The sequence below is a fragment of the Amycolatopsis sp. N2S4-7 genome, assembly GCF_058119595.1.
In genome coordinates this window covers 8,578,420-8,692,083 of sequence record NZ_CP172299.1, presented here as the reverse complement: position 1 = coordinate 8,692,083, position 113,664 = coordinate 8,578,420, and the positions used below count along the sequence as shown (strand labels likewise).

General features: G+C 71.0%; 101 protein-coding genes, 2 tRNA genes, 1 pseudogene and 1 riboswitch (2 of these 105 cut by a window edge). Of the genes and pseudogenes, 55 read left to right on the top strand and 49 right to left on the bottom strand.

Annotated features, from left to right (window positions below; genetic code table 11):
- From cbiE to ACH54P_RS40915, 6 genes are all read left to right on the top strand, one after another.
- Positions 1-763: the 3' portion of a precorrin-6y C5,15-methyltransferase (decarboxylating) subunit CbiE gene (gene cbiE, locus ACH54P_RS40940; protein ID WP_489908667.1), read on the top strand. The gene continues 434 nt to the left of window position 1, outside the view; only the last 763 of its 1,197 coding nucleotides appear in the window; its start codon lies beyond the left edge, outside the window; the stop codon is at positions 761-763.
- 196 nt (positions 764-959) lie between these two features.
- Positions 960-1,721: a precorrin-4 C(11)-methyltransferase gene (cobM, locus tag ACH54P_RS40935; RefSeq protein ID WP_489908666.1), complete on the top strand. Its 762-nt coding sequence runs from the start codon at positions 960-962 to the stop codon at positions 1,719-1,721.
- On the top strand, positions 1,718-2,734 hold the full coding sequence (locus ACH54P_RS40930; protein ID WP_489908665.1) for a Gfo/Idh/MocA family protein: 1,017 nt from the start codon (positions 1,718-1,720) through the stop codon (positions 2,732-2,734). Before cobM ends, ACH54P_RS40930 begins: the two co-directional genes overlap by 4 nt.
- A complete protein-coding gene (locus tag ACH54P_RS40925) occupies positions 2,731-3,450 on the top strand; it encodes a cobalt-precorrin-6A reductase (RefSeq protein ID WP_489908664.1) in 720 nt (239 codons plus the stop codon). Before ACH54P_RS40930 ends, ACH54P_RS40925 begins: the two co-directional genes overlap by 4 nt.
- Positions 3,447-4,106, top strand: a complete 660-nt coding sequence (bluB, locus tag ACH54P_RS40920) for a 5,6-dimethylbenzimidazole synthase (RefSeq protein WP_489908663.1) — start codon at positions 3,447-3,449, stop codon at positions 4,104-4,106. The genes ACH54P_RS40925 and bluB overlap by 4 nt, the downstream gene beginning before the upstream one ends.
- 18 nt (positions 4,107-4,124) lie before the next feature.
- Entirely contained in the window at positions 4,125-7,217 is a 3,093-nt protein-coding gene (locus ACH54P_RS40915) for an arabinosyltransferase domain-containing protein (RefSeq protein WP_489908662.1), read from the top strand.
- A 10-nt stretch (positions 7,218-7,227) separates the two neighbouring features.
- Here ACH54P_RS40915 and ACH54P_RS40910 read toward each other — a convergent pair whose 3' ends face one another.
- Positions 7,228-10,911, bottom strand: coding sequence for an nSTAND1 domain-containing NTPase (locus tag ACH54P_RS40910; RefSeq protein WP_489908661.1), 3,684 nt, complete (start codon positions 10,909-10,911; stop codon positions 7,228-7,230).
- Between the two features lie 86 nt (positions 10,912-10,997).
- Between ACH54P_RS40910 and ACH54P_RS40905 the strand changes: the two genes are divergently transcribed.
- A complete protein-coding gene (locus ACH54P_RS40905) occupies positions 10,998-11,603 on the top strand; it encodes a LuxR C-terminal-related transcriptional regulator (RefSeq protein WP_489908660.1) in 606 nt (201 codons plus the stop codon).
- 188 nt (positions 11,604-11,791) lie between these two features.
- The gene (locus tag ACH54P_RS40900) at positions 11,792-13,771 is read left to right on the top strand and encodes a S53 family peptidase (RefSeq protein WP_489908659.1); all 1,980 of its coding nucleotides are present in this window, start codon (positions 11,792-11,794) and stop codon (positions 13,769-13,771) included.
- Here ACH54P_RS40900 and ACH54P_RS40895 read toward each other — a convergent pair.
- Genes ACH54P_RS40895 through ACH54P_RS40880 form a run of 4 tightly spaced genes read right to left on the bottom strand, consistent with a single transcriptional unit; the run spans position 13,765 to position 17,270 of the window.
- Positions 13,765-15,261, bottom strand: coding sequence for a precorrin-2 C(20)-methyltransferase (locus tag ACH54P_RS40895; RefSeq protein WP_489908658.1), 1,497 nt, complete (start codon positions 15,259-15,261; stop codon positions 13,765-13,767). The two genes, ACH54P_RS40900 and ACH54P_RS40895, sit on opposite strands and share 7 nt — an antisense overlap.
- Positions 15,258-15,881 carry a precorrin-8X methylmutase gene (locus ACH54P_RS40890; RefSeq protein WP_489908657.1) on the bottom strand — a complete coding sequence of 208 codons (624 nt, stop codon included), beginning with the start codon at positions 15,879-15,881 and terminating at the stop codon, positions 15,258-15,260. Before ACH54P_RS40890 ends, ACH54P_RS40895 begins: the two co-directional genes overlap by 4 nt.
- Positions 15,878-16,951, bottom strand: a complete 1,074-nt coding sequence (locus ACH54P_RS40885) for a precorrin-3B synthase (protein WP_489908656.1) — start codon at positions 16,949-16,951, stop codon at positions 15,878-15,880. The genes ACH54P_RS40890 and ACH54P_RS40885 overlap by 4 nt, the downstream gene beginning before the upstream one ends.
- A 4-nt stretch (positions 16,952-16,955) precedes the next feature.
- Entirely contained in the window at positions 16,956-17,270 is a 315-nt protein-coding gene (locus tag ACH54P_RS40880) for a DUF6191 domain-containing protein (protein ID WP_489908655.1), read from the bottom strand.
- A 109-nt stretch (positions 17,271-17,379) separates the two neighbouring features.
- On the opposite strand from ACH54P_RS40880, the gene ACH54P_RS40875 reads away from it, so the two are divergent.
- Genes ACH54P_RS40875 through ACH54P_RS40865 form a run of 3 tightly spaced genes read left to right on the top strand, consistent with a single transcriptional unit; the run spans position 17,380 to position 19,390 of the window.
- Positions 17,380-18,306: an ABC transporter ATP-binding protein gene (locus ACH54P_RS40875; protein WP_489908654.1), complete on the top strand. Its 927-nt coding sequence runs from the start codon at positions 17,380-17,382 to the stop codon at positions 18,304-18,306.
- Entirely contained in the window at positions 18,303-19,154 is an 852-nt protein-coding gene (locus ACH54P_RS40870; RefSeq protein WP_489908653.1) for an ABC transporter permease, read from the top strand. Before ACH54P_RS40875 ends, ACH54P_RS40870 begins: the two co-directional genes overlap by 4 nt.
- A 2-nt stretch (positions 19,155-19,156) precedes the next feature.
- Positions 19,157-19,390 (top strand): helix-turn-helix transcriptional regulator, encoded by a 234-nt coding sequence (locus ACH54P_RS40865; protein ID WP_043784651.1) that lies wholly within the window; start codon positions 19,157-19,159, stop codon positions 19,388-19,390.
- 160 nt (positions 19,391-19,550) lie between these two features.
- On the opposite strand, the gene ACH54P_RS40860 is transcribed toward ACH54P_RS40865, so the two are convergent.
- Complete coding sequence (locus ACH54P_RS40860) at positions 19,551-20,279, bottom strand: hypothetical protein (protein WP_489908652.1); 729 nt, start codon at positions 20,277-20,279, stop codon at positions 19,551-19,553.
- 69 nt (positions 20,280-20,348) lie between these two features.
- Positions 20,349-20,460, top strand: a riboswitch (cobalamin riboswitch).
- A gap of 31 nt (positions 20,461-20,491) precedes the next feature.
- Between ACH54P_RS40860 and cobN the strand changes: the two genes are divergently transcribed.
- From cobN to ACH54P_RS40815, 9 genes and pseudogenes are all read left to right on the top strand, one after another.
- Positions 20,492-24,055, top strand: coding sequence for a cobaltochelatase subunit CobN (cobN, locus tag ACH54P_RS40855; RefSeq protein WP_489908651.1), 3,564 nt, complete (start codon positions 20,492-20,494; stop codon positions 24,053-24,055).
- Between the two features lie 6 nt (positions 24,056-24,061).
- Positions 24,062-24,400 carry a hypothetical protein gene (locus ACH54P_RS40850; protein ID WP_489908649.1) on the top strand — a complete coding sequence of 113 codons (339 nt, stop codon included), beginning with the start codon at positions 24,062-24,064 and terminating at the stop codon, positions 24,398-24,400.
- A 42-nt stretch (positions 24,401-24,442) separates the two neighbouring features.
- Positions 24,443-25,435 carry an ArnT family glycosyltransferase gene (locus tag ACH54P_RS40845; protein WP_489908648.1) on the top strand — a complete coding sequence of 331 codons (993 nt, stop codon included), beginning with the start codon at positions 24,443-24,445 and terminating at the stop codon, positions 25,433-25,435.
- Positions 25,436-25,491: 56 nt separating this feature from the next.
- Positions 25,492-26,328, top strand: coding sequence for a mannosyltransferase YkcB-related protein (locus ACH54P_RS40840; protein WP_489916926.1), 837 nt, complete (start codon positions 25,492-25,494; stop codon positions 26,326-26,328).
- A gap of 35 nt (positions 26,329-26,363) precedes the next feature.
- Positions 26,364-27,020, top strand: coding sequence for a response regulator transcription factor (locus ACH54P_RS40835; protein WP_489908647.1), 657 nt, complete (start codon positions 26,364-26,366; stop codon positions 27,018-27,020).
- On the top strand, positions 27,017-28,099 hold the full coding sequence (locus tag ACH54P_RS40830) for a sensor histidine kinase (RefSeq protein ID WP_489908646.1): 1,083 nt from the start codon (positions 27,017-27,019) through the stop codon (positions 28,097-28,099). Before ACH54P_RS40835 ends, ACH54P_RS40830 begins: the two co-directional genes overlap by 4 nt.
- Before the next feature lie 264 nt (positions 28,100-28,363).
- Positions 28,364-28,825: pseudogene (locus ACH54P_RS40825) on the top strand (glycoside hydrolase family 18 protein); the annotation flags it as partial.
- A gap of 43 nt (positions 28,826-28,868) precedes the next feature.
- Complete coding sequence (locus tag ACH54P_RS40820; RefSeq protein ID WP_489908645.1) at positions 28,869-29,654, top strand: recombinase family protein; 786 nt, start codon at positions 28,869-28,871, stop codon at positions 29,652-29,654.
- The gene (locus tag ACH54P_RS40815; protein ID WP_489916924.1) at positions 29,597-30,658 is read left to right on the top strand and encodes a hypothetical protein; all 1,062 of its coding nucleotides are present in this window, start codon (positions 29,597-29,599) and stop codon (positions 30,656-30,658) included. The genes ACH54P_RS40820 and ACH54P_RS40815 overlap by 58 nt, the downstream gene beginning before the upstream one ends.
- A gap of 76 nt (positions 30,659-30,734) precedes the next feature.
- Here the strand turns inward: ACH54P_RS40815 and ACH54P_RS40810 are convergent, their stop codons facing one another.
- The 13 genes from ACH54P_RS40810 to ACH54P_RS40750 all read right to left on the bottom strand — a co-directional run bounded on the left by ACH54P_RS40810 (position 30,735) and on the right by ACH54P_RS40750 (position 38,660).
- Entirely contained in the window at positions 30,735-30,965 is a 231-nt protein-coding gene (locus ACH54P_RS40810; RefSeq protein WP_489908644.1) for a hypothetical protein, read from the bottom strand.
- Positions 30,965-31,117, bottom strand: a complete 153-nt coding sequence (locus tag ACH54P_RS40805) for a hypothetical protein (RefSeq protein ID WP_489908643.1) — start codon at positions 31,115-31,117, stop codon at positions 30,965-30,967. Before ACH54P_RS40805 ends, ACH54P_RS40810 begins: the two co-directional genes overlap by 1 nt.
- On the bottom strand, positions 31,117-31,920 hold the full coding sequence (locus ACH54P_RS40800; protein ID WP_489908642.1) for a hypothetical protein: 804 nt from the start codon (positions 31,918-31,920) through the stop codon (positions 31,117-31,119). The genes ACH54P_RS40805 and ACH54P_RS40800 overlap by 1 nt, the downstream gene beginning before the upstream one ends.
- Positions 31,917-32,231, bottom strand: a complete 315-nt coding sequence (locus tag ACH54P_RS40795; protein ID WP_489908641.1) for a hypothetical protein — start codon at positions 32,229-32,231, stop codon at positions 31,917-31,919. The genes ACH54P_RS40800 and ACH54P_RS40795 overlap by 4 nt, the downstream gene beginning before the upstream one ends.
- Positions 32,228-32,599: a hypothetical protein gene (locus ACH54P_RS40790; protein ID WP_489908640.1), complete on the bottom strand. Its 372-nt coding sequence runs from the start codon at positions 32,597-32,599 to the stop codon at positions 32,228-32,230. The genes ACH54P_RS40795 and ACH54P_RS40790 overlap by 4 nt, the downstream gene beginning before the upstream one ends.
- A 546-nt stretch (positions 32,600-33,145) precedes the next feature.
- Entirely contained in the window at positions 33,146-33,403 is a 258-nt protein-coding gene (locus tag ACH54P_RS40785) for a hypothetical protein (RefSeq protein WP_489908639.1), read from the bottom strand.
- The gene (locus tag ACH54P_RS40780; RefSeq protein WP_489908638.1) at positions 33,400-33,639 is read right to left on the bottom strand and encodes an FDXHR family putative zinc-binding protein; all 240 of its coding nucleotides are present in this window, start codon (positions 33,637-33,639) and stop codon (positions 33,400-33,402) included. Before ACH54P_RS40780 ends, ACH54P_RS40785 begins: the two co-directional genes overlap by 4 nt.
- Positions 33,640-33,875: 236 nt before the next feature.
- Positions 33,876-34,559: an RNA polymerase sigma factor gene (locus tag ACH54P_RS40775; protein WP_489908637.1), complete on the bottom strand. Its 684-nt coding sequence runs from the start codon at positions 34,557-34,559 to the stop codon at positions 33,876-33,878.
- A 270-nt stretch (positions 34,560-34,829) separates the two neighbouring features.
- Entirely contained in the window at positions 34,830-35,849 is a 1,020-nt protein-coding gene (locus tag ACH54P_RS40770; RefSeq protein ID WP_489908636.1) for an AAA family ATPase, read from the bottom strand.
- Positions 35,846-36,148 carry a hypothetical protein gene (locus ACH54P_RS40765; protein ID WP_489908634.1) on the bottom strand — a complete coding sequence of 101 codons (303 nt, stop codon included), beginning with the start codon at positions 36,146-36,148 and terminating at the stop codon, positions 35,846-35,848. Before ACH54P_RS40765 ends, ACH54P_RS40770 begins: the two co-directional genes overlap by 4 nt.
- 2 nt (positions 36,149-36,150) lie before the next feature.
- Positions 36,151-36,336: a helix-turn-helix domain-containing protein gene (locus ACH54P_RS40760; protein ID WP_489908633.1), complete on the bottom strand. Its 186-nt coding sequence runs from the start codon at positions 36,334-36,336 to the stop codon at positions 36,151-36,153.
- 289 nt (positions 36,337-36,625) lie between these two features.
- A complete protein-coding gene (locus ACH54P_RS40755) occupies positions 36,626-37,657 on the bottom strand; it encodes an NsdA family TPR-like regulatory protein (protein ID WP_489908632.1) in 1,032 nt (343 codons plus the stop codon).
- A 691-nt stretch (positions 37,658-38,348) separates the two neighbouring features.
- Complete coding sequence (locus ACH54P_RS40750; protein ID WP_489908630.1) at positions 38,349-38,660, bottom strand: hypothetical protein; 312 nt, start codon at positions 38,658-38,660, stop codon at positions 38,349-38,351.
- Between ACH54P_RS40750 and ACH54P_RS40745 the strand changes: the two genes are divergently transcribed.
- Entirely contained in the window at positions 38,659-39,441 is a 783-nt protein-coding gene (locus tag ACH54P_RS40745; protein WP_489908629.1) for a hypothetical protein, read from the top strand. The genes ACH54P_RS40750 and ACH54P_RS40745 overlap by 2 nt on opposite strands.
- 39 nt (positions 39,442-39,480) lie before the next feature.
- On the opposite strand, the gene ACH54P_RS40740 is transcribed toward ACH54P_RS40745, so the two are convergent.
- The gene (locus ACH54P_RS40740; protein WP_489908628.1) at positions 39,481-40,572 is read right to left on the bottom strand and encodes a dihydrofolate reductase family protein; all 1,092 of its coding nucleotides are present in this window, start codon (positions 40,570-40,572) and stop codon (positions 39,481-39,483) included.
- Between the two features lie 86 nt (positions 40,573-40,658).
- On the opposite strand from ACH54P_RS40740, the gene ACH54P_RS40735 reads away from it, so the two are divergent.
- Positions 40,659-40,907: a hypothetical protein gene (locus ACH54P_RS40735; protein ID WP_489908627.1), complete on the top strand. Its 249-nt coding sequence runs from the start codon at positions 40,659-40,661 to the stop codon at positions 40,905-40,907.
- A 100-nt stretch (positions 40,908-41,007) separates the two neighbouring features.
- On the opposite strand, the gene ACH54P_RS40730 is transcribed toward ACH54P_RS40735, so the two are convergent.
- The 4 genes from ACH54P_RS40730 to ACH54P_RS40715 form a co-directional block, all read right to left on the bottom strand.
- The gene (locus ACH54P_RS40730; RefSeq protein ID WP_489908626.1) at positions 41,008-41,151 is read right to left on the bottom strand and encodes a hypothetical protein; all 144 of its coding nucleotides are present in this window, start codon (positions 41,149-41,151) and stop codon (positions 41,008-41,010) included.
- Positions 41,152-41,157: 6 nt separating this feature from the next.
- Positions 41,158-42,390 carry an aldehyde dehydrogenase family protein gene (locus tag ACH54P_RS40725; protein ID WP_489908624.1) on the bottom strand — a complete coding sequence of 411 codons (1,233 nt, stop codon included), beginning with the start codon at positions 42,388-42,390 and terminating at the stop codon, positions 41,158-41,160.
- A gap of 87 nt (positions 42,391-42,477) precedes the next feature.
- Positions 42,478-43,263 (bottom strand): M50 family metallopeptidase, encoded by a 786-nt coding sequence (locus ACH54P_RS40720; RefSeq protein WP_489908622.1) that lies wholly within the window; start codon positions 43,261-43,263, stop codon positions 42,478-42,480.
- A 185-nt stretch (positions 43,264-43,448) separates the two neighbouring features.
- Entirely contained in the window at positions 43,449-44,363 is a 915-nt protein-coding gene (locus ACH54P_RS40715; RefSeq protein WP_489908620.1) for a DNA-3-methyladenine glycosylase family protein, read from the bottom strand.
- Between the two features lie 148 nt (positions 44,364-44,511).
- On the opposite strand from ACH54P_RS40715, the gene ACH54P_RS40710 reads away from it, so the two are divergent.
- From ACH54P_RS40710 to ACH54P_RS40700, 3 genes are all read left to right on the top strand, one after another.
- On the top strand, positions 44,512-45,270 hold the full coding sequence (locus ACH54P_RS40710) for a class I SAM-dependent methyltransferase (RefSeq protein WP_489908618.1): 759 nt from the start codon (positions 44,512-44,514) through the stop codon (positions 45,268-45,270).
- A gap of 39 nt (positions 45,271-45,309) precedes the next feature.
- Positions 45,310-46,629, top strand: a complete 1,320-nt coding sequence (locus ACH54P_RS40705) for a M20 family metallopeptidase (protein ID WP_489908617.1) — start codon at positions 45,310-45,312, stop codon at positions 46,627-46,629.
- A 98-nt stretch (positions 46,630-46,727) separates the two neighbouring features.
- On the top strand, positions 46,728-47,753 hold the full coding sequence (locus ACH54P_RS40700) for a S1C family serine protease (RefSeq protein WP_489908616.1): 1,026 nt from the start codon (positions 46,728-46,730) through the stop codon (positions 47,751-47,753).
- Between the two features lie 121 nt (positions 47,754-47,874).
- Here the strand turns inward: ACH54P_RS40700 and ACH54P_RS40695 are convergent, their stop codons facing one another.
- Together ACH54P_RS40695 and ACH54P_RS40690 are read right to left on the bottom strand one after the other, a co-directional pair.
- Entirely contained in the window at positions 47,875-48,252 is a 378-nt protein-coding gene (locus tag ACH54P_RS40695) for a DUF3224 domain-containing protein (protein WP_489908615.1), read from the bottom strand.
- A gap of 66 nt (positions 48,253-48,318) precedes the next feature.
- Positions 48,319-49,845 (bottom strand): helicase HerA-like domain-containing protein, encoded by a 1,527-nt coding sequence (locus ACH54P_RS40690; RefSeq protein ID WP_489908614.1) that lies wholly within the window; start codon positions 49,843-49,845, stop codon positions 48,319-48,321.
- Between the two features lie 115 nt (positions 49,846-49,960).
- Between ACH54P_RS40690 and orn the strand changes: the two genes are divergently transcribed.
- The 3 genes from orn (at position 49,961) to proP (ending at position 52,332) form a co-directional block, all read left to right on the top strand.
- Positions 49,961-50,569 (top strand): oligoribonuclease, encoded by a 609-nt coding sequence (gene orn / locus ACH54P_RS40685; RefSeq protein ID WP_489908613.1) that lies wholly within the window; start codon positions 49,961-49,963, stop codon positions 50,567-50,569.
- A gap of 77 nt (positions 50,570-50,646) precedes the next feature.
- Positions 50,647-50,722 (top strand) — tRNA-His (locus ACH54P_RS40680).
- Between the two features lie 182 nt (positions 50,723-50,904).
- Positions 50,905-52,332, top strand: coding sequence for a glycine betaine/L-proline transporter ProP (gene proP / locus ACH54P_RS40675; RefSeq protein WP_489916922.1), 1,428 nt, complete (start codon positions 50,905-50,907; stop codon positions 52,330-52,332).
- Here proP and ACH54P_RS40670 read toward each other — a convergent pair.
- A complete protein-coding gene (locus tag ACH54P_RS40670; RefSeq protein WP_489908612.1) occupies positions 52,329-53,525 on the bottom strand; it encodes a L,D-transpeptidase in 1,197 nt (398 codons plus the stop codon). The genes proP and ACH54P_RS40670 overlap by 4 nt on opposite strands.
- Before the next feature lie 166 nt (positions 53,526-53,691).
- On the opposite strand from ACH54P_RS40670, the gene ACH54P_RS40665 reads away from it, so the two are divergent.
- Positions 53,692-53,764: transfer RNA gene (locus tag ACH54P_RS40665), tRNA-Lys, on the top strand.
- 202 nt (positions 53,765-53,966) lie between these two features.
- Here the strand turns inward: ACH54P_RS40665 and ACH54P_RS40660 are convergent.
- Complete coding sequence (locus ACH54P_RS40660) at positions 53,967-54,845, bottom strand: helix-turn-helix domain-containing protein (RefSeq protein ID WP_489908611.1); 879 nt, start codon at positions 54,843-54,845, stop codon at positions 53,967-53,969.
- Positions 54,846-55,174: 329 nt separating this feature from the next.
- On the opposite strand from ACH54P_RS40660, the gene ACH54P_RS40655 reads away from it, so the two are divergent.
- Positions 55,175-56,083 carry an MBL fold metallo-hydrolase gene (locus ACH54P_RS40655; RefSeq protein ID WP_489908610.1) on the top strand — a complete coding sequence of 303 codons (909 nt, stop codon included), beginning with the start codon at positions 55,175-55,177 and terminating at the stop codon, positions 56,081-56,083.
- A gap of 40 nt (positions 56,084-56,123) precedes the next feature.
- Positions 56,124-57,518 (top strand): carboxylesterase/lipase family protein, encoded by a 1,395-nt coding sequence (locus ACH54P_RS40650; RefSeq protein WP_489908609.1) that lies wholly within the window; start codon positions 56,124-56,126, stop codon positions 57,516-57,518.
- Between the two features lie 195 nt (positions 57,519-57,713).
- Here the strand turns inward: ACH54P_RS40650 and ACH54P_RS40645 are convergent, their stop codons facing one another.
- Complete coding sequence (locus ACH54P_RS40645; protein ID WP_489908608.1) at positions 57,714-58,763, bottom strand: aldo/keto reductase; 1,050 nt, start codon at positions 58,761-58,763, stop codon at positions 57,714-57,716.
- 75 nt (positions 58,764-58,838) lie between these two features.
- Between ACH54P_RS40645 and ACH54P_RS40640 the strand changes: the two genes are divergently transcribed.
- Positions 58,839-59,378 (top strand): TetR/AcrR family transcriptional regulator, encoded by a 540-nt coding sequence (locus tag ACH54P_RS40640; protein WP_489908607.1) that lies wholly within the window; start codon positions 58,839-58,841, stop codon positions 59,376-59,378.
- On the opposite strand, the gene ACH54P_RS40635 is transcribed toward ACH54P_RS40640, so the two are convergent.
- Genes ACH54P_RS40635 through ACH54P_RS40620 form a run of 4 tightly spaced genes read right to left on the bottom strand, consistent with a single transcriptional unit; the run spans position 59,367 to position 63,001 of the window.
- Positions 59,367-60,566 (bottom strand): MFS transporter, encoded by a 1,200-nt coding sequence (locus tag ACH54P_RS40635; RefSeq protein WP_489908606.1) that lies wholly within the window; start codon positions 60,564-60,566, stop codon positions 59,367-59,369. The two genes, ACH54P_RS40640 and ACH54P_RS40635, sit on opposite strands and share 12 nt — an antisense overlap.
- 10 nt (positions 60,567-60,576) lie before the next feature.
- Positions 60,577-61,365 (bottom strand): glycosyltransferase family 8 protein, encoded by a 789-nt coding sequence (locus ACH54P_RS40630; RefSeq protein ID WP_489908605.1) that lies wholly within the window; start codon positions 61,363-61,365, stop codon positions 60,577-60,579.
- A gap of 57 nt (positions 61,366-61,422) precedes the next feature.
- Positions 61,423-61,986 carry a non-canonical purine NTP pyrophosphatase gene (locus tag ACH54P_RS40625; protein WP_489908604.1) on the bottom strand — a complete coding sequence of 188 codons (564 nt, stop codon included), beginning with the start codon at positions 61,984-61,986 and terminating at the stop codon, positions 61,423-61,425.
- Positions 61,987-62,023: 37 nt separating this feature from the next.
- Positions 62,024-63,001 (bottom strand): streptomycin biosynthesis protein, encoded by a 978-nt coding sequence (locus ACH54P_RS40620; protein WP_489908603.1) that lies wholly within the window; start codon positions 62,999-63,001, stop codon positions 62,024-62,026.
- Between the two features lie 502 nt (positions 63,002-63,503).
- On the opposite strand from ACH54P_RS40620, the gene ACH54P_RS40615 reads away from it, so the two are divergent.
- Together ACH54P_RS40615 and ACH54P_RS40610 are read left to right on the top strand one after the other, a co-directional pair.
- The gene (locus tag ACH54P_RS40615; RefSeq protein WP_489908602.1) at positions 63,504-65,273 is read left to right on the top strand and encodes an ABC transporter ATP-binding protein; all 1,770 of its coding nucleotides are present in this window, start codon (positions 63,504-63,506) and stop codon (positions 65,271-65,273) included.
- Complete coding sequence (locus tag ACH54P_RS40610) at positions 65,270-67,018, top strand: ABC transporter ATP-binding protein (protein ID WP_489908601.1); 1,749 nt, start codon at positions 65,270-65,272, stop codon at positions 67,016-67,018. The genes ACH54P_RS40615 and ACH54P_RS40610 overlap by 4 nt, the downstream gene beginning before the upstream one ends.
- Before the next feature lie 427 nt (positions 67,019-67,445).
- On the opposite strand, the gene ACH54P_RS40605 is transcribed toward ACH54P_RS40610, so the two are convergent.
- Positions 67,446-68,843: a UDP-glucose dehydrogenase family protein gene (locus ACH54P_RS40605; RefSeq protein WP_489908600.1), complete on the bottom strand. Its 1,398-nt coding sequence runs from the start codon at positions 68,841-68,843 to the stop codon at positions 67,446-67,448.
- A gap of 13 nt (positions 68,844-68,856) precedes the next feature.
- Positions 68,857-69,933 carry an FAD-dependent oxidoreductase gene (locus ACH54P_RS40600; protein WP_489908599.1) on the bottom strand — a complete coding sequence of 359 codons (1,077 nt, stop codon included), beginning with the start codon at positions 69,931-69,933 and terminating at the stop codon, positions 68,857-68,859.
- A 422-nt stretch (positions 69,934-70,355) separates the two neighbouring features.
- Here ACH54P_RS40600 and ACH54P_RS40595 point away from each other — a divergent pair, with 422 nt between their 5' ends.
- From ACH54P_RS40595 to ACH54P_RS40565, 7 genes are all read left to right on the top strand, one after another.
- Entirely contained in the window at positions 70,356-71,156 is an 801-nt protein-coding gene (locus tag ACH54P_RS40595) for a hypothetical protein (RefSeq protein ID WP_489908598.1), read from the top strand.
- Positions 71,128-71,814, top strand: a complete 687-nt coding sequence (locus tag ACH54P_RS40590; RefSeq protein WP_489908597.1) for a pentapeptide repeat-containing protein — start codon at positions 71,128-71,130, stop codon at positions 71,812-71,814. Before ACH54P_RS40595 ends, ACH54P_RS40590 begins: the two co-directional genes overlap by 29 nt.
- Positions 71,815-71,823: 9 nt before the next feature.
- Positions 71,824-72,705, top strand: a complete 882-nt coding sequence (locus ACH54P_RS40585; RefSeq protein WP_489908596.1) for a Gfo/Idh/MocA family protein — start codon at positions 71,824-71,826, stop codon at positions 72,703-72,705.
- 181 nt (positions 72,706-72,886) lie between these two features.
- A complete protein-coding gene (locus ACH54P_RS40580) occupies positions 72,887-73,678 on the top strand; it encodes an MTAP family purine nucleoside phosphorylase (protein WP_489908595.1) in 792 nt (263 codons plus the stop codon).
- Complete coding sequence (locus tag ACH54P_RS40575; protein ID WP_489908594.1) at positions 73,675-74,355, top strand: HAD family hydrolase; 681 nt, start codon at positions 73,675-73,677, stop codon at positions 74,353-74,355. Before ACH54P_RS40580 ends, ACH54P_RS40575 begins: the two co-directional genes overlap by 4 nt.
- A gap of 40 nt (positions 74,356-74,395) precedes the next feature.
- On the top strand, positions 74,396-75,637 hold the full coding sequence (locus tag ACH54P_RS40570; RefSeq protein WP_489908593.1) for a YqcI/YcgG family protein: 1,242 nt from the start codon (positions 74,396-74,398) through the stop codon (positions 75,635-75,637).
- Positions 75,634-76,596, top strand: coding sequence for a nucleoside hydrolase (locus ACH54P_RS40565; RefSeq protein WP_489908591.1), 963 nt, complete (start codon positions 75,634-75,636; stop codon positions 76,594-76,596). Before ACH54P_RS40570 ends, ACH54P_RS40565 begins: the two co-directional genes overlap by 4 nt.
- Here ACH54P_RS40565 and ACH54P_RS40560 read toward each other — a convergent pair.
- Positions 76,588-77,046, bottom strand: a complete 459-nt coding sequence (locus ACH54P_RS40560) for a hypothetical protein (RefSeq protein ID WP_489908590.1) — start codon at positions 77,044-77,046, stop codon at positions 76,588-76,590. The genes ACH54P_RS40565 and ACH54P_RS40560 overlap by 9 nt on opposite strands.
- Before the next feature lie 151 nt (positions 77,047-77,197).
- On the opposite strand from ACH54P_RS40560, the gene ACH54P_RS40555 reads away from it, so the two are divergent.
- Complete coding sequence (locus ACH54P_RS40555) at positions 77,198-78,379, top strand: sensor histidine kinase (RefSeq protein WP_489908589.1); 1,182 nt, start codon at positions 77,198-77,200, stop codon at positions 78,377-78,379.
- A 16-nt stretch (positions 78,380-78,395) separates the two neighbouring features.
- Complete coding sequence (locus ACH54P_RS40550) at positions 78,396-79,046, top strand: response regulator (protein WP_489908588.1); 651 nt, start codon at positions 78,396-78,398, stop codon at positions 79,044-79,046.
- On the opposite strand, the gene ACH54P_RS40545 is transcribed toward ACH54P_RS40550, so the two are convergent.
- Entirely contained in the window at positions 78,927-79,493 is a 567-nt protein-coding gene (locus tag ACH54P_RS40545) for an RDD family protein (protein WP_489908587.1), read from the bottom strand. The two genes, ACH54P_RS40550 and ACH54P_RS40545, sit on opposite strands and share 120 nt — an antisense overlap.
- Before the next feature lie 157 nt (positions 79,494-79,650).
- On the opposite strand from ACH54P_RS40545, the gene ACH54P_RS40540 reads away from it, so the two are divergent.
- On the top strand, positions 79,651-81,333 hold the full coding sequence (locus ACH54P_RS40540) for an alpha/beta fold hydrolase (RefSeq protein WP_489908586.1): 1,683 nt from the start codon (positions 79,651-79,653) through the stop codon (positions 81,331-81,333).
- A 20-nt stretch (positions 81,334-81,353) separates the two neighbouring features.
- Here ACH54P_RS40540 and ACH54P_RS40535 read toward each other — a convergent pair whose 3' ends face one another.
- Together ACH54P_RS40535 and ACH54P_RS40530 are read right to left on the bottom strand one after the other, a co-directional pair.
- Positions 81,354-82,277, bottom strand: coding sequence for a family 43 glycosylhydrolase (locus ACH54P_RS40535; protein WP_489908585.1), 924 nt, complete (start codon positions 82,275-82,277; stop codon positions 81,354-81,356).
- Positions 82,278-82,298: 21 nt separating this feature from the next.
- A complete protein-coding gene (locus tag ACH54P_RS40530) occupies positions 82,299-83,348 on the bottom strand; it encodes a LacI family DNA-binding transcriptional regulator (RefSeq protein ID WP_489908583.1) in 1,050 nt (349 codons plus the stop codon).
- A gap of 128 nt (positions 83,349-83,476) precedes the next feature.
- Between ACH54P_RS40530 and ACH54P_RS40525 the strand changes: the two genes are divergently transcribed.
- Genes ACH54P_RS40525 through ACH54P_RS40515 form a run of 3 tightly spaced genes read left to right on the top strand, consistent with a single transcriptional unit; the run spans position 83,477 to position 86,614 of the window.
- Positions 83,477-84,838, top strand: coding sequence for an ABC transporter substrate-binding protein (locus tag ACH54P_RS40525; RefSeq protein WP_489908582.1), 1,362 nt, complete (start codon positions 83,477-83,479; stop codon positions 84,836-84,838).
- 4 nt (positions 84,839-84,842) lie between these two features.
- Positions 84,843-85,793 carry a carbohydrate ABC transporter permease gene (locus ACH54P_RS40520; RefSeq protein ID WP_489908581.1) on the top strand — a complete coding sequence of 317 codons (951 nt, stop codon included), beginning with the start codon at positions 84,843-84,845 and terminating at the stop codon, positions 85,791-85,793.
- Complete coding sequence (locus ACH54P_RS40515) at positions 85,790-86,614, top strand: carbohydrate ABC transporter permease (RefSeq protein ID WP_489908580.1); 825 nt, start codon at positions 85,790-85,792, stop codon at positions 86,612-86,614. The genes ACH54P_RS40520 and ACH54P_RS40515 overlap by 4 nt, the downstream gene beginning before the upstream one ends.
- A gap of 30 nt (positions 86,615-86,644) precedes the next feature.
- Here the strand turns inward: ACH54P_RS40515 and ACH54P_RS40510 are convergent, their stop codons facing one another.
- The 8 genes from ACH54P_RS40510 to ACH54P_RS40475 form a co-directional block, all read right to left on the bottom strand.
- The gene (locus ACH54P_RS40510) at positions 86,645-88,147 is read right to left on the bottom strand and encodes an endo-1,4-beta-xylanase (RefSeq protein WP_489908579.1); all 1,503 of its coding nucleotides are present in this window, start codon (positions 88,145-88,147) and stop codon (positions 86,645-86,647) included.
- Positions 88,147-90,537 (bottom strand): ricin-type beta-trefoil lectin domain protein, encoded by a 2,391-nt coding sequence (locus ACH54P_RS40505; protein WP_489908578.1) that lies wholly within the window; start codon positions 90,535-90,537, stop codon positions 88,147-88,149. Before ACH54P_RS40505 ends, ACH54P_RS40510 begins: the two co-directional genes overlap by 1 nt.
- 63 nt (positions 90,538-90,600) lie before the next feature.
- Positions 90,601-92,043 (bottom strand): arabinofuranosidase catalytic domain-containing protein, encoded by a 1,443-nt coding sequence (locus ACH54P_RS40500; protein ID WP_489916920.1) that lies wholly within the window; start codon positions 92,041-92,043, stop codon positions 90,601-90,603.
- 52 nt (positions 92,044-92,095) lie between these two features.
- Positions 92,096-93,124, bottom strand: a complete 1,029-nt coding sequence (locus tag ACH54P_RS40495) for a LacI family DNA-binding transcriptional regulator (RefSeq protein ID WP_489908577.1) — start codon at positions 93,122-93,124, stop codon at positions 92,096-92,098.
- 118 nt (positions 93,125-93,242) lie between these two features.
- Positions 93,243-94,613, bottom strand: coding sequence for an RICIN domain-containing protein (locus tag ACH54P_RS40490; RefSeq protein ID WP_489908576.1), 1,371 nt, complete (start codon positions 94,611-94,613; stop codon positions 93,243-93,245).
- Between the two features lie 120 nt (positions 94,614-94,733).
- Positions 94,734-97,598: a PQQ-dependent sugar dehydrogenase gene (locus ACH54P_RS40485; protein WP_489908575.1), complete on the bottom strand. Its 2,865-nt coding sequence runs from the start codon at positions 97,596-97,598 to the stop codon at positions 94,734-94,736.
- 40 nt (positions 97,599-97,638) lie between these two features.
- A complete protein-coding gene (locus ACH54P_RS40480) occupies positions 97,639-98,817 on the bottom strand; it encodes a ThuA domain-containing protein (RefSeq protein WP_489908574.1) in 1,179 nt (392 codons plus the stop codon).
- A gap of 255 nt (positions 98,818-99,072) precedes the next feature.
- Complete coding sequence (locus tag ACH54P_RS40475) at positions 99,073-99,816, bottom strand: FadR/GntR family transcriptional regulator (protein ID WP_489908573.1); 744 nt, start codon at positions 99,814-99,816, stop codon at positions 99,073-99,075.
- Positions 99,817-100,139: 323 nt separating this feature from the next.
- On the opposite strand from ACH54P_RS40475, the gene ACH54P_RS40470 reads away from it, so the two are divergent.
- From ACH54P_RS40470 to ACH54P_RS40440, 7 genes are read left to right on the top strand one after another with little or no spacing between them, the layout of a single operon-like run.
- Positions 100,140-101,462, top strand: a complete 1,323-nt coding sequence (locus tag ACH54P_RS40470; RefSeq protein WP_489908571.1) for an ABC transporter substrate-binding protein — start codon at positions 100,140-100,142, stop codon at positions 101,460-101,462.
- Positions 101,459-102,331: a carbohydrate ABC transporter permease gene (locus tag ACH54P_RS40465; RefSeq protein ID WP_489908570.1), complete on the top strand. Its 873-nt coding sequence runs from the start codon at positions 101,459-101,461 to the stop codon at positions 102,329-102,331. Before ACH54P_RS40470 ends, ACH54P_RS40465 begins: the two co-directional genes overlap by 4 nt.
- The gene (locus tag ACH54P_RS40460) at positions 102,321-103,247 is read left to right on the top strand and encodes a carbohydrate ABC transporter permease (RefSeq protein WP_489908569.1); all 927 of its coding nucleotides are present in this window, start codon (positions 102,321-102,323) and stop codon (positions 103,245-103,247) included. The genes ACH54P_RS40465 and ACH54P_RS40460 overlap by 11 nt, the downstream gene beginning before the upstream one ends.
- Before the next feature lie 28 nt (positions 103,248-103,275).
- The gene (locus ACH54P_RS40455) at positions 103,276-105,189 is read left to right on the top strand and encodes a DUF8034 domain-containing protein (RefSeq protein WP_489908568.1); all 1,914 of its coding nucleotides are present in this window, start codon (positions 103,276-103,278) and stop codon (positions 105,187-105,189) included.
- Between the two features lie 27 nt (positions 105,190-105,216).
- Positions 105,217-107,577: an RICIN domain-containing protein gene (locus ACH54P_RS40450; protein ID WP_489908567.1), complete on the top strand. Its 2,361-nt coding sequence runs from the start codon at positions 105,217-105,219 to the stop codon at positions 107,575-107,577.
- A gap of 12 nt (positions 107,578-107,589) precedes the next feature.
- Entirely contained in the window at positions 107,590-109,563 is a 1,974-nt protein-coding gene (locus tag ACH54P_RS40445) for an alpha-L-fucosidase (RefSeq protein ID WP_489908566.1), read from the top strand.
- A gap of 37 nt (positions 109,564-109,600) precedes the next feature.
- The gene (locus tag ACH54P_RS40440; protein ID WP_489908564.1) at positions 109,601-110,161 is read left to right on the top strand and encodes a DJ-1/PfpI family protein; all 561 of its coding nucleotides are present in this window, start codon (positions 109,601-109,603) and stop codon (positions 110,159-110,161) included.
- Between the two features lie 93 nt (positions 110,162-110,254).
- Here ACH54P_RS40440 and ACH54P_RS40435 read toward each other — a convergent pair whose 3' ends face one another.
- Positions 110,255-112,093, bottom strand: coding sequence for an RICIN domain-containing protein (locus ACH54P_RS40435; protein ID WP_489908563.1), 1,839 nt, complete (start codon positions 112,091-112,093; stop codon positions 110,255-110,257).
- Positions 112,094-112,228: 135 nt separating this feature from the next.
- Positions 112,229-113,242, bottom strand: coding sequence for a LacI family DNA-binding transcriptional regulator (locus tag ACH54P_RS40430; protein WP_489908562.1), 1,014 nt, complete (start codon positions 113,240-113,242; stop codon positions 112,229-112,231).
- 168 nt (positions 113,243-113,410) lie between these two features.
- On the opposite strand from ACH54P_RS40430, the gene ACH54P_RS40425 reads away from it, so the two are divergent.
- Positions 113,411-113,664: the 5' portion of a sugar ABC transporter substrate-binding protein gene (locus ACH54P_RS40425; RefSeq protein WP_489908561.1), read on the top strand. The gene runs 988 nt beyond the window's last position; only the first 254 of its 1,242 coding nucleotides appear in the window; the start codon lies at positions 113,411-113,413; its stop codon lies off the right edge, out of view.

Here is a 113,664-nt window from a genome sequence, read left to right as displayed (position 1 = left end):
GGCCCGCGTCGCCCGGGTGCTGGCGCCGGGGCGGCGGGTGCTCGTCCTGGGTGCCGACGCGACCGCGCTGCGCTCCCTGCTCACCGTGCGCGGGTACGGCGAGAGCGAGCTGTTCGCGCTGGAAAACCTGGGCGGGCCCGACGAACGCATCTCCGACGGCTGGGCGGGGGAACCCGGCCCGCTGACGGTGTTCGCGCTGGAGTGCACGGGCCCGGCGCTGCCGCTGATCGGCATCCCGGACGACGTGTACGCCCACGACGGCCAGCTGACCAAGCGGGACCTGCGCGTGTCGGCTTTGGCCCGGCTCGCGCCGAGCCCCGGCGAGCTGCTGTGGGACGTCGGCGCGGGCGCCGGCAGCGTCGGCATCGAGTGGTCGCGGATGCACGGGATGAACCGAGCGGTCGCGATCGAGCGCGACCCGGCCCGCGCCGAACGGATCGGGCGGAACGCGGTGGACCTGGGAGTCCCGGAGCTGGAGGTGGTGACCGGGGAAGCACCGGACGCGCTGAGCGCCCTGCCGCCCCCGGACGCCATCTTCATCGGCGGCGGGCTGACGGTGCCGGGCGTCCTGGAGGCGTGCCTGGCCACGGGCGCGCGGGTGGTGGCGCACGGGGTGACGGTGGAGTCGGAGCAGGTGCTGGCCCGCGCGTACGAGCAGTACGGCGGCGAGCTGGTGCGCATCGGCGTGGAACGCGCAGCGCCCTTGGGCGGCTTCACCGGCTGGACCCCGGCGCGGGTGGTGACCCAGTGGAGCAACAGATGACCGGCCCGAACCCGCTCAGGCGAGGGCGGCTGGTGACCGGCGCTGGGGGCACCCGGGCGGGTGCGGTGGAGCAGCGGATGGCGGGCCTCGCACACCCGCGCCCGGCCACCGCCGCGCAGCCGGCCACCGGCCGCGCGAACCCGCACCTGCACACGGAAACCCCCGCCACCCCACCCCTCGCCCCTCGGAGCAACAGATGACCGTGCACTTCGTCGGGGCCGGACCGGGGGCCGCCGATCTCATCACCGTGCGGGGGCGGGATCTGCTGGCCCGCTGCGGGGTTTGCCTCTACCCCGGCAGCATGACGCCCACCGGCCTGCTCGCCTGCTGCGCCCCCGGGACCGAACTGGTCGACACCGCGAACCTCAGCCTCGAGCAGATCGTCGCCAAGATGGTCGAAGCCCACGAAGCCGGGCGGGAGGTCGTGCGGCTCTGCTCCGGGGATCCGTCGCTCTACAGCGCCGTCGCCGAGCAGGTGCGGCGGCTCGATGCCGCCGGGGTGCCGTACGACGTCGTGCCCGGCGTGCCCGCCTTCGCGGCTTCGGCGGCCGTCCTGCGGCGGGAACTCACCGTGCCCGAAATCGGGCAGAGCCTGGTGATCACCCGCGTCCAGGCGCGCTCCACGAAGATGCCCCCGGGCGAGACGCTCCAGGCGTTCGCCGCCACCGGGGCGACCCTCGCGCTGCACCTGGCGATCAACCACGTCGACCGGGTGACGGCCGAGCTGACCCCGCACTACGGCGAAGACTGCCCCGTCGCCGTCGTCGCGCTCGCGAGCCAGCCCGGTGAGACCGTCGTGCGCGGGGTGCTCGGCGAACTTCCCGCGCTGGTCCGCGACGCCGGAATGACGCGCGCTGCCACCATCTTCGTCGGGCGGGTGCTCGCCGCCGGCGGGTTTCCCGACAGCTTCCTCTATTCCAGTGCCCGCGACCGGGCGAACCAACCGGAGTCGTTGTGACGGAACTGCGCTGGGGCCTGCTGGCCGCCGGGACCATCGCCGGCCACTTCGCCGCGGGCGTCGGCGAAAGCGAGCACGGCACGCTCACCGCCGTCGCGGCCAGGGACGCCGGCCGGGCGAAGGACTTCGCCGCGCGCTTCGGCATCCCGAAGGCGCACGGCAGCTACGAAGACCTCCTCGCCGACCCGGACGTCGACGCCGTGTACGTCTCGACGCCGCACGCGCTGCACAAGGACTGGGCCATCGCCGCCGCGGAAGCGGGCAAGCACGTGCTGTGCGAGAAGCCGCTGACGATCACCGCCGCCGACGCCGAAGAGGTGATCGCCGCGGCCCGCGCGCACGACGTCTTCCTGATGGAGGCGTTCATGTACCGGCTGCACCCCCAGACGCGGCGGCTGGTGGAGCTGATCGCCGGCGGCGCGATCGGCGAAGTCCGGGCCGTCGACACGACGTTCTCCTTCGACAGCAACCCCGAGGAGACCGCCCGGCTCAGCGATCCGGCGCTCGGCGGCGGCGGGATCCTCGACGTCGGCTGCTACTGCACGTCGCTGGCCCGGCTGGTCGCCCAGGCCGCGACCGGCCAGGACGTCGTCGAGCCGACGGAGGTCAGCGGGATGGCGCACCTCAGCGCGTCCGGCGTCGACGAGTACGCGACCGGCCTGCTCCGGCTGCCCGGCGACATCCTCGCGACGATCTCGTGCGGGATCCGGCTGACCCGCGAGGACGGCATCCGCGTGTTCGGCACGCGAGGACAGCTGTCCGTGCCGCGCCCGGCGTGGATCCACCCGCTGCGGACGCCGGGTACGTCGCAGATCATCCTGACGCCGGCCGACGGCGAACCGGAAATCATCGAGGTCGAGGCGACGCAGGGCGTCTTCGCGCGCGAAGCGGACCACGTGGCCGCGCACGTCGACAACCGCCAAGCTCCCGAGCTGACCTGGGCGGAGACGCTGGCCAACATGCGGACGCTGGACCGCTGGCGCGAAGCCGTCGGCTACGGACGTCCTTCGTGATCCTCATCCTCGGCGGAACCGGCGAAGCCCGGAAACTCGCCGAAGATCTGGCAGAGCGCGAAGTCCGCGTTGTCTCGTCGCTGGCCGGACGCGTCGCACGGCCAAGGCTGCCGGTCGGCGAAGTGCGCGTAGGCGGCTTCGGCGGCCCTGACGGTCTCGCGGCCTGGCTGCGCGACAACGACATCAGCGCCGTCGTCGACGCCACGCACCCCTTCGCCGAGCGGATCGGCGCGAACGCGGCGAAGGCGGCCGAAATCACCGGCACTCCCCTGCTCCGGCTCGCCCGGCCGGGCTGGGAACCCGGCCCGCAGGACGTCTGGCACTGGGCCGACGACCTCGCCGACGCCGCCCGGAAGCTCCCCGAGCTGGGCAAACGCGTTTTCCTCACCAGCGGCCGCCAGGGCCTGCCCGCCTTCGCGCACCTCGACAACCTGTGGTTCCTGATCCGCTGCGTCGACCCGCCCGCGCCCCCGCTGCCGCGCCACCACGAGCTGATCCTCGCGCGCGGGCCGTACGAGGTGGACACCGAGCGCGCCCTGCTCGGCCGCGTGGACGTCCTGGTCACCAAGGACTCCGGCGGCACCCTGACCAGCGCCAAACTGACCGCGGCCCGCGAACTGGGCCGCCCGGTCCTGCTGATCCGGCGCCCGCCGCGGCCGGAGACCGAGACCGCCGAAACCGTCCCCGAAGCCGTCGAATGGGTCCTGCGCCGATGATCGAAGAGTTCTACGAAGTCCTGCGCAAGCGGCGGGACGTCCGCGGCGAGTTCACCGGCGAGCCGATCCCCGAAGCCACCCTGACCAGGATCCTCGAAGCCGCGCACGCCGCGCCGAGCGTCGGGCTCACCCAGCCGTGGGACTTCGTCCTCGTCGACGACCACGCGACGCGCGAGAAGTTCGCGAAGCACGTCCACGAGGAGCGGGAGGTCTTCGCCGGCCAGCTCAGCGAAGACCGCGCGAGCACGTTCGCGAACATCAAGATCGAGGGCATCCTCGAGTCGAGCCTCGGCATCGTCGTCACCTACGACCCGGCGCGCGGCGCGCCCGACGTGCTCGGCCGGCACGCCATCGCGGACGCCGGCCTGTACTCGGTGTGCCTCGCGATCCAGAACCTCTGGCTCGCCGCCACCGCCGAAGGCCTCGGCGTCGGCTGGGTCAGCTTCTACCGCGAGCCGTTCCTGGGCGAACTGCTCGGCGTCCCGGACGGCATCCGGCCGGTCGCGTGGCTGTGCGTCGGCCCGGTCAGCAGGCTGGAAACCGTGCCCGACCTGGAACGCCACGGCTGGCGCCGCCGCCGTCCCCTGACCGCGGCGGTGCACCACGGACGGTTCACCCCGCGTGACCCGGGGGCTGCGTCAGCCGCCGACCTCTGACCCGTTAGCGTTGCGCCGATGCGTCTGATTGCCGTAGCGCTGGGGTTGCTCTCGGCCTTGTGCGCGCTGGCTTTCCCCTTCCTGCCGGTGGTGCAGGACACGGCGGAGGTCGTCTGGCCGACCGGCAGCGACACCCGCTCCGTCAACGCGCCCTTGACCGGGTACTGGGCCCAGGACCTGCGCGCGGAACTGCCGTGCGCGGCCATCCGCTCGGTCGACGCCCGCACCGGCGGCCCGGGCCTGCTGTTCGCCACCGTGCCGGACGGCCGCACCGACCCGAACGCCGGCAAGGGCGTCGGGCTGCAGCTGCGCGTCGACAACGGCGTGCTGCTCGCCTCCAGCCAGGGCCAGCAGATCGCCCAGCAGCCGCTGCCCGCCGAGAAGTGCGACATCGAGCTGGACGTCGACGCGTCGCAGATGACGCTGGCCGTCGCCGGCACGCCGGTGTTCCACGCCGAGGGCGACGTCCGCCCCCGCGTCGTCGGCATCTACTCCTCGATCAACTCGAGCAAGGACCCGATCGCCGGCCTGCACGTCTCGGTCGTGCCGGACACGCGCTACCAGACCTCGCCGACCGCGCTGAAGATCACCGTCGGCGTGCTCGCCGTGCTGTCGCTGATCGGCTGCCTGATCGCGGTCTGGCGCCGCGACTCCGGCTTCGCGCGCCGCGCCCCGCGCTGGGCACCGGTCGGCTGGTGGCGGCTGACGCTGCGGGACGCCACGGTGATCGCCGCGCTCGGCGCGTGGGTCTTCATCGGGCCGGTGACCTCGGACGACGGCTACATCCTCACGATGGCCCGCGTCACCGAGCAGACCGGCTTCCTCACCAACTACCACCGCTGGTTCGGCGTCGCCGAGGCGCCGTTCGGCTGGTTCTACCACGTCTTCGAGCTGATGACGCACGTCAGCACGGTCCCGCCGTGGATCCGGCTGCCGTCGTTCCTGCTCGGCGTGCTCAGCTGGCTGCTGATCAGCCGCGAGGTGATGCCGCGGCTCGGCACCCAGATCCGCACCAGCCGCCCGGCCAGCTGGGCCGCCGCGACGGTGTTCCTGATCTGGTGGATGCCCTACAACAACGGCGTCCGCCCGGAACCGGTGGCCGCGCTCGGCTCCCTGCTGGCGATCTGCGCGGTGGAGCGCGCGCTGGTGACGCGGCGGCTGCTGCCCCTGTGCCTCGGCCTGACCGCGGCCGGGTTCACCCTGGCCGCGACGCCGACCGGGCTGATCGCGGTGGCGCCGTTCCTGGTCGCCGCGCGCCCGCTGTTCAAGCTGATCCGCCAGCGCGCGAACGAGAACGGCTGGATCCCGGTGCTCGCGCCCATCGCCGCGGCCGGGCTGCTGGTGCTGGTCGTGGTGTTCGCCGACCAGACCTTCGCCACCGTGCAGGAGGCCACCCGGATCCGCACCCAGGTCGGCCCGAACCTGTCGTGGTTCCAGGAGCTCGCGCGCTACCAGCTGCTGTTCGAAAGCCTGCCGGACGGCTCGGCGCCGCGCCGGTTCCCGGTGCTGCTGGTGCTGCTGTGCACCGGTACGTGCCTGGTGATGCTGCTGCGCCGCGGCCGCATCCCCGGCGCGTCGCTCGGCCCGGCGCGCCGCCTGATCGGCACGACGGCGCTGTTCTTCCTGCTGCTGGCCCTGACCCCGACGAAGTGGACACACCACTTCGGCGCGTTCGCCGCGGTCGGCGCGTCGATGGCGGCGCTGACGGCGCTCGCGACCAGCTCGACGGTCCTGCGGTCCAAACGCAACCGCGCCGCGTTCCTCGCCGGGCTGCTGGTCGTCGCCGCGCTGGCCGCGACCGGGCCGAACACCTACTGGTTCGTCTCGCGCCTCGGCGTCCAGTGGACGAACGTGGCGCCGTCGATCGGCGGCATCGGCCTGTCCACGATCCTGCTGGTCGCGGCCGCGATCGCCGGGGTCTACGCGTTCGTCGAGAACGTCCGCGCGCACCGGCCGGGCCTGCCCGCGCAACCGCAGGAAGGCCGGCTGCGCGCGCTGCGGCTCGGATCGCTGTCGCTGGTCGTGGTCTGCGGCATGGTGGCGGCGGGCGAGTTCGTCACGATGGCGTGGGCGATCCACAACCAGGCCGGCAGCTACAGCCTGGGCGCGGCGAACATCGGGCACCTGTTCGGCAAGAGCTGCAACCTCTCCGACCACGTGATGGTCGAGCGCGACGCGGCGACGAGCATCCTGCACGCGCAGTCCGAGCAGCGGACGGTCGCCGACAAGCCCAAGGAACCCGAGTCGCCGCTGCCCAACCCCGACCGGGACAACGGCCGCGTCCAGACCGGCTTCCACACCCGCCCGGTCGACGACAAGGACCCGCTGGCCGAGCCGCCGCACGGGTTCACCCCGGACAAGGTGCCGATGTGGTCGAGCTTCCTCGACCCCGAAACACGCGCCGGCCGGCTGCGCAGTGACTGGTACGCCCTGACGGAGAAGCCCGCGGACGGCCAGATCGTGGTCGCGACGGCGGGCGCGGCCCGGCGGCCGACGTCGGTCAGCCTCGATTACGGCGTCAACACCCCCGACGGCGTGAAGATCCTGCGCAGCCAGTTCATGCTGCCGCCGGGCTCGGGCACCGGCGGCTGGAACGACACCCGCATCAACCTGCGCGACCTCCCGCCGGAGACGAACGCGGTCCGGATCAACATCATCGACAACGACCTCACGGAGGACGGCTGGATCGCGGCGTCGGCCCCGCGCGTCCCGACGTTCACGACGCTGACGGACCGCATCGGCTCGAAGCCGGTGTACGTCGACTGGCCGGCGTCGTTCGTGTACCCGTGCGTCCAGCCGGTGACGTCCCACGACGGGATCTCCCAGGTCCCGGACTACCGCATCACGGCGGGCGGGCTGGCGGACGAGGCCCAGTGGGCGTCTTCGACGAACGGCGGCCCGATCGGCTGGCTCGAGGAGCTGGCCGAGGAGCCCGAGGTGCCGAGCTACCTGATCGGCCAGCCGAGCCAGTCGTGGGGCCAGCTGCTGCAGATCGAGCCGTTCACCGAGGGCATCGCGCCGACGGTGGTGCACGGCGAGAAGACGGTGCCGGGTTGGTGGTCGCCGGGCCCGGGACCGCGGCAGCCGAACGGCAAGGACCCGACGCGCTGACCCGGGCGGGTCAGGGGCACGGCGGGGTGTAGGGCAGCTCCGGGAAGTACCGCTCCCACTCCGCCGTGGTGATCTTCGGTGCCGCGGTCCGGCAGATCTCCGCCGCCGCCAGGTCCGGGCGGGTCTCCCACAGCTGGGTTCCCGACAGCACCACCGTGTGCCCGTCCGGGCCGAACAGCGCCGTGCCCGCCACCGCCGGGACGAACTGGCCCGCGATCACCGGCTGGCGGGGGTCCGAGACGTCCCACAGCCGGGCCGTCCGGTCCGAGCCCGCCGTGAGGATCCGGGTGCCCGACGGGTCGAAACCCACCGAGCCGACGTCGTCCGTGTGGCCCACCAGAGGTGGCAACGCCGCCGCGCGGGCCGGCTCGGTGACGTCCCAGCGGTGGACCGTGCGGTCGGAGCTGCCCACCGCCAGCGACCGCCCGTCCGGGCTGAAGGCCACCGCGCCCGGAGCGCCCGTCCCGACGTCCAGGGTGGCGATCCGCGCCGGGTGCAGCCGGTCGGTCACGTCCCACAGGAACACCGCCGGGGGCGCCGACTTCTGGCTGTGGGCCAGGGTCCGGCCGTCCGGGGCGAAGCGCACCGACCAGATCGTCCCGGCGTACGGGCTGGTCAGCGTGACCGGCGCGGCGAACCGGCCCGGGTCGCTCACGTCCCACAGGGCCAGCGGCCCGTTGTCGTACCCGGTGGCGAAGGTGCGCCCGTCCGGGCTGAACGCCATCGAGTACGTCTTGGGCGCCGCGGCCGACGCCACCTGACGCGGGTGCGCCGGGTCCGTGATGTCCCACCGCAGCAGCAGTCCGTCCGCCACCGCGGTCGAGGTCCCGGTGAGCACGGCGGCGGCGAGCGAGCGGCCGTCCCGGCTCAGCGTCGTCGCGGTCACCTGGCCGGGCAGCCCGCCGATCCGGCCGGCCGGGCGGGGCCCGTCCGGTCCGCCGAACGACCACAGCTGCAGGTCGTCGGTCCCCTGGGCGACGAAGGTGCGCCCGTCCGGGGTGAACCCGACGGGGCCGGGCGCGCGGGTCGTCAGCTCCAGCGCCGGCGCGTCGTACAGCCGGACGGTCTGGTCGGCGGCGGCCGTGACCAGCGTGCGCCCGTCCGCGGAGTAGCCCACCCAGACCCCCGCGTTGGTGTGCCCGGTGAGCTGGGTCAGCTGCCGCGCCGCTGCCGGCGCGGAGACGTCCCAGACGTGCACGACCTGGTCGTCGCCGGCCGTGACGAGCGTGCGTCCGTCCGGGCTGAACGCCGCCATCCAGACGATGCCGTTGTCCGGCAGCACCGCGAGCGGCCGGGTCGCGCGCGGGTCCGTGACGTCCCACAGCCGGACACGGTCGTCCCAGCCGGTGGTGGCCAGCGTCCGGCCGTCCGGGCTGAACGCGGCCACGTTGACCAGGTCCGTGTGCCCGCTGAACACCGAGAGCGGGACCGGGTGGGCCGGGTCGCGGACGTCCCACAGGTGCGTGTCGCGGTCGTTGCTCACCGCCAGGGTCCCGCCGTCCGGGCCGAGCACGGCCTTCTCGTACTGCAGCGGCCCGGAACCGGGGAGCATGACCAGCATCTTCGGCTCGTCCGGGTCGGAGATGTCGGTGAGGCGGGTGGTGTCGTCCTTGCCCGCGGTCACGAGGGTGCGGCCGTCGCGGCTGATCTGCGCGGTGAAGACCGTGTCGAAGTGCCCGGTCACCAGCCCGCGCGACATCGGCCGCCGCGGGTCGCGCAGGTCCCAGAGCCGGAAGGCGTACCCGTCGGTCGCGGTCGCGAGGAGCCGGCCGTCCCCGCTGAGGGCCACGGGATAGTGCGCCTTCGCGATGGCCGGCAGGGTCGCCAGCAGCGCGGGGTGCCGCGGATCGGCGATGCTCCAGATGTCGACGGTCTTGGCCGCGCCCGCGACGACCATGAGGTTCCCGCTGAGGGCGACGGCGCCGTCGTGGCCCAGCGGCTCCGCGATGCCGACCCGGGTGGCGAACGGCGTCGCCATGGCGCCCAGCACGCTGTCGCGCGTCTCCGGGAGCGGCGCGAGCCGGTACGCGGCCAGGCTCAGCTGCACCGACAACGCCGGATTGGTCTGCTGCAGGTCCGCCGCGTCTCCGACGGCCTTCCGCGCGAGCGCGACGTTCCGCTGGTCGGTGGCGGTCCGCGTGGCGTGCACGGCGAACCCGGTCGCGACACCCGCGAGGACGAGCAGCACGCCCAGGAGCGCCGCGAGCTGACGCAGGCGCCGCGTCCGGCGGCGGACCGCGTCCGCTTCGGCGGTCTCCTGCGCCCGGCCGGCGTCGAGGAAGGCCCGCTCACGTGCGGTCAGCGCGTCCGGGGACCGGGCCGCCCACTCCGTCGCGAGGCCGAGCCGGGTGCCGCGGTAGAGGCTGCCCGCGTCGCGGTCCAGGGACTCCCACAGGTCGGTGGCCTCGGCGAGCTGGCGGTGCAGGCGGTGGCCCTCGCGGTCTTCGGCGAGCCAGTCCTGCAGCCGGGGCCAGCTGCGGATCAGGGCTTCGTGGGCGATCTCCGCGCCATCGCAGTCGAGGGCGAGCAGCCGGGCGGCGGCGAGCCGTTCGAGCACCTCGGACGTCGCCGGGTCGTCGTCGAGCTCGCGACGGGGCAGCCGCCGCTTCGTGTCTTCGGTGCCGTCGCCGAGCGCGGTCAGCCGGAGGAAGATCTGCCGGACCTTCGCCCGCTGCGCCGGCTCGAACTCGCCGTAGACGGTCTCGGCGGTGTGCGCGATCGCGTTCCGGATCCCGCCTGCGGCCTCGTACGCGGCGAGGGTGAGCGTGATGCCCTGACGCCGCCGCCAGGTCTCCAGCAGCGCGTGCGAGACCAGCGGCAGCACCGCCGGCCGGCCCGCCGCGTCCGCCACCAGGGCTGTGACCAGCGCGGATTCCACCTGGCAGCCGTGCCGGACGGCCGGTTCGACGATCGCCGTCCGCAGCTCGTCCGCCGTCATCGGCCCGACGAGGACCTGGGCGTCCCGCAGCGCGTCGACGAGTTCGGCGTGCCGCCCGCAGTGCCCGTAGAAGTCGGCGCGGACGCCGATGACGACCTGGCTGCCGTGCTCGTCCTCGGCCCGTGCCAGCAGCGCGCCGATGAAGGCAGCGCGCTCGGCGTCGTCGGGGCAGAGGGTGAAGACCTCCTCGAACTGGTCGACGATCAGCAGGCCGCCGGTCTCCGCGAGAGCGTCGGCGCACCGGCCCATCGGGTGCTCGCCCGGCGTGGTCACGCGCGCCGGGCGCTCGCCGGCCAGCCCGGCCCGCAACAGCGACGACTTCCCGGACCCGGACGCGCCGAAGACACCGACGAACCGGCGTTCGCGCAGCTTCGCGGTCAGCTCGGCGATCAGTTTCCCGCGCCCGAAGAACCGGCCGGCGTCCGAGCGCTGGAACGCGGCCAGCCCGAGGTACGGGGTCTCCGCCTCCGGGCCGGGGATGCTTTCGGCCGCGAGCCCCGCGGCGACCTCCCGCCAGCGCGTCTCCCACTCCCCGACGTCCCCGCCGCACGCACCGACGTAGGCCGTGGTCAGCGCGAGCCCGGGCAGCTTGCGCCCGCCCGCGGCTTCGGACAACGCGGCCGGCGAGTAGCCGGCGCGGGCCGCGAGGGTCCGGTAGGTCGGCCCGCCGGCCTCCTCCCGCAGCCGCCGCAGCCCGGCGGCGAACGCGACGACGACATCGTCGCCCGGCTCCAGCGGTCGTTCCCGTCTCGGCACCCCGGCCCCCCGTTCGTGTCACGGTCATTGTTCACCGGAAGCGGCCCGACAATGGACAAGGTTTCTGCGTTAGACACGACGGTGTGATGCCGCGCAGCCTGGGGAAACTGCTCAAGGTCGTCGCCGCCGGTGTGCCGGTGGCGCCCACGCCCGCCGACGGTATCGAGGTGGTCGGCTCCTCGTCGCCGGACCCCGGCGCGGTCCTTCGGGCCCTTTCGGCCGCCCGTCCGGACGTCCTCCTGCTGCGGCCCGCCGACCGGGCGGGGCTCGCGGTGATCGGGCGGACGGGCCTCGTCCCGGTGCTCGTGCTGACCGCGCCGGACGCCGGCGAGCTGGTGGTCGCCGCGATGCGGGCCGGCGCCCGCGGACTGCTGCACGACACCGCCGGCCCGGCCGACCTGGCCCGCGCCATCCGGGTGGTCGCGGGCGGCGCCGCGGTGTTCGGCGAGGACGCCGCCGACCGGCTCTACGCGCGGCTGGCCGGGCCGTCCCCGTCGCTGCCTGCCCTGACCACCCGCGAACGCGAGGTGCTCGGCCTGCTCGCCGACAACCTCGGCAACCTCGCGATCGCCGCGCGGCTGAACCTCGCGCCCAAGACCGTGCGCAACCTCGTGTGCGCCGTCCTGGCGAAGTTCGGTACCGCCGACCGGGCGGTCGTGGGCGCCCGGGCGCGCGAGGCCGGGCTACCCTGAGTGGCGTAAATCGCGTCCCAGCAATTCCTTTCCGGTTAACGCTTTTAATGCGTGGACAAGGCACCGTCCGAAATATCCGTTATCGGCATCGACTCGATCACGGGACTGGTCAGTTCTCCATTCCGGAACTATTTTTTCCTTCGCCCCTCCACCGTCGCAGGGGCGAGTTCCCGCGAGGAGGACCAGCGATGCGCAGATCCGCGTTCCGGCTGAGCACACTGGCCGTCACGGCCGTGACGACCGCCGGGCTCCTGATCGGGGCCCCGGCCTCGGCGAGCGACCGGACCCCGTTGCCGGGCAGCGTCCCGGCCTGGGCGAAATCGTCGGCCCGGACCGGGGCGGCGAATGCGGCGGACAACGTGGCGTTCCGGGTTTACCTCGGCTGGACCGGTGACGCCGCCGCGGCGGCGAACCGCGTCTCGACGCCGGGCTCGGCCGAATACGGCAGGTTCTTGACCGCCGCGCAGTTCCGGCAGCAGTTCGCGCCGTCGCAGACCGACGTGAACGCGGTGCAGCAGTGGCTGCGCAAGGCCGGGTTCGACGTCGGCTACACCCCGGGCAACCGCCGGTACGTGCAGGCCGAAGGCACGGTCGCGCAGGCGGCGGCCGCGTTCGGCACGACCTTTGGCGAGTTCAAGGCCGGCGGCAAGACGCTTCGCGCGCCCGAGACGGACCTTTCGCTGCCCGCCGGGCTGCCCGCGTCGGTCAGCGCGGTGGTCGGGCTCGACGAGTCGTTCGCCCTGATCCAGCCGTCGGCGGGGCCGGCCGCGACGCCGTCGCCCGCCTTCGTCAACGCGCCGCCGTGCTCGATCTACTACGGCGAGAAGACCACCGCCACCACCCCGACGCCGGACGGCGTCCAGGTGCCGGACGCCTACGGGCACCCCAACCCGTGGGCGCCGTGCGGCTACACGCCTTCGCAGCTGCAGAGCGCGTACGGCGTCCAGCAGGCCATCGCCGGCGGGACCGACGGCCGGGGCCAGACCGTCGCGATCATCGACGCCTACGCGTCCCCGACGATCCTGTCCGACGTCAACACCTACTCGCGGCTGCACGGGCTGCCGCAGCTGTCCGGCGGCCAGTTCTCCCAGGTCACGCCGCCCGGGACCTACCACCGGCCGCAGAACCCGGCGCAGGACCCGCAGGGCTGGTACGGCGAAGAAACCCTCGACGTCGAGGCCGTGCACAGCATCGCGCCGGGCGCGAACATCGTCTACGTCGGCGCGCCGAACAACTACCAGGACCTCGACGCGGCGATGAACCACGTCGTCGACCAGCACCTGGCCTCGATCGTGACGAACTCCTACGGGTTCTCGACCGAGCTGCTGCCGCGCGGCTACGTCAAGCCGTTCAACGACACGCTCATCGAGGCGGCGGCGACCGGCATCGGCGTCTACTTCTCCAGCGGTGACAACGCCGACGAGACCGACGGCGTCGCCGCGAACCACCCGAATGCGACGCCGGACTGGCCCGCGTCGAGCCCGTGGGTGACCGCGGTCGGCGGGACGTCGCTCGGCGTCGGCAAGAACGGCGAGTACCTCTTCGAGACCGGCTGGGAGACCGGCCGGTCGACGCTGACGAACGGCACCTGGGTGCCCACCCCGCCGGGTGAGTTCTTCGGCGGCGCCGGCGGCGGCACGAGCCGGCTGTTCACCCAGCCCGCGTACCAGGCGGGCGTGGTCCCGAACACCATCGCGACGGCGAACGGCGCCCGCCCGCAGCCGATGCGCGCGGTGCCGGACGTGGCCGCGCTGGCCGACCCGAACACCGGCTTCCTCGTCGGGCAGACGCAGGCGTTCCCGGACGGCACGGCGAAGTACAGCGAGTACCGCATCGGCGGCACGAGCCTGGCGTCGCCGTTGTTCGCCGCGTTCGTCGCGCTGGCGCAGCAGCGGGCGGGCCACACGTTCGGCTTCGCCAACCCGCTGCTGTACGCGAAGGCGGGCAGCTCGGCGTTCCACGACGTCAAGCAGCCGCCGTCACCGATGGCGGTCGCCCGGGTCAACTACAACAACTCGGTGGACGCCTCGGCCGGGTACTCGGCGGCGAGCCTGCGTTCCCTGGACGCCGACGCCGTGCTGACGATCCACGTCCGCGACGGCTACGACGACGTCACGGGCGTCGGCACGCCGAACGGCACGGCGTTCCTGACCGCCCTCGGTCAGTAGCTGCGCGGGGTCCAGACGATCCCGTTCTCCGCCCGGGTCCTCGACGAGCCCACGATCAACAGGCAACGCATGTCCACTGTGGACGGGTCGAGGTCCCCGAGCGTGGTGATCCGGATGTCCTCTTCCGGGCCGCCGACGTCTCGCGCCACCACCACCGGCGTCTCCGGCGCCCGGTGGCGGAGCAGCACGGCGCGGGCGTCGGCGAGCTGCGTCGTCCGGGACCGCGAAGCCGGGTTGTACAGCGCCAGCACCAGGTCCGCCGCGCCCGCCGCGTCGAGCCGCTTCTCGATGATCTCCCACGGCTTCAGCCGGTCGGACAGCGAGAGCACGCAGTAGTCGTGGCCGAGCGGCGCGCCGACCCGGGACGCCGCCGCCTGCGCCGCCGTCACGCCCGGGACGATCCGGACCCGGACGCCCGCGCCGTGGCCGGCCGCGACCTGCTCCAGCACCGCCGACGCCATCGCGAACACCCCCGGGTCGCCGGAGGACACGACCGCCACCCGGGAACCGCCGGAAGCCAGAGCCAGGGCTTCGCGAGCCCGGTCCGCCTCGACCCGGTTGCCCGACGCGTGCCGCTGCTGCCCGGCCTTCTGCGGGACGCGGGCGACGTACGGCCCGTAGCCGACGACGTGCTCGGCCGCGTCCAGCTCCGCCGCGGCTTCCGGCGTCAGCCACTCCGGCCCCGCCGGGCCCAGGCCGACCACCACGACCTCCCCCGACCCCGCCCCCGGCTCGGCGGCAGCCGAAGCAGGAGCAGGCGAAACACGCGAGGCGTAAGCCGGCGAGGGCAGCAACGCCAGCGAGAAATACGGGACGGAGTCGGGGTCGACGTCCGCGAAGGGCTCGATCCGCTGCCGGTCCCAGGTCGCGCGCTCGACGTAGACGGCCTCGTCGAGCTTGCCGGCCTCGGCCAGGGCGTCCCGCACGGACGAGAACGTCCGGCCGAGCTTCAGGACGGCCGCCGCGTCGGTGTCGGCGAGCCGCCGCGCCAGCTCCGGCGCGGGCAGCGTGCCCGGGAGCACGGTCAGCACCTCGTCGCGCTGCACCAGCGGCCGGCCGAGCACCGACGACGCCGCGCTCACCGACGTCACCCCAGGCACGACGATCGCGTCGAACCGCCCGGAAAGCCGTTCGTGCATGTACATGTAGGAGCCGTAGAAGAACGGGTCGCCTTCGCAGAGCAGGACGACGTCGCGCCCGGCGTCGAGGTGCTCGGCGAGCCGTTTCGCGCTCAGCTCGTAGAAGTCGGCGATCGCGCCCTCGTACCCGCCGGGGTGGTCGGTCGTCTCCGTGGTGACCGGGTAGACGAGCTTCTCCTCGATCTGCCCTTCACGCAGGTACGGCTCGGCGACCGAGCGCGCGATGCTGCGGCCGTGCCGCGCGCAGTGGTACGCGATCACCGAGGCTTCGGAGATCAGCCGGGCGGCCTTGACCGTCATGAGTTCCGGGTCGCCGGGGCCGAGGCCGACGCCGTACAGCGTTCCCGTCATTCTTCTGCGCTCGCGAGGGCGTTGATCGCGGCGACGGCCATCGCGCTGCCGCCACGGCGTCCGTGCACCACCAGGTACGGGGCCGGTGCCCGCTTGGTCAGCTCCACTTTGGACTCGGCCGCGCCGACGAACCCGACCGGGACGCCGATGATCGCCGCGGGCGCGCCGACCCCTTCGTCGAGGATCTCCAGCAGCCGGAACAGCGCGGTCGGCGCGTTGCCGATCGCCACGACCGAGCCGGGCAGCTTGTCGCGCCACAGTTCCAGGGCCGCCGCCGAGCGCGTGGTGCCCATCCGCTCGGCGAGCCCCGGCACGCTCGGGTCCGACAGCGTGCACAGCACCTCGTTGCCCGCGGGCAGGCGGCGCCGCGTGACGCCGCTGGCGATCATCTGCGCGTCGCACAGGACCGGCGCGCCCGCTTCGAGGGCCGCGCGGCCGGACTCGACGACGTCGAGGGTGTAGCGCAGATCGTCGACCAGATCGACCATGCCGCAGGCGTGGATCATCCGGACCGCCAGCCCCGCCACGTCGTCGGGCAGGATCGCCAGGTCCGCCTCCTCGCGGATCGTGGCGAACGAGTGCCGGTAGATCTCGGCACCGTCCCGCAGGTAGTCGATCACAGCGTTCCTTTCAGCTCTTCGATCGGCACCCACCGGCCGTCGACACGGTAGCCACCGTCCTCGGCGACAACGTCCACATGCGACTGCGACGGTTTCCCGCAGCGTCGTTCACACCCGGAGAAATGGGCGCGCAGGCCGGGCCGGAACACGGCGTCGGCCCGGACGTCGGCGCGCGCCTTCGCGCAGCCCGGACGGCCGATGCACGCGCTGGTGCCGAGCGGCACGCCGCCGAACCCCAGCCGCTCGAAGACGTCGGCGGGCACGTCCGGCAGGACGAGGGACTTCCACGGCGTGACCAGCGCCGGGCCGAACTCCGCCACCGCCCGCGCCTGCGCCGCGGAGAGCCGCCCGAACCGCGGGACCACCCCCGCCGCGAAGCCGCCGTCCCGCTCGATCAGCCCGGCCGGGACCGGGACTTCGGCGCGCGGCACCGGCGTCCCGCGCCAGGCGGGGTCGTCGAGTTCGGCGACGCGCCAGGCGGACCCGCGCACGCGGCCGAACTCGAGCGCGACGTCGATCAGCACCGCGACCGCGTCACGACGGGCGACCCGCCGCCCGGTGTCGCCGCCCGCGAGCAGCAGCGTCCCGGTCTCCGGGCCGAGAGCGCGCCAGCAGACGTCGGCGCCTTCGCCGGCGACATCGCCGCGTCCGTCGTCGAAGGCGAACAGGAACCGGCCCGGCAGCCCGGCCAGCTCCGGCGTCGCGCAGAGGGCGGCGTCGAGCGAAGCGGCGAGGCCGCGGACGTCGGCGAGGCCGCCGCGCAGCCCGCTCAGCGGCGACGCGAGGACGTTGCGGACCCGCTCGTGCGACGGCGACGGCAGCAGGCCGGCTTCGGTCAGCCGGGCCGCGAGGCCGGGGCGGGTGACGCCGCGGAGCTGGACGTTGCCGCGCGAGGTGAGGTGGAGGTCGCCGTCGCCGCACGCCTCGGCACACCCGGCCAGGGCGCGCAGCTGTCCTGCGGAAATCGTGCCGCCGGGCAGCCGCACCCGGGCCAAGGGGCCGTCCGCGGCGTCGTGGGGTGCGAAAACACCAGGGCACGCGTCGGCTCGCGCACGTGCTGGGGTCGGCATGGGGTCACTGTAGCTGGCGGTTTTCCGGCTCCGGCGGGTCCGGACGCGGCCGGATCCGGGCCACTCCGCGGTCCAGGTCCACGTCACGCGCGGGTGGCGCGCCGTCGGCGTCCTGCTCGACGAGCATCGACATGGTTTCCCGGTGTTCCAGCTCACACCGCTTGGTGCCGTAGAGGAACGCGGTGGTCTCTTCGAGGTAGGTCGAGGACAGCCGCGCCTTGAAGCGCGAGCCGTCCTTGCGCGGCCGCAGCTCGATCGCGGCCATGACCAGCAGGATCACCACGCCGCCCGGAAGGGCCAGGCCCAGCCAAGTTCCCATGCCCCGCGAACCGGATGACCGCGGGTCAAGTTCCCGAGGCAGCAGAAGTCTCATCGGATGTAGTAGGTGTGCTACATTCGATCGCATCAGTCAGATGGGGGTGACCGGGATGAGAGATCCCGCCGAGCCCGCCGTCCGCGTGCGCGGGCTGCGGATGCGCTACGGCACGAACGATGTGCTCCACGGTGTCGATTTCGAGGCGCACCGGGGCGAGGTCGTCTGCCTGCTCGGGCCGAACGGCGCGGGCAAGACGACGACGATCGAGATCCTCGAGGGTTTCCGGATGCGGTCGGCCGGCGAGGTGAGCGTGCTGGGCGTCGACCCGGCGCACGGCGGCGAAGACTGGCGGGCGCGGCTGGGGGTCGTCCTCCAGTCCTGGCGCGACCACGGGAAGTGGCGCGTGCGCGAGCTGCTCGCCCACCTCGGCCGCTACTACGCGCCGTACTCGACGGCTTCGCGCCCGCGGCCGTGGGACGCCGACGAGCTGATCGCGACGGTCGGGCTGAGCGAGCACGCGCACAAGAAGCTCAAGCAGCTCTCCGGCGGCCAGCGGCGGCGGCTCGACGTCGCGATCGGCATCGTGGGGCGGCCCGAGCTGCTGTTCCTCGACGAGCCGACCGCGGGCTTCGACCCGGAGGCCCGGCGGGAGTTCCACGACCTGGTGCACCGGCTGTCCGACGAGCTCGCCACCACGATCCTGCTCACCACGCACGACCTCGACGAGGCCGAGAAGCTGGCCGACCGGATCCTCATCCTCAACGGCGGCCGCATCGTCGCCGACGGCTCGGCCGACGCCCTGAGCCGGCAGATCTCCGGCGAGGCCGAAGTCCGCTGGACCCTCGACGGCCAGCGCTTCGTCCACTCGACGACCGAGGCGACGAAGTACGTGTACGACCTGTTCAAGCAGCACGGCGAGGCCGTCGCGGACCTCGAGGTCCGGCGCGCGTCGCTGGAAGACACCTACATGACGCTGGTCCACCGCGCGGAAGCCGGCGGCGAGACGGAGCTCGGCCTCCAGGAAGCGGGTGCGCGATGAACGCCAGGACCGCCGCACTGCGATCGGGGGTGGCCCGCGGCTGGATCGAGTTCAAGCAGACGTGGACCAACCGCGACGACGTCGTCGGCCAGCTCGTCTTCGTGGTGCTCTTCCTCGGCACGCTGTTCTTCATGCGGAACGCGACCCTGCCGGGCACGTCGTTCTCCCTCGGCGCGGCGACCGTGCCGAGCGTGCTCGGCGCCGGCATCGTGTTCAACGGGCTGAACAGCGCGGCGGGGCACCTGGCCATCGACCGCGAAGACGGCACGCTCCTGCGCGCGAAGGCGACGCCGAACGGCATGCTCGGCTACCTGGTCGGGAAGACGACGGCGCTGTCGATGGGGCAGGTCGCCGGGATCCTGCTGACGCTCGTCCCGTGCCTGTTCCTGTTCGATTCCCTGGCCCCGGACGGCGTCTGGTCCTACCTGAGCCTGCTGTGGGTGCTGGTGCTCGGGCTGGTCGCGACCATGCCGCTCGGGGCCGCGCTGGGGTCGCTCACCAACAGCCCGCGCTCCATCGCGCTGATCACGCTGCCGATCATGGGCCTGGGCGCGATCTCGGGGATCTTCTACCCGATCACGGCGCTGCCGGGCTGGGTGCAGGACATCGCGCAGGTGTTCCCGATGTACTGGCTGGGTCTCGGCATGCGCTCGGCCCTGCTGCCGGACAGCGCGGTCGTCGTCGAGATCGGCCAGTCGTGGCGGCCGTGGCCGACCCTGGCCGTGCTCGTCGCGTGGTCCGTGATCGGATTGGCCCTGGCCCCGGTCCTGCTCCGCCGCATGGCGCGGCGCGAAGCGGGTTCGTCGGTGGCCGAACGGCGGGAGAAGGCCATGCAGCGTGTGGGGTAGTCATGAGTGAGGTCGTCTACAACCGGATCGCGATGCTGCGCGCGGAGCGGTCCATCTCGCGACGCCAGCTCGCGGAAGCCCTCGGCGTGCACTACCAGACGATCGGCTACCTGGAACGCGGTGAGTACAGCCCGAGCCTGTACCTGGCGCTGCGGATCGCGGAGTTCTTCGAGGTTTCGGTCGAGGTGCTGTTCTCCACCAAACCCTTCCCCCGCCTGGGCGAACGCTCCGCCTAGGGCTCGGAGGCCGCGGCGCGTTCCGGTTCCAGGCGTCGGTGGGCCCCCACCGACGCCGGACAACGCCAAGCCCCGCCACGCTGGCTGTACACCTACAACCACCACCGCAGCCACACCGCACTCGACGGGCAACACCGGCCAGCCGCGTTCGCAACCTCCCCTAGGGCTTCCACAGGTCGGCCTCCGCCAGCGCGCGAACAACGTCGTCGCGGCGGGTCTCGCGGGTCGTCCGGTTCAGCTCGACGTGCAGGAACGGTGTCCCGCCGGTGGCCTGGCTCTGGACGTTCGTCGTCCCGGCCAGGCCACGGCAGGGCTCCTCCCAGGCCCGGCGGACGCGGAACCCGGCGTCCGCGAGCCGGTCCGCTGCCCGGCGGGCCGCGTCGCCGGCCTCCGCGGCTCCGGCGGACAGCACCGCGTCCGCTTCGGCGAGGGTCGTGTCGTTGAAGCCGTGCAGCTGGACCTGCGGCAGGCCGCGCCGGGCGAGCAGCGTCGTGACCACGTGGAAGACCGTCCTCGTCTCGTGCGCGGGGTCCTCCCGGCGCCGGTGGGCGCCGCCGACCGCGAGGATCCCCCCGGGGGTGCGCCGGAACAGGGCGAGGCCCAGCCGGTCGGTCCGCAGGTCGGAGGACGCGTGCGGCACCTCGACGACCAGCGAGGGCGGCGCCGAGCGGTCGATCGCGTAGAGGCCCCAGGCGCGCTCGGTGCCGGCTTCCTGGACGACGAGCGAGTCGCCTTCGACGGAAAACCCCAGCTCGCCGAGGTCGGGCGCGCCCCGGTCGAGGAACGCGGCGAACCCGGCTTCCGCGGCCGCCAGCTCGGCGGCCGTCGGGCCGCGGTACGGCTGCCGCGCGGACTGCGCGGCGGTGAAGCTCCGGAGCAGGGATTCCAAGCCACCAGGTTACCCAGCCCCGGCCAACGTCACCTTGACGCGCCCCGACCGGCACCGGAGAGTGGGGGCGATACCCACGCGTCGGCAGGTGGAGGAACCCGGTGAGAGTCCGGGGCGGTCCCGCCACTGTCACCGGAGAGCGATCTCCGGGAGCCAGGAACTCCGGCCGGCGCGCCCGTCTACCCGGGGCGCGGACCCCGAGGAGGAACCTCGTGATCCTGCTTCTGTCCACTTCGGACACCGACCTGCTCAGCGCGCGCTCCAGCGACGCCGGATACCGGCTCGGGAACCCCGCCCGGCTCGACGTCGCCGAGCTGCCGGAGCTGCTGGACGGCGTGAAGATCGTCGTCGCGCGGATCCTCGGCACCCCGCGGACCTGGCAGGAAGGCCTGGACACGCTGCGGGCGTCGGGCGCGCACGTCGTCGTCCTGGGCGGGGAGCAGACACCGGACGCGGAACTGATGGAGCTCTCGACCGTCCCGGCCGGCATCGCCGCCGAGGCCCACGCCTACCTCGCGCAGGGCGGCCCGGCGAACCTCACCCAGCTGCACCGGTTCCTCTCCGACACGCTCCTGCTCACCGGCGACGGCTTCGAGCCGCCCGCGGAACAACCCGCGTGGGGCATCCTCGAACGGCCTTCGAAGACCGACGGCCCGGTCATCGGGATCCTGTACTACCGGGCGCACCACCTGTCCGGGAACACGGCGTTCGTGCACACCCTCGCCGACCAGATCGAAGCGGCCGGCGGCCGCGCGTTGCCGGTCTACTGTGCTTCACTGCGCACGCGCGAGCCCGAGATGATGGCCGAGCTGGGCAGGGTCGACGCGCTGCTGGTCACGGTCCTCGCGGCGGGCGGCACGCGGCCGTCCGAGGTGGGCGCCGGGGGCGACGACGAAGCCTGGGACGTCGCCGAGATGGCCGCGCTCGACGTCCCGATCCTGCAGGCGCTCTGCCTGACCAGCGACCGCGAGACGTGGGCGGCGAGCGACGACGGCCTTTCGCCGCTCGACGCCGGGAACCAGATGGCCGTCCCGGAGTTCGACGGACGGCTGATCACGGTGCCGTTCTCGTTCAAGGAGCTCGACGTCGACGGCCTGCCGCGGTACGTGCCGGACGCCGAGCGCGCGTCCCGCGTCGCCCGCATCGCGCTGGCGCACGCCCGGCTGCGGCACACGCCTCCGCCGGAACGCCGGATCGCGCTGATGCTGTCCGCGTACCCGACGAAGCACTCTCGCGTGGGCAACGCGGTCGGGCTGGACACACCCGCGTCGGCGATCGAGCTGCTGCGGCGGATGCGCGACCAGGGCTACGACCTGGGGCCGGAGCCGTTCCCGGGTGTCGAGCCGACCGGCACCGACCAGCCCGACGGCGACGCGCTCATCCACGCCCTGATCGCCGCCGGCGGCCAGGACCCGGAGTGGCTGACCGAGGAGCAGCTCGCCGGCAACCCGATCCGGGTGCCCGCCGAGCGCTACCTTTCGTGGTTCGCCTCGCTGCCCGCCGAGCTGCGCGAGGCCATGGAAGAGCACTGGGGCCCGGCGCCCGGTGAGCTGTACGTCGACAACGGCGACATCGTGCTGGCGTCGCTGCGCAGCGGCAACGTCGTCCTCATGATCCAGCCGCCACGCGGGTTCGGCGAGAACCCCGTCGCGATCTACCACAACCCCGACCTGCCCCCGAGCCACCACTACCTGGCCGCCTACCGGTGGCTGGAGGAGGAGTTCGGCGCGCACGCCGTCGTCCACCTGGGCAAGCACGGGTCGCTGGAATGGCTGCCGGGCAAGACGGCCGGGCTCTCGGCGTCGTGCGCGCCGGACGCCGTGCTCGGGAACCTGCCGCTGGTCTACCCGTTCCTGATCAACGACCCGGGCGAGGGCGCGCAGGCGAAGCGGCGGGCACACGCGACGATCGTCGACCACCTGATCCCGCCGATGACGCGCGCGGAGTCGTACGGCGACATGGCGCGGCTGGAGCAGCTGCTCGACGAGCACGCGAACATCGCGGCGATGGACCCGGCGAAGCTGCCCGCGATCCGCCAGCAGATCTGGACGCTGATCCAGGCGGCGAAGCTGGACCACGACCTCGGCGTCGAGGAACGCCCGCACGACGCGGAGTTCGACGACTTCCTGCTGCACATCGACGGCTGGCTCTGCGAGATCAAGGACGCGCAGATCCGCGACGGCCTGCACGTCCTCGGCGCGGCACCGTCGGGTGAGGCGCGCGTCAACCTGGTGCTGGCGATGCTGCGCGCGTCCCAGATGTGGGGCGGCAAGCAGGGCGCGATCCCGGGCCTGCGCTCCGCACTGGGCCTCAAGGAGGACGCGCCGCTGTCCGAAGTGGACGCTGTCGAGAAGACGGCGCGGGAGCTCGTCCAGACGATGGAAATGCGGTCCTGGGACGCCACCGCGGTGGCTTCGGTCGCGCCGGACGAGGACGTCGCGCGGGTGCTTTCGTTCGCGGCGGAAGAGATCGTGCCGCGGCTGGCGGGCACCACCGGCGAGCTCGACGCGGTCCTGCACGCCCTCGACGGCGGGTACATCCCGGCCGGGCCGAGCGGGTCGCCGTTGCGCGGGCTGATCAACGTGCTGCCGACCGGGCGGAACTTCTACACGGTAGACCCGAAGGCGATCCCGAGCCGGCTCGCCTGGGAAACCGGCCAGGCGCTGGCGGACTCGCTGCTGAAGCGCTACCGCGAAGACACCGGCGACTGGCCGCGGTCGGTCGGGCTCTCGGTGTGGGGGACGTCGGCGATGCGGACGTCCGGCGACGACGCGGCGGAAGTCCTGGCGCTGCTGGGCGTCCAGCCGGTGTGGGACGAGGCTTCGCGGCGGGTGACCGGCATCGAGGCGATCCCGCTGGCGGAACTGGGCCGCCCGCGCATCGACGTGACGATCCGGATCAGCGGGTTCTTCCGGGACGCGTTCCCGCACGTGATCGCCCTCATGGACGACGCGGTGCGGCTGGTGGCCTCACTGGACGAACCCCATTCGGAGAACTTCGTCCGCGCGCACGTTTCCGCCGATTTGGCGTCGCACGGCGATTCCCGCCGGGCGACGACGCGGATCTTCGGTTCGAAGCCGGGCGCGTACGGCGCGGGCATGCTGCCGCTGATGGAAAGCGGCAACTGGCGCGACGACAAGGACCTCGCGGAGGTGTACGCGGTCTGGGGCGGCTTCGCGTACGGCCGCGACCTGGACGGCCGCCCGGCGCGCGAGGACATGGAGAATTCGTACAAGCGCATCGTGGTGGCGGCGAAGAACACCGACACGCGCGAGCACGACATCGCCGACTCGGACGACTACTTCCAGTACCACGGCGGGATGATCGCGACGGTCCGCGCGCTGACCGGCACCGCCCCGGCGTCCTACGTCGGAGACAGCACCACCCCGGACGCGGTCCGGACGCGGACGCTGGGCGAGGAGACGGCCCGGGTGTTCCGCGCCCGGGTGGTGAACCCCCGCTGGCTGGCGGCGATGCGGCGGCACGGCTACAAGGGAGCGTTCGAGCTGGCGGCCACGGTGGACTACCTGTTCGGCTTCGACGCGACAGCCGGCGTGGTGGGCGACTGGATGTACGAGAAGCTGACCGAGTCGTACGTGCTGGACGAGGTGAACCAGGAGTTCCTGAGGCAGGCGAACCCGTGGGCGCTGCGCGGGATCGTGGAGCGCCTGAACGAGGCGGCGGACCGCGGGCTGTGGGAAGAGCCGGACCCGGAGCTGCTGGCGAAGATGCGCGAGGTGTACCTGTCCCTGGAGGGCGACCTCGAGGCGGAGTGACTGCACATGCACACCGGGGACGCCTACGGCAGCGTGACCGGCTGGAGCGGCGAAGGCGTCTTCACCGAGGAAGGCGACCGCGTCCACATCTGCGACACCGACGCCGACGGCCGCGGTGTCATCATCTACGTCTACAAGGGAACGCCGGAAAACGGCTACGTCCTCTACAGCATGCACGTCGGCGGCAACGGCAACTGCATCACCAAGAGCGCGGCCAACGGCGGCGTCTATGACCTCCCCGAGAGCCGCGTCGGCTTCAAGTTCTGCCGGTACGGGAAGGACGACGACGACAAGGTCCATGCCGGCGAGTGCAAGGACTACGACTTCCTGAACGACAACAGCTGAGCGGAAACGCCCGGGAAACGCGGGCCGGAGTTGGGTGGCGGCATGATCACCGCCGCTCCCGCGAAGACCCGCTCCTGGGCGCTTCCCCTCGTCTGCCTCGGCGCCGCCGTCCTCTACGCCTGGAAGATCGGCGACGGCCAGCTCGGCAACACCTACTACTCCGCCGCGGTCAAGTCGATGACGGAGAGCTTCCCCAACTTCCTCTTCGGCTCCTTCGACCCCTACGGCGTCGTCACGGTCGACAAACCGCCTTTCGCGCTGTGGCCGCAGGCGCTGAGCGCGCTGGTCTTCGGCTACCACGGCTGGGCGCTGCTGCTGCCCCAGGTTGTCGAAGGCGTCGCCGCGGTCTTCCTGCTCCACCGCACCGTCCGGCGGTGGGCCGGCGAGAACGTCGCCCTGCTGGCCGCGGCGATCCTCGCGCTCACGCCGGTGACCGTGATCATCAACCGCGACAACAACCCGGACACCCTGCTCGTCCTGTTCCTGGTCGCCGCCGCGTACGCGCTCACCCGGTCGCTCGAAGACGGCCGGAAGTGGCTGTGGTGGTGCGCCTTCTTCGTCGGCTGCGGGTTCCTGACCAAGATGCTGCAGGCGTGGATCATCGTTCCCGCGCTGGTGCTCGCGTACCTGGCCGGGACGACCGGCCCGCTCAAGCGCCGGCTGCTCGACGTCCTCGGCGCCGGCCTCGTGCTGGTCGTTTCGTCGTTCTGGTGGATCGCGCTGTACGACTGGTGGCCCGGCGCGAAGCCGTACATGGGCGGCAGCGAAGACGGCACGGCGTGGGACCTCGTCTTCGGCTACAACGGCTTCGGCCGCCTCTCCGGCAACGGCGAAGGCGGCGGCATGATGATCATGCGCAACGGGCAGCAGACCATGACGTCGTTCGGCGGCGACCCGGCCCGGGCCGGATGTTCAACGACCTCGTCGGCGGGCAGATCTCATGGCTGCTCCCCCTGGCGCTGCTCGTCCTGGTCGCCATCGGCCGCCGGTGGCGCGACGCCGGCTGGCTGCTCTGGGGCGGCTGGCTGCTGGTGACGACCGCGGTCTTCAGCTTCGCCGGTGGCATCTGGCACCCGTACTACACGACGGCGATGGCCCCCGCCGTCGCCGCGGTCTCGGCCGCCGGGCTGGCGCTGCTGTGGCGGCAGTACCGCCGGACCGTGCTCCCGCTGGCGATCCTGCTGAGCGCGGCCTGGGCGTTCGTGCTGACTTCGCGGGACACGTCGTTCTCCGGCTGGACGCGCTGGGCGGTGCTCGCCACGGCCGTCGTCGCCGTCGTCGGCATGGTGGTCACGCCGAACCGGCTGGCGCTGGTGGCCGGGCTCGTGCCGCTGCTGCTCACGCCCGCTGTGTGGTCGTACGCCGCCGCGCAGAGCACGTCCGCCGGAACGCTGCCCGCGGCCGGCCCGGCCGCACCCGGCACGCCGGGCAATCCCGGCGCTCCTGCCGCCGGGCCGGTGCGGATGGCGCCGTCCGGGGGCGCGCAGCCCCGGATGATGCTCGCCGGGGGCGGCGACGGCACGGCCGAGTTGTCCGGCGAGCAGCGGCGCATCCTCGACTACGCCCGGAAGAACGGCACCGAGATCACCCTCGCCGTGAACAGCGAAGCGAGCACCGTCGCGCCGTTCATCATCGACTCGGACGCGACCGTGATCGGCATGGGCGGCTTCGGCGGCCGCGACGACGCGCCGTCGGTCGCGCAGCTCGACCGGTGGCTCGCCGAGGGCAAGCTCCGGTTCGTGCTGAGCGGCGCGGCCACCGTCCCGGGCATGCCCGCGCGGAGCCGCGCCCAGGAGGAACGCCGTCGCTGGATCGAGCGGCGCTGCACGATCGTCGACCCCGCGGCGTACGGCGGCCGGTCCGGTCCCGGCCAGGGCGGCGGCCCGGTGCGGATCGGCGGCGCGGACACGCTGTACCAATGCCGCTAACGGGGAGGAAACACCGCCGCGGCGATCATGGCCGCATGCGGGTCCTGGTGGTGGAGGACGAGCCGATGCTCGCGGACGCGATCGCGGAGTGGCTGCGCGACGAGTCCCACGCCGTCGACCTCGCCCACGACGGCGGCGCGGCGCTCGACCGGATCGCCGTGCACGACTACGACGTCGTCGTGCTCGACCGGGACCTGCCGGTCGTGCACGGCGACGACGTCTGCCGGGAGCTGGTGGCGTCCGGGGCGGCCACGCGGGTGCTGATGCTCACGGCGGCCGCGGAGGTCACCGACCGCGTCGACGGGTTGTCGCTCGGCGCCGACGACTACCTGACCAAGCCGTTCGCCTTCCCCGAGCTGGCCGCGCGCATCCAGTCGCTGGGGCGGCGCTGCCGCCCGGCCGCGCCGCCGGTGCTGCAGCGCTCCGGCGTCACGCTCGACCCGGCGCGGCACGAGGTGTTCCGGGACGGGCGGTACCTGCCGCTGTCCAAAAAGGAGTTCGCCGTGCTCGCCGAGCTGCTGCGCGCCGACGGCGCCACCGTCTCGGCGGAACACCTGCTGGAGAAGGCGTGGGACGAGCACGCGGACCCGTTCACCGGCGCGGTCCGGCTCACCATCCTCAAGCTGCGCCGCAAGCTCGGTGACCCGCCCCTGGTGGAGACGGTCACCGGGGTCGGCTACCGGCTCCGGTGAGTCTTCGGCTGCGGCTCACCGTGCTGTACGGCGGCCTGTTCCTGCTGGCGGGCGTGGTGCTGCTGGGTGTCACGTACCTGCTGTTCACGCAGCAGGTCGGGCGGCGGGTGACGGTGCTCATCGGCACGGCGCCGCCCGGCCTGCCGCCGCTGCCCTCCCCCGCGTCCCTCGACGAACAGGCGCGGCAGGTGCGTGAGGCGGCGGCGACGTCGCTGCTGACGCAGGGCGGCGTCGCGCTCGCCGCGGTCGCGGTGCTGGCGGCGGGGGTCGGCTGGCTGGTGGCGGGTCGGGCGCTGGCGCCGTTGCGCCAGGTGACGGAGACGGCGCGCCGGATCGCGGCGGCGGCCGACCCGGGCGGGCACGAGCGCATCGCGCTGCGCGGGCCGGACGACGAGGTGAAGAACCTCGCCGACGCGTTCGACGTCATGGTCGAGCGGCTCGACCGGTCCTTCGACGCCCAACGCCGCTTCGTCGCGAACGCCTCGCACGAGCTGCGCACCCCGCTGACGTTGAACCGCTCCCTGGTCGAGGTGGCGATGCACCGCCGCACGGCGTCCGACGACGTCCGGCAGCTCGGCGCGAAGCTGCTGCAGATCAATTCGCGGCACGAGAAGCTGATCGGCGGGTTGCTGCTGCTGGCGAAGTCGGAGAGCGCCCTGACCGAACGCCGCCCGGTGGACCTGGCGGCGATCGTCGCGCACGTGGTGCCGCCGGGGGTTCTTGCGGATCTCGGCGAGGCGACGGCGCTGGGCGACGCGCTGATGCTGGAGCGGCTGGTGCACAACCTGGTGGAGAACGGCATCCGCCACAACACCGAGGACGGCTGGGTCAAGGTGACGACCCGTGCCGTGCCGGGCCGGGCCGAGCTTTCCGTGGCCAACAGCGGGCCGGTGATCCCGCCGGACGAGGTGCCCGCGCTGTTCGACCCGTTCCACCGCCGGGCCCGCGTGGCCGCCGAGGGAGCCGGGCTGGGGTTGTCGATCGTGCGCTCGGTGGCGCACGCGCACGGCGGGGAGGTCACGGCGACGGCGCGCCCGGAAGGGGGACTCGTCGTGGTGGTGACGCTGCCCGCCGGGTGAGGACTCGCGGGCAGCGTACCCGGACGAAGGTGCACCGAACCGCGTCTCGGCGCGCACGAAGCCGCTCACCGAGCTACTCTCCCGGTCCTCCGCCGCGCCGGTCCCTCGCCACCTCACCCGCGCGTTGCCTTTCCCCGGACCAATATCGGATATTCCGGCGCTTATCGCCCGCCGCTCCCCGCTATCCGGCCTTCGTGTCTTGACTTCATCAATGGTCTAGTCCAATAGTTTGTCCACCCTCGATCCCCACCGGGAGGACAGATCATGCGCAGGAGCAGACTGGCCGCCATCGGGCTCGCCGCCGCCACTTTCGCCGCCACCGCCGTGAGCCTCGTGCTCGGTGCGCCGTCGGCCACCGCGGCGTTGAGCACCAGCTGGTACGCCGCCGCGCCCTACCTGATGCCCGTGAGCAACAACCCGCCCGACCCGATCACCGTGATGAACGCGACCGGGCTCAAGGCGTTCCAGCTGGCGTTCATCCTGGCGCCCAACGGCGGCGGCTGCAGCCCGACCTGGGACGGCACCAACGCGGTGTCCTCCGACACCACCGTCGCGAACGTGATCTCGCGGATCCGCGGCGCGGGCGGCGACGTCTCGGTGTCCGTCGGCGGGTACGGCGGCACCAAGCTCGGCCAGACCTGCGGCTCGGTGGCCGCGACGGCCGCCGCGTACCAGCAGGTCATCACGAAGTACTCGCTCAAGGCGATCGACTTCGACCTCGAAGACTCAAGGTTGATACATTGAACACGGTACGCGTACGGTGCTGGTCATGGCAAGGATCTTGGGCAGGACCCGGTTGTCCCGGGTGACAGATGAGTCAACATCGGTGGTGCGTCAGCGCCAGGAGATCGAGGCATGGGCCGAGGCTCGTGGGCACGAAATCGTTGCCTGGGCTGAAGATCTGGACTTCTCGCGCTCGATCCAGCCGTTCAAGGCTCCGAACCTGGGATCGTGGCTAACCGACCCGGTAAAGATCGATTCATGGGATCTGCTGGTGTCCTGGCGCGTAGACAGGCTCGGTGCCGGGTGGAAGCTTCTCCCCCTAATGTACTGGCTCCTGGAACGGGGCAAGGATCTGGCCTGCACAACTCAGCCGTTCAACCTTCAGGACCCGATGGGCCAAAGCGTGTTCTTCATGTACGCGCAACACGCACAAGCCGAATGGGATGCGACTCGGGACCGGGTCACGAATATGCGTGCTCACCTCCGCACACAAGCGCGTTGGGCCGGTGGCCTGCCCCCGTTCTGGCTCAAGCCCAAAAGGAAAGGGGCCGGGTACACGCTCATAATCGACCCAGTCTCGGCCGAAGTGACCCGGCGAATCATTGACGAATACGTGGCCGGACGTCCGATCAATGCTATCTGCACCGACTTGACAAAGGACTCAATTCCGACTCCGATCGATTACTACCGGATCCGGGCCGAAGCCGATTCCGATGCCGCCGAGATCGAGTACCGGGAAAGGCACCAGAAGGCCGGGCCTGGCGAAACGGAACCATCGCGAAGATCCTGGCCAACCCGGCTCTGCTCGGCCACCACACGCACGAGGATCTGACGGTTCGAGACGCAAACGGGAATGCCCTGGAAGGGGCCGAAGCCCTGATCACCCCGGACAAGTTCCAGAGGATTCAGGCGGAGACGGCCCGGAGAACGCAGCACAAGGTTCCGCGACGCGAAGCCGGGGCCGGACCATTGCTCGGCGTGCTGGTCTGTGGCGAGTGCTCGGGCCCGGCATATTTGAATGTGCAGACGAACCGGAAATCGGGAAAGCCGGATCGGGTTTATCGATACTACCGATTCCCGTGCGGGCACTCGGGCCGAATCAAGGCCGATGACGCAGAAGAGGCAGCGCACTACCTGTTCATGCTCGTGATTGGCAAGGCTCCACGCCTGGAACCGATCTACATTCCCGGCGAGAATCATACCGCCGAACTGGCCCAGGCCGAAGCCGCGTATTTAGAAATCACCGACCGAATCAGCACCGCCCCGACCGACAGTCTGCGACAGAGCCTGACTGAACGATTGGACGCCCTACAGAATCGAATTACCGTCTTGGCCGGGCTCCCGGTTACGGCATCCAAGATGGAGTATCGACCTACCGGCCAGACTTACGCAGAAGCCTGGGAGGTCATGAACGAGGTGGAGCGTCGTGAACTCATGAACGAGGCCGGGTACGTGGCCAAGTACTGGCCGGGCCAGGACGGTGGATACGGGGCGGAGGTTCCGGCCGATCTCCGGGAGCGACTTAGCCTGGCCACGGGTGACCCGATCCAGGAGTTCGTGTTCCTCGCGTTCGACCCGGGTCCGTGGGGTGCGGACGAAACCAGACCACGACAAGATGACGGTGACGATGTCTGGAATCTGGACTCCGAGCCTGTTTCCCCGCCCGAGCCGAAAGGTGCGGACTGGTCCCTGTACGACGAGTGCCCGACCTGTCTCGTGGACGCGGGTCACGTGTGCCGCTCCCTGCGGGCTCGGCCGGGCGAACAGGGTCTGGGTCATCACGGGCAACCGGCGATCCAGAACCCGCACAAGGGCAGGCCCAGGAAGGCCCCGTAAAGAGCCCTGAGCTTGCCCCTAACGAGAGAAGCCCGCTTCCCCGGAGTTCATGGACGGGAAGCGGGCTTCGTCGTGTCTAAGGCTCGATTTCGAACTCGGCCTTTAGGGCTTCGTACTCGGTCAGCCGGGCCACGGCCTCGGCCAGCTCCGGGGCCAGTGCCGCGTACTTGGCCTCTAGCTCTGCGGCCTTGACGCTGGCCTGGTTCCGCTCAACCCGGTACTTGGCCGCGTCTCGCCGGAGACGCTGAATGTATTCCAGAGCGTCGGGCGGGAGATTAGCCATGATCGCGGCCCAATCCTTAGCCATCACCCACCTCCCGGAACGATCAGCCCTGCCTTGATAAAGGCCTGAGCGATCCCACCTTCGTCCGGGCTCGGCTCCTCGACCACGTTCCCGTCCTTGTCCAACGCCGGGATCAGGTCCGCGTCCTCGAACGCTTCTCGGATTGACTCAGCCATCAGTCACCCGCCTGAAGCTTGGCCTTCTCCACGGCCGCAGCGATCCGAGTTCGGGACACGGCCGGGGGACGACTCGCGATCCGGCGAGGCGGGGTCCCGGCACCTTCGGTGATCCAGTTCGAGGATTCAACGGCCCAGGCTTCGAGCTTGGCCTTGGCCTCCTCCGGGTCACCAACGGCCAGGGCAACGCCCTGATTCAGGAGCAGCCGTAGCGCTTTCAGGTTCCAGGAGAAAGACGTCGTCCGGGCCGGGTAGAACTCGGTAATGTCCGTGAACAGCGCCAATTCCTGCCAGTCGCCCTGTAGTTTGGCGGGCATCGGAACCACGCCCAAGGCTCGGGCCAGGACCCAACGTTCCTTGACCTCATTCAAGGTTTCTTCGGCCAGCAGGACCCGGCCCTTGTCGCCCAAGGAACCACCCTCACGCAAGGCCTCATCAGACAGCGATCGGACCTGTTCGATCAGGCTCGCGAACCTGGTCCGGAGGTCATCCATGAGCCCGGCCACAGACGCGGCCACGCTGGCGTTGTACGCGTTCTGGACCTGGTTCTCTGCCACGTTCACGAGCGGGAGCAGGTTCGCGCCCTGGCCTGCCAGGTCCGCCCGAGCGTCGGCAATGAGCTTGGCCGCGTCCTTCTCGTTCTTGACGGTCCCGACCTTCTCGACCGTGGCCGGGGTGATGGCAATGGGTGCGTTCACGGCCGTTCGGATGTGTTCGAGCCGGGCCTCCGCTTCGGCAAGATCCGGGACGGGGGCCCAGGCGCCGTACCGCGTGAGCTGGTTCCGGAAAAAGTAGTCGATCATGCGCGGTTCTCCTGTTCGGTGATGTACGTGCCGTCGCAGGTCAGCACCCAGCGCGACGACGGGACAAGATCTCGGAGTTTGTCGTTGGCAATGCTCAGCAAGAACCCGCGTACAACGACTTGGCCGGTAGCTTGCAACGCGATCAAGGCCACCCGGGCTTCGTCCGCGATCTCTGTCCACTGAGCGGTCACAGCAGGGTTCTCGGCTCTCCGGGAGCGGAACTCCGCGATGTTGACCGCGATCTGAATCAGTTGTTCTCCGGTCCTGCCGGTCTTGATCTCGTTGGTCCGGTTCTTCCGGATGTGCCTCATCGCCCGACCACGTTCCAGCGCGAGTGCGCAGCGCGACGAGCCCGTTCCTGGCCCTCGAACCCGGTCCGAGGTTCTTCCCCGGCCTCGTCCGTGATCTTGAGCCTCGCCAGGAGCGAGGCTTGAGCCAGGTGGTGTTGCCGAAGTTCAGCGACTTCCGGCGCCGACACCCACTGGCCGACACTGCCCTTGACCCGGAGATCTTCCAGGTCATTCACGGCCTGTTGGAGGCGGGCAATGACGTCGGCCTCAGAGCACGCCGCGCCCAACACGACCAGTTCGTCCGGTCGGAACTCGTACACGGCTGTCATGGCCTGCCAGAGATCCCGACCAGCCTTACCGAGCGTGTCCGGGGGTGTAGTTTCGGTCACTTGATCCCCCCTTTCCGGGGATTAATTACGAAAAAACAGCGATCGAGACCCGAGCACGCATACGTGGCCACCAAACCCCGCGTACACACCCAGGACCGGGGGAGAGGGCAACGCCCCCTGGGCATGATCAGGACCCGTAATTGACTGGGCGACGGGGCTTGTCTTGAACTTTTCGTTCGTGTCTGAGCCTGCGCGGTGTCTTGCGACTGGACATGGTTCTCCTACGGGCCCGTACTGGCCCTGAGCTTGCGTCTAACGAGAGCGGAATCAGTCCGCGAGTGAACCCGCCCGAGAGTCTGTCTCGAGGGCTTAGGCAGGACCCGGGGAGCAACTGAGCGGAAAGGAGGACACTCGTGCTCGACCCGGGTCCTGTTCCGTACCGGTCTCCGAGGGCAAAGGGTGCAAGACCGGGTACGGGGTCCGGACCATGGCCACCAGGGCCGCTATCCGGAGTTCAGGAGAATGCAACGATTGAGATCACGGCGAACAGGACCAGCACGAGACGCACCCATTCCAGACGGGTTGTGAATCGCACGAGAGCCGGGCTCACGACAAGACCTCGACCGAGCCATCGGCATAGATCCGGACCCGAGTTCCCGGGTCGTCCGGGTGCGGGACATCGACAGGATCCGTTCCGCGTAGCGAATTGGCGAGACTGCGGAACTGGTCCGCCAACTGAGCCATGGTCTCGGGACCGTGCTCCGCCCCGGGGAACTGGGCTTGTGTGCGCTCGGCCGCGTCGGTGATGATCGCGGCCTGTTCCTCGTACGCGACCGCGTACGCCTCGCGCAGAGGGTGCGTCATGATCGGGATTCCTTTCTGAGATAGCGGATCATGTTCGGCATGGGTGAGCACCACAGGCCGTTGTCGTCCTGCGACTGGCCCAGGTCGAGCGGGTCCCGACAGCGACCAAGCCGGGTTCGGTGTATGCCGTGGCCGTATCTGGACCGGAACGTGTTGTGGCAATGGGCACAGTGCACGGCGGAGATCGAGGACCAACGATGGCCACAGTCGGCGCACGAGTGCTTGGGTCGAGTCATGAGCTTGCTCCGGGAATAGCCCTTCCCAGCCCTGACACGGTCACACGCGAGAGTTCAGCTCTCGACCGACAGAAGGGACCTGAGAAGGATGTGCGCCCGTCCTGGCTCAACCAGTCGGGGCGATAACGGCGCCCGGCCGTGTCAGAGGCAAACGAGGACCTGACACGGCCGGACCCGGAGCCTGGATCGTGGTCAACCTGTGCACGATCTTGGCTCTACCACTCGTACGAACCCGACTACACGCGCCCGCCCCGGCCCTCAACCGAGTGCACCAGCCGAGGCCGGATCGCGGTCTCTCCAGGCTCGTGATCGGCCAACGCCTGCCGGAGCTTGTCCCGCGCCCGTGCCAGGTGTGTGCTCACAGTGGTCCGAGCCAGACCGAGTTCGATCGCGATGGCCTCAACCTTGCCAAACCAGTCTCCGGCACCCCCGATCAGCTTGATCATGGCCTCCCTCTGTCTCGGGGGCAGCGTCATGAGCGCGGCCACAAGGTCGAACTCTGGCTCCGATTCGGGATCCTGGTCGGTCCCGGCCGGGTCCCACCCCGCTTCGGCCAAAGCGGTGCCGGACAGGGTCCGCTCGTATCGGATCTCGCCGTCAACCTTGGCGCCCGGCAATTTCTCCCGGTCGTGCATTATCGAGTAGAAGTCCCGGGGCATTCCCGTGCACTGGATCGAACGGCCCGGCCTCTCCTCGAAATCGGAAAAGGTCAGGTGCACGGCCGGCTTGAGGCTGACCGAATTCACCTTTCTGTCATCGGGTGGATCCACACCAGCTTCGTCCAATTCTTGCCAGTACGACCGGGCCGGGTACCCGATTGGATTCAGGTCCTGGAACTCGTCCCGGGACTTGGGCTCGGGACGGTCCGGGGGCAGGCCATCACCGGGGACGGGCCAACGCACGGCGAGGGTCTTGGTCATGATCGGGTCCCTTCCTGGGTAGCTCGGTTCGGAGCGAAGCGGAGAAACGAACCGAGCGAACGTGTACTTGATCGAGTTCATGTCACGACCGGTCTCGTTCCCGGCCGCCTGTGCTTCGCGCGGCCGGACCGTCATGAGTCCGGACGTGATCATGTGGGCTTGGATCCGGCCTATCCGGGACGGCCATGGGGCGAAGCCCGGAACAGGTTCATAGTGGGTGGGGAGTAGTGCGAGGTACGAGTACTACGGGGAGGGCACCCACCCACCCACTTACTCACCCTGTTTGGGACGCCAGACCGTGTCTGTGTTCGCCCCCTCTCGGACCAGCATCGCGGCCACGCCCCCGCCGTTCTTGACCTTGTTCCGGAAGGACTCATATCCGCCGCCGAACTCGCCGTCCAACGCGCGGGCTGTGTCGTTCACGCCCTTGCCTTGGCAATGTTCGACGACCCATGCCGCGTACTCCGCGTTCTTGTCCTGGGTCTCGGCGGCCCGATTCTGCTTGGGTTTGGGGGCGTCCTCGTTCTCGTCCCGAGGGGCCCAGACTTCTCGGCTCACAACGTCCTGGCCCGCTCCCGGGAGCGGGCGCGCGATGATCTGCTGCGGTTGATCAAGCTTGTTTGCTCGCACGATCAGGCCCAGGTTCCCGCCCCGGAGCTTGCGCCGGTTCGTCTGCCGGACCTGGATCCAGCACCGTGACTTCTGGACGATCCCGGACCAACCCATCGGGGGCGCACCAACGACGCTCGCGCCGTGTTCTGACTCGTGGTGCAGGATCACGACTGGCACCCCGTTGCGTGTCAAGGGGTCCAGACCGTCGAACACAGTCGTCAAGGTCTGCGCGTCGTTCGTGTCCCCGGACGCACCCATGAGGTTATCCAGGACCACGAAGTTGTGTCCGCGCTCGATCAGTCCAGCCGTGAGTACGGCCCACTCCTCTGCCCGAGCCGTGCGCCCGATCCGATAGAAGCCTACCTCTCCGCCGTCCGCGTGCGGCCCAAGAATTTCGGCATAGTCCTCTTCCGAAGCCGGATCGGTGCACAGGATCGCCGGGTACCAGAGCTTGGCCTTGTCGGTGGGTTCCATGTCGAGAAACCTGTACCCGTCTACGAGAAGCGAAAGGATCATGCTCACGACAAGGTGAGACTTTCCCGCGCCGGACTTGCCGTAGAGCGTCGTCACCGATGCGGAGACGGTCTCGTGGAACACCCACCGTTCCGTCTTCTGTGCACGCTCCCATGCCTGTTCCAGGCTGGAGAACGGGAACCGGGTTGCGAAGTCGATAGTCATGCCCACCGCCGCTGTCCGTCGAGATCCAGCAGGACGAGTTCGTGGCGTCCGCCACCGTTCCGGCACGAGCCACCGCAGTAGAACGGTTCCAGCATCTTCGAGCACTTGATCCGAGCTTCGTCGAAGTCTTCGTACAAGAGCACGTCTGGGAACGCGCTCTGGCGCCCGACCTTGAGCCAGTGCACGACGGCGTACGTCCCAGTGCCCTCGACCCGCGCACGGCCACCCCAGACGCACCTAGCCATGGCCGGACCGGACCGGTGGTGCTTGTCGCAGTTGTGGTTCCGATAGGTCTTCATGATCAGTCCTCCCAAGTCATGGCGAGAAGCCGTTGTGTGGCCTCGAAACTGGGTCGCCGGTCGCCGTAGGTCCAGCGGCGCACGGTGTGCACGGACACGCCCAACTTGAGTGCGAGCCGGGCCCGGTCTCCGTTCACTGTGTCGAGCGCTGCCTTAGTCAGGCTCACGCTGTCTCGGACTTCGGACATGTGTCTCTCCTTTGGGTGCGAGAAATGGCCCCAGGTCGGGGCTTGGACATGGGAATGCCCGGGGTGTGGCTGGAAAGGGATCAGTCCGGCAGGAGGCCAGGTCAGGCCAAGCCGCTCGTGACGTCCGTGCCCGGCGGTCTCTCGTTCCGGGCTGTACCGAAGGTTAGAGCAGCATATCCGCCCACCCCGACAACTTCCGCGCGCTCCCTGCTCGGGAGTGGCGTACGGCGGGCCATCAGCCCAGGTCAAGGCCCTATTCTGAGTCTGGGGACCCTTGCTCAGGCAGGGCTCAGGCCAGCTCGGCCAAGGCTCGCCGACGCCCGGCCCACTCGGCATCGCGCCAGTCCTCGGGAAGGGCCTCGATCGCTTCCCGCGCCGTCCTGGCTGCTGCCTGGTCGTCACCCAGGGCCTTGAGTACGAACGCGCGCTGGCCATGGAAGAACGCGGGCACGTACCAGTACCCGGACGGGGGCAAGTCGTCCGGATCCTGGGGAAGATCTCGGACCAGCCGGTCGGCCTGGTTCAGGGACTTGAGCGCGTCGGCCCGTTGCCCGTCCTTGGCGAGGACCTCGGCACGCTGGAACTGGGTGTAGGTCCGGAGCCCGACATTGACTCGGTCGTCCCGGCCTGCCGCATCGTTCAGGGCCTCGGCCGTCCGGAGATCGCCACGACGTAGGTTTCGGTACGCGCCAAAGGATAGGGCCATGGCGAGCCGTTCCGGGTCATCGGCTTCGAGTGCGAGAACGCTTGCCCTGTCTAAGTGTTTGCGGGAATCGTCCCAGCGTTCGAGCGGGATCGAGAGCCAGCCCAGGTACTGTTCCAGCTCGGACAGCAGGCCCACGGCTTCGGCCCGGACCGGGCCCCGGGAGTTGTCGGCAAGCCTGGTGACCATGGCACGTTGTGCTTGCACCGTAGGGAGAACGTCCCCGGCCCCGGTCGCGTCTTCCAGGCGTCGGACCGAGGCCAGAACGTCGGCTATCGCACCCAAGGCCCGGGAATCGGTGTGCACGGCCCCTGAGAGGGCCTGTGACACGCGTTCAGCGTCCCGGGCGGGCACTAGGCCTAGATCGGTCTCGGACGCGTCCAGGACGGCGCACAGCGCGGCTCTGACCATCGGGCCCGGCCGCCGGACCTGGCCCCGTTCCAGCTTGCCCAGGTGGTTGCCGTCGAAGGCTGAGAGACGACCCTTGGGATCGTTCCGGGTGATCCAGTCCGAGACCTCTGCCGCGAGTTCGTCACGGCCCATGGGCGTGCCCGGGTACCGGCGTGACGACATGGCCTCACGGGCGAGGCGTAGCCGGTCATTTGGGGCCGGGGACATGCCTCGATCCTACTTCTTCCCCGGTCTTCCTTCGGATCTTCCCTGGGCAGGGAGTGAGCATCGAAGAACGCTGGGTGAATGATCCACATATCCCCCGCGTGGGGCCTCACTCTTGTCTTGTCTCTGATGTTCGCCTTGCCCGTGGCCGTCCTGGTCGTGCCCCCGGTCGTGGAGCGTTGGCAGAGGAGGGGACGGCCATGACAGTCCGGCTCACGTTCCTCCGGCTGAAAACGGGCCACGGTGGAGAACGCGCTCGGGTCGTGCACATCGGCCTGGCCGACGAGTCGGGACGGCCTGAGATGAGTCCTGGGGGCGTGCGGGTCCTGTGCGGGCTCTACTTGGTCCCGGGCACGTTCGATCAGCTCTCCGGGGTCGTGGGGGCCCCGTGTGAATCCTGTGCGATCAACTCTCCCGGGCCGGACTCCACTCCGGCCATCCCCCAGGCACGCCGGGTCTCCCTCCCTTCTTAGACTCGGCATGAGGAAGGCCCCCTATCACTCGAATTGAGAGGGGGCCTTCTGCTGTGTTCTGATCTTGAGTTAGCGGACCGATTCTCGGAGCTGATTCCCGATGTCCATCACGTCGTAAGCTTCTGCTCCGTCCAGGGACCAGAACACGGACTCCCCGGTCTGGATCTCTTCGACCACGTACAGGGCCCCAGCCCAGGAAGTGACTCGATAAGCGTCCGGAATCACTTGATCACCCCGCCCAGGCTCTGAGTCGCAACCGGGATCGGGTTGGTGTCCGGCCCGAGGTAAATCAGGTCCTGCCCGAGCCCGTTCTCACCCCCGAGCCAGTAGCAGGGGAATCGGTCCGCAGGCTGGCCCGAGCCGTCCTCGTTCAGGCAGGGCCAGGCCGTGTGATCGACCGTGGCCGGGCTCCGGGTGATCTCTGGCTTGGTCGGCTTCTGGGTGGCCAGGAACACGGCCACGACCACCAGGGCCAGCGCCAGGACGGCCCCGATCCCGCAGGTCAGGGCCTTGATCAGGCGTTCGTCTCTCATGGGCTTCTCCGGTGTTCAAAGTCTCCATCTCGAAGAGCCCGAGTACGAGAACACCGCGGCGATCGCGAACGAACTCGGCGCGGCGAAGACGTTGCAGGCCAACAACCCGGGCCTGTTCGTGTCGGTGACGATGCCGGGCACCGCGGCCGGCACCGGCTGGTTCGGCACGCAGCTGATCGACCAGGCCAAGTCGATCGGGTTCACCCCGAACAACTTCTCGATCATGCCGTTCGACGGCGGCTTCAACGGCGGCTCGTCGCAGGTGTCGGCGCTGGAAGCCCTGCACGGCCTGCTGATGTCGCACCTGGGCTGGGACAGCGCGACCGCGTACTCGCACGAAGGTTTCTCCGGCATGAACGGCAAGTCGGACGCGGCCGAGATGTTCTACACGTCGGACTTCCAGACGGTGTACGACTACGCGATCAGCCACGGCCTCGGCCGCTTCACGTTCTGGTCGGTCAACCGCGACCGCGCCTGCGTCGGCACGACCGACAACGGTGTCTGCAGCAACGTCCCGCAGAACGACTGGGACTTCACGAAGTTCAGCGTCCGGTTCGCCGGCGCGACCCCGCCGCAGACGACCCCGCCGGTGACGACGACCCCGACCACCCCGGGCGGCGGCTCGTGCACCGCGGCGGAGTGGGACCGGACGAAGGTCTACGTCAAGGACAACGTCGTCGCCCACAACAGCCACCAGTGGACGGCCAAGTGGTGGACGCAGGGCGAGGAGCCCGGCACCACCGGCGAATGGGGCGTCTGGCAGGACAACGGCGCCTGCTAGCTGCGGGTTCGGGAGGCCGCCTCGGCGGCCTCCCGAACTTCAGAACTCGAGGTGGGTGTTCTCGCGCTGGACCTCCGGGGTCAGCGCGGGCACCTCGACGACGTGCCGCCCGGCCTGCCGCAGCAGCTCGGTGCCCTGGGCGTCGACGAAGACCGGCGGCTCGCGCCACGCGAACACGACCCGCGGGATCCCGGCGTCGAGGATCAGCTGGGTGCAGCTGCGCGGGTGGGAACTGCGGTGGCTGCAGGGTTCCAGCGAGCTGTAGATGGTGGCCCCGTCCAGGCGCGGGTCGCCGGCGCACTTGGCGAGCGCGGCTTCTTCGGCGTGGTTGGCGGGATCGCCTTCGCCGGAATGCCCGGTGGCGATGACCTCGCCGTCGGCGCCGGTGATCACGGAGCCCACCCGGAAGGTGTGGCTCGGCGGGCATTCGGCGGCGAGCGCGATGGCTTCCTTGAGCCTCCCGACGTCCCGGCCGGTCGGCTCGTCCGCGGCGCGGTACTCGAGGATGGCCATGCCCTGCAGTTCTTTCGCGCTGACGAGGACCAGCGGCCGCGGGTAGAGGCCGGGCCCGACGAACCGGGGCGCGCCCGGCTGCCCGACGAAGAACGGCGCGATCGCGAGCCGCAGCTCGTCGGCGAGGCCTTCGGTGAGGAACCGGGTGTGGATCCCGCCACCGCCCTCGACCAGCAGGTTCTTGATGCCGCGCGCCCCGAGGTTGTCGAGGACGTGCCCGAAGTCGGGCGGATTCCCGGCGTCCACGACGGTGGCGACGCGCTTCAGCGCGTCAGCCGCTCCCGGCGGCGCGTAGACGATCTTTTCGGTGTCCCCGACGGTGAAGAACTGCGCGTCCGGGTCGAGCCCGCGGGTGGTCACGGTGACCTTGACGGGTTGTTCGGGCTTGCCCTGCTCCAGCCGTCGCCGCCGCAGTTCCGGCGACCGGACGAGCAGCCGCGGGTTGTCGGCCCGCACGGTCCCGGCCCCGACGAAAATGGCGTCGGCCTCCGCCCGCAACCGGTCGACGACGGCGAAGTCGTCCTCTGTGGACAGCACGAGCCGCTCGGGCGAGGTGTCGTCGAGGTAGCCGTCGAGCGACTGCGCGGCGGACAGCAGAACGTGCGGCCGGGTGATCACCCCGCCCAGTATGCCGTAACGCCTTCGGCGATCCCGGCGTCCTACGACGTATCCCTGTCGAGTCCCCACCCCCGGAGCTGCGGAACATGACCACGCGAGGCTGGTACAAGGAACGGACGCTCACCACGGTCGACACCGTCGGCCGCGAGGTGTCGGTGACGACCGGCCTGACCCGCGACCCCGAAGGCCACCTGGTCGCGGCAATAGCCATCAGCGACGGCCCGACGGCGATCTACCGCCACTCCGGCGACCCGGACGACCGCACCGAGCTGGTCACGAACGCCACGAACACGGTCAAGGAGCTCCGCCGGCTGGCCGGGGTCCCGCCCCTGTAGCCGGGGTCCGCCTCGAGTCGGCGGGGTCCCGGGTTCCGCTCGGCGACCTGCGATCCCGCCCAGCGCGGTCCGGATTCGGCCCAGCGACCCGCGTCCCGGTTCACGCCGAAGCCGCCGCGTCCCCGGCCGCCGCGCAGCCGAGCGGCTCTCCCGGAACAGTGTCCCATTCGTCCCATTCATGGGAAGTCAGGACGCGGACGAGCTCGACCCGGCGGGTGTCCGCCTCGGCGACCGGCAGGAGCATCCCGGGTCAGGCGGGCAGGACCGCGTACTGGCGGACGTAGAGGTCCGTGTACGTCACCGGCCCGCGGGGGCCGGGGACCTTGTCCAGGTTGATGCCGGTTTCCGGGACCGCGAGGAGCTTGAAGCCGTCCAGGAGGCGGGTCGGGGCGTTCCAGAAGACACCCGTGCCGGTGTAGCCGTCGAAGAAGGCGTCGGCGGCCGACTCGTCCTCGGTGGCGATGCCCGCCGCCAGGCCCGACGTCTGCTCGTTGGCGATCTCGACGGCGTCGGCGAGCGCGCCGACCTTGGCGACCGTGACGGTCGCTTCGCGGTCGGAGTCCAGCGCCCACTCGTAACCGATGGCGTGCTCGTGCGGCGCCAGCGAAGGCGTGACGCCGCGCTCGGCGAGCGCGTCCGCGATCGCGGGCCAGGCCTCGTCGTGGATGCTCTCGTGGATGAGCAGCAGGTTCAGCCGGTTGCAGACGCCCAGGCGGTCGAGGCTGGCGTAGACCAGGTCACGCGCCTTCGTGACGTCCGCCCCGCGGTCGACGTACAGGACGCCGCCACCATCGGCGTGGGCCAGCGTGCGCACACCGTGGACGGCCGCCTCGGTCGCGAGAGCCCGGGTGCTCTCGCCGCTGCCGCGCAGGATCACCAGCGGCACCAGGTTCGGCAGCCGCACCAGCGCGGACGCCGCCTCGCGCTCGACCCGCGGCACCAGCTGGACGCAGTCCGCGTCGATGCCCGCCTCGGTCAGCGCCGGGGCGATGACGACCTCCCGCAGCCGCTGGGCCGAGCCGAGCGCGGCCGAGCCCGTGCGCAGGACGCCGGCGTTGCGCGACTTCACCAGCTGCGACGCCACGTCGACGGTCACGTTCGGCCGCGCCTCGTAGTTCGCGCCGATCACGCCGACCGGACGTCGCCGCTCGACCAGCCGCAGCCCGTCGTCCAGCGTGGACACCTCGACCGTGCGCTCCTGGTGCGGGGCGCCGGCGAGCAGCCGCAGCTGCTCGGCCATACCGGTCAAGCGCTCCGGGGTGATCGTGAGCCGGTCGAGCAGGCCGGCGCTCATCCCCTCGGCCTTGGCGCGCTCGACGTCGGCCTGGTTCGCCTCCAGGATCTCGTCGCGGTGCGCCAGCAGCCGCTCCGCCATCCCGGTCAGCGCGGCGTCGACGGCCTCCGCACTGGCGGCGGCGAGCGACGGCGCGGCCAGCTTCGCCGCCCGTGCGCACTCCTCCACGGCCTTGGCGACCTCGTCCATCGTTCGTCTCCCTCCGCGCGACCAGCGGAGACCAGTTTGCCGCATGGGCGTGGCCCGGCAGCCACGGGCTCCACCGGCGACGGGCCCTTACGCGGCGGCGAGCGGCTCCAGCAGCCACAGCGCGCCGGCGATCAGGCAGCTGACCGTCGCGACGGCGAACACCAGCACCCACAGCACCGGCGGCACCGCGGTCAGCCGGCCCAGCTGGTCGGCGTCGGAGTCGCGCGCCTGCCCGCGCCGCCGCTTGACCTGCAGCTCGGCGATCGGCCGCACGCCACCGAACAGCAGGAACCACGTCACGAGGTAGCTGAACGGAGCCTGCACTTCGACCGGCGCGACGAACGCGACCAGCGCGAGCACCACGGCGCTGGCGACGACGGTGAACACCCCGTAGGCGTTGCGCACCATCACCAGCACGCCGAGCAGCAGCAGCGCGATCAGGACGAGGACCGTGCCGACCAGGTCGGCGCCCAGCAGGCTGGCGAAGAGCAGCCCCAGGACCGACGGCGCCAGGTACCCGGCCATCGCGGTGAACGCCATACCCGGCCCCTCGGGCTTGCCGCGCGAGACGGTGACGCCCGAGGTGTCCGAGTGCAGCTTGATGCCCTGCAGGCGCCGTCCGACCAGCACCGCGGCCAACGCGTGCCCGGCCTCGTGCACGATCGTGACGACGTTCCGGGCCCGTCGCCACAGCGTGCCGCCGATCAGCACGACCAGCAGCGCCACCCCACCGGCGACCAGGGTGATCACCGCGGGGGTTTGAGCCTGTTCGAGCAGCGAACCGGCCGGCGAGGGGTCGGCGGCGGCCGCGCGGAAGATCGACAGGGCGTCACGGACAGGGCCACCGAGCGCGAGTTGAACGGGCGAGCTCACCCGGACACCTCACCACAGGCGACATCTGGCTACTGTGAGTCCCCACCGCACGCTGCTGCGCGGCTTCCGGTATTGGGTCGTGGCGATCTCCCTTCCTGGTGTCGTGGTCGAGCGGAGGGTCGGGCGCGCGGCCGGGTCACAGGTGACCGGCTCGATCGGCCGGGCTGAGAGCGCCCCGCGTCAGGTCATCGGGACTCCCGCATCCGGGCCTCCCCTTCGACGCGGAACAGGAACGACACCCAGCTCCGGAACGGTGCCCAGGCCGTCGCGATCTCCGTCAGCTCCTCCACGCCCGCCTCCGGCAGGTGGTACGCGTCGCGCATGATCTCGTGGAGGCGGGTTTCGCCGCGGGGGAAGACGTCCGGGTGGCCCGCGCCGCGGATCAGGATCAGCTCCGCGCTGAACCGGCCGATGCCCGGCAGGAGCTGCAGCTGTTTCAGCGCCTCCTCCACCGGCATCGCCCGCAACGCCGCCGCGTCGAGCATTCCCGCGGCCGCCGCTTCCGCGATGCTTCGCAGCCGTTGCATCTTCGGACCCGAAAGCCCGGGCAGGTACTCCAGCTTCGCCAGCACCGCGGGCACCGGGAACGCCCTCAGCCTCCTCCCGCCGACGTCGACCTCCACGCCGTGGCGCTCCGTCAGGCGGCGGCGCAACCGCACCGCCTGCGTCATCCAGATGCGATGGCTCAGCACCGCCCAGCACGCCGCCTCGTACGGCGACGCGAACAGCACCGGCCGCAGGCCCGGGTGCAGCCCCTGCAGCAGGGACACGACCGGGTCGCGATGGCCGGCGTCCGGGAACCCGGTGCCGTCGACGTCCAGCGAGCACATCCGCCGCACCTGCTCCACCACTGCCTCGGCGTGCGCGGCCGGCCCATGGACCGCCACCGCGACCTCACCGGGTGATCTCTGGCGCAGCACCGCTCCCACCGGTGTCCATTCGCGCTCGAGCGGGAACGCCACGCGGAGGGCGCCGGCTTCCGCTTCCGGCTGCCCGGCGGGGGCGAACCCCGTCAGGAACCGGGCCGCCGCGGTCAGGTCGAACCCGCCGCGCACCGCGATTTCGCCGCCCAGCACCGGAAACTCCGTCGTTGTCGTCATCTGTCCTCCTCGGATCGGGAACCTCGCCTGCGACGCTAGGCAGGGGCACCGACAATTCCGGGCTCGAACGCCTGAGCCCGCCGGTGATTCACTCGATCGAGCACCTCGGATTGGGCATACTGCCGGTATCCGAAATCCGGGAGGGTCCGTGACGGCCAGTCGAAACACCGCCTTGGAGCGCGTCCAGGCCCTGCTCGAGAAGCCGGCGAAGACCGACGACGGGTTCCTCGACCTGCTCGGCCCCGCACCCCAGGCCGGCCCGCCGACCGGGCTCACCCAGCGCCTGATGCGCACGACCCTGCTCCCGCGGGTCTACGAGCGGTACTGGCGCCCCGCCCTCGGCCGCGCGCTGAAGGGCCCGTTCGGGCCGAGCATGGCGGGTGAGGTCCGGCTCGCCACCGAGCTCCTCCGGCCGAAACCCGGGCACACCCTGCTCGACGTCGCCTGCGGCACCGGCCGGTTCACGCGCGCGTTCGGCGCGGCCGTCGGCCCGGACGGGCTCGCGATCGGCCTCGACGGTGCGCGCTCGATGCTCACCAAGGCCGTCGCCGAAGGCGGTCCGGACACCGTCGCCTACCTGCGCGCGGACGCGGTGCGCCTGCCGTTGAAGGCGTCCACTGTGGACGGCGTCTGCTGCTTCGCCGCGCTCCACATGTTCGCCGAGCCGGAGACGGCCTTGGACTCCTTCGCGCGGGTACTGAAACCGGGCGGCCGGATCGTGCTGCTGACGAGCGCCCGCCGTGGGTGGCAACCCGCGCGGGTCGCGGAGTCCGTCGGCGGGATCGTGAGCGGGCAGCGGATGTTCGACCGCGGCGAGATCGCCGCGAGCCTGCGCGCCCGCGGCTTCACCGAAATCACCGAACGGTACGCCGGCGTCACGCAGATCGTGGCGGGCCTGCTGGGCTGAGCGCCGCGGACTGTCGGGGGTGGCGGTTAGCATCGCCCCATGACCCACGCCGATCCCGTCCCGCCCGACGACAGCTACCTGCGTTCCCTGGTCGAGGCCACCGCCGACGCCGTCGCGGCCGCCGAACCGCTGTCCTCGCCCCACCGCGGCGCGGACGAGGCGACGCGGGCCGAGGTGACCGCCGCGGTCGAGCGCAGCTCACCCGATCTGGTGGCGTTGAGCCAAGATCTCCACGCGCACCCCGAAGAGGGCTTCGCCGAGCACCGCTCGGTACGAGCCCTGGCGGACCTCCTGAACCGCCACGGGCACGAAGCGACCGTCGGCGTCGGCGGACTCGACACCGCACTGCGGGTCAGCACGCCGGGAACAGGTCCGCACATCGCCGTCCTCGCCGAGTACGACGCGCTGCCCGGCCTCGGTCACGCGTGCGGCCACAACATCATCTGCACCACCGCGGCGGGCGGCTTTCTCGGAGCGGCGACGGTCGCCGAGCGGCTCGGCGGCCGCGTCAGCCTGATCGGCACTCCCGCCGAAGAAGGCGGCGGAGGCAAGGAGATCCTCGCCCGCGCCGGCGTGTTCGACGACGTCGACGCGGTGATCATGCTGCACCCGTTCAGCCACGACATCGCGCTGCACCCGTTCCTCGGCCGCCGCCAGCTCGAGATGGTCTTCCACGGCGTCGGCGCCCACGCGAGCGCCCAGCCGTTCATGGGCCGCAACGCGCTCGACGCCGCCGTCGCCGCGTACCAGGGCGTCTCGGCGTTGCGCCAGCAGCTTCCGCAGAGCGACCGCGTCCACGGCGTGTTCACCGACGGCGGCGCGCGGCCGAACGTCATCCCGGCCCGTGCCGCGCTGCTGTTCTACCTGCGGTCCCAGAGCCCGGACACCCTGCGCGACCTCGCCGCCCGCATGACGTCGATCGCCGAAGGCGCGGCGGCGATGACCGGCTGCGGCGTCGAGCTGATCTGGGACGCCCAGGCCGCGTACCTGCCGATCCGGTTCAACACCGCGCTCGCCGGGCGCTGGTCGGTCAACCAGGTGGTCGCCGGCCGCAAGCCGCTCCCGCCGGGCATCGTGCCGGAGTCGCTCACCGGGTCCACCGACCTCGGCAACCTGTCGTACCGCATGCCCGCGCTGCACCCGATGCTGGCCGTCTCGGGGCCGACGGTCGCGTTGCACACCAAGGAGTTCGCGGCCGCGGCCGGCTCGGAGACCGGCGACGCCGGCGTCCGGGACGGCGCGCTGGGGCTGGCCCTGACCGCCGCGGACTACCTGGGCGACGCCGACCTGCGGCAGGCGGTGCACGACGAGTTCGAAGCGGCGGGAGGTGCCCTCGACGTCCCTTCGTTCTTCGCCTGACGCCTGAGGATTTCCTGAGTTTTCTCAGCTGATTCTTCTCAGCAAAGCCTGAGGTGTTTCCACAGGTTGTTCACAAGCACGGGCGCGAATCTTGTTCCATGACCGAGAACGAGAGTCGGCCCGGCCCCGCCTCACCCGGTGGGCACCAGCCGCACCACAGCACCCAGCAGTACGGGCCGTACGCGCAGTACGGCTACCAGCAGCAGGCCGCGCCGAATCCGCTCTTCACCCCGCCCCAGTCTCCCGGCCCCCAGGCGCCCACGGCGCTGAAGACCAAGCCGCGCAAGGGCGGCCGCGTCGCGATGATCGTCAGCGCGACCGCCCTCGGCGCCGCGCTGGTCGGCGGAGTCGGCGGCGCCGCGATCGTCGGGCTGACCGCGAACTCGGCGGACGGCACGACGACGTCGGTGAGCACGCCGGCCGCCAGCGGGCAGACGGTCTCGAACTCGACCTCCGGCGACGTCAGCGGCGTCGCCGCGAAGGTGACGCCGAGCGTCGTCCAGATCAACGTCACCACCGACCAGGGCGAGGCCATCGGCTCCGGCGTCATCCTCACCTCGGACGGCCGGATCCTGACCAACGCGCACGTCGTCGACGGCGCCCGGAACGTCGTCATCACGACGTCCGACGGCACGAAGTACCAGGCCAGCGTGGTCGGCGCGGACACCAAGGCGGACATCGCGGTGGTCCAGGCGAAGAACGCCAGCGGCCTGACGGCGGCGTCATTGGGCGACTCGAGCAAGCTGGTCGTCGGCCAGGAGGTCGTCGCGATCGGCTCGCCGGGCGGGCTGCAGAACACCGTCACCACCGGCATCGTCAGCGCGCTCAACCGGAACCTGTCCGACATCGGCGAGGGCCAGCAGCAACCGCAGTCGCCGTTCAGCCGCACATCGAACCAGTCCGAGGATTCGCCGAGCTACACCGCGATCCAGACGGACGCCTCGATCAACCAGGGCAACTCCGGTGGCGCGCTGGTCGACGCCCAGGGCAACGTGATCGGCATCAACTCGGCGCTCTACAGCCCCACCGCGTCGGCCAACGGCTCGGCGGGCAGCGTCGGGATCGGCTTCGCCATCCCGATCAACGACGCCAAGAAGATCGTCGACCAGATCGTGAACAACTAGGACGCGGGCGGACCGCGGTCGGGGCGGTCCATCCAGTCCACCCGCTTTCGGGGAGCGGTGGACACCGCCGAAGGCCGTTTCGAGAGTCAATCGGGGGCTCTCGAAACGGCCTTCGTGCTGGTCAGAGACTGTAGGTCAAGGTCAAGCAGTGGTCGTCGCCGTCGATCTCGATGTCCGCCTTCCCGGTGATACCGGTCAGCTCGCCCGCCCCGGAACCGGGGAGGATCGTCACCGTCATGCCGGACTCCTCGCCGGCGGTGTGGTGCAGGACGAAGCTGCCCTTCCGGCCGTCGACCGCGACCTCGAGCCGCTCGAAACCGACGTACGCGCGCGAAGTCGCGTTGTTCGCCGTCAGGAGCTCGACCTTGCTGGTCCCCTCGACCGCCCCGGTGAACGTCTTGGTGATCGCCACCCGGGCGAACTCGTTGCCGGCGAACTCGTCGGTCGCCTGGGGCTCCCACTTGTCGACGGTGAACGACGCGGTGGCGGTGCTGGTCATGGTGTTCCCTTCCTCGATGTGGACACCAGCGTCCCAGCCATACCTGACAGCTTGCGTCAGGTTTTGTCAGCGCCTCCGATTTCCGAACAACCCCCGCGTGATCTCCCGGCCCAGTGCGCTCGCCGCGGACCGCATGAACGACTTGACGGCCGGGTTCTTCATGGCGGACTCGACGAAGCCGGGCTCGTCCTTCGCCGGTGCGGGCGCCTCGGGAGCAGCCTCCGGCGAAGGAGCAGGCGCGGCGGCGACCTTCGCGGCCAGCTTCTCGTAGGCCGACTCCCGGTCGATCGTCTCGGAGTACTTCGCGTGCAGGTCCGACGAAGCCACGGCGGCGGCGACGGCTTCATCGCCGAGCGAGCCCATCTTCGACCGCGGCGCCCGCAACCGCGTCCACGCCACCGGCGTCGGCGCTCCCCGCTCCGACAGCACCGTGACGATCGCCTCGCCGATGCCCAGCGACGTCAACGCCGTGTCGAGCTCGTAGAACTTCGTCTTCGGGTAGGTCTTGACCGTCTTGGCCAGTGCCGCCTGGTCGTCCGGCGTGAACGCACGCAGCGCGTGCTGGATCCGCGCGCCGAGCTGGGAAAGCACGGCGTTCGGGACGTCCGTCGGCAGCTGCGTGCAGAAGAAGACGCCGACGCCCTTCGACCGGATGAGCTTGACGGTCTGCTCGATGCGCTCGAGGAACGCCTTCGACGCGTCGGCGAACAGCAGGTGCGCCTCGTCGAAGAAGAAAACCAGCTTCGGCTGGTCGAGGTCGCCCTCCTCCGGCAGCTCCTCGAACAGCTCGGCCAGCAGCCACATCAGGAACGTCGAGAACAACGCGGGCTTCGCCTGCAGGTTGTCCAGCTCCAGCAGCGTCACGACGCCCTTGCCCTCGGCCTGGCGCATCAGGTCGTGGACGTCCAGCTCGGGTTCGCCGAAGAAGTCCTCACCGCCCTGGGCCTCCAGATTGGACAGCGCCCGCAGGATCACCCCGGCCGTGGCCGCGGAGACCCCGCCGATGCCCTTGAGGTCCGCCTTGCCCTCGTCGCTGGTCAGGTGCGTGATCACCGACCGGAGGTCCTTCGTGTCCAGCAACGCCAGCCCGCGCTGGTCCGCCCAGTGGAAGATCAGCCCGAGCGTCGACTCCTGCGTCTCGTTCAGCCCCAGCACCTTCGCGAGCAGCACCGGCCCGAAGCTCGTGATCGTCGCCCGGACCGGCGCCCCCTTCCCGCCGGTGCCCAGCGAGAGGAACTGCACCGGGAACGCCGACCCGGCCCAATCGTCGCCGAGCTCCTGAGAACGCTTCGCCACCTTGTCGTTCGGCTCCCCGGCCGCGGCGAGGCCCGACAGATCACCCTTCACGTCCGCCAGCACCACGGGCACCCCGGCAGCCGACAACTGCTCCGAGATCAGCTGCAACGTCTTGGTCTTGCCGGTGCCGGTCGCCCCCGCGACCAGCCCGTGCCGGTTCAGCGTCGCCAACGGCAAGCGCACCGCAGCCGTCGCGTCCGCCTGCCCGTCGATCACCACCGCACCCAGCTCCAGCGCGGCACCCTCACTCGCATAACCAGCGGCGATCTCACTCGCCGGCGAATCCTGCACGGTCACTGTCCCGCTCCCCGATCTGTGTCCCACACCACATCCGAACCCGGCTTCGCGAGCGTAACGCGCCGTACGCGCAGGTAACGCCCCTCATATCCCCGTGTCGGGTTAGGGTCACCAGGTGACCGACCGCCTAGTCTGGATCGACTGCGAGATGACGGGGCTCGACCTCGGCAAGGAAGCGTTGATCGAAATCGCCGCCCTCGTCACCGACGCGGAGCTGAACGTGCTCGGCGACGGAGTCGACATCGTCATCCACGCCGACGAGGAAAAACTCGCCGGGATGCCCGAGGTCGTCCGCGAGATGCACGCCCACTCCGGCCTCACCGAAGAGGTCCGCCGCTCCACCGTGACCCTCGAAGAAGCCGAACGCCGCGTCCTCGAGTACATCCGCGAGCACGTCCCCGAATCCGGCACCGCCCCGCTCGCCGGCAACTCCATCGCCACCGACCGCGGCTTCATCGCCCGCGACATGCCGGCCCTCGACGCCCACCTCCACTACCGCATGGTCGACGTCTCCTCCGTCAAGGAGCTCATCCGCCGCTGGTACCCGCGCATCTACTACGCCAAGCCGGAAAAGGGCCTCGCCCACCGCGCGCTCGCCGACATCAAGGAATCCATCGGCGAACTCGACTACTACCGGCGCGTCGCCTTCGTCCCCCAGCCCGGCCCGACCAGCGACGAAGCCAAGGCCGTGGCCGCTGAAGTGCAGGAACAGCACCAGAGGTAACCCCCTGCAACCCGCTCGGGGGCACCCGCTACGATTGCTGACAGCAAGGTGATCGTCAGTGGATCCCCTTGGCGATGGTGGGCGTAGCTCAGCTGGTAGAGCACCTGGTTGTGGTCCAGGAGGTCGCGGGTTCGAAACCCGTCGCTCACCCCATCACCCCGACGTGTTCGGGCCCTATCGGGCCCTCCCGCCGTCGGGGTTTCGCCTTTTTGTGGGGGTCGAACCCCCACACCCCCGCCGGGGGCACGCCCCCGGACCCCCGTCCCGCGTGGTCACCTCGTTCCGCCGTTGGTGGTAACACTCACGACCGGATGGCTCAGCGTGCGAGCGGCCGGATGTCGATGCACCGTGGTCGGGTGGCACGTTCAGCACCCAGGATTCGCGGCCGGAAGAAGAAGCTGCGGTACGAGGACATCACCGTCGTCGACCAGTCGCTGCTCAAGCGCGCGGTCGGGGCCGCCGCGCTCGGCAACGCCATGGAGTGGTTCGACTTCGGCGTCTACGCCTACATCGCCGACACGATCTCCGAGGTGTTCTTCCCCGCCAGCGTCGCCCCGGGCGTGCGGCTGATCGGGACCTTCGGGGCCTTCACCGCCGCCTTCCTCATGCGGCCCCTCGGCGGCCTCGTCTTCGGGCCGCTGGGTGACCGGATCGGGCGGCAGAAGGTCCTCGCCGTCACGATGATCATGATGGCGATCGGGACGCTCTGCATCGGGCTGATCCCGTCCTACACCACCATCGGGGTCTGGTCACCCATCCTGCTCGTCGTCGCCCGGATGGTGCAGGGCTTCTCCACCGGCGGCGAGTACGGCGGCGCGACCACCTTCATCGCCGAGTACTCCCCCGACAAACGACGCGGGTTCATGGGGTCGTGGCTCGAGTTCGGCACCCTGTCCGGGTACGTGCTCGGCGCGTCCGTCGTCACCGGCATGAAGGCCTGGGTGCCGCACGAAACGCTGCTCGACTGGGGCTGGCGCGTCCCGTTCCTGGTCGCCGGGCCGCTCGGCGTCATCGGCCTCTACATGCGGCTCAAGCTCGAAGAGACCCCGGCGTTCCAGAAGCACGCCGAGGAAGCCGAGAAGCGCGGCCGCACCGGCGAGCCGTTCTGGAAGATGTTCACCGAGTACTGGCCCGCGCTGCTGATCTGCGTCGGCCTGGTGCTCGTGTTCAACGTCACCGACTACATGCTGCTGTCGTACATGCCGACGTACCTGTCCGAGCAGCTGCACCTCGACGCCACCCACGGGCTGCTGCTGATCATCGTCGTCATGGTCGTGATGATGCTGATCATCATGGTCGGCGGCCGGATCACCGACCACGTCGGGCGCAAACCGGTGATGATGGCCGGCTGCCTCGGGTTCCTGGTGCTGTCCTGGCCGCTGATGCTGCTGGTGCACGACGGCGGCCTCGTCCTGACCTTCCTCGGCCTGATGGGCCTCGGCCTGCTCCTGCTCTGCTTCGAGGTGTCGATGCCCTCGGCGCTGCCCGCGCTGTTCCCCACCGCCATCCGGTACGGCGCGCTGTCCATCGCGTTCAACATCTCGGTGTCACTCTTCGGCGGCACGACCCCGCTGGTGATGCAGGCGCTGATCGCCACGACCGGCCACGACTACTGGCCGGCCTGGTACCTGATGGCCGCCGGCGCGATCGGCGCCGTCGCGGTGTTCTTCAGCCGTGAGACGGCGAACCAGCCGCTCTGGGGCTCGGGCCCGTCGGTGTCGACGGAAGCCGAGGCGCGGGAGCTGGTCCGCGACTCGGGTTAGTTCGCCGCCGTCCGCCACTCGTCCCAGGACAGCTGCCAGACGCTCCAGCCGTCGGTGGGCTCGAGCTTCGGGCCGCCGCTGTTCTGGACGGTGACGATGTCACCCTTCTTGGACGTGTCCATCAGCCACTTCGTGTTCTCGGGCGAGAGGTTGAGACAGCCGTGGCTGACGTTGCTGTGACCCTGCTGCCGCACCGACCACGGCGCGGAGTGGTAGAAGATGCCGCTGTAGGACAGGCGCACCGCGTACTGGACGAAGGTGCGGTAGCCGCCGGGCGCGTCTTCGGGGACGCCGTAGGTGCCGGAGTCCATCGTGTAGCCGGTGTGCTCGCTCATGACGGTGTAGGTGCCGGCGGGCGTGTTGTGGCCTGGCTTGCCCATGGAGGTCGGCATGGTCTTGACCTCCTTGTCGTTGACGGTGACCGTCATCTGGTGGGTACCGCCGTCGGCGACGGCGACGAGCTTGTCGCCGACGGTGCCGGTGATGGTCTTGTCCTCCCGGCCGTAGCTCCCGCCGCCGAGCGGCTTGCCGTAGACGGCGGCGTCGACCTTGATCTTGGTGCCGCTCTTCCAGTAGTCCTTCGGCCGCCAGGTCACCTGCTTGTCGCCGGACCAGCGGAAGGCGCCCTCGGTGGCCGGCTCGGCGGTGATCTTGAGGGCCTTCTCGGCCGCGGCCTTGTCGGTGACGTTGCCGGTGAAGGTGAAGATCAGCGGCAGCCCGACCCCGACGGTCTCGCCCTCGTCGAGGTTCACGGACACGCCGAGCTGCCGGGCGGGCTTGACGGTGCGGAAGGTCGACTCCGCGGTGACCGGCTTGCCGTCGGTCCCGGTCGCGGTCGCCGTCAGCTGGTAGGTCTTGTTGTAGCCGAGCGGCTCGGCGGAGTCCCAGCCGGAGCCGTCGGCGCGCGCCTTCCCGGCGACAACCTTGCCGTCGGTACCGGTCAGCTTCACCTCACCGACCTTCCCGTCGGCAACGGTGACGCTGACGGGCTCCCCGGGCGCGACGTCTTTCGCATCCTTCGCCGGGCTCACCGTGAGCACGGCGGCCTTCGGCGCGGGCCGCGACGCGGAAGAGGACGGCGCCGGCGGAGGCGCCGGTTCACCCGAAGGACTACTGCTGCAGCCGGCCACCGTGAGGCCGATCACCCCCGCAGCCACCAGCAGCCGCAGCCTCATCCCGGTCGAACCCCTCATGCCCACCCGCCTGTTTCGCCGTCGATGTCCGACTACAGTGTGCCCGACCAGCCGGGACACCGGTGCGGCAATGCCGGAACCCGGTTAGGGGGACCCCCCTGAAACAGGCCCCGGAAGCGGGTGCTAATCTTTTCCACGTCGCCGAGGGAAACCCCGGCAGACACCGGCGCCATTAGCTCAATTGGCAGAGCAGCTGGCTCTTAACCAGCGGGTTCGGGGTTCGAGTCCCTGATGGCGCACCCCCACTCCCCAGGTCTGATTCTCTTAGGCCTGGGGATTTGTGGTTTCCGGACGGCGATCGTCCGCTTCCTCACTGTCTACTGTGGTCTCCTGCGAACCCGAGAATGCCGGGGTCCCGGCCTTTCGCGGATCGCTCCGGCACAAGTCCTCCTCGGCCCAGTCGTCACCGAGTCCTTGGCGTCGTCCTGGCGGGCACCGGCGTCAAGGTAGGCGCGATTCCGGCGCTTGGCTGTCGCGGACGGCGCGGGCCAGCAGGGCGAGAGCCGACTGGGAGGGCGAGCCCGGTTCGCTCGTCGCGACGACCAGCGTCTGCTCGGCCGCGTGCGCGGGGGTCATCGCCTGCTGGTGGACCACCACGTCGCCGACCAGGGGGTGCCGCATGGCGTACTCCGTGGCCGTGCACGCCTTGACTCGGTGGTCGGCCCACCACGCGGCGAATTCGGGGCTCTTCGTGACGAGCTCGCCGATCAACGCGTTGAGCAGCTGGTCGTCACCGTGGCGGCCGGCGGTCAGGCGCAGGTTGCCGACGACCGCCTTGGCCTTTGCGGTCCACTGTGGATACAGCTCGCGGGTGTGCGCGTCGAGGAAGACCAGCCTGGTCATGTTGGGGCGGTCGGCGGGCCGGGCGGGCGCGTCGAAGTCGAGGTGGCCGGCGAAGAACGCGTGGCCCAGCCGGTTCCACGCGAGGACGTCGGTCCGTCGCCCCAGCACGATCGCCGGGACGTCGCCCAGCCCGTCCAGCAGCTGCTTCGTCGCCTCGTGCACCCGCTCGGCCGGAGGGCGCTTCACGGTTCGGCGGCGACGGGGCCGGGCGAGCACCCGCAGGTGTTCGTGCTCGTCGGCGTCCAGGCGCAACGCCCGGGCGATGTTGTCGACCACCTCGTCGGAGGCGTTCGCCGACTGGCCCTGCTCGAGCCGGATGTAGTAGGACGCGCTGACGCCGGCCAAGCTCGCCACCTCTTCCCGGCGCAGCCCGGGCACGCGCCGGCGCTCGCCGTACGTCTCCAGCCCGATGTCGTCCGGGCGCACCCGCGCGCGCATCGCCTGCAGGTACTCGGCCAGCTGCCCTTGATCAGCCATAAGGCCAGTATGCGTCACCGGCGGCGGCCGCAGCCTGACCCTGCGAGGGGTAGGAAGCCCCGGGTCTGGCTCGGCACGGTCCGGGCCGGAGAACCTGGACGAAGCCGCCGCGGGGCGGCTCACGAGAGAAGTCCAGGAGATCCCCGAACATGACCACGAGCAGCCGTTCGCAGGTCCTCACCGCCGAGCCGCCCGGCGAGTCTCGTTCGTCGCCGACGGGATCGTCCTATGGCGCCTCGGATGGACCCCCTGCTCGGGCTGGCCCGCTGGCTGCACGGACGCACCCGCCGCGGCGTGAACCGGACTCCCCCGAAACCCGAAGGATCGCCATGACCGACCAGATCACCCTGGGAGACGTCACCGTCACCCGGATCACCGAGTACTACGGCTCGGTCGAGATGACCCCCGCCGAGTTCTTCCCCGACAGCCCCGAAGGGTCCTGGCAGGACCACCGCGACTGGCTGGCCCCGGACTTCTGGGATCCCGAGACCAACGAATGCCGGTCGGCGATCCAGACGTGGCTGCTGCGCAGCGGAGGCCGCACGATCCTCGTCGACACCGGCGTCGGCAACCACAAGGAGCGGCCCTACTCGCCCGTCTGGAGCCACCTCGACACCGGTTTCCTCGGCACGCTCGCCACCGCCGGCGTGCGACCCGAAGACGTCGACCTCGTCGTCAACACCCACCTGCACGTCGACCACGTCGGGTGGAACACCCGCCTGGACGGGCGCACCTGGGTGCCGACCTTCCCCAACGCGACCTACCTGATGCCCCGCCGCGACTTCGACTTCTGGAACCCCGCCAACGACCACCGGCCCCGCCTCGGGCGCGGAAACCAGAACGTCTTCGAAGACAGCGTCGCCCCCGTGCACGAAGCCGGGCTGACGCAGCTGTGGGACGGCTCACACCGCATCGACGCCGACCTGCGGCTGGAACTCGCTCCGGGCCACACCCCGGGGTCGTCCGTGCTGCACCTGGAGTCCGGCGGGGACCGCGCGCTGTTCGTCGGCGACCTCGTGCACACCGCCCTGCAGATCGCCGAGCCGGAGACCAACTCCTGCTTCTGCGAAGACCCCGCCGCCGCCCGGGCCACCCGACGCGCACTGCTCGGCCAGGCCGCCGAAACGGGCGCACTCGTCTTCCCCGCCCACTTCGGCGGCCACGGCGCCGCCCAGGTGAAGCGCGACGGCGCCCGGTTCGCCATCGCGGACTGGGCCGGCTTCCCCCGCAGCGCCTGACCCGAGAGGAATTCCCTTGCCAGCCGACCAGAATCCCGTCGTGCGGACGCCGGTGGGTGCCGTCCGCGGTCTCCGCGACGCCTTCGGAGAGCGCTACCGGGCCATCCCGTACGCACTGGCGCCCACCGACGCCCGCCGCTTCGGCGAGCCGGCGCCGCACCCGGGGTGGTCCGGCGTCCGCGACGGGACCGGGCCGGGACCGACCGCGCCCCAGCCGGCCCGGGACTTCGGCCGCCTCGACATGACCCCGTACTTCGGGCCCGGCTGGGTTCGCGGCGCGGATTACCTCACCGTCGACGTCCGGACGCCCGCGGCCGACAGCGGGCAGCGCCCGGTCATGGTCTTCGTGCACGGCGGCGGATTCGTCACCGGATCCGCCCGCGCCGCGCTCTACGACGGCCGGGCCTTCGCCCGCGACGGCGTCGTCATCGTGACCGTCCAGTACCGGCTCGGCGTCCCCGGATTCCTGGCGCTCGAAGGCGCCCCGGACAACCGGGGCCTGCTCGACGTCCTCCTGGCGCTGCGCTGGGTCCAGGACACCATCGCCTCGTTCGGCGGCGACCCCGGCAACGTCACGGTGTTCGGCCAGTCCGCCGGTGCCACGCTCATCGGCAGCCTCCTCGCCACTCCCCAGGCGAAGGGCCTGTTCCGGCGCGCGATCATGCAGAGCGGCAGCGGCACCGGGGCGTTCACCCCCGAGCAGGCCCGGCGGGTCACCACCGCGGCGGCCGCCGCGCTCGGCATCGCACCGACGGCCGAAGCCTTCGCCGACATCCCGGACGAACGCTTCCTCGAGGTGCTGCCCGCACTGTCCGGGTTGGACCTCCGCACGGACACCGCCACGGACCCCCTCGCCGGCCTGAGCCCGTTCAGCCTCGTCCTGCCCGCGCAGCCTGCCGACTCACTCTCGTCAGGGCCGGCAGGCCAGGTCGACCTGCTGATCGGCACGAACACCGAAGAAGGGCGCCTCTACCTCGTCCCCCAGGGAAAGCTGGACAGCTCCACCGAGGCCGACGTGCTCGCCCTCGCCACGGCCACCGGCGCGGACCCCGAGGCGGCACCGGGCACGGCACCTCCCGGAGAACTGCGGTCGAAGCTGCTCGGCGACGCCCTGTTCGGCACCGGGACGGCGCGCATGGCCGACGCCCACGCGCGCCTCACGGCGGGCCGCACCCACGTCTACTCGTTCGGCCACCGCTCCACCGCCTTGGCCGGTCGCCTGGGCGCCACGCACACCGTCGAGCTGCCGTTCGTCTTCGACCTCGCCGACGAGCCGTGGCTGCACGGCGAAACCGGCCTGCTCGGCCCCACCCCGGCACCCGGAGACCTCGCGAAGCGCATGCACCGCGCCTGGACCGACTTCGCGGCCACCGGCGACCCGGGCTGGCCGCCGCACACGACATCCGATCCGGTCACGCACCGGTTCGGCACCTGACGACGCCCTCTCGCGGTGACCTTCGCGGACGTCCCCGACAGGGGATTACTTCAGCGCGCGTCCACATTGGTCCACTCTGGCTCGGTGAACAGCCGCGACTTTTCGGGGTGGCCATGCCGACCGCCCCGAGCAGACCGGCGAGGCGACGTGACCGCCTCGCGTCAGCCGGTGGCGGACTGGTAGTCGGCCGGACGCTCAGGCGTTCGCGTAGCCCGGAACCCGGTCACGGATCCGCTGCAGCTCGGCTTCGTCGGAGATGCCCTGGAAGTCGTAGCGGGGCGTGTACGGCCGCTCGAGGGCGGCGATCTCCTCGCCGGTGAGTTCGAGGTCCGCGGACGCGATCGCGTCGTCGATCTGGGTGATCGTGTTGGCGCCGACGAGCGGTGCGGAGACGACCGGCTTGCTGTGCAGCCAGGCCAGGGCGACCTGGGCGCGGGTCGCCCCGCGCGCGTCGGCGATCGCGCCGACCGTGTCGATGATCGCGCGGTCGGCCTCGGCGGTGAACGGCGGGTAGAGCAGGTCCGCGTAGCCACCGTCCGTTTCGGCTCGGGCCGTCGACTTCGCGGCGTCCCACGGACGGGCCAGCCGGCCGCGGGCGAGCGGGCTCCAGATGATCGTGCCGACGCCCTCGTCGAGGCAGAGCGGGATCATCTCGCGCTCCTCCTCGCGGGCGAGCAGGTTGTAGTGGTTCTGCATCGACACGAACCGCGCCCAGCCGTGCTGTTTCTGCAGGTGGAGGGCCTTGGCGAACTCCCAGGCACGCATCGAGGAGGCGCCGAGGTAGCGGACCTTGCCGGACTTGACCAGGTCGTGCAGGGCTTCGAGGGTCTCTTCGAGCGGGGTGCCTTGGTCGTTGCGGTGGATCTGGTAGAGGTCGATGTAGTCGGTCCCGAGCCGGCGCAGGCTGTGCTCGACCTCGGTCATGATCGCCTTGCGGGACAGGCCCTTCCCGTTGGGGCCCGGCCGCATCGGGTGCCGCAGCTTCGTGGCGATGACGACGTCGTCCCGGTCCGCGAAGTCCTTGAGGGCGCGGCCGAGGATCTCCTCGCTGGAGCCGTAGGAATACATGTTGGCCGTGTCGAAGAAGTTGATGCCGGCCTCGAGGGCGTGCTTGACGAGCGGGCGGCTGGCGTCTTCGTCCAGCGACCAGACCGGGTGACCGCGGTTCGGGTCGCCGTAGGTCATCGCGCCGATGGCGATCGGGGAGACGTCGAGTCCGGTGGTGCCGAGCTTGGTGTAACGCATTGTGCTCCTCTAAAGTGTTCTGGAGAGGTCTCCACATACGGTAGCGGAGAGGTCTCCGGATAGCAAGGACGGCACATGGTTCGCTCGGACGCCCGCGAAAACCGGGCTCGCATCCTGCAGGTCGCTCGCGAAGCCTTCGCCGAGGGCGGTGACACCTCGATGAACCAGATCGCGCAGCGTGCCGGCGTGGGGCCGGGCACGCTGTACCGCAACTTCCCGACGCGGGAGGCGCTCATCCTGGCGATCTACCAGCACGAAGTCGACCGGCTCATCGAGTCCGTCCCGAACCTGCTGGCCACGCTGCCGCCGTTGGAGGCACTGCGGGAGTGGACCGTCGACCTGGTGGCCGCGATGCGGAAGAAGCACGGTCTCGGCGACGCGCTGAGCCCCGGCGCGCACCAGGCGATCACCGAGCAGACCTACGGCCCCGTCATCGGCGCCATCACGCAGCTGCTCGACGCGGGCAAGAGCGACGGCACCATCCGCGCGGACGCCGATCCCCGGGATTTCCTCCAGCTCACCGGCGCCCTCTGGCGGGCGGCTTCGGGACCGGAAGACCGCTCGTCGTCGATGCTCGCTCTCATCCTCGACGGACTGCGCCTTTCACGCCCCTGACCTGTGGGCGAGAAGAGCCGCAAGCAGGATGACGCCCACCGCGGTCAACAGCGTGGCGGTTGTCGAGGCGATCTCGACCATCCAGCCGGCCAGCGCCGTGCCCGCCGAGGTCGCGGCCAGGCCGGTTGCCGTCAGGACCGTCGCCGTCGCGGCCAGGGCGCTTGGCTCCGTGCAGGTTTCCGCGTCGGTGAAACAGCGGACCGAGATGGCGCCGATCGACAATCCCGCGACGAAGATCCACGGCGCCAGGACCGGCACCGCGGGCGCCGTGGCCGCACCCGCGAGGGTGACCGCCAAGGCGAGCAGGAGCGACCTCGCATGGCGCTCACCCCGGGTCCACGCGCCGTACAGCGTTGCCCCGATCAGGCTGCCCGACGACAGGAGTGCGTAGAGCAGCCCCACGCCGACCGGTGACCCGCGTTCGGTGACGAACGCGGCGCAGGACACCTGCAGCAGGCCGACCGCCATGCCCTGGAGCGCGATCACGGCCGCGGCCAGGCGCACCCCCGCGATCGTCAGCGGACGGAGGAAGCCGCGACGTCCGACCGGCGTCGGCTGCCACGCACGGGCCGCGCGGCTCAGCCCCACGGCGAGCGAGCCGGCGAGCGACAGGCCCGCCGCCGTCACGATCACGACGTGGACCGTGGAGATCCGCATCAGGCCCGAGAGCACGAGCGGCCCCAGCACGACCGGCAGCTCGAAGAGGATCGAGGACAGGGCCGAAGCCGTGGGCCGGTGCTCCGGGCCGACCAGCGACGGCCACATCGCGCGCAACGCGCCGCCCACCTGCGGTTCGCCCAGTCCCGCGACGAAGGCGAGCGCGCCGAGCAGCCGGGGTGCGCTGCCCGCCGACGCCACCGCGGCGATGACGACCAGCACGGACACCTGCACGCAGGACGCGACCAGCACCACCGGCCGGGGGCCGGCCCGGTCGATCAGCTCGCCTTGGCCGAGGATGCCCAGCCCGGTGCCGACCCCGAAGACCGCCACCACCGCCCCCGCGACGGCGAAGTTGCCGCTGCTCTGCCGCACGAGGATCAGCAGGGAGAGCCCGAGGATGCCGATGGGAACCGACGCGACCGCGGTGCCCAGCGCCGGCAACGCCACCCCCGGCAGGCGCAGGACCGTTCCGTAGGTCTTCAGCCGACGGCTCAGCTCGCGCAGCCGGCCCGCCGATCCCCCGGTCACGAACGCGCCTTCAGGAAATCACCGGTTCGAGGTACCGGTCGTAGACCGCCTGCAGGCGGGCCTGCGCCAGCTTCGCCCGCCACGGCTTGGTGGGCCCGCACAGGTGCAGCACCGACGATTCTTCCGGCTGCCAGCCCGCCGCGTTCGCCGAGTCGTTCTTGACGGTTTCGCCCACCATGTAGTTCCAGCGTTTGGCCAGGGTGAAGATCGTGCCGCGGAGCACCTTGTTCAGGGCGTCCTGGTCCGGATAGTTCAGGACACCGGCGTTGGCGGAAAGCTCGTCGACGATCTTCTCGGTGATCTTGTCCGCATTCCACCTCGCCCGGTCGACGAGGATCACCCCCGAGTTGTAGTAGGGCCGCGCTCCGGGGTCGATGACGTTCTCCGACACGTACCGGTCGACCACCATGCCGGCCGTGCAGTCCCCGATCGGGGTGCGGGCCAGTTCGGAAAGGTCGTCCAGGACGAGGGTGTCCGAATCGAGGTAGACGAGAATGTTCGCCGACTCGGCCAGGACCTGCGGCGCCAGGCATTTCAGGAACATCACCGGCGTCACGTGGGCGGCTTCGTGGTGCGCGGAAAAGAACCGCAGCGGACTCGTCACGGTCGTGAACCGCACCAGAGCGCTGGGGAACTGCCCGCTGATCAGCTGCCGGTCCTCATCCGAAAGACCGTCGGTCAGGATGTGGACCGCCGTGGGCGGGTCGCTCAGGTGCGCATCGACCGACCGGAGACACACCGCGGTCGGCAACGCGTATCCGGAGTCGCAGGCGAGAACCAAGGACCAAGGCGGGTTCATCGTTATCCGTCCGTTCAGGAGGCCGGGGGTGTCCGCACGACGTTCAACGGCCGCGATTCACGGCGAAAGGACGCGATCGCGTTCGACGAGCCAGTCGTAGGCCTGGCGCAGGGGTTTCCGGCGCATGGTGACCGACATCCGCTCGGTGAAGTCCATCTCGGCGAGCGTCCGCCCGCGGCCTTCGACTTCGAAGATCGACGTCCAGCCGCCGAGGTCGCCTCGCGGGGCGACGATGGTCCCCCGGACGCCGTCCGACCACACCGCGGTGTCGCCGTCGTCCAGCACGCCGACCGCGCTGACGGCTTCGGCGCCGTCGCCGCGGCCCTCGGCGGTCCGCGAGAGCCGGGCCAGCCGCTCCGGGCCCCAGCCGTCGACGAACCACTTGACCAGCGCGCCCGGCAAGCCGTCCCACGAGTCGATCATCAGGGCGGTGTCCTCCACGAGAACGGGCCCTTCGAGACCGAGTGCCCGGATGCCGTGCAGCTTGTGGCGGACGACGACCCGGGGATCGGTCGACTGGACTTCGGGCAGCTCCAGGGAGACGGCCTCGACACCGGGCAGCAGTGCGCGAGCCTCTTCCAGCTTGATCGGGTTGGTGCTGGCGAAGCGGATCGTACGCATCGGAATTCCGGGTCCTTGTCTGTTGTCCGAAGCGGGCTCACATGACGTCCGCGGCCGTGCTCTCGGATTCTCGTTCCTCGAGCCGCCGGGCGAATCCCTCCCACGCGTCCGCGCACCGACGCGCGGCCTTGGCCACCGGGCCGAGGCAGTGCGCGGGCACCGTGTCGGCGTAGCGCTGCCACTGCTCGCTGTCCAGCGTTCCGGTCCGCAGCAGCCGGAGGATGGTGCGGCCGCCTTCGGTGAACCGCATGGACGGATCGCGGCCCAGAGCACCCAGGTCGGGCATCCGCCGCTGGCGGGGGATCCGGATGGCCCCGTCGTGGCGGTTCGGCCGGTCCCCGAGGTCTCCGGCCCGCCGTTCGCCCTGTCGTTGCTGGGACGGCACGAGGTCCCTGCCCGCCTTCAGGCGCTGCCGCACGTCCCGTGCCGTGGCCACGGAAACTCCCGCCTTCCGGGCGACCTCCCGCAGGCTGGTCTCCGGTCGCTCGGTGAGCAGCCTGCCGACGTGACGGCGTGCTTCGGCGACGTTCAGCGCGCGCACCCGGCCGTCCTTGCCGATCCGCGCGACCGGAGGCGGGGCGCTGTGCGCCGACCGCCGCAGGGAGGCGATGGTCTTCGGGGAAAGCCCGGCGACCGCGGCGATGGCGCGGTCCGACCAGCTCGGGTGAGTCCGGATGATCCGCTCGGCCGCGGCGTTCCGATCCGCTCTCGACAACGGCAGGCCGTGCGTGGTGTTCAAGCTGACCGCGAGGACGAACGCGTCCTCGTCGTCGCATTCGGAGAAAAGGACGTCGATCCGGGTGTGCCCGCGTGATCGGGCCGCTTTCAGCCGGTGCATGCCGTCGATCACCCGCATGGTCGGACGGTGGACGACGATGGCCGGCAGTTCACCCTCGGCTTCGGCGAGCGTGCGGACGTGATCGGCGTTCTCACCCTTGACCCGAACGGCGTCGGAGAAACGCAGGGCCTCTATCGGAACGACTTCCCGGGTGCATTTCGCCAATGCGGATGCCACGTCGGCCACCGTGGGCAAGCGGCTTCTCCCCGGCGTCCGCACCGCATGAAAATGACGCCCATCGGGCATTGCAGTCCCCCCTAAGGAACGCTGTGCATCATCGAGCTGACGTACCGGACGACCCGCGAGCGCTTTCAGCCACGGTATCGGGCCGTCAAAGAATCATTCCGGTTCTGGCCATTTTCCCCCGTTGACCTGAATGCGGTGACCTGAAAGGTTTCATCTCCACCCAGAACAATGGTCACACTTCAAGTGTTCGAAACGAACGATACCACAGCGGTGCAAGGCGTGCAAGAATGCCAATTTCGTCCATTGTGATGAAAAGCGCCGCTACGGAAGCACCAGAAGCGGATGCGCACCCCGCCTTTCCGGAACTCCGATCGCGTGTCGTTGACACCGGCTCGACGCCGGTGCCACCATTCGCCGACCTAGTATTCGCGGACCGTCGGTACTGCCGATTCTCTGACGCGGACCCCCGGCCTTCCGCTTCCTGGAGGCGCACGTGCGGACTTTGGACGGCGGCTGGTCGGTGCTGAGGCGCGGATTGCGCATCGTGCTGGTGGCGGCGAGGGAACGACCCCGCGCGTTCACGGCCGGTGTGGCGGGCAGCATGGTGTTCGCCGCCGCGACGGTGGGCTCGGCGTACCTGCTCAGCGCGGTCATCGCCCGGTTCGCCACGCCCGCGTTCGAAACCCGTCAGGTCCACGTCGGCGCGGCCGTCGCCGCCGCGCTCGTCGTGCTGTCGGTGACGGCGGTGAAAGTCATCGGAATCCTGATGCGGCGGATAGCGGTGGGGCACCAGCAGTTCGGCCTCGTCGCGGATTACCGGCGCCGGATTCTGGGCCGTTACCTCGAATTGCCGTACGCCTGGCACCTGCGGCAATCGCCGGGTGCGCTGCTGTCCACCGCGGGCAGCGACGTCGACGCCACCTGGTTCGCGGTGTCGGGTCTCCCCCTGGCCGTCGGCGCGATGGCGATCTGCGTGTTCGCGATCGGCGCACTGCTCATCACGGATCCGGTGCTCGCGCTCGTGGGGGCCGCCATGTTCCCCGTGCTGGTGCTGATCAACGTGGTGTGTTCGCGCCGCCTCGCCCCGCACCTGACCGCCGTGCAGCAGCTGCGCGCCGACGTGGCCGGGATCGTCGGCGAAAACGTCGACGGCGCGCACGTGGTGCGGGCACTGGGACGCGCGGAAGCCGAGGTCGCCCGGCTGCGGGCGGCGTCGGAGCGGCTGGGGGAATCGTCGATCAGGACGGCGCGGGTCCGCGCGCTCTTCAACCCGTTCATCGAAGGACTGCCGTCCTTGGGCTCCCTGGCGCTGCTGCTCGTGGGCATCCTCCGGATGGAACAGGGAGCCATCGGCATCGAGCAGCTGCTGTCGGTGACGTTCCTGTTCTCGGGCATCGCCTTCCCGCTCGCCAGCATGGGCTGGATGCTCGGCCTGCTCCCGACCAGCGTGGTGGGCTGGGAGCGGCTGCAGCGGGTCCTGGCGGTCCCCGCTTCGGAGCAGCCGGTCGAGCCTGGTGTCCGCTCCCGCCGCGGATCCGGCCCGGCCCGCCTCGAGGTGCGCGGCGCCGGCTACCAGTACGACGGCAGGCGCCCCGCCGTCGCCGACGTGTCCTTCACCGTCGCCCCGGGCCGGACCCTGGCGATCGCCGGCACGACCGGATCCGGCAAGTCCACCCTGGGGCGGCTGATCGCCGGCCTGATCGCCCCGAGCTCCGGCACGGTCCTCCTGGACGGTTCCGACGTCTACGCCTTGTCCGCGCGGGAAAGGGCGCACCAGCTCGGCTACGTGCCGCAGGAGACCTTCCTCTTCGCCGACACCGTGCGCGGCAACCTCGCCCTCGACCTCGACGTCCCGGACGAGGACCTGTGGACGGCGCTGCGCGCGGCCCGAGCCGACGAGTTCGTCGCGGCGCTGCCGGGTGGGCTCGACGCGGCGATCGGAGAGCGTGGCGGCACGTTGTCCGGTGGCCAACGCCAGCGCCTCGCCGTGGCCAGGGCGCTGGTGTGCCGTCCCCGACTGCTGGTTCTCGACGACGCGACGTCGGGCCTCGACCCCGAAGTGGAAAGCGCTGTCGTCCGGGCGCTGGCCGAGACGGCCGCGACCACCGTCGTGGTCAGCGACCGGTCCGGCAGTCTCGCCTTGGCCGACGAAGTCGTGTTCCTCGACGCGGGGCGGCTCGTGGCCAGGGGCAGCCACCGGGAACTGCTCGCCACCGAACCCGACTACGCGCGCTTGGTGCGCGCCCACGGAGCCCGCACGTGACCGACCCCCGCACGTCCCTCCTGCGCCCGCTGTGGCGGGTCCTCCCCGGCGGCGTCCTGCTCGCGCTCCTCGCGGCCGTGGGCCGGGTGACCCTGCCCTTCACGCTGCAGCGCGTGACCGACTCGATCACCGGAGCGTCCGGTGCTGCTCCCGCGGCCCTTGCCGGGCTCGTCGCCGGCGCGACGGCGGTCATCGCGGGCGCGTCCGTGTGCGGTTCGGCGATGGGGTACACGATCAACCGGGCCGTGGAGACCGTGCTCGTCGACCTCCGCGCTCGCCTGCTCGCGCACGTCCACGCCCTGACCGACCTGGACCGACGCGGTTTCCCCCGCGGTGCCCTCGTCGCGAGGCTCACGTCGGACGTGGAGCAGATCACCGGTTTCCTGCAGCGCGGTGGGGTGTACACCGCGCTCAACGCCGCGCAGCTGGTCGTCACCTTGGGCCTGATGTTCTTCTACTCGTGGTTGCTGGCCCTGGCGATCGTCGTCCTGCTGGTCCCCTTCGCCGGCATCCTGCCCGTGCTGCAGCGGAGACTGGCCCGCCGGTACGCCGAGGCGCAGGAACGCAACGGCGTGGTGCACGCGCTCGCGAGCGAAACGGTCGCGGGTGCCGTGGTCGTTCGCGCGTACGGGGTGCAACGACGGCTCGGCGCGCGGCTGGACAACGCCGTGGACGAGCACTACGACGCGCAGCAGCGCGCCCAGCGCCTGTCGGCGTACGCGTTCGTCCTCGGCGAGGTCGCGGTGGCTGTCATTTCGGCGACGTTGGTGATCTGGGGCATGGTGCTCGGTGCCGGCGGCCGGCTGACGGTGGGTGAGCTGACCGCCTTCCTCTTCCTCACCGCCCTGCTGATCCAGCCCCTGCAGGCGATGGCCGAGAACCTCAACGACATGCAGAACGCCGTCGCCGTGATCGGCCGGATCCGGACGTTGCTGCGGGTGCGGCCGAGCGTCGCCGACCCGGCGGACGACGTCGCCCGGCCCCTGCCGGAACGTCCGCTGGGCATCGACGTGGAGGACGTCGGTTTCACCTACCCGGACGCGGGGCGGCCGGCGCTCGCCGGGGTGTCGCTCACCATCGCCGCGGGCCGCACGGTGGCGGTGGTCGGCGAAACCGGGTCCGGGAAATCGACCCTGCTCGCCCTGCTCTCCCGGACCGCCGACCCGGCCGGGGGACGAGTCCTGCTCGGGGGTGTCGACCTGCGGCGGCTGCGGGCCGCCGACCTGCGCTCCGCGGTGCACCTGGTGCCGCAGGACGGTTTCCTCCTCGGGCGGACGATCGCGGACAACGTGCGCCTGGCGGTTCCGGCCCTGGACGACGACGGCGTGCGGACGGCGTTCGCCCGCCTCGACCTCACCGACTGGCTGGCGGGCCTGCCCCACGGCATCGACACGGAGGTCGGCGACGGTGGCCGGCTGCTTTCCGCGGGCGAGCGGCAGCTCGTCGCCTTCGCCAGGGCTTACGCCTGTGACCCGCCGGTCCTGCTGCTCGACGAGGCCACGTCCCACCTCGATCCCCTGACCGAGTCACGGATGGCCAAGGCCGTCGAGGCGGTGACGCGCGGCCGGACCACGGTGGCCGTCGTCCACCGCCTGTCGACCGCGGAGAAGGCCGACGAGGTGGTGCTCATGGCACAGGGCCGCATCGCGGCGCGCGGCGGGCACGCGGAACTGCTTCTGCGGAGCGGAGAGTATGCCCGGCTGCACGCCGCCTGGCGACACCGCACCGACCTCGCCGCCGGCTGATTCGTCAAGGACGGGGCACGCGGTCGGGGGTGGCTTCCGGAGCGGCGGCCTCGCGCCTGGGGCGGCGCCCGCAAGCGGCATCCCGCGCCTGGGCGGCGCCCGCAAGCGGCATCCCGCGCCTGGGGCGGCGCCCGCAAGCGGCATCCCACGCCTGTGGCGGCGCCCGCAAGCGGCATCCCACGCCTGGGGCGGCATCCGCAAGCGGCATCCCGCGCCTGGGGCGGCGCCCGCAAGCGGCATCCCACGCCTGTGGCGGCGCCCGCAAGCGGCATCCCACGCCTGGGGCGGCATCCGCAAGCGGCATCCCGCGCCTGGGGCGGCGCCCGCAAGCGGCATCCCGCGCCTGGGGCGGCGCCCGCAAGCGGCATCCCGCGCCTGGGGCGGCATCCGCACACCCGCGGCGGCATCCACGCGCCCTGGACGGCGGTCAGGCGCCGGCGTCAGCGCCCGGTGCTCGGCCCCAGGCCAGGTATTCCCAGCCCGAGGCGCGCCACCGGTCGGCGTTCAGGCAGTTGCGGCCGTCGATCACGCGGCGGAAGCGGACCAGCTCGCCCAGCGCCGCGGGGTGGGCGTTGCGGAACTCGTCCCACTCGGTGAGCACGCAGACGAGTTCCGCCCGGTGCACCGCGTCCACCATCGTGGGCGCGTACTGCGCGTGCGGCGCCTGCCGGCGCGCCTTGTCCATCCCCATCGGGTCGTACACCTGCACCAACGCCCCCGCGGCGACGAGCTCGCCGATGAAGCGGAGCGCGGGTGACTCCCGGATGTCGTCGGAGCCCGGCTTGAACGTCACGCCCAGCACGGCGACGCGGCGGCCGGCCAGCCCCCCGGTCGTCCGCTCCGCCAGGCGCAGCACGGCCGCCTGCCGGCGCTGGTTGATCAGGTCGATCTCGTGCAGGAACCGCAGCGACTCCCCCACGCCCAGGTCACCGGCGTTGGCTTGGAACGCGCGGATGTCCTTGGGCAGGCAGCCGCCGCCGAAGCCGATGCCGGCGGTCAGGAACTCGCGTCCGATGCGCGGGTCGAAGCCGAGGGCCGTGGCCAGGTCGAGGACGTCGGCGCCCGCCGCCTCGCAGACGTCCGCCATCGCGTTGATGAAGGAGATCTTGGTGGCGAGGAAGGAGTTGGCCGCGAGCTTGATGAGCTCCGCGGTCGCGGGCGTGGTGGTGATGGTGGGCAGTTCCCGGCCCTCGTGCACCGCCAGGTGGTACAGCGCCTGGTACGCGTGACGCAGGACGGCCAAGGCTCGCGCGTCGAAGGTGCCGAAGACGAGCCGGTCCGGGCGCAGAACGTCCTGCACCGCAAGGCCTTCGCGGAGGAACTCCGGGCTCCACGCGACCTTCACCAGGCCGGGATCCGGGGCCAGTTCCCCCATCCAGCGGCTGACCCGATCGGCGGTACCCGCCGGAACCGTCGACTTCCCGACGATCAGGGCCTCGCGGCGCAGCAGCGGGGCGAGCGTGCTCGCGGCCTCGCGCAGGTGGCTCAGATCGGCCGCTCCCCCCTGCCGCTGTTGCGGGGTGCCGACGCAGAGGAAGTGCACGTCCCCGAACTCCGCGGCCTCCCGGTACGAGGAGGTGAACCGCAGCCGGCCGGAAGCCAGCGCCGTGTGCAGCATGCCCTCCAGGTGTTGTTCGGCGAAGGGGAGTTCCCCGGCGTTCAGCTTGGCGACCTTGGCCTCGTCCTGGTCGACCCCCAGCACGTGGTGGCCGAGCGCCGCGAAGCAGATCGCGTGGGTGGCACCCAGGTAGCCGGTCCCGATGAACACCAGGTGCGGCAGGTCGTCCGGGTCGAGCAGGGGAAGGGCGGCCGGCACTTCAGGCATGGAGGCATTCCTCTCAGGACACCGGGGCGGGGGAAGCGGAGGCCATCAGGACGGCGAGTTCGCGCGCGGCGTCGACGCAGGTGGTGATCTTGCCGGCGAACAGGGCGAACGTGCGTTCGTCCACCCGGCGGACCAGCGTCGGCCGGTCGTCCGTGGCCTCCAGGTTCGGCAGGACCGCCCGCACGGTGAAGTACGAGCCGAGGTGCCGCAGGCCGTCGAAGCCGACCAGGAACTCCTTCGCCGAGGCGATGAACTCCGGCAGCCGCGTCAGCGGAGGATTCTTGACGACCCCGCGGTTGACGAGGCCTGCCAAGGCTTCCGGCACGACCGGCCGGGGACCGATCGTCGTGGCGTGGATGGCGTGGTCCACGTTGCCCAGCAGGAAGTCCTCGGTGCCCACGACGGGATCGAGGCACATGAACGGGCCGTCCATCACCACGAGGCTGTGGTTCCGGTACCGCGGCGGCAGCCGCACCACGGGCTTCTCGCAGACTTCGAACTGGTAGGAGGGCCGTGCGGCAGTACCCGGGTACAGGTCGTTCAAGGAGGCGTAGGTCGCCAGCACGACTTGGTCGAACTCCCGCAGTTCCGGCTCGCCGGCGCGGGTCCGCAGCCGGGCGTCGACGCCGGCGACGCGCAGCTTTCGCTCGCACAACCTCTCGAGTTCGGCGACGTCGATGAGCGACTCTTCGACGCGCAACGACGTTTCGACCGAAGATCTGCGCAGGAAGGGCGGGTACTCCTCGCGGTACCGCAATCCGACGGCGTCGCAGAACGCGACGTACTGATCGGCCGTCACGCGGCTTCCGTGGCGGGCGATCGCCACGTAGTGGTCATAACCGTGGTAAACCGCGGTGCGGTATTCGGATTCGAAAGATTCGATCGACCTCGACGTCGAAAGCGCTGTCTCCCTGCCGCGTGGATAGTGGTAACCGCGGTGGAGGCGGCGTTGATTGGCCCTGCTCGCCGCGGACAGCAAACCGTCCGCCAGCTCGAACAGCACCACCCGGTGGCCCAGGCGGGCGAGCCGCACCGCCGCCGTGACCCCGAAGATGCCGCCACCCACGACGGCGATGCGGTTTTCGTTCATCCTGACCTCCACGTCGCGGGAACCGGCTCCTCATGGCGTGGATCCGGTCTTTTTCAGCAGGTGGCGCGGTGCGGCCGCACAGCGGCGAGAACGGAGGCGCATGGCAACCGGGGGCGCCCGGCATCGGATCCGCAGAAGCGGATGGTCACCGGATTGGGCGGAACCTTCGGGGCGAGAGCCGGCCTGAACGCGATTCCGTTTGCTACTACTACAGTGCGCGTTGGATGGTGTCCAGTCGTCAAGAAGGTGCCGCCTCGCCGTACGAGTGAGGAATTTCCCCGCTTGAACGCTTCGCGATCTTGATTCCGGCATCGCGCCGGGTATGGTGAGCCATCCGGACTTCGTCCGATGCCCGTGACCCATGCCTGCTCAGGCGCATTCCCTGACGTGAAGGGCGATCGACGGTGGCGAAAATCTGCTTCGTGATCATCAGCAACCACATCGACGACTCATTCTCGGAACTCGTCCACGGGTTGCGGGTTCTCTGCGCCTCGGCCGACATCGCCTGGTACAACTCCGGGAGGCGGCGGTCCGCGCCACCCGGCGTCATCGAGGTGTCCCCCAGCAGGCCGCTCAAATACGCGAAGATCACGCCCGCCTTCTTCGACCTGCTCGAATGGGCGGGCGAGCAGGACTACGACCACGTGGTCAACGTCGAAACCGACATGGCCTTCATCCGGCCGGGGTTTCCCTCCTTCGTCGAAGCCCAGATGGCGGAGGTCGACTACCTCGCCCCGCGGCTGCGGCGCCGGACGCCGGCGATCACCCAGTGGCGTCCCTACCGCAGCCTGCAGGCGGAGCGGGCGGAACTGCTGTCGATCCTGGACATGGACTACACGAATCGTTGTTTCAACCCCGGGCAGGTGTTCAGTCACCGGTACATTTCCGCGCTCCTGTCGAGCGAGGTGTACCCGGCCATCCGCGGTTTCGTGGAACGGAACCAGTGGCCGGATCGGTCCTACACCTTGCAGGAAGTGATCCTGCCGACCCTCGCCGACCGGCTCGGGCTGTCGTCCGGGAGCTATCCCGACGAGGTCGCGATCTTCAACCGGTACCGGCCGTACCAGGGACCGTACGACCTCGAGTTGGTCCGCGACAGGCCGGATGCCTGTTTCCTGCACCCGGTTCGGCGCAGCGCGGACGACCCCGTCCGCGTGTTCGCGAGGGCGCAGGTGGAACGAGTGAGCGAGCAGAATGGTGAAATCGGAGGCAAAATTGCTTGACGAATCCGCCGGACCCTCGCGTGCGGCAGAAACGCTCCGGCCGCGAGGGACGGACGTCGACGGGGTGGACCTCAGCGGAAAGGACTTCAGCGGAAGCTCGTTGTGCGGCCTGGATCTGCGCGAAGTGGATCTCACCCGGGCGAACCTGCGGGAGGCCCACCTCAGCGGAACCTTCCTCAGCTGGGCCGACCTCCGCGAAGCCGATCTGAGCATGTCGTTCCTGGGCGGGGCTTTCCTGGGCTGGACGCTGCTGGGCGGGGCCGACCTGAGCGGTGCGTGCCTGCGCGGAGCCGACCTGCGGGAAGCGGACCTCACCCGCGCGATCCTCGTCGGAGCGGAGCTGTGCGGGGCCTTCCTCGGCGACGCCGATCTGCGGGGAGCCGACCTGCGGCAGGCGAACCTGCGCGGAGCCGACCTGCGCGAATCGGATCTCGGTGGCGCCGATCTGCGCGGCGCCGACTTGCGGGGCACCTACCTGGGCGGGGTCCGATGGAATGCCACGACGCGGTGGCCCGACGCGGAACAGGACGCCGTCCGCGCGTCCTCACAGGAAGACGGCGAGGGTGCCTTCCTGGTCAGCGCCGAAGAGTCCGCGCACAGTGCGGTGCGGATCGAGCAGAACCCCTGGTTCGGCCCCCGCGGCAAGTCCGCCCGGTGACGGCCGGCGATGACGCGGATCGGGCTGATCGGGCTCGGCCGGTGGGGCCGGAACCTGGCCGGAGTGCTGGCCCGGGAGTCACTCCTCTCCCGGTGCTGCAGCACTTCGGCCGGCGACGGCCGGCTCTGGGCGCGCGACGCTCTCCCGGGCGTGCCGTGGACGGCTGACGCCGGTGCACTGGTCGCCGCGGCGGACGTGGACGCCGTGGCGATCGCGACACCGGTGCCGACCCATTTCGCGCTGGCGGAACTCGCCCTGCTCCACGACAAGCACGTTTTCCTGGAAAAACCCCTGGCCACCGAGATCGGCGAGGCCGAAAGGCTCCATCGATTGGCTGCGAAGCGGTCCAAGACGCTCATGGTCGACCACACCTTCCTGTTCGACGCCGGCATCGCGAAACTCGTCGACCTGGTCCGCGACGACCCACCTCGGCGGATCTCCATGAAATGGGCCAAATGGGGAACGTTCGGCGACCCGATGCTGTGGAGCCTGTTCCCGCACGACATCGCCCTTTCCCTGGCGCTGACGAAGGAGACCCCGCGAAGGGTCGTCAGCGCCGGGAACATCGCCGACCGCAGCTGCCACCGGTCGCTGGTGACCCTGGAGTACGCGCGGGGCACGGTGGTGACGATCGAAGTCGACCGCACGGTCACCTCCCGGACGAAAGAAGTGCACGTCCTCACGCGCGGCGGCAGGAAACACGCGTGGATCGACGGTGAACTGCTGGGCCCGTCCAGCGTGCCCGCTCCGCCCCGCGGAACGGAAGATTCCCCGCTCACCCAAGCGATCCGGCACTTCGTGGCCGCGGTCGAAGGCCGGTCCCGGCTCGAGTTCGACACCGCGTTCGCGGTCGAGGTGACGAGAGTGCTGTGCGACCTCGGCGCCCGTTGACGGTTCGTGACCGGCATGGCATCTTGATGAAGTAAGCACGGCGACATCGGCCGTTTTTCGAAAACGGCGAAGCGGGTTTCCTTCCGCATCCTCCTGAATATCGCCGACAGAACTTGTGCGTTTCTCCTGTTTCCGTTCGGATTACCGAACTGTCCGGGCACGTGCGTGAAAGGACGAGGCAATGCCCAATCTTGCGATCATCGGCAGTCAGGACGTCGAGGCGAGCGAATGGCTCGACGACGCCCGCCGGGTGGAGCTCCCGGCCACCGACGGGACGGTGCCGGCCACCATCGGCAAGCTGAACGGGCACGAGCTGATCGTCATGCCCCGCAACAGTTCCGGGCACCCCGTGCCGCCCCACGCGATCGACTACCGGACCAACGTCGACGCGTTGGCGCGCGCCGGGGTCCGGAAGATCCTGACCACCGCGATGGTCGGCACCCTGCGGCTGTCGGTGCCCAACGGCAGCATGGTGCTGGTCGACCAGTTCATCGACTTCACCAAGGACCGCCAGTTCACCTTCTTCTCGGACGACCGCTTCGGCTTCGCCGACATGACCGAGCCCTACTGCCCCGTGCTGCGGGAGCAGTTGCTCCGGGCCGCGGAGAACATCTCCGTCACCATGGCGCCGAACGGCTGCTACGTGGGCGTGCCGGGGCCCCGGTTCGAAACCCGCGCCGAGGTGCGCATGTACGGGCTGGTCGGCGGGGACGTCATCGGCCACACGGGCACCACGGACTGCGTGATGGCTCGCGAGGCCGGCATCTGCTTCGCCACGGTCGCCGGCGTCATCACCTTGGGGGCCGGCCTGTCGGACCACGAGATGAACGCCGAGAACTGGCACGAATCCCGCCGGAAGCACGCCGCCACGTTCCGCCGGATCGTCGAGGAGATGACCCGGTCCCTCGACGAGGGCCTCGAGGACGGCGCAGCCCCGTGCCGCTGCGCGCTGGCTGCGCCCATCGAGAAGTGACGTCCGCGGGCGGGCGGCACCTGGTGTGGGACTGGAACGGGACCGTCCTGGACGACAGCAAGGCCCTGGTCCACTCGGTGATCTCGGCGTTCGCGGCGACCGGGTGCGCCTCGGTCACGGTGGAGGACCACCAGCGCGGGTTCACCCGGCCGATCACGGTCTTCTTCGAGCGGCTGGCGCAGCGCCTGCTTTCCGAGGAAGAACAGCGTGGTCTGCGGGCCCGGTTCGACCTGGCCTACGAGGAGCACTCGGCGGACGTCACGCTGGCGGCCGACGCGCTTGAGGCGATGACCGCCTGGGCCGCCGCCGGCCACACCCAGTCACTGCTGTCCATGTGTCCCCAGGAGATGCTCCTGCCACGGGTCGAGGCCCACGGAGTCGGGCGGTTCTTCACCCGCATCGACGGGTTCCGCGGCGAGGGCCCGGACACGAAAGCCCGGCACCTGGCCGAACACCTGAGCGCGCTCGGACCGGCCGGGCTCGGCGACGTGGTCCTGGTCGGGGACACGGTGGACGACGCGCTGGCCGCTCGTGAGGCGGGGATCGACTGCGTCCTCTACCACTGCGGCGAGTTCGCGCTCGAGGACGTCCGGAAGTTCCGGGGCCTGAGCTTTCCGGTCGTGCACACGTTGTCGGAAGCGGTCGCCCACGCGATGCGGCAGGAACACCGGACGTGACGAGATTTCGCCGAAGCCGAAGTACCAAGGGGTGAACACGGTGGTACGACAGGGGAAGGGCTCGATCCAGCACGGGGCCGCGATGTCCCGGGAGGCGGAGCCCCGGCTGCCGGTCGCGCAACTGCAGGCAGCGGTCAACCGGCTCTCCATGCGACCCGACGGAGCGATCGACCCCCTGCGGGCCGCGTTCCACCTCCAGCACGAGCACGCCGCCCTCGAAGCCGCGGTCGAGGACGGAGATCCGGTCTCCGCCGAATCCGCGCTGGCCGAGCTCTGCATCACCAGCGCGTGGATTGCCGACGGCTACGGTGTCGTTCTCCGGAAAGCGTTCCAGGAGACCGGGCACAGCGTCCTGCTCAACGAGGTGTCGGCGGAACAGCTGCGGCTGGCGGCCGACCGGTCGCCGTCCGACGAACTCCGCGCGGTCAGACGGGGACTCGTCCGGCTGCTGCGGAACATCGGGCTCTACGAAACCGGCTACGGCGCCGAGGAATCCGCCGGCCTGCCGCCGCTGAAGGTGGTGGTTCCCGAATTCCACGCCCTGCTGCTCGGGATGGGCGCCAAGCTGGGCCTGGACCTGTTCACGAGCCTGGCGACGGCGGTCCGGCCCGGGCCCGCCGCCGGGGTGCCCGGCACGCGGCACAGCCCGTTGTACGCGGAGTCGGTGCGGAAGTTCGGACCGGTCATCCGCCACACCTACTGCCCGTTCGCCACCCCGGCCGTCCTGTGGGGCGCTTCGGAATACGATCCGGCGGCGTCGGTGGCGGAGAACGTCCGGCGCTCCGTCGAGCCGCTGCTGAAGTTCAGCCGCGCGGCCCGCCGCGAAACCCTCGACGCGTTCGTCTACACCTTCCCCGCGGAGCGCTTCGGCGGCGATCTGGCCCAGTTGTCGTCGTTGCTGCGGGCGGTGATCAGCACGTTGATGGAGAACGACCCGCGCCATCCCCGGTCGCTCGACCGCGACGACGTCACGCGGTCCGACTGGCGGTTTTCGTTCAACGGCGACGACTACTTCGTTCCCGTCTTCGCCCCGGTCTACGGCCAGGGGCACAGCCGCTACACCTACGAGGTGAGCGACACGGTGTTCATCCTGCTCCAGCCGGACAGTTCGTTCCATTCGCGGATGGGGGACGACCGGAAGCGGGTGCGCCACCAGATCCGGCAGCGCTTCCGCGACGGCCTTCAGCCGTACGACACCTCCGATGACATCGAGGCCCACCGGTTCCTCCTGCCCGCCGAGGCCGGATCACCCGCCCCCGCCTGGTACGAGAGGACGCCATGACGCCGCCGAAGCCCGTACCGCTGATCATCGACACCGACCCCGGGGTGGACGACGCGTTCGCGCTCGCGCTCGCGGCGAACAGTCCCGAGGTCGACCTGCTCGCGGTGACCACCGTGTACGGCAACGTGCCGGTCGGGCAGACCACCCGCAACGCCCGGCGGCTGCTGGCCCTGTACGACCGTGACGACGTGCCCCTCGCCCCCGGCGCCGAGCGTCCGCTCGTCCACCCGCAGCGGCACGACGCGCACTACGCCCACGGAACGGACGGCCTCGGCGGGCGTGCGGATTCCCTGCCGGAGCCGGGCCCTCTCGTCGATCGGCGGCCGGCGGTGGAGTTCCTGGCCGCGGTCCTGGAGTCCGCCGAGCAACCGGTGACCGTCGCCGCCATCGGTCCGTTGACGAACATCGCGTTGCTGCTGTCGGTGTACCCGCAGGCAGCCCGGAAGATCGACCGGCTCGTGGTCATGGGCGGCGCGGTGTCCGGCGGCAACGTGACGGCGGCGGCGGAGTTCAACGTCTGGTCCGACCCCGAGGCGGCCCGGCGCGTCCTGGCGGAATCCGAAGTGCCCACGACCCTGGTGCCGCTCGACCTGACCCAGCGGGTGCGGGTGTCCCCCGCGTGGCTGGCGGAACTCGCCGCGTCGGGGCGGATCGGGTCCGCGCTGGTGTCGTTGTCGTCCCCGTACCGCGCGCACTACCGGAAACTGCTGGGGCAGGAGGTCCTGGTGCTGCACGACGCCGTGGCACTGGCCGAAGTGCTCTGGCCGGGCACGCTGGAGTGCCACACGGCATCGGTGGAGGTCGAGTGCGGCCTGGGCCCGACCCGCGGCGCGGTCATCGCCGACACCCGGCTGGACCACGTCGCCCCCAAGCTCGGCAGGAAGGTTCGTGTCGCCCTGGACGCGCCACTGGAGGATCTGCGCGGGCTGTTGCTGGGGAGACTGTGCGGGTCACGCTGACGGCGACCGCCTGTTGTCCTCGTTGCGGTTCACCACCCGCAGGACCAGCCATTGGTCGAACCACGCTCCGGCCGTCGTCACCACCAGCATCACCAGGCCGATGATCAGGTGGCGATAGCTGTGCGCGGCTTCGTCCGTCAGCTTCGCGAGCCCCAGCTGCAGGAGCAGGCGCAGGGTGAACAGCACCGCGACGAGCGCCAGTGCCTGTTTGCTGCGCCAGACCGCGCGCAGGTAGCGGCGGCGGCGGGCCAGCAGGGTGAACCACAGCGTCAGGTGCACCGCCACGAGCACCAGCGGCAGCAGCGCGACCCAGCCGTGGCGGTCGCTGAACTGCTGGCTGAGGTCGTTGCTCGCCACCAGCAGCCCGACCAGCACGAAGTACCAGCCCGGCAGCCCCTCGATCCGGCCTTCGGCGGAGCGCGTCCCCGCCGTGAAGTCGGCCTCGCGCATCAGAATCCCTCCGCTTCGGTCGTCCACCGGCCCGAGTCTGGCGGGAACCGGCGCGGGCGCGATCAGCCGCTGGTACGAGATCCACGACGGCGTCTCGTCCCCCGGTACGAGACCGCGGTACAAACGGCGCGCGGTGGGGCACCATCGGGAGATGACCTTCGCCGGCCACTCACGGATCCCGTGGACCGGCCGCCGTGGCCCGCTCGTGGCCGAGGCGGTCGTCCTCGGCCTGCTGGTGGTGCTCGATACCGTCCTCGCGGCCCGGGCCGGGCCCGGACAGGGCCAGCTCGCCACCATCGCCATCGAGTTCGCGCCGGGGGTCGGCCCGGTCGTGGCGCTGCTGGCCGTGCTGCGCCGCCGGTTCCCCGACCACATCGCCGGGCTCGCCACCGCCGTCTCCGGGCTTTCGCTGCTGGGCACGGCGGTCGCCGCGGCGCTCGCCGCGACGGGCGCGCGGCTGCCGCCCCAGCCCGGTGCGGCCGAAGCGCTCGCGCTGGCGCTGATGGTCGGGGCGTGCTGCCACCGGCTCGCGCCGAAGGCCGCCACCGTGCAGGCGGTCCTCGGGGGGTGCGCCGCCGTCCTCGCCCCGATCCTGCGCTACGGCGCCGAAACCCCGGCCGGGCTCTACGCCGCGGGGGCCGCGGTCGCCTGGGGCGGTGCGCTGGCCGGTGGTCTGGTCCTGCGCGACGCCGACGTCCGCCACCGCGTCGAGGTCCTCGAACTCCGCACCACCGAGCGGCTGCGGCTGGCCCGGGAACTGCACGACCTGGTCGCCCACCAGATCACCGGCATCGTCGTGCGCGTCCAGGCCGCGCACCGGGTCGCCGAGCGCACCGGCGGCGACACCGCGACGTTCGCCGAACTCGAAACCGCGGGCGCGGCGGCCCTGTCCGCCATGCGCCGGCTGGTCGGCGCGCTGCGGACCGGCGACGAAGACCTCTTCGTCCCGCCCGCGGACCTCGCCACCGCCGTCGACCGCGCGGTGCCCGACGACGAGCACATCCACCTCGACGTCAGCCCCGGCCTGGCCGGCCTGCCGGTCGCGCCGGAGGTCGTGACCACCACCCACCGGCTGCTCACCGAGTCGCTCACCAACGTCCGCCGTCACGCGCCCGAGGCCACCGAGGTCCGGGTGCTCGTCCACCACGAACCGCCCGGCGAGCTGCGGATCGAGGTGGTCAACGACGGCGCCGCGCGGTCCGCCCGCCGGGGTGGCTACGGCCTGCTCGGGATGGCGGAGCGGGTCGCCGCGGTGGGCGGTACCGTGCAGGCGGGACCGGCGGACGGACGGCGCTGGCGCGTCGTCGCGCGGCTGCCGCTCGAACCGGGCTGAGGCGAGGGGAGACCGGGTGCCGACGCGAGTGCTGATCGCCGACGACCAGGCGATGGTCCGCGCGGGATTCCGGCTGATCCTCGAAGGCGAGCCGGACATCGAGGTTGTCGGCGAGGCCGCCGACGGCGACCAGGCGGTGCGCCTGGCCCGGGAGCTGCGCCCCGACGTCACCCTGATGGACATCCGGATGCCCGGCGTGGACGGGCTGCGCGCGACGGAACTCCTCGCCGGTCCCCACGTTCCCGAGCCGCTGCACGTCGTCATGGTGACGACGTTCGGGCTGGACGAAAACGTGCACGCGGCCCTGCGCGCCGGTGCCTGCGGGTTCCTGCTCAAGGACGCCGGGCCGAACCTGCTCATCGAAGCCGTGCACGCGGCCGCCCACGGCGAGGCGCTCGTCTCCCCCGCGATCACCACCCGGCTGCTGGCGCACTTCGCGCGCCGCCTCCCGCAGCGCGCCGGCGAGCCGGAAAGCCCGCTCACCCCGCGCGAGCTCGACGTCGTGAAGGCGGTGGCCCGCGGCGAAACGAACGAGGAGATCTGCCGCTCACTCGTGGTGTCGCTGCCCACGGTCAAGACCCACCTCGGCGCGGCCAAGCGCAAGCTGGGCGCCCGCAACCGCACCGAGATCGCCATCTGGGCGTGGGAAAGCGGGCTCGTCCGCTGACCGCGGGACGCGCACGACGACCGTGCGCGTCACGATGTCACCGAACCGCTGCCGTCGCCGGGTGCAGAGCATCACGGTGATCCCGGCCAGGCCCCACGCGAAGCCGTCGACCATCATCAGCAGCTCGCGGGCGACGAACGCGCCGAGCGACGGGTGCGTGCCCTCGAGCGTCACGACGCGCAGGCGCAGCCACCGCATCGCCGGCGTCTGCCCGCCGTGCCGGTACGGCCACCACGCGTTGACGACGTACTGGCCCACGAAGTCCAGCGCGAGCATCGTGTAGAAGACGACCTTGAGGAACGTCAGCAGCGCCGTTCCGTGCGGGTGGAACAGCCAGACCACCGCGATCGCGAGCAGCAGCATCGGCCCGAAGACGAGCAGCTCGTCCAGCAGGAACTGCACCAGGCGGCGTCCGACGAGGCCGACCCCCGGCCGAGAACCGGTCATGGACCCATGATCTCCGCCTCGGCGGCCGTCCGCGCGCTGAGCGTCTCATCCCCGGGGCCGAGGCCGGCGCCGCGAGTTCGTCCTCCGGGCTGATCACCGGCGGCCGGCACCACGCCAGGCTCGGGCGCACCCCACCCGCCGACGGAAAGGAACTCCGGTGCGCCTCTCCCGGACAGGACTGGCGGCCGCGACGGCCGTCCTCTTCGCGGCGGCGGTGCCCGCCGCGGCCGCCGATCCGCTCACCCCGTACACGACCCAGGAACTGCGCTGGGGCGACTGCCCCTTCAAACCGGCCGCGGACGAGAAACCCGCGCAGTGCGCCCGGGTCACCGTCCCGCGGGATTGGGCCGATCCGGCCGCGGGGCCCGAGCTCGAGGTGTCGATCAGCCGGGTCGCCGCGACCGGCGAACGGCGCGGCGCGATCCTGCTCAACCCCGGCGGGCCCGGCGGCCAGGGCACTCCGCTCGCCGGTTCCCTCGCCGCCCTGCAGCCGTCGGTCAACGAGCTCTACGACTTCGTCGGCATGGACCCGCGCGGCACCGGCCACGCGGGCACCGACGACAACGGCTTCCAGTGCCAGGTGCCGGTCGGGCGGCTGCCGCAGGGTCCCCTCGACGCCCGCGACCGCTCCGCGGCGAGCATCGCGGCCCACCAGCAGGTGCCCCGGGCCGTCGCCGAAGCGTGCCAGAGCGACGCGCTCGCGCCGTTCGTCACGACCTGGCAGACCGCCCACGACATGGACCTGATCCGCGCGCTGCTCGGCGACGAGAAGCTCAACTACCTCGGCTACTCCTACGGCACCTGGCTCGGCGCCAAGTACGCGTCGCTGTTCCCGGAGCACACCGGCAAGACCGTGCTCGACTCCAGCGTCGACTTCGAAGGCCGGCTGCAAGCCGACTTCGAGGCGTTCCCGGTGATCGACCAGCGGCAGTTCGACGACGTCTACCTGCCGTGGCTGGCCCGCACGTTCCCCGAGCAGCTGGGCGGGACGGCCGCGGAGGTCAAGGCGAAGTGGGAGCGCGTCCGGGCCTACTACGGCACGCACGGCCTCGCGCCCGACACCTACGACGGCGTCTTCGTCGGCAACGGCAGCACGATCCGGTGGGTGCTCGGCGCGCTGATCTTCCTGCTGGGCGCCGAGGCGCTCGACGGTACGGCCGCCCCGGACCCGGCGGCCCTCGGCGGCGACCTCGACGCGGTGGCGCGGGCGACGTTCGGGGTCCCGGCGGCCGAGCTGACGACGGAAAAGGTGGTCGCGGCGGAGCTCGCCCCCGACTACACCCAGCGGCCCGGCACCCGCTACGCCGTCGCGTGCGGCGACCAGCCCACCCGCCCGGCCGCCTGGTACAAGCGGCTCAGCGACCGGCAGGGCCCGCGGTACCCGCTGTTCGGCTGGGCCTACGGCCTCGGCGAGACCTGCGGGTTCTGGTCGGACAAGCCGCAGCACGAGCTTCCGGACATCCCCGCCGAAGCCGCGGCGAACATCCTCGTCGTGCAGGGCGAGTTCGACCCGCAGACCGGGTACGAGCAAGCGGCGTCGGGGGCCCGCGCGGCCGGCGTGCCCTTGGTGTCGGTGGACGACTCGCCGTTCCACGGCCAGTACGCGCTGGCGGGCAACCCGTGCGTCGACGGTCTCGTGAACGTGTTCCTCGTCAAGAACTCCCGCCCGCGCGCCACGACCTGCCCCGGCGTTCCGCTGCCGGGCGAGGACCAGGTGTACCCGGTCGCCGGGCCCGTGCGAAGCGCGGCTCCGTCCGTCCGAACGCGACCCGGCGACGGGGTGACGGCGTTGCGCACGCGGGTCCAGGACGAGATCAGGGCGGTGAACGGGCACCGCTGACGCGACGGCCGGGCGAGCTGTCAGATCACTCGAAGCCCACCGTAAGCGCGGTAGCGGACGGCCAGCGGATCGGACAGCTCGCCGGCGAACTCACCGTCGCGTTCGGACACGAAGCCGATGAGGTTCCACTGTCCGTCGGCGTCACGAACCAGGCGCGGCGCGTACAGGCCGGGGCACGCCACCGGCTGCGCGAGGGACAGGTCCCACGGGCCGGTCACCGCGGGTCCGGGCACCACCCACACCGAGTCCGCGGGAGCACGGACTCCGAGGTTGCTGCAGAACAGCAGCAGCGGCTGACCGTCGACGACGGCGACCTGGGAAGCCTCGAGGTGACCGAACCCGTCGGGCCGGGTGAGCGGTGGCCGGACCTCCCAGTTCAGCAGGTCGGCCGACACGGCGTGGCCGATCACGCCGCGGTGCAGGGGATCGCCGTCTTTCGCGTGGGCCGTGATGAGCATGTGCCAGCCGTCGCCGTCGGGGGCGGGGAAGACCCACGGGTCGCGCCAGGCTTCCCCCGCCCAGTCCGTGCGGTCGCAGTGCTCGTACCAGGTGGGGTCGGGCTCGACCAACGGCTTCGTCCCGACGCGGTGCCACGTGTCGAGGTTGTCGGAAACGGCGAGACCGATCCGCTGCACCACGTGGTCGCCGTCGTCGCGGACGCCCGTGTAGAACAGGTACCAGCGCCCGTCCGGACCACGGACGACGGAACCGGTCCAGGTCGCGTGGTCGTCCCACGCCGGTCCGTCGGAGGGCACGAGGGCGTCGGCGACGAGCTCCCAGTGGCGCAGGTCGCGGGAAACGGCGTGCCCGATCGACGCGCGCCGGTGGCGCCGCTCGGGATCGAGCAACGCCCGCGAGGCGCGCAGGAAGAAGACGTGGTGCCGGCCGGCGTCGTCCGTCGCGTACCAGCTGTCCCACACCCAGTGATCGGGCAGGCGCAACATCGGTGACCTCCAGGGGCCGGCTCAGGAACGCGGCCGCGCGACCGAAGAACGGGTCCGCAGCGGCGTCGGGATGCGGTGGACCGGCTTTTCGCCGGGAGTTTCCCCGTTGATTTCGGCGAAGAGCGCGTCGACCGCCTTGCGTCCGAGTTCGTAGTACGGCAGGGCGACGGTCGTGAGCTTGGGGCGGATCCACGAAGCGAGCGGGTGGTTGTCGAACGAGACCACCGAGACGTCGTCCGGGACGCTCAGCGACGCGTCGTCCAGCGCTTGGTAAGCCCCGAAGGCCAGCCGGTCGTTGAGGCAGATCAGGGCGCGCGGGGTCGTGCGGCCGAGCAGTTCCCGGGTCGCGTCGAACCCCTCTTCCGGCTGCCAGTCGGCACACAGCGTGCCGCCCGCGACCTTCACCCCGGCCTCGGAAAAGACTTCGCGGATGCCGACGAGCCGTTCCACCGCCGCGACGCTGTCGCGCGGGACGTTCCGGACACCCGGGCCGGCGCCGATCAGGTGGATGCCTTCGCGGTGCCCGGCCTCCAGCAGCACGCGCGCGGCGACGCGGCCCGCCTCGATCTCGTCGGGCACCACCACGGGCAACGGCGAAGGCGTCTTCGGCACGGCGTTGAGGAGCACCGCGGAAGTCGTCCGCAGGTTTTCGGGCACGGAGATGCGCCTCGTGTACATCGAAGCGAAGATGATCCCGTCGACCTGGCGGTCGTGCATGCCCTGCAGCAACGCGTGTTCGAGCTTGCTGTCCCCTTCGGACTCACCGATGAACAGCAGGACACCCCGGTCGCGGGCGGCTTCGATCGACCCCTTGATCATGTCGCCCGCCAGCCGGGAGGTGGCGACGGTGTCCGAGACGAAACCGATGGTCAGCGTGCGCCCGGTGCGCAGTCCGGACGAGACGATGTTCGGCCGGTAGCCCATCTCCGCCGCCGTCGCCTTGAGCCGCTCCTGAACCGCGTCGGAAATGCGCAGCTCCGAGCCCCGTCCCGAAAGCACCAGGGACGCCGTGCTCCGCGACACCCCCGCCGCCTTGGCGACATCGGCCAGTGTGACCCGTCGTGGGCTCAACGTCGCACCCCTGCCTTCCCCACCTTGACACCGGCTGGTCTCTCGCCGAGACTACCGTTGCTAACTCGGTTTAGCAAGGTTGACGCCCTGCTCGACCGGCGCATCCACACGCGACGGAGGAGACGACGTTGTCCCGTCGAACACCCACCAGCCGGCCCCTCGGCACGCTCCTGATCCTCACCCTGGCCGGCACGCTGGCCGCCGCCTGTTCGGGCCCGGGCAGCAGTGCCGGGCCGGGCGACACCGCGGCCACGGCGGTCACCTCGCAGCCGACGTGCGGGAGCGCGCCGGTCACCATGCGCGGCTACTTCGAAACCGGCTTCCCGATGGCCAAGGCCCTCACCGACGAGTTCACGAAGCAGTTCCCGAACGTCAAGTGGGACGTCCGCGAGGACCAGTTCGCGGTGATCACCCAGAACGCGCCCCGCGTCCTCGCCGACGACCCGCCGGACGTGATGCGGCTGCCGCAGGTGTCCGAACTGGTCAAGGACGGCCTGCTGAAGAACCTCGACGGGTACGCCAAGTGGTTCGGCTGGGACAAGTGGCCGTCCGGCCAGCTCGCGCAGCTGCGCATGGGCCCGGGCGGACGGCCGCGCGGTGAGGGCTCGCTCTACGGGATGGGCCTGAACTTCAGCATGACCGGCGTCTTCTACAACAAGCAGCTCGCGTCGCGGATCGGCATGACGACCCCGCCGGCCACGCTCGCGCAGCTCGACGAGGCCATGGCGAAGGCGAAGAACGCCGGTGTCCAGCCGATCCAGCAGTTCAACGGCGGCGCCACCGGCGGGCTGGCGTTCCCGTTGCAGGACCTCATGGCTTCCCTGGGCCGGCCGGCGCCGATCAACGACTGGATCTACCAGAAACCCGGCGCCACGATCGACACCCCGGCCAACCTCCAGGCCGCGCAGCACCTCGCCGGGTGGATCAAGGCCGGGTACTTCGCGCCGGACGTCAACGCCGTCGACTACGCGCAGATGGTGAGCCGGTTCACCGCCGGGCAGGGGCTGTTCAGCTTCAACGGCGACTGGGAGTCGGCCAACCTGGACAAGCAGATGGCGGGCAACGTCGGGTTCTTCCCGATGCCGCCGGCGCAGGCGGGCGCCAAGCCCGCGGCCATGTCGGCGCCCCTCACGGTCGGGATCAGCGCCAAAGCACCGCACGCCGACTGCGCGGCGTTCTTCCTGAACTGGGTGGCGACCAACGCGACGGCGCGGGAAGTCGCCGTCCGGACCGGCGGATCGCACCCGATGGGACCCGCGGACGCACCGCTGCCCCAGGTGGCGGCGGGCACGGTGACCGCGGGGACGCTCGAAGCCGCCGCGCAGGTCGACAAGGACGGGACCGCCATGGACTTCATCGCCAACGCGACCGGCGCGATCTACGCCAAGAGCTGGACCCCGCAGCTGCAGAAGCTGGTTTCCGGCGACCAGACGCCGGACGGGCTGCTCAAGTCGGTCCAGCGCGACTACACCGACCAGGTCGGGAGCTAGGTCCATGGCCAGGTCGAGCGACCTCGTCGCGGCCGCCCCGCGACCGTCCACTGTGGTGGGACCACCGGCGCGCCGTCGCCGGCGGTCCCCCCGCGCCGGCTGGGCCGGCTGGCTCTTCGTGGCGCCGGCCCTGATCTTCTACGCCGTCTTCGTGCTGCGCCCGATCGTCCTCACCGTCCAGTACTCGTTCTACGACTGGAACGGCATCGGCGCGTCCACCTGGGCCGGGTTCGGCAACTACGCCAAGGTGTTCACGGACCCGGACCTCTACCGGTCGATCCTCAACGCGCTCGAGCTGATCCTCTTCTTCGGCGGGATCCCCGTGCTGCTCGGCCTGGCGATCGCCGCGACCATCCGCCGCATCGCGACGAGCCGCCTCGCGCTCGTCGCCCGGACCGTGCTGTTCCTGCCGCAGGTCATCCCCCTCGTCGCGGCCGGGATCGCGTGGACGTGGCTGCTGTCCGCCACCGGCGTCGTCAACCAGCTGGTTTCGGCGCTGGGCCTCGGCACCGTGTCGAAGGCCTGGCTCGGCGACTCCTCGACCGCGTTGCCCGCCGTCGGGATGATCGGCGCCTGGGTGCTGCTCGGCCTGTGCATCCTGCTGTTCCTGTCCGGCATGAGCAAGATCGACCCGGCGCTGTACGAGGCCGCGCGCATCGACGGGGCCGGCGTGGTCCGCGAGTTCTTCGCGATCACGGTACCCAGCCTCCGCCAGGAGATCGGGGTCTGCGTGACCGTGACGGTGATCGCCGCGCTCGCGAGCTTCGACATCGTGTACGTCTCGACGCAGGGCGGGCCGGGCAACGCCACCATGGTGCCGGGCCTGGAGATCTACTACCTCGCCTTCTCGCAGCGCGAGGTGGGACTGGCCTCCGCGCTCGCCGTCGTGCTCATGGTGCTGGTGCTCGTGGTCGTGCTCCCGATCCAGCGCCTTTCCCGGGAGGAGAAACCGTGACCGAAACCGGCCGCGCGGGCTTGACCGGACGGGTCCTGCTCGTCCTGCTGATGGCGGCCACCCTGCTGCCGTTCATCAGCCTCTTCGTCACCGCACTGCACCCCTCGGGCACCTACCCGTCCGGTTTGGACTGGCCCAGCCACCCCCAGTGGGGCAACTTCGCCCGCGCGTTCGAGGTCGCCCGGCTGGGCGAGTTCCTGAAGTCGAGCGTGCTGATCGTGCTCGGCGTCGTCCCCCTCTCCCTGGTGATCGCCACGATGGCCGGCTTCGCCACCGGCCACCTGCGCATGCCCGGTGGCCGCGCGGTGTTCCTGCTCTTCGTCCTCGGCCTGACGCTGCCGTTCGAAGGCATCATCACCCCGCTGTACTTCCAGGTGCGGGACCTGGGCCTGCTCAACACCAGGTGGGCGATCATCCTGCCCCTGATCGGCCTGTACATGCCGTTTTCGGTGTACTGGATGCGCGCCCACTTCGTGACCATGCCGCAGGAGCTGTCGGAGAGCGCCCGGGTGGACGGGGTCACGACCTGGCAGCTGTTCTGGCGGATCCACGTGCCCCTGGCGAAGCCCGCCCTCTCCTCCCTGGCGATCCTGCTCTTCCTGTGGACCTGGAACCAGTTCCTGCTCGCGATCGTGCTGGTGGACGAACCCGCGAAACGCACGATGGCCGGTGCGCTGGGCGCGTTCCAAGGGCAGTGGGGCACCGACATCCCGCTGCTGTGCGCCGGTTCCCTGCTGATCCTGACGCCCACGCTCATCGTCTTCCTGATCTTCCAGCGACGGTTCGTGTCGGCGTTGCTGGCGGGTTCGTTGAAGGGCTGACCGGGCGACGCCGGGGCAGCGCACCGAGCCTCACGGCCGGCGGGACGACAAGGTCCCGCCGCCGGAGGTTGCCGGGCCGGTCCACTGCTGGTTGGCTCCGCCGTTGCAGGTCCAGATGATCATCTTGGTGCCGTTGGCGGTCGCGGCGCCGCTCACGTCCAGGCACAGTCCCGACCGGCCGTTCGTAACGGTGCCGTTCCCGGCGGCCGTCCACTTCTGGCCGCCGCTGCCGGTGCAGGTCGCGATGACCGCCGCCGTGCCCGCGGCGGTCCCGCCGCCCGCGGTGTCCAGACACCGCTTCACGTCCCCGGAGTAGACGCTCAGCTCTCCCGCGCTCCCGCGGGTCCACTGCTGGTTGGCCCCGGTGTGGCAGTCCCAGATCTGCAGCTGGGTGCCGGCCGTGGTCGACGAGGCGGGCACGTCCAGGCACCGGTTCGAGGCCGTGGCGCGCACCGTGCCGGTGCCGCCGGGATCCGGGTCACTGCCGTTGAGCGCGTCGAGGACGGCGGTGTAGGCCTGCTTCTTGCCGTAGTTGCCGTCGAACAGCAGCGGGGTGTCGCCCGAGCGCCACGAGTACTTGTCCGTGACACCCCAGACGGTGATGCCGGTGCAGCGGGAGACCGCCCGGCACGCCTGGGTGACCTGCCGGTACACGTTCGCCTGGCCGGACCCCGAGCCGCCGACGTCCAGCTCGGTGATCTGGACGTCGACCCCGAGGTCGGCGAAGCGCTGCAGGTTCGCCTGGTAGCTGCCGAGGTTCGAGTTCGACGAAAGGTGGCTCTGGAAGCCCACGCAGTCGATCGGCACCCCCCGGCTCTTGAAGTCCCGCACCATGGTGTAGATGCCGGTGCTCTTCGCGTTGACGCCGTCGGTGTTGTAGTCGTTGTAGCAGAGCTTGGCGTTCGGGTCGGCCGCGCGGGCGGCGCGGAAGGCGTCCTCGATGTAGCCGTCACCGAGCTTCTGCTGGAAGACCGCCTGCCGCCGGGTGCCGTTCTCCTCGAACGCCTCGTTGACCACGTCCCACGCGATCACCTGGCCCTTCCAGTGGCCGGCCACCTGGCTGATGTGGTTCTGCATCGCCGAGCGCAGGTTGTTCGCGTCCAGGCTGCTCACCCAGGGGGCCAGCTGCTGGTACCACACCAGCGTGTGCCCGCGGATCTTCATGCCCCGGCTCCTGGCCTGGCTGACGATCCGGTCCGCGGGCCCGAAGTCGAACTGGTTGCGGTTCGGCTCGACCGTGGCCCACTTCATCTCGTTTTCCGGCGTGACGCCGTTGAACTCCGACGTCCACGTGTTCACGTAGGCCGCCTCGCCGAGGTGGCTCGTCGAGATCGCGGCACCGAAGTACCGCCCGGTCTGCGCCGCCGCGGCCCCGAGCGTGCTCGCCGCCCCGGCGACCCCGGGCGACAGCACCAGGGCGGTTGCCGAGAGACCCGCGGTCGCGAGGACGGCGGCAGCGGTCCGGACCCGTCGCCGCCGGGCCGATCCGGTGTTCGTGGGCCACCCTCGTTTCGTCGTCGAAGACGGGGTCATCAGCTCCGCGTCCACTTCTGGGCGTTGCCACCCGAGCAGGCCTGCAGGGTCACCGGCGTGCTGTTCCCGGTGCCGCCCCCGCTCGGGGCGAGGCACAGCCCCGACTGGACGCCGGTGATCGTCCCGTCGGTGTTGGCGGTCCACTGCTGGTTGGTGCCGCCCGTGCAGTCCCAGATGATCGCCCGGGTGCCGGCCGTGGTGCCGGCGCCCTCGGCGTCGAGGCACTTGCTGCCGTACACCAGGAGCTGTTTCCCGGAGGTGAGCGTCCACTGCTGGTTGCCGCCGCCGTTGCAGTCCCACAACGCCACCTGGGTGCCGTTGGACTGCGACACGTTCGGGACGTCGAGGCAGCGCCCGGAGCCGGTGTTGCGCAGCACGGACGTCGAGCCGCCGCCCGAGCCGGTCACGGCGAAGTTGTCGAACTGCGCGGTCTCCCCCTGGCTCGTGCCGATCCCGGCCTGGCCGGCCGGGAAGGTGCCGTCGGTGACCGTGCCGAGCACCGTTCCGTCGACGGACGCGGTGATGGTGCTGCCGGAGAAGCCCAGGGACAGCTTGTGCCAGCGGTTGGTGCCGAGCGCGGTCGTCGTCCCGCTCCGCAGCGTGGTGACCTGCTGGCTGGTGTTGTTGCGCAGGATCGACCAGGCCCCGGTGTCGCTCACCCGCAGGTAGTAGGCGTTCAGCGCGCCCTGGTTGCCCGTGTCCTGCGAACCGGCCCGGCCGAGCAGCTGGACGTACCCGGCCTTCTCCAGCAGCACGTCCGCGTCGACCGTGTAGCTGCTCCAGGCGACATTGCCCAGCAACGCGTAGGGATCGGTCGTCTTCTTCCAGGGGATCGCCTTCTGCGGAGCGGCCTGGCGCACGCACGTGCCCGACCGGCCGGCTCCGCAGGCGGCCGTCTCGAAGGCGCCCTCCATGTCCATCAGGTACTTGGCCTCCTTGCCCGCCGCGTACCCCTCGAAGTCGTCGCTGTAGGGCAGGTTCAGCGAACCCTGCGGCGGGCTCGTCGCGGTGCCCTTGCCCTGCCCGGTGGTGGTCGTGACCGTGTAGAGGTAGCCGGGCTGGGCGGTCAAGGAGAACGCGCCGCCGGACGGCGTGATGTCGGCGCTGTGCACGAAGTGGTCCGCCGGGTTGCCGGAGTTGAGGTTGGTCGCCCACACGTGCACCTGGCCGGTGGACAGCCCGCCGGTGACGTTCAGGTTCAGCGTCTGGGCCGAAGTGGCGTCCATCGTCTCGATGATCGTGCTGTAGTCGGAGTTGTTCGGCGACTTCATCGAGACGTAGCTGCCGTTGCCGCGGTTCCCGCCGAGGTAGCCGCTGGAGGAGTCGAGGTACTTCCAGCCGGGCGCGGTGAACTGCGTGGTGTGGGCCAGTGCCCAGGCGTCCTTGCCGACCGAGTAGTAGCCCGACCACGGCTGGTTGGCCAGCACCAGCCCGACGGTCGGCCAGGGGATGTTCGGCGTGGTGGCGGCGATGAGGTCCCAGTTGAGGTACGCGGTCATCTTGCCGTCGAGGTAGACGCGGTTGATGCCGCGGGCCAGCGGCTTGGCGCCGTCGTTGTAGTCCTGGGAGCCGTTTTCGCTGGACCACAGCGTCTTTCCGGTGTTGACGACGTCGGCCGGGACGCTGCAGGACGTCTGCGCGCTGAGGTAGCCGCAGGTGTAGTGGGCGCTGAGCACGTCGGTCGCGTTGCGGTAGGCCGTGTTGGTCGAGATCGCGCTCGCGGGTCCCCAGTCCCCCGGCCACGAGTCGCCGGAGATGAGCTTGACGGCGGTGTACCCGTTGGCGTTGAGCGCGTTGCGCATGGTGACGGTCCAGTCGGCGCTCCACTGCTTCTCGTTCTGGACGGTCGTCAGGTAGTCGATCGTCAGCCCGTGCTGCTTGGCGCACCCCAGCCACGACAGGTAGTAGCCGGTCAGGTCGTTCGAGAAGAACGTGCCGTTGCCGATCCAGCCCGGCGCTCCCCAGGGCAGCCCCACGAGCTTGATGCCGGGGTTGCGCGCCTTGGCCTGTTCCATGATCCACCACTCGTAGCCGCGGTTGCAGTCGAGGTCGCCGCGGAAGTGGGCGTGACTGGGTTCCGCGCCGCTGGTGGAGTTGGTGTCACCGCCCATCTCCACCTTGAGGATCTGCAGGGCGGCCCCGTAACCGGGTTTGAACAGGTAATCGAGGATCTGCCCGCGCTGCGGTTCCGGGTAGTCGATCAGCAGGCGGCTGTTCCCGCCGCCGCCGCTGACCGCGCCGACGCCGTCGAACGTGCGGCCACCCGAACCGCCGTTGATCGTGATCGAGGTGGCGGCCTGGGCCGGCGGGGCGCCGGTCACCACGCCGGCGGCCAGGACGACCGCCGCGATCACCGACGCTCGCACCTTGCGGAGCAGGGTTCCGGGCATGGCAGTTCTCTCTTCCGACGAAGGGGTCAGACGGCTGCGGAAAGGTTTCAGGGATTCGGGAGCTCAGCGGTAGCCGGCGGCGACGACGTTGGCGTGCACCGCGTTCTCGGTCGCTTCCGACGGGTAGCCGGCGACCATCGCGCCTTCGTAGAAGGTCCCCGCGCTCAGGTTCGCCCCGCCGCCGGGTTTGCAGCAGTCACCGCCGCTTCCGAGCACGATCGCGCCCTGCTTCTTCATCGGGCTGTAGCCGCCGGGGAGGCCGCCGTCCCACATCGTCGTGAGGCCGCCCGACTGGGCGTTGCCGCCCTTGAGCGCGAACCGGGACGTGCCGTTGTTCTTCAGCATCGCCGTGACGAACTTGACGGGCCACGCCCGCTGGTTCGGGTTCCACGTCTGGCTGCCGCCCGGGTACAGCCCCCACTCGAGGTCGGCCTGCACCCACGGGCCGGTGCCGGAACAGCCGCCGAACCAGCACTGCGTGCCGAAGTTGAGCGCGTCCATCGCCCCGGCCGCGTCGGCCTTCCTCGTCGTTTCGCTGTTGCCGTAGTCGAAGCAGCACCCGCTGTTGACGTGCGTCCCGCTGGTCACCATGTACATGCCCTCCGGGGCGCTGCCGGTCGGCACGCCCGTCAGGTGGCCGTCGCGCCAGTAGCTGTTGCCGGGGTTGATGTAGAGGGAGTACGCCTTCGTGCCGCCGACGGTGAGCGACTCCGACGTGGCCTTCGCCGGGCTGCTCTGGCTGGAGCCGGGGACCACGCTCGAGCCCTGGTACCAGAGGTTGTTCCCGCGGCCGGACTGGTCGTAGACCACCGTGACGACACAGGCGGTACCCGCGCAGAACGAGTCCTGGGCGGCGGCGTCGGCCGCACCGCCCGCCGCCAGGACCCCGATGGTCCTGGTCGTGTTGTCGGACGAACGCCGGACCTGGTAAAGACCGCCGGTGTAGGCCCCGTAGAGCGCCCGGGTCGTGCTGTGCGCGGCGACGCAGGGCGTGCCGCCTGAGGCGTAGATGTCGCACGGCGCCGTGCCGGACGGGACCGGCGGTGTCGTCCCGGCGCTCCACCGCTGGTTGCTCTGGCCGTGGCACGTCCACAGGATGACCGCGGTGCCGTTGGCGGTGCCGGCGCCGGTCACGTCCAGGCACAGCCCCGACTGGGCACCGGTGATCGTGCCGTCGGCGTTCTGCCGCCACTGCTGGTTCGGCTGGCCGTTGCACGACCAGATGATCACGGCCGTCCCGGGTGCGGTCTGGTTGCCGTAGGCGTCCACGCACCGGGAGCCGTTCACCGTCCGCAGCTCGCCCGCCGAGGTGAACTCGTAGGACTGCCCGGCCTGCCCGGTGCAGTCCTGGATCTCCACCGCCGTCCCCGGCGCATCGGTGTTGCCCCGCACGGTCAGGCACCGTCCCGACGCCGCACCGACCAGCGGCGCCGTCGCCGCCGAGGCCGGCGCGGCGCCGGCCAGCACCGCCACCACCATCGCGGCCACCATCACGATCACGCGCACGGTCACGACTCCTCCTCGGTCCACCGTCCTCAGTGGACGGCTGGTTCTTCGCTCAAGCCGACTTGCGCACCACGAGCTGGGTTTCGAGCACCGTGCAGCGGTGCGGTTCCGCGCCGGCGACCATCGCCAGCAGTTCGCCGGTCATCCGGGCGCCCATCTGCTCGACCGGCTGGCGCACGGTCGTCAGCGGTGGATCGGTCCGGCGGCTGATCGGCAGGTCGTCGAACCCGATGACGGCCACGTCCCCGGGCACCTTCCGGCCCGCGCGGCGAAGCGCGCGCAGCGCCCCGACCGCCATCATGTCGGAGGCGGCGAAGACGGCGTCGACGTCCGGCCGCCGGTCCAGCAGCCGGGCCATGGCGTGCTCGCCGGACGCTTGCCCGAAATCGCCGAACACCACGAGGCCGTGGTCGTGCCGGCCCGCCCGCATCACCGCCTGCCGGTAGCCGTGCAACCGGTCCACGCCCGCGGTCATGTCCTGCGGCCCGGCGATGGTCGCGACGGTGTGGCGCCCCGCGTCGAGCAGGCGCTGGGTCGCCAGCCGCGCCCCGCCCCGGTTGTCGACGTCCACGTACGAGAACCGGCCCGACGCCCCTTCGTGGACCGGGCGTCCCCCGAACACCACCGGGATGCCGAGCCAGTCCAGATCGAGCGGGCGGCGGCCGTGCATGCCGACGACCAGCGCACCGTCGACGTGCCCGCCCTCGAGGTAGCGCAGCACCGGCGCCTGGTAGTTCTCCGTCGCCGGCACGGTGAGCAGCACGAGCTGCAGCCCCACCGCGGCCAGCTCCCGGTCGACCCCGGCGGCGATCCGGGGGAAGTACGGGTCGGTGAACAACCGCAGTGCTTCCTCGCAGACCACCAGCGCGACCGAACCGGTGTGCCGCGCGGTGACCGCCCTCGCCGCCCGCTGCCGGGCGTAGCCCAGCGCCAGCATCGCGGACTCCACCTGTTTGCGCCGCTGCGGGCTCACCCGGGGAAACCCGTTGAGCACGCGGGACGCGGTGGCGGTCGACACCCCGGCCACCCTGGCGACGTCGGCCAGGGTGGGGCGGAGCTCGGGTGACTCGGCGGCGGACACGGTGTATCTCCCCAGACGGCTCTGTCCAGTGGGACGGTGGCGGGATGTCCCGGCGCAGCGGGCGAAGGGAGCGTCCGCCGGGAGGTTCCCGGCGGACACCCCCGTGGGCGCGGCGGGCTCAGGCACGCTGGAGCTGGAACCGCTGGTTGGGGTTGCCGGTGAACGTCCACTGGGAGATCCGCGCGCCGTCGGCGGTCGAAACCCCCCACACGTCCAGGGCCAGCCCGCTCATCCGGTTCACCAGGCTCACCGCGCCGCCGCCCTGGTCGACCACCCGCCACTGCTGGGCGGTGGCGTTGGTGTCCGCCTGCTGGCTGATGTCCGCGCCGGTGCTCGTGTTCGCCGCCTGGAGCACCAGGCCGCTGTGGCGGGCCCGGACCCGGTAGTAGCCGTCACCGGAGTCCACGAAGTCGAACTGCTGGTTGAGCGCGCCGGTGGCCGACCACTGCTGCAGGAGCGCCCCGGCCGCGGTGGACGCGCCGGCGATCTCCATGAGCTTGCCGCTGTGCTGGGCCGTGAGCCGGTAGTTCACGCCGGTCTGGACCGGCGGTCCCGGCGGCTGGGTGGTGGAGTCGAACTGCGTGATGAACTTCCACACCTCGCCCGAGGTCCAGGTCTGCCAGCCGCTGCAGGTGCAGCCGTCCCGCGGGCCGGGGTCGTGCCCGCCGTCGAAGGCGGCCCAGACGACCGGGTAGCCGGCGCGGCAGCCGGAGTAGGCGGTGACGATGTGGGTCCGGCTGCCGCTCGCGGGTTCCGGCGGGTTCTGCGGCGTGCAGCCGTTGTTGCGGACGAACTGGTCGCGCAGGGAGCGACCGGAGGAGATGGGCAGGACGTTGTCCCCGATGCCGTGCATCCCGATGTACGCGACGGGCTGCGTGCCGCCGCTGCACCCGCTGAGGTTCGCCCCGGAGTAGACCGCGACCGCGCGGAAGACCGTCGGCCGGGCGCAGGCGAGCGCGTAGCTCATGGCCCCGCCGTAGCTGAACCCGCCGGCGAAGACCTGGGACGTGTCGACGCACAGGGCCGCCTCGACCTGCCGCAGCAGGTTGTCGATGAAGGTCACGTCCTGGCCGCCGGGGTTGGCCCAGCCGTTGCCGTTGCCCTGGGGCGCCACGAAGATCGTGTTGTTGCCCGCGCTGTCGGCCAGCCGCCGGAGCCCGTAGTAGGACCAGTTGTAGCCGTCGGTCCCGCCCGAGTCGACGTCGTTCGCGGTCCCGCCCCGCCAGTGGAGGCCGACGAACAGCCGGTAGGGGTGGTTGTTGTCGTAGTTGTTCGGGATCCGCAGGATGTAGCTGCGGTTCTGGCCGCCGCTCGAGATCGTGTGGTTGCCGCTCGCCAGCCCGGGGGCCTTCCCGCAGCCCGCGGTCCCCGCGGCGGCCGCGGCCGGCGACGCCGCGCCGGGATCGGCGGCCTGCGCGGGGGCGTTCCCCGCCAGCGCGAGCAGTGCCCCGATCGCGACGGAGGCGAACAGGGATCTAAACCTCACCATCACACGACTCCCTCTGGTCTTCGAACATCGTTGTCCTCCGGGGTTGTGGTGGAACTCGGATCGGATCCGGGTCCGGCGCCGGCGGACGCCGGGGGTTGCGTCTCGCCCGCGGCTCCTCGCTCATCGCCGGCTCCACTGCTGGTTGGCCTGGCCGCCGCAGGTCCACAGGATGATCTTCGTGCCGTTGGCCGTGCCCTGGGCGTTCGCGTCCAGGCACAACCCCGACTGCACCCCGGTGATCGTCCCGTTCGCGTTGACGTTCCACTGCTGGTTCGCTTGGCTGTGGCAGTCCCAGATGATCACCGGCGTGCCGTTGGCCGTGGCCTGCCCGGAAGCGTCCAGGCACTTGTTCCCGTAGACCACCAGCTGTTTGCCGGTGGTGTAGGTCCACCGCTGGTTGGCGGCCTGGCCGTCGCAGTCCCGCAGCTGGACCTGGGTCCCGTTCGCCGTCGAGGAGTTCGGCACCTCCACGCACCGAGCCGACGGCGTTCCCACGATCTGCCGGCCCGACGGGGGCGGGATGCCCGGCAGGCCGACCCCCGGCCCGAGGAAATCGGCCCAGTTGACGTTGAACAGGTAGGCGGCGCCGCTCTGGCCGGCGGGGTTGCGGGCGACGAAGTAGAGCTTCCCGGTGCCCGTGGGCGGGTTGGTCAGGCCGGCCGTGAAGTCCTGCCAGTTCTGCCAGCCGCCGGTGCCGGTGATCGGCACGGAGGCGACCAGCGCACCGTCCGGCGCGTTCCGGCGCACCTCCAGGGTTCCGCCGGAACCGCCCGAGGAAGCCCGGACCCGCAGGCCGTTGAGGTTGTCGAGGGCGATCGGGTCGAACGACCACCAGTCGCCGTCCTGGACGAAGGCCGCGCTGCCGCCTCCGCCCATCGGGTCCGTGGCGGCTTCCACGGTGACGCCCGCGGTGTCGGTGCCCTTCCCGTCGGCGGTGCGGCCGGTGGCGGTGTAGAACTCGGCCTGCTTGCGCTTGGGCTGCAGGACCACCTGCGCCCGGCCGGTGAGCGGGCCGGCCCCGCCGGCGCCGCCCTTGTCCGTGTAGGACGCCTCGACGACGTAGAAGATGTTGTCGTTCTCGCTGTGCCCGGAGGACAGCGTCGTCTGGATCTGCACCGCGCAGCCGTGGTACTGGTCGAGCGGGTGACCGTGTTCGTCGTGGCCGAGGATGGCCTGGACGGTCACCTGCGCGCAGTCGATCGTCCCGTCTTCGGGATCGGTGACCGTGACGGCGAGGTTCACCTTGTCGCCCCACTCGAACAGCCCGCCGGCCGGTGGGGTCGTGATGGTCAGCGACGGCGTGGTGTTGCCCGCGGTGACGGCGACGCTCGCCGTCCCGGTGGCGCCGGCCGGGTTCGTCACGGTCAGCACCGCCGTGTAGTTGCCGGCGGCGTAGGTGTGGCTCGGGTTCGCCGCGGTGGACGTGGTGCCGTCACCGAAGGTCCAGGAGTACTGCAACGCGGACCCGCCCGGGTCGGCCGAGCCGGCGCTCGAGAAGTTCACGGTGAGCGGGGCGGGGCCGCTGGTGCGGTCCGCGGCGGCCTTCGCGACCGGCGCGGCCGAACCGCCGCCGAGGTAGTCGACCCGGTCGATGGCCGCGTCGCTGTTGCCGCCGCCGTAGCCGCTGCCCCATTCGATGACGTAGAGCGCGCCGTCCGGGCCGAACTTGAAGTCCATCGGGCGGTTGAACTCGACGGACGGGAGCAGCGGGTCGATCGAGGTGACGTTCGTGCCGTTCGCGTCGAGCTGGAAGGTGTACATCGCGCTGGTGTTCCACTCGGCGAAGACCGCGCGGCCGTCGAAGTCGGCCGGCCACTTGCGGGCCGAGGCGAGGGCGGGGTCGAACCGGTAGACCGGCCCGGCCATCGGCGCCCCGCCGGACAGCTGCGGGAAGTGCGCCGGGTCGGCCTGGTAGTGGTAGTACACCTGGGCCGGGACGGCGGGCGGCAGCTTGGTCAGCCCGGTGTTGTTCGGCGAGGTGTTGGCGGGACCGCCGGCGCAGTCGAACTGCGGGCCGGACGCGCCGGTGGCGAAGTTGTACTGGTTGTAGGGCAGGTTCGGGCCGACGCAGAACGGCCAGCCGGCGTTGCCGGGCTTGCTGAGGACGTCCCATTCCACGGTGTTCTGCGGGCCGCGGTTCGGGTTGGCGCTCCCGGCGTCGGGGCCGTAGTTGGCCACGAGCGGGTACCCGGTCTTCGGGTCGAGGCCCATCCGGAACGGGTTCCGCTCGCCCATCGTGTAGATCTCCGGGCGGGTGCCCGCCGTCCCGGGCGCGAAGAGGTTCCCCGCGGGGATCGTGTAGGTGCCGTCGGCCTCCGGGTGGATCCGGAGGACCTTGCCGGACAGGCTGTTGGTGTTGCCCGCGGTGCGTTCGGCGTCCCAGTACGCCCGCCCGGACCGCTGGTCGAGCGGGCTGTAGCCGTCCGAGGCGAACGGATTGGTGTTGTCCCCCAGCGAAAGCCACAGGTTGCCGGTCTTCTTGTCGAAGACCAGTCCCGCGCCGTGGTGGCAGCATTCGGCGCGCTGCACCGGGACGTTCAGCACCTGCTTCTCGGTCGACTGGTCGATCGTGTCGCCGGTGACGGTGAACCGGCTCAGCCGGTCGACGTCGGCGCCGTTGGGCGACCAGTAGACGTAGACCCAGTGGTTCGTCGCGAACCCCGGGTCGACCGCGATGTTGAGCCCGCCGGATTCGTTGGCCGTGAAGACGTTCAGGTGCGTCGAGAGGACGGTGGTCCCGCCGGGCTTGACGACCTTCACGTCACCGAGGCGGTCGACGTAGAACACCCGGCCGTCGGGCGCGACGTCCAGCGCCATCGGGTTGCCGGTCTCGGTGTGCAGCGTGACCTTCTGGAACTTCGAGTCCGGCGGCAACGCCGCCGCCGCGGCCGGGCCCACGGGTGCCGTGAGCACCGGGACCAGCGCGACGGCCAGGAGCCCGGCCACCGCCAGCGCGCCGCGGCGCAGCGCGGAAAATCCGGTCATGGGGCACTCTCCTCGAAGCGGAAACAGGCGGGGGGACGGTTCAGCGCAGGGACCACCGCTGGTTGGCCTGCCCGCCGCAGGACCACAGGATGATCTTCGTGCCGTTGGCCGTGCCCTGCCCGGACGCGTCCAGGCACAGGTTCGACTGCACCCCGGTGAGCGAACTGTTCGCGTTAACATTCCACTGCTGGTTCAGTCCCCCGGTGCAGTCCCAGATGATCACCTGGGTGCCGTTGACCGTTCCCCGGCCCGATGCGTCCAGGCATTTGCTCCCGTACACCGTCAGCTGCTTGCCGGCGGTGTAGGTCCACGACTGGTTCGCCTGGCCGGGCACGCAGTCCCGCAACTGCACCTGCGTTCCGTTCGCCGTCGAGGAGTTCGGCACCTCCACGCACCGCCCCGACTGCGCCCCCACGAGCTGCTTCCCGGCCGGCGGCGGCGTGGTGACCGAGCAGTCGGCGGGGACCGCCCCGGCCGCGGTCCGGATGCCACCCAGCAGCAGGTGCAGGAACTCCGGCTCGCTGAAGCTCGCGATGGTGTGCCCCATCCCCGTGTACCAGGCCCGGCCACCGTCGAAGGCGTGGCACCAGGTGGTCGGGTGATCCGCGCCCATCGTGCCGCCCGAGTAGCTCGATTCGTCCACTGTGGTCAGAACGTGGACGGCGGGCCGCGGGTCGGCGCGGAAGTCGTACCACTCGTCGTACCGGGTGAACCGCGCGGGCAGGCCCTGGGTGGACGGGTGGTCCGGGTCTTCGACCTCGACGAGCGCGTTCTGCTGCGCGGGGTGCTGCTTGAAGTACGCCCCGACCAGCCGGCCGTACCAGGCCCACTCGTACCCGCTGTCGGACGCGGCGTGCACGCCGGCGAACCCGCCGCCACGCTGGATGTACCGCTGGAAGGCGTCCTTCTCGGCCGGCGTACCGAGCGGGTCGCCGGTCGTGGACAGGAAGACCACGGCGGCGTACGGGGCCAGGCCGGCGTCGGTGAACCTCGTGTCGTCCTCGGTGGCGTCCACCGCGAAGTCGTTCTGCCGGCCCAGTTCCCGGATCGCGGCGATCCCGGCCGGGATGGAGTCGTGCCGGAAGCCGGTGGTCTTGGAGAACACCAGGACGCGGAAGGCCTCCGCGGGCGAAGCCGACACCGCCGGGGGTGCCGCGAGCCCCAGGAGCAGTGCGGCCAGCGAGGCAGCCGCGCGCAGAGTACGGGACAGCGTTGTCACGGGTACTCCTCTTCAGGAGTGCGGGGAGCGCGCGGGGGGTGCGCGCCGTGCAGTCGTCCGGTTACCGGGCGGAAGGGACAAGACTCACGATAAGAGCGGGCGCCGGTAAGGTCAATGAGCAGTTCCGCGCCGGTGAAACTTACCCCGCCGCACCGGATTTCGTTGCCACACAACGGACTCCGGGACCGGGTTCGCCCGCGCCACGGACCGGCCCTGTCCACAGAGGAACCGGCGCGCCGCGCGTTCGCGGTGCGCTCACTGGCCGAAGAGGCGGCGCTGGATCTCCCGGCGGTAGTCCTCCAAGGTGTTGTCGAGGTGGACGGCGGCCGCCGTGGCCGCCGCGTCCGGATCGCCGTCGCGGATCGCCCGGAAGATCGCGGCGTGCTCGTCGATCGCGCCCGCCGCGTGGCCGCCGACCGCGCCGGACATCCCGATGATGTTCGACTGGCGCTGCAGGCGGCGGGCCTCGCGGACGGCCGCGACGAGGAACTGGTTGTGCGACGCGCCGGCGATCCCGAGGTGGAAGTCGTCGTCACCGCGGTCGAACAACGCGGACTCGCCGGTCAGGTGACCGTGCCGGCAGGTTTCGGCGGCGGCCTCGATCGCGCGGAGCTCCGCGGGCGTGGCGTTGGCCGCGGCCAGCCGGCTCGCGGCGGTTTCCTGGACGCGGCGGAACTCGAAGAGCATGTAGACGTGGTCGAGGTCGGCCGGCAGGAAGAACGAACCCCAGCGGGAGCCGCCGAGCATGCCCTCGTTGTCGGACACATACAGTCCACGTCCCTTGTGCGCTCGCACCCGGCCGATCGCCGAGAGGATCTTGACGGCCTCCCGCACCACGGTCCGGCTCGTTCCCATCCGCGCCGCCAGCTCGTTCTCGGTCGGCATCCGGTCGCCGGGGCGGAGCCGCAGCTCGGCGATGAGCTGCAGGATCTGCTCGGCCACCACCTCGTAGCCGGGCCGGTACGGGACGGGCGGCGCGACTTCCTCGTCACGGGTCACGTGATGAGTATGACTTAGTTCCGGGCCAGCACCCTACCCCGATCGCCCGCCATCCGGTCAACGATTGACCGGAGGCCGTGAAACTTACATTCCTCCGCGGCCGGGGAGAAAGGCCGGAACGGAGCAATGACCCCGCTCATGGCTTGACGCTGGGAAGCCGTGCTGCTCTCATGGATCACCGAGACACCACCGGAATTCCGCCGGACGAGCGTCGAATCAGTCGATTTCCGGCCCGATCGCTCGGGTCGAATGAGTCCTACACATTCTTCACGGTTCCCCCTGCCCGGCTCCCCGGCAGGTGCCACGACGAAGTGGAGTAGCTGATGAGGGGCAGGAGTCGCGCGGCCGTCCTCGCCGGGGCGTTCGCCATGGTCATCGCGGCGGGCTGCGGAAGCGGCGGCGGTGCGTCGCCCCAGAACAGCTTCACGCCGGCCCCGCAGACGGACGGAACGCTGACGGTGTGGGTGGATTCGTCCCGGATGGCCGCCGCCCAGCTGTACCAGAAGCAGCACCCCGAGGCGAAGCTCGACATCGTCGGCTACGACGGGGACGCCAACGGTTCGAACTACCTCCAGACCAAGGTCGGCCTGTTCAACCGGACCGGCGAAGGCTGGCCGGACGTGGTGTTCAGCTCGCAGAACAACGAGGTTTCCTGGGCCAGGCAAGCGGGCTTCACCGCGCCGCTGAACAAGGGCCTGATCCAGCAGTCCGTTCTGGACGGCTGGGCGCCGGGCGCCAACGATCCGTGCACTGTGGACGGAACGGTGTACTGCCTGCGCAACGACCTCTCCCAAACCGTGCTCTGGTACAACGCGACGCTGCTGAAGCAGTGGAACTACACCGTTCCGGCGACGTGGCCGGAGTACCAGGAGCTGGGCCGGAAGGTCGCCGCCGAGCACCCGGGCTACCTGGTCGGCGCGGCGGGCGACACGTTCACCCCGGAGATCTACCTGTGGGCCGGCAAGTGCGGCGCCAACCGGATCACCGGGCCGAAGGCCGTCGTGGTGAACGCCACCGAGCCGAACTGCACCCGGATGGCGGAGCTGCTGGACACGCTGATCAAGGCGGGCAGCATGGCCACCAGCAGCGTGTTCAGCTCCGACTTCGACAAGAACTTCGCGGACAAGATCCTCCTGATGCCCGGCCCGTCCTGGTACGGCGGCTCGCTGTTCAAGGAGGCCTTCAAGACCCCGGCGGGCCAGGTGGCGGTCGCCCCGATGCCGCAGTGGCCGGGCGACCCGAGCCCGTCGGTGGGCAACGTCGGCGGCGGGACGTGGCTGCTGTCCGCGCACAGCCGGCACCTCAAGGCCGCCACGGACTTCCTCACCTGGGTGACCACCTCGGACGACTACCAGGGCAAGCTCGCCCCCGGCTACCCGGCGCACCGGCAGGCCGCGAAGACCTGGCTGGCGAACCAGACGTCCTCCGGCTACTACTCGGGGGACATCGCCGGGCCGCTGCAGGCCGCGGCCGGCCAGGTCTGGCCCGGCTGGGGTTACGGGCAGTTCAGCCAGGAGGCGATCTGGGCGGCCACCGTCACCCCGGGCCTGACGGCGGGCAAGACCATCGTGTCGCTGCTCCCGGCGTGGCAGCGCGCGATCGAAGACCACGCCCGGTCCACCGGGTACGAGGTCAAGCAGCAATGAGCGCGCGGCTCCGGTCCGGGCGGGCGGGCTACGGCTTCGTCGCCGCCTACCTGGTGCTCCTCATCGCTTTCGGGGTCGTCCCGACCGGCTACGCGATCTCCTTCGCGGTCACCGACGCGGGCGGCGGCTTCACCGGGCTGACGAACTTCGTCACCGCGGCGCAGGACTTCCGGTTCGCCGCGGCCGTGGGGCACATCGCGCTGTACCTGGTGTTCTGGCTGGCCGCGCTGGTGGTGTTCGTGGTCGGGCTGGCGCTGCTGCTGCACCGCGTGGCGGCCCGCACCACCGGCCGGACCCTGCGGTTCCTGTACTACGTCCCGGGCGCGCTCGCCGGCGCGGCCAGCGTGCTGGTGTGGCTGTTCATGCTGGACCCGGCGGTCAGCCCGGCCGGTTTCCTGTTGCGCGGGCTGGGTTTCGACACGTTCGGGCAGGTGGTCGCGCCCGAGCACCTGCCCGTGCTGTTCACGCTGATCGCGTTCTGGACCGGCGCGGGCGGCTGGATCGTCGTGCTGCACGGGGCGTTGAACACCATCTCCCCGGACATCCTCGAAGCGGCCCGGATCGACGGCGCCGGTGCGTGGCACACCGCGTGGCGGATCCAGATCCCGCTGCTGCGCAAGTGGATCGTCTACATGGTGATCCTGGCCTTCGCCGGGGGAACCCAGCTGTTCGTCGAGCCCCAGCTGCTGTCGCAGGCCAGCGTCGGGGTCGCCGGCCGGGACTACTCGCCCAACCAGCTGTCCTACGACTTCGCGTTCCAGAACAACGACGTCGGCACCGCGGCCGCGATCTCGGTCGAGCTGCTGGTCGTCGGGCTCGTCGTCGCGGCCGTGTTCGTCGTGCGATCGAGGTTCTTCGATGCCGACTGACCTCCGGCTGCGCACCGCCCCGGCACCGGCGACGGCGAGCCGTCGCGCCCACCGGAGACGCCGGGCGCCCAACCCGCTGCCCGGCGTCGTGCTCGCGCTGTTCGTGGTGTTCTTCGTGCTCCCGGTGCTGTGGCTGGTGCTGGCCGCCACCAAGACCGACAACCAGCTCGTCCACGACAGCCCCCTGTCCTTCGGCTCCTGGGAGGCCCTGGGCGCCAACTGGGACGCGCTCACCGCCTACCAGGGCAACGCGGTCTTCCGGTGGCTGGGCAACTCGGCGCTCTATTCGTCGGTCGCGCTGGTGATCACGCTGGGCGTGGCGATCCCGGCCGGGTACGCGCTGGCCAAGATCGAGTTCCGCGGCCGGCGCACGCTGCTGGTGACCACCCTGGTCGTCATGCTCATGCCGAACGCGACCCTCGTGGTGCCGCTGTTCCTCGAGCTCAACACCGTGCACCTGATCGGCACGATGTGGTCGATCGTCCTGCCGTACGCCTTCTACCCGTTCGGCGTGTACCTGGCCTACATCTACTTCACCACCGCACTGCCCGAGGAGCTCCTGGACGCCGCGAGGCTCGACGGCTGCACGGAATTCGGCGTCTTCCGCCGGGTCGCCCTGCCGCTGGCGACGCCGGTGGTCGCGCTGGTCGGCTTCTTCAGCTTCGTGGCCAACTGGACCAACTACTTCCTGCCGTACGTGATGCTGCCGGAAAGCGACCGGTTCCCCGTCCAGGTCGGCGTCGGCACCCTGCTCAACGACGTCCCGCAGTTCAACCCGACGGTCGGCGGCCTCGCGGTCCAGCGGCCCGTGCTGGCGCTGGCCACGCTGGTGGCGATCACCCCCGTGCTCGTCGTCTTCCTGTTCTCCCAACGCTTCCTCGTCGCCGGCATGCTCGCCGGCGCCACCAAGCACTGACCCGCTCACGCGAACGGAGGACGCCGGGATGGATCCCGCGATCACGGCTTCGGTGCCGCTGCTCGAACCGCCCGGCTGGGCGGTGGCCCAGCGCGGCCTCTTCGACCTGCTCGACCGCGCCTGGCGCGCGTTCGAGGACGGGTTCACCGGACCGGACGGCCGGCTGGCCTACGGCGGCCGGCTCTCCACGCGCGACGGGGTGGACGACTTCTACGAAACGTTCTTCAACTGGCCGCAGCTCTACCTGCTCGGCGGGGCCGACAACCTGCTCGCCGCGTCCGAGCGGCACTGGGAGGGGGTCACCCGCCAGCTGACCGAGCTGGGCATGCTGCGGCAGGAGTACGAGCGCGGGTACGACTGGTTCCACCAGGGCGAGAGCCTGCTGCTGTTCTACTTCCTGTGCCTGGCCGCGCCCGGCCGCTGGGCCGGGCGGGCCCGCCGGTTCGCCGACCTCTACGTCGACCCCGCGCACGGCAACTACGATCCCGCGCACCGGATCATCCGCCGTCCGCACAACGGCAGCGACGCCGGCCGGGAAGGCCTGTTCGACGGCCGGTCCTACCCGTGGCTGCCCGAAGAGGCCCGGCTGTACGGCTTCCCCCTGGACTGGGTCCTGCCGCCCGGCGCCGCGGAGCCCCCGCGCGAGGACGATCCCCGGCTGGGCGAGCAGCTGCGCCGCCGGGTGGGCACCGGCGACACCGCGGTCAACCTGGCCACCACCGGGCTGGTGCTCAACGCGCTGATGCTGACCGGCGAGCAGCGGTACCGAGACTGGATCGCCGAGTACGTCGGCGCGTGGTGCGCCCGCGCCACCGCCAACCGCGGGATCCTCCCGGACAACGTCGCCCCGGACGGCACGGTCGGCGGGCTGCTGGGCGGGCGCTGGTACGGCGGGCACTACGGCTGGTCGTGGCCGCACGGCTGGTACAGCGTCGGGCAGGCCGCCACCGTCGCCGCGCTCGCCGCCGCCACGGCGACCGGCGACGAGTCGTTCCTCGACCTGGTCCGCCCGGCGCTGGACGAGATCATCGCGCAGGGCAAGGTGATGGCGTTCACGGACGCGGATTCGAGCCTGCCGTCCCGCTGGACCGCCCAGCTGGGCCCGGACGTCCTCACGCCCACGCTGCACGTGCCCTTCCGCTACTCCGACCGCGGCTGGTTCGACTACAACCCGATGCTGATGTCGGTGCCCACCGCGCTGTGGCACCACTCCGCCGCACCGGCCGACCGGGACCGGATCGAGCGGCTGCGCGCGGCCGCCGGGCACGACTGGAGCACCGTGCGGCCGTTCCGCACCAAGGAGGAAGCCGGGCACGAAGAGCCCTGGTTCGCGTTCCTCGCCGGGGACGACCCGGCCTACCCGGAGCGCATCCTCGCCGCCGCGCAGGCCCAGGTCCGCCACCGCCTGGCCCGCGTGGAGCGCCACCGCGGCCACGACGTGGCCGAGGCCGACATCCACGTGTGGCAGCAGGCCAACCCCGTGGTCACCGAGGCACTGGTCCAGCTGACCTGGGGCGGCCCGCAGGTCCTCTACAACGGCGGCCTGCAGCAGGCCCGGGTGCGCTACTACGACGCCGTCGCCCGGCGCCCCGGCCTGCCGCCCTCGGTGGCCGCGCTCGTCTCCCGCATCGACCCCGGGGCGACGGTCGTCGACCTGGTCAACCTCGCCCCGTCGGCCGACCACGAGGTGATCGTGCAGGCCGGGGCGTTCGCCGAGCACACCATCCGCACCGCGCGCCACACCGCCTGCGACAACCCGTCCTGGATCGGCGGGCTCTACGACTACGGGCACACCGAGCCCCGGATCACCTCGGCCTCGACCCGCGTCGACGGGCCGTGGCTGTCGGTGCGGCTCCCCCGCTCCACCACCGTCCGGCTCACGCTGCAGCTCGACCTGCGCACCCGCCCGCCGTCCTACCGCACCCCCTTCGACGTCCCGTAACCCCGTCCCCGGAGAGGTCCCCAGCCCATGCCGTCGCGCACCGCCGCCGCGCTCGCCACCGCCCTGGTGCTGACCGCGCTCGCCACGCCGGCCGCCCACGCGGCGACCGTCACCATCGCCGTCGCCCCGAACGGCGACGACGCCAACCCCGGCACCCCCGACCAGCCGGTCGCCACCCCGGCGAAGGCCCAGCAGCTGGCCCGCGACCGGTCGGCGGGCAACGACGTCGTCGTGCAGCTCGCCGGCGGCACCTACCGGCTCTCCGCCCCGCTGAAGTTCACCAGCGCCGACTCCGGGCAGAACGGCCACACCGTCACCTGGCAGGCCACCCCGGGCCAGACGCCGGTCCTCTCCGGCGGCACCCAGGTCTCCGGCTGGTCGGTGCAGGACCCGGGTCAGAACATCTGGGTGGCGTCCGTGCCGCCGGGCGCCGACTCCCGGCAGCTGTTCGTCGACGGGGCGCTGGCCCCGCGCGCGTCGATCCCGATCTCCCGCAACGACGTGCAGATCACCACGACCGGGATGACCATCACGAACTCCGCGCTGAACTACCTCGCCACCCTGCCGCAGCAGAACCGGATCGAGGTGGAGAGCCAGAACTCGTTCACCGACCGGTACGCCCCCGTCGACCGCATCAGCGGGACCTCGATCGTCATGCAGCAACCCGCCTGGAACAACAACAACTGGGGCTACGACACCCTCGCCAAGCCGTTCGGCGGGGGCCAGCTGTTCCTCGAGAACTCGTACTCCTTCCTCAAGAACGCCGGCCAGTGGTACCTGGACCCGCAGGCCGGGAAGCTCTACTACAAGGCACCCGGCGGCTGGGTCCCCGGCAGTCACGACGTCGAGCTCCCGCGGCTGCAGTCGCTGCTGCAGATCAGCGGCAGCTACGGCAACCCGGTGCGCGGCCTCGCGTTCAAGGGCCTGAACTTCGAGCACACGACCTGGCTCACGCCCAGCACGTCGGTCGGGTACGCGAACCAGCAGACCGGCACGTTCCTCCCGGCGGCGGCCCCGATGCCGGGCGACTTCCTGACCTCCTGCCAGTCGGGCTGCCGGCAGTTCGAGGGCGCCCGCAACGGCTGGGCCCAGGCGCCCGCCGCCGTCCAGGTCTCGGCGGCCACGGGGATCACCTTCAGCGGCAACACCTTCACCCACCTCGGCCAGGTGGCGCTCGGCGTCGGCAACGACGCGAACGCCCACGCGTCGGGCGTCGGCCTCGGGGCGTCGTCGATCACCGTGGACCACAACACCTTCACCGAGAACTCCGGCGGCGGCATCGTCGTCGGCGGCGTGCGGCCCGACGCGCACCACCCGGCCGATCCCGCGATGACGAACCGCGACGTCACCATCTCGTACAACACGGTGAGCCGGGTCGCCCTGGACTACCGGGAAATGGCCGGGATCCTCTCGACGTACGCGACGCACACCGTCATCACGCACAACGACGTCGCCAACCTCACCTACGACGGCATCGACGTCGGCTGGGGCTGGGGCGCCAACGACCAGGGCGGCAGCCAGGACTACCGCAACCGCGGCCTGTACGACTACCAGCCCGTCTACACCACGCCGACGACGCTGCGGGACACCGTCGTCAGCTACAACCGGGTGCACGGCACGAAGAAGCTGATGCACGACGGCGGGAGCATCTACAACCTCTCGGCCAACCCGGGCAGCTCCATCGACCACAACCACATCTTCGACAACAACCGCACGGTCGGCCTGTACCTGGACGAAGGCTCGCGTTACGTGACCCTGTCGGCCAACGTGGTCCAGGACTCCGGGGTGTGGGCCTTCACCAACGCGAGCAGCACCAACAACACCAGCGACAACACCTTCAGCGGCAACTGGCTCAACGGCGGCGCCACCCAGGTGGCCACCGGCCCGCCGCACAACAACGTCCTGAGCGGCAACGTCCAGGTGAGCGGCACGAACTGGCCATCGGGTGCCCAGCAGGTCATCGCCGCCGCGGGCACCGGCGGCAGCACGCCGGCCGCGGGCCCGGTGCGGGCGGCAGGCGCGGGCAGGTGCCTGGACGTCAACGGCGCCTCCACGACGCCCGGCGCGTCCGTGCAGATCTGGGACTGCCACGGTGGCACCAACCAGTCCTGGACCCGCACGGCCGCGGGTGAGCTGACCGTCTACGGCGGCGACAGCACCCGGTGCCTCGACGCCTCCGGCCAGGGCACCACGCCGGGCACCAAGGTCGTCACCTGGAACTGCAACGGCGGCGCCAACCAGCGGTGGCAGGTCGGCGCGAACGGCACCATCACCGGTGTCCAATCCGGACTCTGCCTGGACGTGACCGACAGCGGCACGGCGAACGGCACCCTGGTCCGCCTGTGGACCTGCACCGGCCAGAACAACCAGAAGTGGACGCTCGGCTGAGAGGAGCCCGGCATGTCTTCGTTCGAACTCTCCCGGCGCAGGCTGCTCGCGGTGGCCGGGATCGCCGCGGCCGCCGGCGTCTTCCGCGTCCGCACCGCGTGGGCCACCGAAGGCCCGAGCAGCTACAGCCCGAGCTGGTCGTCGGTCGACCAGCACCCGCCGGCACCGGAGTGGTTCCAGGACGCCAAGTTCGGCATCTACTACCACTGGGGTGTGTTCAGCGTCCCCGCGTTCGGCAACGAGTGGTACCCGCGGAACATGTACATCGCCGGGTCCAACGAGAACAACCACCACAAGCAGGTGTTCGGCGATCCGTCGGCGTGGCCGTACCAGAACTTCATCAACGGCGCCCGGGACAAGGCGGGCAACTGGGTGCAGTTCGCGCCGAAGCTGAGGTCCGCGGGCGGCAACTTCGATCCGGCCGAGTGGGCGCAGCTGTTCGCCGACGCCGGCGCGAAGTTCGCCGGCCCGGTCGCCGAGCACCACGACGGCTACTCGATGTGGAACAGCACCGCCAACGAATGGAACTCGGTCCGGACCGGGCCGAAACTGGACCTGCTGCGGCTGCACGCGGACGCGATCCGCGCCAAGGGGTTGAAGCTGCTGGCGGCGCTGCACCACGCGTACCACTTCACCGGCTACTACGACCACGTCCCGAACCAGCCGACCGAGTCGCTGCGCCGGCTCTTCGGCCAGAACGGCCGGACCGCGGAGAACCAGCTCTGGTACGACAAGCTCCGGGAGGTCGTCGACGGCTACCAGCCCGACCTCGTCTACCAGGACTTCAACCTGGGCCAGGTCGACGAGGCGCAGCGGCTGAACTTCCTCTCGCGCTACTACAACCAGGCCGTCGCCTGGAACAAGGACGTCGTCGCCACCTACAAGGACGGCTTCAACAACCGCGGCGAGGTCTTCGACTTCGAACGCGGCGGCCCGGGCGACCTGATGAGCCCCTACTGGATGACCGACGACAGCATCTCCAGCTCCAGCTGGTGCTACACCACCGGCATCGGCTACTACTCGATGAAGGCCATCCTGCACTCGCTGCTCGACCGGGTCAGCAAGAACGGCACCATGCTGCTGAACATCGCCCCGATGGCCGACGGCACCATCCCGGCCGGCCAGCGCTCGATCCTGCTCGGCATGGGTGACTACCTCAAGCGGTTCGGCGAATCCGTCTACGGCACCCGCGCGTGGGCCGTGTACGGCGAGGGGCCGACGAAGATGGGCGGGGGTTCGTTCACCACCCCGGTGGAGGGGACCCGGACCGACGTCCGGTTCACCCGCAGCAAGGACAACACCGTCCTGTACGCGACCGTGCTGGGCTGGCCGGGGAGCACCTTCCCGATCACGACGCTCGGGGCGAACCGGATCAACCTGAGCACCCTGGTCTCGGCCCAGCTGCTCGGCCCGGACGCCGGCACGGCCACGACGCTGCCCGCGCCGGTCCAGGACGCGTCCGCGCTGCGCGTCCAGCTGCCGTCCGCCACTCCGCCGTTCGACGCGCCGGCGTACGTGGTGAAGCTGAGGTTCTCGGGGCCGGTCCCGGCGCCCGGCTCCGGTCCCCTCCCCACCGGCTGGGCCCGGATCGCCAACGTCACCACCGGTCTCGTGCTGGACAGCGGCGGCTCCGTCGCGTCCGGGTCGGGGCTCAAGCAGTGGAACTGGGACGGCAGCACGAACCTCCAGTGGCAGCTGGCCGACGCGGGCGGCGGCTACGTCCGGATCGTCAACCGCACCAACGGGATGGTCGCCGACAGCGCCGGCAACAGCGGCAACGGCGTCACCTGCGTCCAGGCGTCGTGGACCGGCGGCGTCACCCAGCAGTGGCGCCTCAACAGCCTCGGCAACGGCCGCTACCAGATCGTCAACCGGGGCACGGGCACGGCACTCGACGGCGCGGGCAACTCGGCCGCCGGCTCGGCGGCGATCCTGTGGGCACCGAACACGAGCACGAACAACCAGTGGACGATCACCGGCGTCTGACGGCGGAGCCGGGTCCTGACCGGCGGAGGGAGCGAACATGGCACGGGTGCTGCTGCTGACCGGCGACGCCGCCGAAGAGCTCGACTCGATGTACCCGGTGTTCCGCCTGCGCGAAGGCGGCCACGAGGCGATCGTGGCCGCCCCCACGACGCGCGCGGTCCGCCTGGTGGTCCACGACTTCGAGCCCGGGTGGGACGCCTACACCGAGAAACCGGGCCACCTGCTGCCCGTCGACCTGGCGTTCGCCGATGTGGACCCGGCCCGGTTCGACGCGCTGGTGATCCCCGGCGGGCGGGCGCCGGAGTACATCCGGACGGACCCGGACGTGGCCCGCGTCGTCACGCACTTCTTCGACGCGGGCCTCCCGGTCGGCACGATCTGCCACGGTCCGCAGGTGCCGGCCGCGCTCGGGCTCCTGCGCGGCCGCACCACGGCCGCCTACCCGCCGCTGAAGGCCGATCTGGAACACGCGGGCGCCACCTTCGCCGACGGGCCCGACGTCGTGGACGGCGCGATGGTGTCCTGCCGCGGCTGGCCCGACCTGCCGCTGTGGTCCCGCGCCTACCTGGCGGTGCTGGAAACCGGGGCGATCAGGTAGAACCGGTCGCCGCGCCGCGACCCGTTCGTCCCACATCGTCCGCTGGACCACCCCTGCCGGACGGCGAAGGGCCGGTATCCGTCCCTTTCGGCGTCAGGCGGGTGCCTTGCCCCACAGCCGCCAGGTCTGGTTCAGCGGGCTGCCCTGGTTCACCGGGTTGCACGGCCACTGGAGGATCGGCGCACCGGCGGCGGTGGAGATCCGGCTCACGTCGACGCACTTGCCGCTGTGCCGGGCGACGAGCTGGTGATCGCGGGGATCGCTGCCGCCGTAGGTGACCTTCCGCAGGGTGAACTGCTGGTTGAGGGAGCCGTCGAGACACGTCCGCTGCTGGACGGCGGCGCCGTCGGCGGTCGAACCGCCGTTGACGTCCAGGCACTTGCCCGACTGCTGGTTGACGACGGTGTAGGTGCCGGCCGCTCCCGCCACGGGGCGGAAGTTCCACAGCTGCTGGTCGCCCCCTTCGCAGGGGTACTGCTGCTGCGGGTTCCCGTCGGTGGTCCGCAGGCCCGTGTTGTCCAGGCACTGCTGGGAATGCTGGGCGACGGCGACGGACTGGAAGCCACCGTCCGGCGGCAGGAGGGTGATCGTGAAGGTCTCGTCGGCGTTGGTGTGCGGGAGAGCCAGCGTCACGGCGTTGCCGGAAAGGTTCACCACGGAGTCCTGGACGGTGACCGGGCCCTGGACCGCGCCCCCGCCGTTGTAGGGGATCCGCTGGACGAGCGCCCGCACCTGGTTGTTCCGGACGATGCCCGACGTGGTGTCCAGCCGCCGCAGGCCGACCGCGACGGTGCCGGTGGTGCCTCCGCCCCCGACGAGGACCTTCGCGTTCCCGCTCGCCTTCGTCGCGAACGCGTCGTAGGCGGGACTGGGCGTGACGGAGACGATCTGCCCGGTCTGCGAGCCGTAGAAGCGGTACACCCACCACTCGCCCTTGGGCAGCTGGCCCGCCGAATTCCGGACCAGCAGGTTCGCGAGGTCGTTGTGCAGGTTCGCCCCGCCGGCCCAGTTGGCCCGCAAGCCGTCGGCGCCCGCCCGCTCCAGCCGCGCGATGTACCAGGCGCCGTCACCGGGGTTCTGCTCGTCCGGCGCCGCGTATTCGTTGATCTGGTACGGGCGGGGGTGCGGGACGCCGCGCGCGTCCAGGGTCGTGTTCGCGGCGGCCACGTTCGCCACCGGATCGCCCGGCAGCGCGTGCCAGCTGATGATGTCCGGGACCGCGCCGGTGGACCGGACGAAGTCGAGGTACTGCGTCCACCAGGCGTAGCCGGCCGACGGGACGCACGCGCAGCTCGGGCCGACGATGAGCTGGCCGGGGAACGCGGCGCGGACGCGCTGGTACGCGCGCTGCCACATGGCGAAGTACTGGGACTGCGGGCGGTTCCAGAACAGCGAGATGTTGGGCTCGTTCCAGAGGTCCCACTGCACCGGCGCCCCGGTGGCCCGCACGTCGGCGATCAGGCGGGTGAGGAAGTTGTCGTAGTCCGTCCAGTCGCCGTTGTCGCCGGGGAAGCGGGAGATCGACGACCCGTCCGCGCCCCAGAGGTCGTGGACGAGCAGGACGAACTGGCCGCCGAGGGAGCGGGTGCGCAGCAGCTGGGCGCGGGTGGAGTTCCACCGCCGGTCGTACCGGCCGGAAACCCAGCCGCCGGGACTGTCGAGCTGCGCGCCGCCTGCGCGCATGGCCTGGAACTTCACGTCGCGGTAGAAGTGGTCCGCGGGCGCCGAGGCGTCTTCGGTCATGCCGTAGATCCAGCCGGACGCGCGGTAGGTGGGTGAGCCGCCGGCGACGGAGAAGTCCACCGAGATGGCTTCGTCGGCGGCCTGGGCCGGGGTGGCGAGGCCCGCCACGGACGCACCGGCGAGCGCCAGGCTCACCACGAGGGCGGCCAGACCGCGGCCGGGACGTCGTCGCTCGATCAAGTTGTCCACGTGCGGCTCCTTCGGTGCAGGGACAAGAGGCTGCCGCGGGGAACGCGGCGTCTATCGAACCGGTTCGACCACGCAGAAAGGTACGCGCCCCGCCTCGCGCCGACAAGGGAAGAACGGAGGTCGAACCGGATCCGCCTAGTCCCGGGGGCGGGCGCCGGTGCTGGCGCGCAGCGTCACCGGCGGCTCCAGCAGGGCGTGCCGGGGTGCGGCCGCCGGGCCGTCCACCTGTTCCAGGAGCAGGTCCACGGCCAGCCGGGCCATCTCCCCCGCCGGCACGTCCGCCGCGGTCAGCGGCGGGTGGAAGTCCTCGGCGAGCCGGTCGGCGATCACGCCGGTGAGGGAGAAGTCGCGCGGCACCTGCAGGCCGGCGAGCTGGAGAGCACGCTGCAGACCGGGCAACGCGGCCTCGTTGATCGTCACGGCGGCGGTCACCTCGGGCCACCGGGCCCGGATCTCCCCGAAGCACGCCAGCCCGGCGGCGGGTTCGTCGGCACAGCTCACCACGTGCCCGGCCATCCCGCGCCGGCCGACGGCCTCCAGGAAGCCGGCCGCGGACCGTACGGCCGGGCCGTAGCCCGCGGCGACCAGGTACTCGGACCGGTTGATCAGCACGACGTGCTCGTGCCCCAGGTCGGCGAGGTGGCGCACGCACCGTCCGATCAGCGCGGCGTAGTCGACGTCGACCCACCAGGACGCGCCCGGGTGCTCGACGTGGCCGATCGCGACGAAGGGCAGCCCCGCTCCGGCCAGCCGCTCGACCCTGGCGTCCTCGAGCAGGATCTCCATCAGCACGACGCCGTCGACCCGGCGGCCGGTCACGATCCGCTCGAAGGACCGGTCGTGGTCACCGCCGCTCGGCGACAGCAGCACGTCGTAGTCGTGCACCGCGGCGGCCTCCACGACGCTGGCCACGAAGCCGAGCTGGGCGTCGGTCAGCCGCGCGCTCGCCGGCGGTATCACCAGGCCGAACGTCCGGGTCCGGCCTTCGGCCAGCGCTCGCGCGCTGGCGTTGGGCTGGTAGCCGAGCTCCGCGATGACCTCGTTGATCCGGCGCACCGTCCGCACGGAAACCGGCCGTTTGCCGCTCAACGCGTAGGACACCGTGCTCCGCGACACCCCGGCCCGCTTGGCGATCTCGCCGATGTTCATGCACGCATCCCGTCTCCGGCCCCTGCCCGGGCAACCGATTCGATGAACCTCCGATGATAGGCACCGGCTCTTGCGTTCACGCCGACCGCGAGTCTACCGTGGCGAAACCTCGCGCTAGTCGAACCGGTTCGATGCTTGTCGCCGCTGTCGCCGTCAGGAAGGACCACCATGCCCGCCACCGCACCCTCCCGCCTGTTCCCCGTCGCGCTGGCGGTCGTCGTGGCCGTGTCGGCGGCGGCGTGCTCCGCGTCGCCGGACACCGGGGGCACCGACCCGCGGACGTTGTCGGTCTGGGACCCGTACCCCCAGTTCACCGCCGGATCCGAGTGGGCGAAGGTGATCGACGGGTGCGGCGCCGAAGCCGGCGTGAAGATCGAACGCCAGGCCTACGACACCACCGACCTCACCAACAAGGTCCTGCT

Coding starts and splice junctions, on each gene's coding strand:
- cobM (WP_489908666.1), top strand. CDS start 960: ATGACCGTGCACTTCGTCGGGGCCGGACCGGGGGCCGCCGATCTCATC.
- bluB (WP_489908663.1), top strand. CDS start 3,447: ATGATCGAAGAGTTCTACGAAGTCCTGCGCAAGCGGCGGGACGTCCGC.
- ACH54P_RS40915 (WP_489908662.1), top strand. CDS start 4,125: ATGCGTCTGATTGCCGTAGCGCTGGGGTTGCTCTCGGCCTTGTGCGCG.
- ACH54P_RS40905 (WP_489908660.1), top strand. CDS start 10,998: ATGCCGCGCAGCCTGGGGAAACTGCTCAAGGTCGTCGCCGCCGGTGTG.
- ACH54P_RS40900 (WP_489908659.1), top strand. CDS start 11,792: ATGCGCAGATCCGCGTTCCGGCTGAGCACACTGGCCGTCACGGCCGTG.
- ACH54P_RS40895 (WP_489908658.1), bottom strand. CDS start 15,261: ATGACGGGAACGCTGTACGGCGTCGGCCTCGGCCCCGGCGACCCGGAA.
- ACH54P_RS40885 (WP_489908656.1), bottom strand. CDS start 16,951: ATGCCGACCCCAGCACGTGCGCGAGCCGACGCGTGCCCTGGTGTTTTC.
- ACH54P_RS40880 (WP_489908655.1), bottom strand. CDS start 17,270: ATGGGAACTTGGCTGGGCCTGGCCCTTCCGGGCGGCGTGGTGATCCTG.
- ACH54P_RS40875 (WP_489908654.1), top strand. CDS start 17,380: ATGAGAGATCCCGCCGAGCCCGCCGTCCGCGTGCGCGGGCTGCGGATG.
- ACH54P_RS40870 (WP_489908653.1), top strand. CDS start 18,303: ATGAACGCCAGGACCGCCGCACTGCGATCGGGGGTGGCCCGCGGCTGG.
- ACH54P_RS40865 (WP_043784651.1), top strand. CDS start 19,157: ATGAGTGAGGTCGTCTACAACCGGATCGCGATGCTGCGCGCGGAGCGG.
- ACH54P_RS40850 (WP_489908649.1), top strand. CDS start 24,062: ATGCACACCGGGGACGCCTACGGCAGCGTGACCGGCTGGAGCGGCGAA.
- ACH54P_RS40845 (WP_489908648.1), top strand. CDS start 24,443: ATGATCACCGCCGCTCCCGCGAAGACCCGCTCCTGGGCGCTTCCCCTC.
- ACH54P_RS40840 (WP_489916926.1), top strand. CDS start 25,492: ATGGCCCCCGCCGTCGCCGCGGTCTCGGCCGCCGGGCTGGCGCTGCTG.
- ACH54P_RS40835 (WP_489908647.1), top strand. CDS start 26,364: ATGCGGGTCCTGGTGGTGGAGGACGAGCCGATGCTCGCGGACGCGATC.
- ACH54P_RS40820 (WP_489908645.1), top strand. CDS start 28,869: ATGGCAAGGATCTTGGGCAGGACCCGGTTGTCCCGGGTGACAGATGAG.
- ACH54P_RS40810 (WP_489908644.1), bottom strand. CDS start 30,965: ATGGCTAAGGATTGGGCCGCGATCATGGCTAATCTCCCGCCCGACGCT.
- ACH54P_RS40805 (WP_489908643.1), bottom strand. CDS start 31,117: ATGGCTGAGTCAATCCGAGAAGCGTTCGAGGACGCGGACCTGATCCCG.
- ACH54P_RS40800 (WP_489908642.1), bottom strand. CDS start 31,920: ATGATCGACTACTTTTTCCGGAACCAGCTCACGCGGTACGGCGCCTGG.
- ACH54P_RS40795 (WP_489908641.1), bottom strand. CDS start 32,231: ATGAGGCACATCCGGAAGAACCGGACCAACGAGATCAAGACCGGCAGG.
- ACH54P_RS40785 (WP_489908639.1), bottom strand. CDS start 33,403: ATGACGCACCCTCTGCGCGAGGCGTACGCGGTCGCGTACGAGGAACAG.
- ACH54P_RS40780 (WP_489908638.1), bottom strand. CDS start 33,639: ATGACTCGACCCAAGCACTCGTGCGCCGACTGTGGCCATCGTTGGTCC.
- ACH54P_RS40775 (WP_489908637.1), bottom strand. CDS start 34,559: ATGACCAAGACCCTCGCCGTGCGTTGGCCCGTCCCCGGTGATGGCCTG.
- ACH54P_RS40770 (WP_489908636.1), bottom strand. CDS start 35,849: ATGACTATCGACTTCGCAACCCGGTTCCCGTTCTCCAGCCTGGAACAG.
- ACH54P_RS40765 (WP_489908634.1), bottom strand. CDS start 36,148: ATGAAGACCTATCGGAACCACAACTGCGACAAGCACCACCGGTCCGGT.
- ACH54P_RS40760 (WP_489908633.1), bottom strand. CDS start 36,336: ATGTCCGAAGTCCGAGACAGCGTGAGCCTGACTAAGGCAGCGCTCGAC.
- ACH54P_RS40755 (WP_489908632.1), bottom strand. CDS start 37,657: ATGTCCCCGGCCCCAAATGACCGGCTACGCCTCGCCCGTGAGGCCATG.
- ACH54P_RS40745 (WP_489908629.1), top strand. CDS start 38,659: ATGGGCTTCTCCGGTGTTCAAAGTCTCCATCTCGAAGAGCCCGAGTAC.
- ACH54P_RS40750 (WP_489908630.1), bottom strand. CDS start 38,660: ATGAGAGACGAACGCCTGATCAAGGCCCTGACCTGCGGGATCGGGGCC.
- ACH54P_RS40735 (WP_489908627.1), top strand. CDS start 40,659: ATGACCACGCGAGGCTGGTACAAGGAACGGACGCTCACCACGGTCGAC.
- ACH54P_RS40730 (WP_489908626.1), bottom strand. CDS start 41,151: ATGCTCCTGCCGGTCGCCGAGGCGGACACCCGCCGGGTCGAGCTCGTC.
- ACH54P_RS40725 (WP_489908624.1), bottom strand. CDS start 42,390: ATGGACGAGGTCGCCAAGGCCGTGGAGGAGTGCGCACGGGCGGCGAAG.
- ACH54P_RS40715 (WP_489908620.1), bottom strand. CDS start 44,363: ATGACGACAACGACGGAGTTTCCGGTGCTGGGCGGCGAAATCGCGGTG.
- ACH54P_RS40705 (WP_489908617.1), top strand. CDS start 45,310: ATGACCCACGCCGATCCCGTCCCGCCCGACGACAGCTACCTGCGTTCC.
- ACH54P_RS40700 (WP_489908616.1), top strand. CDS start 46,728: ATGACCGAGAACGAGAGTCGGCCCGGCCCCGCCTCACCCGGTGGGCAC.
- ACH54P_RS40695 (WP_489908615.1), bottom strand. CDS start 48,252: ATGACCAGCACCGCCACCGCGTCGTTCACCGTCGACAAGTGGGAGCCC.
- proP (WP_489916922.1), top strand. CDS start 50,905: ATGTCGATGCACCGTGGTCGGGTGGCACGTTCAGCACCCAGGATTCGC.
- ACH54P_RS40670 (WP_489908612.1), bottom strand. CDS start 53,525: ATGAGGGGTTCGACCGGGATGAGGCTGCGGCTGCTGGTGGCTGCGGGG.
- ACH54P_RS40660 (WP_489908611.1), bottom strand. CDS start 54,845: ATGGCTGATCAAGGGCAGCTGGCCGAGTACCTGCAGGCGATGCGCGCG.
- ACH54P_RS40655 (WP_489908610.1), top strand. CDS start 55,175: ATGACCGACCAGATCACCCTGGGAGACGTCACCGTCACCCGGATCACC.
- ACH54P_RS40645 (WP_489908608.1), bottom strand. CDS start 58,763: ATGCGTTACACCAAGCTCGGCACCACCGGACTCGACGTCTCCCCGATC.
- ACH54P_RS40640 (WP_489908607.1), top strand. CDS start 58,839: ATGGTTCGCTCGGACGCCCGCGAAAACCGGGCTCGCATCCTGCAGGTC.
- ACH54P_RS40630 (WP_489908605.1), bottom strand. CDS start 61,365: ATGAACCCGCCTTGGTCCTTGGTTCTCGCCTGCGACTCCGGATACGCG.
- ACH54P_RS40625 (WP_489908604.1), bottom strand. CDS start 61,986: ATGCGTACGATCCGCTTCGCCAGCACCAACCCGATCAAGCTGGAAGAG.
- ACH54P_RS40605 (WP_489908600.1), bottom strand. CDS start 68,843: ATGCCTGAAGTGCCGGCCGCCCTTCCCCTGCTCGACCCGGACGACCTG.
- ACH54P_RS40600 (WP_489908599.1), bottom strand. CDS start 69,933: ATGAACGAAAACCGCATCGCCGTCGTGGGTGGCGGCATCTTCGGGGTC.
- ACH54P_RS40590 (WP_489908597.1), top strand. CDS start 71,128: ATGGTGAAATCGGAGGCAAAATTGCTTGACGAATCCGCCGGACCCTCG.
- ACH54P_RS40585 (WP_489908596.1), top strand. CDS start 71,824: ATGACGCGGATCGGGCTGATCGGGCTCGGCCGGTGGGGCCGGAACCTG.
- ACH54P_RS40580 (WP_489908595.1), top strand. CDS start 72,887: ATGCCCAATCTTGCGATCATCGGCAGTCAGGACGTCGAGGCGAGCGAA.
- ACH54P_RS40565 (WP_489908591.1), top strand. CDS start 75,634: ATGACGCCGCCGAAGCCCGTACCGCTGATCATCGACACCGACCCCGGG.
- ACH54P_RS40560 (WP_489908590.1), bottom strand. CDS start 77,046: ATGCGCGAGGCCGACTTCACGGCGGGGACGCGCTCCGCCGAAGGCCGG.
- ACH54P_RS40555 (WP_489908589.1), top strand. CDS start 77,198: ATGACCTTCGCCGGCCACTCACGGATCCCGTGGACCGGCCGCCGTGGC.
- ACH54P_RS40545 (WP_489908587.1), bottom strand. CDS start 79,493: ATGACCGGTTCTCGGCCGGGGGTCGGCCTCGTCGGACGCCGCCTGGTG.
- ACH54P_RS40535 (WP_489908585.1), bottom strand. CDS start 82,277: ATGTTGCGCCTGCCCGATCACTGGGTGTGGGACAGCTGGTACGCGACG.
- ACH54P_RS40520 (WP_489908581.1), top strand. CDS start 84,843: ATGGCCAGGTCGAGCGACCTCGTCGCGGCCGCCCCGCGACCGTCCACT.
- ACH54P_RS40510 (WP_489908579.1), bottom strand. CDS start 88,147: ATGACCCCGTCTTCGACGACGAAACGAGGGTGGCCCACGAACACCGGA.
- ACH54P_RS40505 (WP_489908578.1), bottom strand. CDS start 90,537: ATGCCCGGAACCCTGCTCCGCAAGGTGCGAGCGTCGGTGATCGCGGCG.
- ACH54P_RS40490 (WP_489908576.1), bottom strand. CDS start 94,613: ATGGTGAGGTTTAGATCCCTGTTCGCCTCCGTCGCGATCGGGGCACTG.
- ACH54P_RS40485 (WP_489908575.1), bottom strand. CDS start 97,598: ATGACCGGATTTTCCGCGCTGCGCCGCGGCGCGCTGGCGGTGGCCGGG.
- ACH54P_RS40470 (WP_489908571.1), top strand. CDS start 100,140: ATGAGGGGCAGGAGTCGCGCGGCCGTCCTCGCCGGGGCGTTCGCCATG.
- ACH54P_RS40465 (WP_489908570.1), top strand. CDS start 101,459: ATGAGCGCGCGGCTCCGGTCCGGGCGGGCGGGCTACGGCTTCGTCGCC.
- ACH54P_RS40460 (WP_489908569.1), top strand. CDS start 102,321: ATGCCGACTGACCTCCGGCTGCGCACCGCCCCGGCACCGGCGACGGCG.
- ACH54P_RS40455 (WP_489908568.1), top strand. CDS start 103,276: ATGGATCCCGCGATCACGGCTTCGGTGCCGCTGCTCGAACCGCCCGGC.
- ACH54P_RS40450 (WP_489908567.1), top strand. CDS start 105,217: ATGCCGTCGCGCACCGCCGCCGCGCTCGCCACCGCCCTGGTGCTGACC.
- ACH54P_RS40445 (WP_489908566.1), top strand. CDS start 107,590: ATGTCTTCGTTCGAACTCTCCCGGCGCAGGCTGCTCGCGGTGGCCGGG.
- ACH54P_RS40440 (WP_489908564.1), top strand. CDS start 109,601: ATGGCACGGGTGCTGCTGCTGACCGGCGACGCCGCCGAAGAGCTCGAC.
- ACH54P_RS40430 (WP_489908562.1), bottom strand. CDS start 113,242: ATGAACATCGGCGAGATCGCCAAGCGGGCCGGGGTGTCGCGGAGCACG.